The organism is Methanoregula sp., from assembly GCF_049686655.1.
Lineage (GTDB): Archaea > Halobacteriota > Methanomicrobia > Methanomicrobiales > Methanospirillaceae > Methanoregula.
This window is the reverse complement of sequence record NZ_JBAVIG010000019.1, coordinates 1-115,343: the sequence shown is the minus strand read 5'-3', so window position 1 is coordinate 115,343 and position 115,343 is coordinate 1. Positions and strand designations below refer to the sequence as shown.

Genomic DNA, 115,343 nt, shown 5'->3' with positions numbered 1-115,343 from the left:
GGTTACCTGCATCACCGATATCAGGCAGGGGATCGGCCCTATTGGCGGCCTGCATGCCGGCACGCTTGCAGCACGGGGGGATTTTCTCTTTGTTACTGCCTGCGATATGCCCTGCATAGAAGCGGGTGTGGTCTCGTACCTTTTTGAGACCATAGGCAACTACGATGCGGCAATACCCTGCTGGAGCAGCGAGATGATCGAACCCCTTCATGCGGTATACCGGAGGAGTGCCCTGCTGGACTACCTCAGGAGCCACGAATCGCTCTCACTCCGTCCGATGATCCGGTCAATCAATACCCGCTATGTCCCCGTAGACGAACTCAAACCCTATGATCCGGATTTCCGTACGTTCACCAATATCAACAAACTCGAAGATCTTGAACGGATCAACAGGTTGTAACCTTCAGGCATTACCGAACCCGGTTCTGCCGGGTATATCCGGGTTCGCCATTTCGACTCGCGGATTGTGCAGGACCCGCGATCGGATGCCTTAAAAATATATGCAATGAGATCAACCGTTAGTACAATAGCGGATTGAATTATACTCCGGGAAGCTATAGTTCAAACCGGGGGAATTGCACGTGAAGAAACGCCTGTCCAATGAGAATGAGGAAGTTCTGCGCCTGTTCATCGTTGCTGCCGCAAGTGTCGGGGCGGTTCTCACAACCATATTCTCGCTGACCCACGGTATCTTTGAAGTTTTTCCCTTCCTCTACATCCTCCCTATTATCCTCGTTGTCTATTTTTACCCGAAACGGGCTGTGCTCTTTTCCCTGGGCATCAGCCTGGTCTATATCTGCCTCGTCTATCTCTTCGAGTTCACCAATCCGCACCTCATCGCAATTGCCACAGCATGGTTTGCCATCTTCATTACGATCGGCGTGGTTGCTTCATCTTACGCCAACCAGCTGATCGAGGAGCGTACCCGGATAAGGCACATCCTTGAAAATTCACAGGACGGAATTTTCTGCTTTGACCTTGAATCGGAACAGATCCTTGAGATCAATCCGAAATGTGCCCTTTGGTTGAAATATGACAGGGCCGCCCTGATTGGACGGAACCTTGGATCGGTCTGGTCTGAGCCAGCAGAGCGGGAGCAGTTCGTTGCACGGGTCAGGTCCGGGCATCAGAAGCAGGAAACCGAGGGGATATTCAGGTCAAAGGACGGCACCCTGCTCAGGCTGGTCATCTCGGCGGTGCTGGTAAGCCGTGACCGCGTCCTCTGTTCGGCCATTGATATCACCGGCAGCAAGATCGTGGACGAGGAGATCCGGAAAACTCTCGAAGATCTTGAGGAGCAGGTCAGGGCCAGGACTTCACACCTGGAAAAAATCAACGAGGAACTCCAGGCAGAGATTCTTGAGCGACGTCGTTTCGAACAGACGATCCTGTCCAGGCAGGAAAAAGACCGGAGAGATTCGGAGGATGACGAATGACGCCGGTTGCAATGGTGAGAGGACAGGGACCCCTCATCGGCCGCATTGCCGGCATCGCAGGGATCATCCTCACATCCCTGTTAGCCATATATTCCACCATTTATTCCCTGACGCATGGGATTTATGAAGTTTTTCCCTTCCTGTATTTCCTGCCGATCATCATCTTTGTCTACCTGTATCCTAGCAGGGGTGTGTTCTTCTCTCTGATCATCAGTACCATCTACCTCCTGCTGGTCTACGATTTCAGCCGGTTTGACCCGTCACTTGTCGCAGTTTCGACCGCGTGGTTTGTGATCTTCGTTACAATCGGCGTGGTTACATCATCATTTGCAGAAGGACTCAGGACAGAAGAACGAAAATACCGCGGTATTTTCGAAAACTCCCAGGCAGGTATTTTCACGTTTGATCTTGCAACGCTCAGGATCCACGAGATCAACATGAAATGCGCCCACATGCTCAAATTTGAACGGGATGACCTCAGGGATTCCGACCTTTCCCGGATCCTTGCCGGGTCCCGGGAGAGAGACATGTTTGTCCAGGAAATCCGGACCCGGATCCAGACCGGTGACATGGAACTTCATTTCACCACACAGGACGATTCAATCCGGCAGTTCCTGGTATCAGCATCCCTTGGAACAAATAATCTTGTGATCTGCTCGGTGATCGATATCACGGAGCGGAAACTCGCAGAGAAAGTAATTCAGAAGGCGCGGGATGAACTGGAACTGCGGGTGGGGGAGAGGACTGAGGAGCTCACGCGGGCAAATGAAATTCTCAAAGCTGAGATCCAGGAACGCAAACGGTTCGAGGCGGCAATCCAGCTTGCGAACCGTAAGCTCAACACCCTGTCGTCGATCACCCGGCATGATATCCTCAACCAGATCACCGCGATTGTTATGTACCTCTCTCTGGCAGAAGAGGTTGAGACCAACCCGACCGTGATTGAGCATCTCCACAAAATCGAACAGATCACCCAGCTGATCCAGAAACAGATCCGGTTTACCCGGGATTACCAGAATATCGGTTCAAATACTCCCCAGTGGCAAAAGGTAACTGACACGGTAAACAATGCCATCAAGGACCTTGATATGGGAGCAGTCAGCGTGAAAACGGATCTTGGCAGTCTTGAGATCTATGCGGATTACATGCTCGAAAAAGTGTTCTATAACTTTATCGAAAACTCACTGCGACACGGGGGGGCGGTCTCGGTATGCCGGGTCTCCTATAAGGTACAGGAGGATAGTGTCATAATTATCTACGAAGACGATGGTGTCGGCGTTCCTGCCGCGGTCAAGGAGAAAATTTTCCGGCGCGAATATTACCGGAACACGGGCTATGGGTTGTTCTTATCTCTTGAGATCCTCAGCATTACCGGTCTTTCCATAAAAGAGACCGGCGAACAGGGTAAAGGAGCCCGGTTCGAGATCCAGGTTCCAAAGGAAGCGTACCGGTTTAATGCACCTGAAAGAACACCATAAGAAAAAATACCGGGCCGGGCAGAAATCCCCGGCATTTGCCGATGGATCGCCGGGGATATCTGCGTTTACCGGGATCAGAGATTCTTTTTCCTGCCGCTTGCATCCCGCATGTAGTGGCCAAACTCACTTTTCTGCAAAAGATTTCCGGGGAAGACCGGGCCATCGCGGCAGACCCGAAGGCCGGACGGGTCAATACAGCATGACCCGCAGACGCCCACCCCACATTTCATGTACCGGTGGAGCGAGAATTCAGATTTATGCGCAAGTCCTTTCTCTGCTACCTTTGCAAGTACGGCTCTCATCATGATCTCCGGGCCGCAGACTGCAATACGGTCATACGTGGCCAGGTTGAGGTCATCCATCAGGGACGTGACAAAGCCGTGAAGTCCCATCGTACCGTCATCCGTTGCGATCAGGACGTCCGTGCATTCATCGAGCTGGTCGAGGAAGAGTAGTTCGGTTTCGGTTCGTGCCCCGAGCAGCAGCGTCATGACACAATCGGCCTTGGCAAGGGACAGGAGCGGGGCAGCACCGACGCCCCCGGCAATGGCAAGTACCTTCTCACCTTTGGTAAACCCGTTACCATACGGCCCGCGGATCCCAAGCCGGTCGCCCGGGGACATACCGGCCAGCGCAGCAGTCGCATCCCCGACAACCTGTACCGTTATGCTGTTTACCGATGAGAGGGCCATGGGGATCTCGTCAACCCCGGGCACCCAGACCATGACAAACTGGCCCGGGTTAAAGGCGATCGGAGGTTCAAAGAAAAATGTCCGGATATTCGGCGTCTCTTTTTTTATCCGCGTGATCGTGACGGTAAGAGGAATTCCTTCAGCCATGGGCGCACCCCACGATCTCCTCATGACGGACCCCGTCCTTTGCATACAGTTCTTTCCTGATTATCTCAAACACATTCACGTTATCATAGACGGCACTGCCAATCTCAACCGCTGATGCGCCAGCCATCATCATCTCTACCACATTGTCGGCTGTCGCGATGCCGCCGCAGCCAATGATGGGGATATCCACTGCTTCATAGAGTTCATACACGCACCGGACTGCGATCGGAAAGATCGCACTCCCCGAAAGCCCGCCGTACCGGTTCCCGAGTACCGGGCGGCGGAGACCGGTAGAGATCCGCATCGCCCTGACCGTATTGATCGCCACGATTGCACTTGCCCCGCCTGCTTCGGCAGCTTTTCCGATCGCCGTGATATCGGTTACATTAGGAGTCAGTTTCACCCAGGTCGGGACACCGCTGCGGCTCACCGCTTCCGTGCAGGCCTTTACAAGGGCCGGGTCGCTGCCGATCGCTGCCCCGTAACCCTCGGCATGGGGGCACGAAAGGTTCAGCTCGATGCCGGCGACTTTCCCGGAAAACCATCCGGCAACCGTTGCAAATTCCTCGGGGTCTCCTCCGAAGATGCTGGCGACCACGGGCTTTTTGGCAAGGGTTGTGATCTCATCGACAAATTCCATTGAAGGGTTGGGAAGGCCCATCGCGTTCAGGAGCCCGTCCTCAAGGACGACCAGGCACGGTCCGCTGTGCCCGTCTTTGGGCAGTGGGCCGATCGACTTGGTCACAACGCCCCCCGCCCCCATGTTCAGCATGCGTGAGAGCGATGCACCCGTAGTACCCAGGACCCCGGCAGCCAGCAGGATGTGATTTGACAGCGGGACGCCACCCACAGTTACCGGTTCCGGCCTGATCGATACCATCCATCAGGAAATGGTCGTTATTTATTATAAAGAACATCTTTTTGGGAGGATTACCACGCATCTTCTGTTTCTCATGCAAACTGCGGGGAACAGGGTAGGACCGGGTTGTCACTGACAGTATTCAATGCCAGGCCGGGGGTTCAGAAGGGAGATAACTGATTTTTCACATTGTCAGGTCGTACGAGATCTGCCGGTATTGCTCCTGCCTCCGCACACGGGCACCGGGTCTCACATTCCACCCGGTCGCGGAACCCGGCGGGTTTTTCCTGAAGGGTCCCTGTCTCTATGACGGGGTGCCGTGTGCAAAGCTCACATCGATCCATGCACAGATCGCGTCCCTGACTCTCCGGTATCCGTCCAGGATCTCCTCGTCGGTGCCCGGGGTGAGGTGTGGATCGGGGAACCCGTGGTGAATTGTTTTTTTCGCGAAAGGTACGACCGGGCAGACCTCGTGAACATTGTCACAGAGCGTGACAGCAAGATCGAACGGGACGCCATTAAAAATGCTGAGCGGCTTTGACCGGTGGCCCGATATGTCGATACCGATCTCCTGCATTACCGCTATTGCACGGGGAGTCACCCGGCCCGCCGGGTGGATGCCGGCAGAGAAGGCTTCATACCGTTCGCCGTACCTTGCCCGGAGACAGCCCTCTGCCATCTGCGAGCGGGCCGCGTTTGCGGTGCAGATAAAGAGAATGCAGGCTTTATCGCCCATGGGCGCCGCCACCCCCGAAGCCACCGCCGCCGCCAAAACCTCCACCACCCCTACCGAAGCTCCCGCCGCCCCGGTAGCCTCCACCGCCGCGACTTGGAGGCATGAAGGCGATGAGCGGGATAAATGCATAGCTCATGGCGACAGCCCCCACCGGGACACCGGTGTCCGGGATGTGAATATTGAGCGATTTCATTGCCTGTTCCACGTTTTTACCTACGCCAAGCGCCGTGCCATACACCAGCCACTCTCCCCACATAGAGAGATCTTCAGGTGCGTATTTCTGTATCATAGCCATATCAGAAAGGAAGTGAGCAAATGAGTCCCATTCGAGTTTTTCCCTGAAATGATCATCTTTCCAGTGGCCGAACAGGGTGGGAGGTGTCACCAGAAGAGCAATGCTCACCTGGACTACGACAATCCCCCAGAGCACGACTGCCGGGTAAAGGATGGCGGACTGCATGGATGCCACAAAGGCGATGATTGCGGTGATCCCGCATGCGACAATGCAGGTCAGGAAAAGCGGGATGACATGGTCCCTCCCGTCAACAATATATTTCACGGGAAGGGATGCATCCGCACGGGTGGTAATATCGGTGAGAAGCCGCTGGAATCTCACCGCTTTTTCTTCTGCAGCATATTCTGACTGCGCACTTTTTGCCAGCTCTCCGATCCTCGCGGTATCCAGTACACCGTTCTCGGAGATCTGCTGGATAAAAGCAATAACCCGCTGTTCGTAGGGATCCTGGGTGGCGGAGGAGAGTAACCGGATTTCGATGCCAGCTCCCCCAACTTTTTCCGTCATCGCGATGATCTTCCGCCGGTGCATGTCGAGCAGGGTTGCATAAAACCCGTCCTCGTCAAATTCCATGGCAGCGTCCTTGAAGAGCAGGTTGACCTGCCATGGCCTGAGTGCCGGATTCGGGATTGTGCTGAGATACGCCGGGACGGTAAATGATTTTTCCCGACCGTACCGGTTGTAGATGACAATAAACAGGAACGGCACTACCAGGACCGCTGCTTCTCCCAGGTACTTAAGGATCCATGCAATCCAGTACGGGAGGTTGTACCAGAAATTTCCCCAGGCGGTGCTTCCCGCAAGACCTGCTACTTCGCTCCTGAAGCCCGGGATCTGGCTGAGACCTCCGGGGGTTGTCAGGAGTTCCACGGCAACATTCTCATCCGCTGCAGCAGGTCCGGTAAGAACCCAGGTGTCACCGGTTTTTTCCGTGATCAGCGTCGGGGGATATGCGTATACCTGCACGACATTATCAGCGGGAACCGTGATTTGCACCGAGTGATACGGTATATGGCTACTACCAGCCAGAAGGAGGTTCAGGTGATCATTAGCTGTATCGTATTCAACCGGAGGATGGACAACATATGTATATCCGACCGTGTACGTTCCCGCTGCAAAATACTCCGGGTTGAAGATCCCGATCTCGTCTGTATCGGCAAGAGAACCGATCTCGGATTTCAGGGATTCGGGGGATGCAGAATCTGTCACGAACACATTTCCCTGGTCGTCTTTGGCATATCCGACCGTGCCTGCAGGAGCATCGATCGAGACCAGTTGTATAGAGGAACTGTTGATGCTATTGAACACGAGCGGTGCTTCCCAGCTCCGGAAGAGCATCCGGTACTCCCCGGAGGTACCTACGTTATAGCTATACTGTTCATGGAGCGTGCCGTTCTGGTACAGGGTCGCCCCATAGGAACTGACGGTAAGGTCGCCCTCAAATAATGGCGTGACGGTCACGACAAGAATAATCCCGATGATGCCGATAACCAGCGTGGCAATGACGAGAACGGCCAGCTGTTTTGTTTCGCCCACGTTTTTCCCTCCTCATAACTCAATCTTCGGCGGAGTCGCTATGGCCTCTTCGAACTGCAGGTACTCAAGTTTCCTGAGGTTGATCAGGTTCCCGATGAATTTCGAGGGGATCGTATCCATCATTGTGTTGAATTCCTGCGTAATGTTGTTGTAGGTATAGCGCTGCCGCCCGATCTCTTCCTCAAGGCTTTTTACCGGGCCCATGAGGCTTGCAACGGTTCCGGCGGTCTTCAGCTCGGGATAGTTCTCGGCAACCGCGAGCAGGCGACCGAAGATTGAACGGGACTCCGCCTCCATCTTGCTGAGGTCGCCGGGACCTGCTGTTGAAACGCCCGCCCGCATCGCAGCGACTTTCGTAAAGGTCTCCTGCTCGAACTTCGCATAGCTCCTGACCGCGCCGAGAAGCTGATCGATCATGTCCAGTCGCTTTTTCATGGCAACGCGGATCTGCCCGAGCGTTGCTTCAGATGAATTATTCAGGGTATAGAACCGGTTGTAAATTCCTATGGACCTGAAGATCAGAAAGACGATTGCTAAAATAGCAACGCCTAGTACAATCCATCCAAGAATATCCCCAGACATAGTTTTCCATGTAAAGATGAGCGTTCCCCTACATAAGAGGTATTATGGATCAAAACGGGGGGCTGAAAGGATGGAAAAGACAGCAGACACTTCTTTTCGAAAGGAACAGGAAATTGCCGGGACGGGGACCATTTCTGTTTTTTACCGTACTGCTGGCATAATTTTTACCCGGGAAAATGATTTCTTCGTAAGACAAAATATTATCAGGGATATGGGGGCAATTCATCTTCCATGAGAGTAATATTTCGTCCTCCGAAGACCGCAGGGATTTTTGTCGGGCTTCTTGTCATAACGGCAATCCTTCTGGTGGCTTCCGGTTGTACACAACAGGCCCCGCCCACAACGACAACACAGGTGCCGGCAACCCCATCAGCACCGGCTGTTACGACTGTGCTCCCGGGGGTCGCTACCTCCGTTGCACCGGTCAGCACGGTCCGGCAGACACCAGCACTTACAGCGGAGAATACTACGATGGTCACGTTCACAGAGTCCGATAACGGTGCAACAAAACAGATCGCAGTCCAGTCACCGTTCGTGATCCAGCTTGCGGAGAATCCCACAACCGGGTATTCCTGGAATGCGACAACCAGCCCTGGCCTTGAGATCCTCTCTTCTGGTTACCAGGAAAACTCCCATACGGAAGGAATGGTGGGCGTAGGGGGGACACGGGCCTGGACCCTCATGTCCAATGTTTCGGGGACATACACGTTCGCTGCGGTATACTCACGCTCCTGGGAAACAACGACCGGCAATGAAACCGGATATAACATCACTATCATTGCGGTTCAGAGTTAACCACATCCCCATTTTACCAGGATGTGCTGCAACAGCATTTTGTATTACCCTTTTTTAGAATTTGTAAGACTTTTGCAAGAATAACCGGCCGGCCCTGATGCCCTTTATTATTATCAGCATACCCATATTGGTACCAGATGGTGCGTCTCGCAGTCATGGGGGTTGGCAGGGTCGGGGGAGAGGTCGCGTACCTTGCCGCGGTCCTTGGCCTGGCAGACGAACTGGTCCTGTACGACAGCGCCCCCGGGCTGCTGAAGGGGCAGGTGCTCGACATGCAGCATACCGGTATCGATATGGCTGTGAGCACCACCATGAATGATGTGGAGGATGCAGACATCTGCGTCTTTTCCGCAGGGCTTCCCCGCGATCCTGCAGTAAAAACCCGGGCCGATCTGCTTGCTGCAAACCTTCCCGTCACACAGGAGATCGCGGGGATGCTGGGGGATTTTGCCGGCATTCTCATCACGGTGACCAACCCGATGGATGCAAACAACTACTTCCTCCACCAGATCACCGGGATCCCACGGGAACGCTGCATAGGGTTTGGCGGCCAGCTCGACAGCGCCCGGTTCGGGCTCGCCCTGAAGTGCCGTGGAATTGCCGGCACGCCTTTTGTGCTTGGGGAGCACGGTGATCACCAGGTGCCGGTCTTCTCGCGGCTTGCCGGAACCGTGGATAATGCACAGCGGGACGAGATCCTTGCAGAACTACGGGGGTCCAGCATGGAGGTGATCCGGGGCAAGGGGGGTACCGTATTCGGCCCTGCATTCCATATCAGCCAGCTGATCCGGATGATCGTGGATGATCGCCGGGAACTGGTCTCCTGCTCAGCAGTGCTTGGCGGGGAATACGGGATTTCCGGTTGTTCGCTTGGTGTCCCGGCCCGGATCGGCCGCAACGGGATCCATGCAATCGAGGAATGGAAGCTGGACGACTGGGAGTCCGCGAGGATGCAGGAGGCCGGGCGCTTTGCTTCCGGGCTCTGCACGGGCACGGTGTTGTGATGGCCTCACAAGCGCAATCGACATTAGAGAATTGCATGAACTCGCCATGTACGCAGGAAGTACAAGCGGGCCAGCGGATCGCGATCAACCAGGTAGAGTACAGCAACTCACCGGAAGGCCCGATCATCCACATCTTCGGGAGGAATGTCCAGGGTAAGGCAGTACGGCTGGACGTCACCGGGTTCAAACCTTATTTCTATGTCCCGGCCGACCAGGCAGAGACCGTGCCCCTCCCCCGGCAGGTAACGCTTGAGACCGGGACCACGTACCGCTCGATCCGGGGTGAATCCCTCCGCAGGCTCTACACCAACCGGCCGGGCGATGTCCGGGATGTCCGGGAAAAATACCGCCACTTCGAGGCAGACATCCCGTTCGCCACCCGGTTCATGATCGATACCGGCCTTACCGGGGGGGTCTTTACCCCGCAGGAACTCGTGGATTACCATGAGATCGCTGCCGCAGAAGTCGATGCACCGGCCCGGACCTGCATCATCGATATCGAATGCGAGGATGAACGGGGGTTCCCCGATACCCAGCGGGACGCGATCACCTGTATCACCTGCTATGACTCGTTCGACGAGGATTACACCACATTCCTGCTCAGAGCGGGCGGGATACCGGAAGAGATCGCGCAGAAAGAGAAAGAAGGGGGCCTCGCGAACGGGTGTTTCCGGAAAGGCATCCATACGATCTGCACGTACGCAGACGAGACAATGATGCTCCGGGCGTTCACGCAGTACATCGTTGCCCGGGACCCGGATGTCCTCTCGGGCTGGAACTTCGTGGATTTCGATATGCCGTACATCACGGGCCGCATGGAGCGGCTCGGCCTCCGTTCGGACTCGCTGGCCCGTATCCCCGGCCAGACCGAGCGCAATGCCCTGAGGGGCCGGGCGCTCTTCGATCTCCTCACGGCCTACAAGAAGATGCACTCAAGCCTGAAGGAGTCCTACCGGCTCGATGCGGTCGCCATGGAGGAACTGGGCGAGCAGAAGGTCCGGTACACGGGAACGATCTCCGATCTCTGGAAGCAGCAGCCGGCCCTGTTCGTGGAGTACAACTTCAAGGACGTGGAGCTCTGTGTCGGGATCAACAAAAAAGACAACATTATAGAATTTTACCGGGAGATTGCCCGTTACGTAGGCTGCCCGCTGGACAAGACTCTTAATTCATCGAGCGTGGTCGATGTTTTTGTCCTTCGGAAAGCATCCAACAGATACATCCTGCCCTCGAAAGGGTTTGTTAATGCTGAAGAGTTTGAAGGGGCGACCGTCTTTGAGCCGAGCAGGGGCGTCCGTGAGAACGTCGTGGTACTTGATCTTAAGTCGCTCTACCCGATGGCGATGATGACGATCAATGCATCAATGGAAACCAAGGATCCGAATGGCGAGCTCCGTGCCCCGAACGGGATCCGGTTCCGCAAACAACCGGACGGGCTGACCAGGAGTATTATCTCAGACTTGCTCAAGGAACGGGATGAGAAGAAAGCCCTCCGCAACACGTTCCCGTTTGGCTCCCCGCAGTACGTCCTCTACGACATGCAGCAGAATGTGCTCAAGGTCATCATGAACACATACTATGGGGTAAGCGGGTACCCCCGGTTCCGGCTCTTCGACCGGGAGATCGGTTCTGCAGCAACTTCGGTCGGACGGGCGATCATCGAACACACCCGGCGCGTGATCGAGCAGCAGGGCTACAAGGTCATTTACGGGGATACTGACTCCTGCATGGTTCAGCTTCCAAAAGATCTCGACAAGGAGCAGACTATCGCACTCGCCAGACAGATCGAGAAACGCCTTAACGAAAGCTATGCAGAATTTGCAAAAAATGAATTGAACGCGGACTACCACTTCTTCTCCATTAAATTCGAGAAGATCTATGCCAGGTTCTTCCAGGCTGGGAAAAAGAAAAGATACGCGGGCTCGCTCGTCTGGAAAGAGGGGAAGGACGTGCACGAGACCGATATTGTTGGTTTTGAGATCCGGCGCAGCGATACCCCCCAGATCACGAAGACTGTTCAGCAGCAGCTAATGGTGATGATCCTCGATGGGAAAGGGAAAGCTGAGATCCGTAAATATCTGATAGACGAAGTAAAAAAATATAAATCCGGTGAATATCCCTTAGACATGATTGGTATTCCTGGCGGAATCGGAAAGGACCTTGATGATTATGATATAGATGATGCACATATTCGTGGTGCGAAATATTCGAATGACCACCTCCACACGGAATTTGGAAAAGGTAGTAAGCCAAAACGTGTATACATCAAAAATATTGATAGTTCAGGAATCTCAGACACGAAATATCCCTATACCAATGTAATTTGTTTTGAATATGGTGATCAGGTTCCAAAAGAATTTCACGTTGATTTAGATCTGATGTTAGAAAAAACATTACAACAACCAATTTCCCGCATCATCGAAGCTCTGGGATGGGATTGGAATGAACTGTTAGATCCAAGTAAAAAGATCACGACGGGGACAACATTCGATCAATGGGGGTCATGAACAAGAAATGATCGAGGCACTCGGCCGGGTCTGGAACGATGTCGGCCCTTCGCGGACTACGCTCGCCCAGTGGGGGCTGGGCTGATAAGAGGGGTCGTTCCCATGGTTCCCTGGTCCCCGTACCTGGTAGGTGCCGGTATCGGCATTCTTGCCTGCCTCTCGTTTGTCTTCGCCCGCCACCCGCTCGGCTGCACCACCGCGTTCGTCAAGGTCCGGGGCCTGATCGACCGGATAATAAACCGGGCGGCAATGGAGCGCCTGGAATATTACCGGCTTTTTGTTCCCGCTATTGACGTGCAGGTCATGGTGATTGCGGGGATCGTGATCGGCGCCTGCATTGCCGCACTGCTGATGCCACAGGCTGGGACGGGGGCGGTTCCCGCCATGTGGGCCGCCGCATTCGGACCCTCAATCATTGTGAGGATGGCCATCGCATTCATCGGGGGAGTGCTCCTGATCATCGGAGCCCGATGGGCAGGGGGCTGCATGTGTGGCCACGGGATCAGCGGTACTGCCCAGCTCTTGGTCGCAAGTTACCTCACGCTCTTCGCCACCTTCTTTTCCGGTATTACGGTAACGCTTGTCCTGTTCAGGCTGTCAGGGGTGTGATGACGATGGCGGAACAGACCCGGGTAACTGCATCGGGCCGGATAATTACCGGGCTCCTGATCGGGATCGCATTCGGGATCCTGCTCTACGAAGGGGGCCTTGCGAACTACGATGTCATCGAAGGGCAGCTCCAGCTGGCGGATTTCACCTTTCTCAAGATCCTTTTATCGGCGATGATCGTAGCGACCATAGGATTTTTCGTGATATGTCGTGCCGGGCTTGCGGAACGGAAGACTATGCAACCGTCGCTTGGCACGCATCTTGCCGGAGGCCTGATTATGGGAGCAGGATTTGCCCTGCTGGGCTATGGCCCGGCATCCGTCCTGTCAGCCGCAGGAGCCGGGTACCCGGATGCGCTGGCGGGACTCCTCGGGATCCTGTCCGGGGCCGGCCTCTTTGCACGCAGTATTTATCCGAGGATCAGCAGGAGTTTTCTTGGATACGGGAAAACGGACAGGATGACCCTGCCCGGTCTCTTCAGGATGAGGGAGTCCGGTGTCGTTGTCCTGGTCTGCGTGGTGCTGCTCTTCGTGCTCTGGATTATTACCATTAAAAGTACGTGAACGAGAGATGTGACACAACACTGGCGCGATTATGAATGGTGAGTCGTATATATATGCTGATGATATGTTTCGTTTGCAAAAATAACCCTTTCATATCCCCCAGATTCCTGAACAACAACCGCTATTTTGATTGGCCTTTATCGATCCAAATGAAAACTATTTAATATCGATTCGGGCAATTGAGTTTCATATATTCCGGCAGGCCCCCTTATTTAACCGGGCGGGCGGATACACGACAACCACAGGCGGATACGAGGATGACCAACGGGAATATGTTTGTTGAAAGGGAAGAAAGCCTCTCCAACCTCTGGCTCTTCATCGTGCTGAATACCACGGTCCTCGCATTGCTGATCAACATCCTCTCCCTCCATTATGGTAACAACGATGTTGCTCCCAACCTCTTTTATATCCCGGTCGTGATTGCAGCGTACTGGTACCCGAACCGGGGCCCGCTCTTTGCAGTAATTATTTCCCTCGCCTACCTGGGGATGGTCTGGTTTTTCATGGGAGGGATCATATCCGTCCTCGTCGCGTCTTCCGTTACCTGCTACGTCCTGATCGGCGTCTCGGTCGTAGTCTCGAGCCTTGCCACCCACATGAGGAGGAACGAGGTCAAATACCGGGGACTCTTCAACCACGCGCAGGCAGGTGTCGGCCTCATAGATCTGGGCACCCTCAGAATCCAGGAAGTCAATCACCGGTTTTCCACTATGCTTGGGTATTCGGAAGAGGAAGTCATTCTCATCCCGTTCGGCGATCTCTTCATCGATGCAGAGAAGCGGGATACCTTCTTCCGGAGCCTCAAAACTCATGGCAGTGTTGAAATCTATGAAGTGAGACTGCGATCCAGGAACGATGGGAGCAGGTGGATGCTGATCTCTGCCGGGATGCTCCCGGAGAACCAGTTCGTCATCAATATCATTGATATCACGGATCGTAAGCACGCGGAGCTGGCCCTGCTGATCAAGGACCATGCCATCAGTTCATCGATCAACGCGATCGCGATCCTTGACCTTGAATTCAGGATCACGTATACCAACCAGTCCATGCTCAGGCTGATGGAATACCATCACGAGAACGAGTTTTTGGGAAAGAGTGCCGTTGATTTTTTCAGCTCCTCCCAGCAGTTTAATGATGTGAAGGACGCCGTGAAAGTAAAGGGCAGCTGGTTTGGCGAGCTGGTTCTTCTAAAGTTCAACAAATCCCCGTTCTATGTCCTCCTCTGGATGAACATGGTCAGGGATGATACGGGAAAACCCATCTGTATCATGGCCTCATTCATTGATATTACTGACCGCAAGCAGATGGAGGCTGCGAAACGGCAGGCTCTCGAGCAGATCGAGAAGAATATCGAGCAGTTCGCAATCCTTGGCGACCATATCCGCAACCCGCTGGCAGTCATCGTGGGTCTCTCGAGCATGGCACCCGGGGATATCACGGATAAGATCATCCTGCAGGCCCGGGAGATCGATCGGATCATCACCCAGCTGGACAAAGGGTGGATCGAGTCCGAGAATGTCAGGGGCTTTATCAGGAAATATTACATGGTCGGGACGAGCGGACCAGGCGAGAAAGATCCCGGCAACGGAAACAGGACGAGACCCTGATCCAAAAGACCCGGACCGGATCTTTTGTCTTCTCCTGCCAACCTCCGCCGGGGGCCCCGGGGTCTGCGGGCTATGGTGATGCAGCGGGTTTTCCGCTCAGCCGCTCATTGAGTTTTTTTATCTGGTCGCGGAGTGCGATCGCCTTCTCGAAATCCAGCGTTTCTGCTGCGTCCTGCATCTGCTTCTCCAGTTCGATTACCACGTTGGGAATCTCGTTCTTCGGCACGTGTTTTGTGTCAGAGATCTCGACCTCTTTCTCCTTGACCGGTTTTATGATCGTCATTGGCGTGATGTGATGTTCCGTGTTGAACGCAACCTGTAGCTCGCGGCGCCGTTTTGTCTCGGCAATCGCCCTTTTCATCGAATCGGTCATGGCATCGGCATAGAGAACAACTTTTGCGTTCACGTTCCGTGCTGCCCGGCCGATGATCTGGATCAGGCTTCGTGCATCCCGGAGGAAGCCTTCCTTGTCCGCATCGAGGATCCCGATGAACCCGACTTCCGGGATATCAAGTCCTTCCCGCAGGAGATTGATACCCACGAGGACATCGAACTTTCCCAGCCGCAGCTGGCGGATGATCTCGCTGCGTTCGAGGGTCTGGATCTCGGAATGGAGGTACCGGGTCCGTATGCCCTGGTCGGCCAGGAATTCGGAGAGCTCCTCGGCCAGTTTCTTGGTCAGGGTCGTGATAAGGATCCGGTCACCGCGGGCGATCGTGTCCCGCACTTCACGGATTATATCGTCGGTCTGGCCCTCGATCGGACGCACTTCCACATTTGGATCTACGAGGCCTGTCGGGCGGATGATCTGTTCGACCGGCTTCCCTGACTTCTTCAGCTCGTAGTCGCCCGGGGTTGCTGAGACAAAGACCACGTTTGCCATGTACTGCTCGAACTCGTGGAACTTCAGGGGCCGGTTGTCGTAGGCGCTCGGCAGCCGGAAGCCATAGTCAATAAGGGACTTCTTCCGGGAGCGGTCGCCGTTATACATACCGTGGAGCTGCGGGATCATCTGGTGGCTCTCGTCGATGATCATCAGGAAATCGTCCGGGAAATAGTCAAGAAGACAGTAGGGCTTCTCCCCCGCGTTCCTGCCATCGAAGTGGCGGGAGTAGTTCTCGATGCCCTTGCAGGACCCGGTCTCCTCGATCATCTCGATATCGTACCGGGTCCGCTGCTCAAGCCGGTGGGCCTCGATCATGCCGAGCGTGGGCAGTACCTCGTCAAGTTCCTTGAGGATGGAGGCGATCGCGCTCTTCCGGGTGCTGTCGGGCGTCACGAAATGGCGGGCCGGGTAGACAAAGAAATAGTTCAGCGGTTCTTTCCGGGCTCCGGTGTTCTTGTCCACCTCGCTGATGCGCTCGATTTCGTCCCCGAAGAGCTCGATCCGGATGATGTCGTTGAAGTAGCCGGGCACGAGATCGATCGTGTCCCCCTTGACACGGAACCGGCCGGGCATGAGCTCGATGTCGTTGCGCTGGAACTGGATATCGAGCAGCCGGCTCATGATCTCGTTCCGTGAGATCTTCTGGCCGACGGAGAGATCGAACCCCATGTTCCGGAAATTCTCCGGGTTGCCAAGGCCGTATATGCAGGAGACCGAGGCGACCACGATCACATCCTTCCGGAACGAGAGCGAGGCGGTTGAAGAGAGACGGAGCATCTCGATCTTGGGGTTGATCGCGGAGTCCTTCTCTATGTACTGGTCCTTTGACGGGATGTACGACTCGGGCTGGTAGTAGTCGTAGTAGGAGACGAAGTACTCGACCCGGTTGTGCGGGAAGAAATCGCAGAATTCCTGGTAAAGCTGGGCGGCAAGCGTCTTATTGTGGGCAAGGACAAGAGTGGGCTTACCGGTTGCCGCTATCACGTTGGCCATCGTGAACGTCTTGCCGGAGCCGGTGACGCCAAGGAGGGTCTGGTACTGCTCACCCTCCCTGAGACCATCGGTCAGCGTTTTGATAGCTTCCGGTTGAGAACCGGCCGGTGCAAACGTTGAGACAAGCTGGAATTCTGTCACGGTGCTTAGGATCTCGGATTGTGATATTAAAAGGGATCGGGATGCGGCAGGAAAATGATCCACTGAATTATGGGGGTTGAGACCCCCATACCCCGATAATGAGGGACGCCGTGCCCCGGAGAGGCCTGAGGCGGGGAAACCTCACAAAAATATTTTTTTAAGAATTTCAAACTGAAATTATTGAGTTCCTGCCCTTTGACAATAACCCCAGTACTTCACTAATTTCAAGAATGGATCAATAACGCCAAATTTTCCTGCACACCCCCAATCCGGATTCTGGTCCATAATGGCCTCCGGGTGCCCGATCGGGTACCAGACGATACAACGTCCGACCAAAAAAACACCCCTTACAGAACACCGCTAAAGGGAAAATATAACGCCCCGCAATTTGACCGGTTTTTGAGTTTTCGCCACAAAGCGCGGGGATAATTTCCGTGGTGGACAACATGGTTCTATTTTTGTGTTCACAACCGGACCCTGATGGGAAAATACGCCCGTTCCGGCCCCGGATTGGGGGGCGAGACCGTATGTATGAGGACAGGGCGGTTTTGTCTCATAAAGGATGGGATAATTTAGAGAAGTACTGAACCCGGAAATTCATTGGCCAGAAATCAAACCCGGAAATCGTAAACCTCACCCCCCGAGCCACGCCCGTAACCCCTCAAGCGAACGGGTATTGATAATCTCCTCCGCGGTCACCCATCCTCTCCTGGCGGTGGCAATGCCGAGCTGCATCTGCGCCAGGTCCCCGGTCGCGTGGGCATCCGAACCGAGCGAGAAGTTCACGCCGAACTCTTTTGCTTTCCGGCAGTTTGTGTCGGAGAGGTCCAGCCGCGAGGGATATGCGTTGATCTCCAGCGCCACGTGCTGCGCCGCGGCGGTCTCAAAGATCGCCGGGAGGTCGAGATCTGCGGGTTCCCGCCGGAGGAGAATTCGCCCTGTCGGGTGGCCAAGGATGTCGACGTTCTCATTATGGATGGCAGCGAGCAGCCGGCGTGTCATCTCGTCGCCATGCATCCGGAGGCGGGAGTGGATGCTGGCGATGACCAGATCGAAGTCCCTGAGAACCGCAGAGGGGAGGTCCAGCGTCCCGTCTTCATTAATGTTGCACTCAACCCCGTGAAGCACGGGGATGCCACCGGACTCGCGGTTCAGCTGTTCGATCTCTGCCCGCTGCTGTACTACCTTCTCAACGGTCAGTCCCCGGTCGATCTCGGCACTCCGGGAATGATCGCAGATTGCGATATACTCGTACCCCCGGGCCCTGGCGGTTTCTGCCAGGTCCCGGATCGAGTCCCTGCCATCGCTCCACTGCGAGTGGACGTGGAGGTCCCCTTTCACTGCATCATACGGAACGATCCTGGGGAGCGTTCCCTTCTCCGCGGCCTCGATCTCGCCCGTGTTCTCCCGGAGTTCCGGCTCTATGTACGGCAGGCCGAGCATCCGGTACAGGTCTTCTTCGGCCGACCCGGGAATGTTCCTGCCGGTAGCTTCATCTTTCACCCCGTACTCGCTCAGGCTCCAGCCCCGGCCGAGGGCGCGGCGCCGGAGTGCGATGTTGTGGTCTTTTGACCCGGTGAAATACAGGAGTGCAGTCCAGAACTGTCCTTCATCCACCACCCGCAGGTCGACCTGCACGCCCGAGGCAAGGACAATGGAGCTCTTGGTAAGTCCCCGGCCGAGTACCCGGCTCACTTCAGGGAGCGTGACGAACGCGGCCATGACCGGCTCCGGTTCGGCCGAGGCAACGATGATATCGATGTCCCCGATCGTCTCCTTCATCCTGCGGAGGGAGCCCGCGAGGCGGATCTGCCGCACCTGGGGAAGGACGGCAAGCCGGGTGCGAATCGTCTCCGCGACCGGGAGGATCTCTCCAAGCAGGGACCGGCCGGCAGTGCCCTTACGTGCGGCGATCCCCAGCAGGAGGTTCTGCTCGCTCTTCTCGCCAAACCCGGTCAGCCCGCGGATCTTCCCCGCCCGGGCAGCAGCCTCGAGGTTCTCCATGCTGTCGATGCCGAGCTCACGGTGAAGGAGCATCGCCTTCTTCGGGCCGATCCCCCCGATCCCGGCGAGCTCCCGTACCCCGGGCCCTACCTCCTGTTTCATCCGGTCGAGATATGCGAGCTTCCCGGTATCGAGGATCTCCCGGAGCTTGGTGGCTATGTGGGTGCCGACACCGGGGATCTCCTCCAGTCCATCGCGTTCGGCGATCCTGCCGATTTCTTCGGAGAGCGTCTCGATCTCGTGGGCTGCCCGCCGGTACGCCACAGGTTTGAATTTTACGTCCTTGATCTCGAGGAGGTCAGCAACTTCGTACAGGATCGCCGCCACCTCACGGTTGCTCATTGTTCCCGCCATGAATGCCTTGATGGTGTATCAGGGCGCCGGGGTTTTTTATGGTTGTGATGCGTGCAGTTGCCGGACTATTGCTGGAATCCGGCAAGGCTGGAGAGAGATGCTGATAAAAATAATAATCCTCATGCTCCAAAAAATTTGAAAAAAATTCCGGTGAAAATTTTTCACGGGATTTTTTCTTTACGGAATTTTGTACACGAATATTTCCGGAAATCCGGAAACCTGGTACTGCTCCGGCCCGGACCCGCGGGCGTGGGCCAAATATTTTTTTATTTACGACCGGAGAGAACCTGCTGTACCAACACCCGGTTTGCCCGCAGGGCACACCCACCGGTACTTTCCGTGAGCAGCCCGTGCTCGTCCCGGATCCGGGAGAGGAGCCGGGAGCGGAGGGCGTCAGCGAGGGGTACATGTACCAGGTTTGCATCCGAAAGAGGCGCGGCGGGACAAGGCTCAAGATCTCCCGACGGACTGACATGGACAAAACCCCGGCCTGCTGCCAGACATCCCCCGAACGCCTCCTCGTCGCCCGGGAATCCGATGAAGATAGCCGCAAATTTGCTGCCGAACACCGACATGAGGGAATTCAGCATTATCTTCTGCTCCCCGGCAAGTGCGAGTTCGTCTGTGCCCGGTTCTATGGGCACATACTCTACGAAGGTGAATACCCGGGCGCCGGCCCCGATCATCTGGCGGATGAATGTCTCGCCAGTGACGCAATCGAAATTTTCCCGCGTGATGGTGATCGAGCACCCGAAGAAGATCTTCCTGTCGCGAAGGTACCCGCAGATCGAGAGCAGACGGTCATACACCCCGGTCCCTCGTCTTCCATCAGTTTCCGCCCGGAATCCTTCGAAACTGATGACCGGCACGATGTTCCGGCATCCTGCAATTGCATCCGCCACTCCTGCGTCGATCATGAGTCCGTTGGTGAAGACCGGGAAGAGGATTTCCGGAAATGCGCCTGCCAGTTGGAAGATCTCGTCCTTTCGTACCAGCGGCTCGCCGCCAGCAATGACGATGACGGAGACTCCCAGTTCTGCTGCCTGCCCGGCCAGAGAAGCAAGCGTTTCAGGACTCATCTCTCCCGGATGCTCCGTTGCCCCACGGTGCTTCATGTAACAACCGCCGCAGGCAAGGTTGCACTGCGAGGTGATGCTGGTGATCATAACCGGGGGGACAACAAGACCCCGGTCCTCGTGTTCTTTCCGGATCGCGGCTGCTTTTTTCTGGTGATACGCGATCCTTGTCCCGGCGAGGAAGAGGCCGGGATCCGCATGGATGATCCGCAGTCCCTGGTGCAGTACTGCGGAGATCGTTGCGTCGAACCGGCGCCGGTAATCCTGTCCGCGGCCCGGGTTTTTCGTTTCAGACATTTTCATGATCCCGACTAAAAATACCTCCGGGGTTTACCGAAAGGATTGCTTGCGTGATGTGACGGTAGTTGTGTGTGCCGGGAAATAACATAGGGTCATCTTCACACCTGCTCTCCCTTCTGCGCCTTCATATCAGGGACCTTCACGTCCGGATGACGGTACCTTCCCCGGCCCTTTGAGCCAAAGAACACGTTGAGCTGGATCGCCTCTGCCGGGCAGAAGTGCAGGCAGGCGCAGCAGAGTTCGCAGTGATGCAGCCATGAGGGACGATCCTTGAGCATAACAATATTTTCTACCGGGCAGACCTTCATGCAGGTTCCGCATGACGTGCAGGCACTGGTTACGGAAAAGTCCTTGTCCATGCCATGGACATTCCTGAAGAACGGGGGGTAGACGATGGCTCTCATCAGCGAGGAGACCGGTGAAAAACCTGGGGGCACAATGGCTCCTTTCCCAATCAACCCGGCAATTTCCGCGAGCCGGGCGTCAGCGGCATTCAGGATCTCCTGCTGTTTTTCCGGGGATGCTATCTTCCCTACCGGCGGGAAATTGCCGGGCATTTTTACGATAAAGGCTGCATCCAGCATTTTCCCGTTTTTCCGGGAAACAATCCCGTTCAGCTGGTGGAGGGCGGAGACTCCTGTCCCGCCAAGGGTGACGATGCCAAAGCTATAGCTGGTCTGGGACAGGTCGAGACGCCCGGCACATTCGGCCACGATGTGGGGGAGCCCGGCATCGTAGACCGGGCAGACGATCCCGACACGTTCTGCTGCCGGAACGATATCTCCCGGTTTGTTCTGCAGCGATGCAATCGATATCATCTCGCAGTCACCGAGGGCTGCGGCGATCTTCCTTGCGGCGGCCAGCGAGTTGCCGGTGCCGGTAAAGTAATAGATGATGGTCTTCAAAATTCACTTCCCGTTTCCTTTACTTTCGAAATCAGCACATTTGCCGGTTCGTTGTCCTCCAGATCATGCGTCGTGAAGACGAACTGGCCGCGAACAACCATGCCCTTTTCCTCCAGTGCCCGTGCAAGTACAGGGATGGTGTCACCGGCGGCATTCCGGCAGGTAGCGAAGAGAACTGCCTTTTTCCCCATGCAACCCTCAAGCCCTTCCACTGCCGCGGTTATTGCCGGTGTTGGTCTCCGTCCCCAGACGGGTGTCCCGATAACCACGCAGTCAAAGCCGGAGATATCGATGTGCTCAGGTTCGATCGGATCGCGCCCATGCTTCATTGAACGGACCCACCCGAGAAAGTACGCTACGGGTAAGGAATGTCTTTCCTTCAGCGTAACTTCAACAAGTTCTCCCCCGCAGGCGGCCTTCACCTTCTCTGCCACGCCCCGGGTAGTTCCTGAATGTGAGTGATAGATTGTACAGATCTTCATAGTTCATCTCCCTGTTTCCTGTGCTTCAGCTGCCGGGACGGGATATGCTGCGACAATCCGCCCGATGAGGTCATTGCCCGCGTTCTGGCTCTCCATGTCATCCTGTGTGAGACTGCTCTCTGATACGACTTCGACACCCCGGGACGCAAGGGAGGTCCTGAGGAGCGGCAGGGCTTCGCCGGGCTGGCCGCAGCTGGTCACGAAGACCACGGCTTTTTTCCCTTCGCAGCCGGTGAGAGCCCTGACTGCCGCGTTGATCGCCGGTGCAGGTTTCCAGGCCCAGACCGGTGTACCGATGATGAGCAGCTCGTACCGTGAGACATCGATCGTTTCCGGAAGAATCGCATCACAGGCATCCTTCCGGGAGCGGAGTACCCCGGTCGTGTACGCGGTGAAGGTCGAGTACTCTTTCCGGGTCTTTACCTCGACGAGATCGCACCCGCAGGCATTCCGGATCTGCCGGGCAACTGCCCGGGTAACGCCGGTGTACGAGAAGAAGACAACGCAGGCATTCAGTACTTTGTGCTGTGTCATCTTCCGTACGAGTTCCTTGTCGCAGTTTTCCATAACACTCGCGTACATCAGCTCGAAGTGTTCCCTGAATTGCACGATCCGTTCGCGGTTGACCGTGTAGTAGACATAGAACCCTTCCCGCCGCGAATCGACAATCCCTTCAGCTTTCAGGGTCTTCAGGTGCTGGGAGACCGCCGGCTGCGAGATGCCTAGCCGGGCGGCGAGTTCGCTGACCCCGAGCGTCCCGCTCGTATCAGTTGACAGGAGATAGATGATCTGGAGCCGGGTGAGATCGCCAAGGGCCTTGAATGTCCCGGCCATACCGGGGACGACCTCGCAGAGCTTGTTGCATTCTTTACACTTTTTGCACGGTTCCATGATTATGTATAAGTGTTTGCTTATACACTTATATATTTTTGCGGACGCTCACACGCGGCATACATCCAGAACCTGGAAAATATTATTCTAAATAGATCTCCGTAAAAATAGTTGACGCTCCCGGGGCCTGCAGCACATATTGCCTCCGCTCCCGCCGCTGGTGCAGCCCCTGCGCAAAGATAGTTCTTCGGAAAGACTCATGAAAATAATTGATCCCAACGGTTTTTCTAAAAGAGCGGAAAATATAAGAGAATTATTTCTTCGCGACGAGCGTATGTTTATCCTTATCGACCTTGTAGGACTTTGGCCGTTCGAGCAGGTCGAGCGCATTGATCTTCGCATCGACAAGCTCCTCATAATTGAACGACTCGTACTTCTTCCCGCCATCCTCGTCCCAGAAGACGACGATCCCGTTCTCCATCTTTTTACTGCTGACAATATCCTGCATACAGTCCAATCGGTAACCTGAGTTCTTGAATTTTTCTGCAGTTTCTTTAATTTATAACATGGAAAAAAGTGCTCTGTAGAAATCATTTTTTTCGAAAAGACGATGCGCCCCCCCCCTCTTGCGCCCCCAGTCCCCCGCGGGGGACGGGGCGCAGTGCGATGACCCGAGTCAAATGGCAGGTAATACGTCGTCATCGCAACCGGGGGATGCCATAGCGGCGGGGGCAAAGCCCAAAAGAGCGTCAGCGATTATGAGGTTTTCTACAGAAGCAAAAAAAGAGAACCTGGGATCAGAGAATGTGATGTCCCGGTTATATCGGTTTATAGTGGCCCCATTTCTCAAGAGCTTCCCTGAGCTCCTTTGCCTTCTTTGCTTTCTCTTCAAGGGTAACGTGTTCCTGCCAGGCATCAATGGCCTGCATGGTCGCCTTTGCCCCGGCACGTGTTCCCTTCGGGTGCCCGTGGATCCCGCCGGAGACGAGCAGTACCATCTCCGTACCATAGATGTCGAGCACATCAGGTACCAGGCCCGGGTGCAGACCTCCCGATGAGACCGGGAAGGCGCTCTTGATCTTCCCCCAGTCCTGCTCAAGGAGCATCCCTTCAACGGCTTTCGTCTTCTTCTCCCGCAGCAGGCTCGCAAGAGCAATGGATTCCCGCCGGGAGCCGGTGAGTTTGCCGACTGCCGTGCCGGTATGGATCTGCGATACGCCAATAAGACGCATCAGTTTAGCCAGGAACTGCATGGTGAGGCCGTGCTTCTTGTTCCGGTCGAAGGTCGAGTGCATGGCACGGTGCGCATGGATTGCAAGGCCGAGATCGGAACAGTAGTCCCGCATGGTCATGACGCTGGAAGTCCCCGCAACGACCACGTCGATCATTGCGTAGTTCCAGCCATTCTCCGCAAGAAGATCGGCCCGCTTCTTCATGGTCTCGACTTCAGCAGTGATGTTGAGGAACGCGGATTTCTTCTCCCCGGTCTCCTTCTCCGCCTTGTCCCGGAGTTTCGTCATGAATTTCACCCGGTCGTCGAACCGGTTGAACGAGGTGGACGTAAGGTTCTCGTCATCCTTGACGAAATCGAAACCGCCCATCCAGGTCTCGTACCCGATCTCCGCGTGCTCTTTTGCCGTAAAACCGATCTTGGGTTTCGGGACAGCACCGGTGAGGGGACGCTTTGCAACCTTCATCATCTTCCGGATCCCGGCATTGCCGAAGTGAGGTCCTTTGAAATGCTTCATGTAGGCCTGCGGGAGAGCGACATCGATCAGCCGCAGGTTCTTCACGGCTTTCATACCGAAGATATTCCCGGCAATCCCGCTCAGCAGCTGGGCCGCGTTCCCCTCTTCCCAGAGTTCGAGGGGATACGCGATCTTCACTACGTTGCCCTCGATATCGAACGCCGTTGCCTGGAGTGCCTTCATCCGCGGCGGCATGGTGAAAAGCGTTGTCCAGGTACCTGTTGAACTTTCGGACGCGATCCGCCCTGCTGCCTCTTTGCCGCTGATGCCCGCGGCGGGCTCAAAATAATAAAGACAGATGAGATCGTCCTTTGCCGGCTCGTATTTCAGATCGACAAATTCCTTGTACCAGTCAATTGCCATAAATGATCCTGTACCAAAGAATGAGATGCTAGGTAAAAAAAACTGTGGGAAGCGGTGGCAGAAAAGGGGTCCGTTACCGGGTTTTTTCAGCAGAGGTGATGCAATTTCACATGGCCATGCCATTTCAAAAATAAAATATATTATACATGCATATGATATGATCAGATCCATCGCGAGGGGGACGCGGGGACGGTCATCTGTCCTGAGACCTGCCCCGCGGATGTGCAAGGTACAACAAGTACGGCGACTGGATTGCAGAGTACTTTTTCATGACAATAAAAAAACCGAAAAAAACCGAAAAAAAAACACCCTCGCATAAAAAAAAGGCTGGTGATGCACCGGGCACGGGCAGGGTACCGGACCGTGATTTTCAGGAAATTTTTGATAACGCGGGGATTGCATCTGTTGTCATTGGCCTGGACCTGTCAATCGTCCATGCCAACAGTAAGTTCGTCGAAATCAGCGGATACGCCCTTTCGGATCTCGAAGGAAAGATGAGATGGACGGATTTTGTCGTACCTGAGGATCTTGAAAAACTGGGGATATACCATACCGGCCTGACAAAACCCGGGGGCTGGGCACCGGTCCAGTATTCGCTTACATTTACCGGAAGGGGGGGGAACAAACGCGATATATCGATTGTCACAAGCCTTGTCCCCAGTACGCGGAATGTGGTCATATCCCTCGTGGATATCACCGCCAGGAAAAAATTTGAGACCATGCTCCGGATCAATGAGGAGCGGTACCGGACACTGGTAAGTACGATCAGTACCGGGGTGTTCAGGACCACGTGCGATCACCCTGGCAGGTTTGTCTGGGCAAATCCCGCGTTTCTTGCTATCTTCGGTATAAAATCTCTTGGCGAGCTGCTGAAATGCCATATGGCGGAGCTCTATACAGTTCCGTCTGACCGCGATCGGATTATTGCCGATCTCAGGAAAGACGGGTTTGCGAAAAATTCCCTCATCCGGGCCAGAAAGATCGATAGCACGCCGCTCGTTGTCTCACTCACATCCCAGGTGAAAAAGAATGCAGAGGGGGCCATTGAATGGATCGACGGAACTGTTGAAGATATTACGGACCTCGTGCAGGCGAAGTCACAGTTTTGGGAGCTGATGGCAGCAGCCACTTCCTATGGCATCATCACAACCGATAAGGAGGGAGTGATCACTGCATTCAATGCCGGGGCTGAAGGGATGCTGGGGTACCAGTCGGACGAACTCACCGGGAGAGTTACTCCGCTTGTGATCCTTACCGAGACGGAGATTGCAGCCCGTACCCGCAAACTTGCTGATGAACTGGGCAGATCGGTGATCGGGTTTGAGATCTTCTCAGTACAGGCACTCACCTCCGGTTCCGATGACCGGGAGTGGACCTGCATCAAAAAAGATGGGACGTCTTTATCCGTAAGTATGAATGTCACCCCGCTGAAGGATACAGGTGGCAGCGTTGTCGGTTACCTCTTTGTGATACAGGAAATCACCGCAAAAAAGCGGGTGGAGGAGTCATTCCGCGTCGCCAGTCTCCAGATGTCCGGTGTGATCTACAACCTGCCGGACGCAACATTCGCCATAGATCGTGAAGGAAAAGTGATTGCCTGGAACCGGGCGATTGAAGAACTGACCGGGGTTAAGGCCATGGAAATTCTCGGGCAGGGAAATTATGCATATGCCGTCCCGTTCTATGGTAACCGCAGGCCGATGCTCGTAGACCTCGTATTTTCCGAAGACCGCAAAATCGAGGGCTGGGATTATACCGGCATAGAACGGAGCAGGAATTCCCTTTCCGCAGAAACGTCCTCCATGAAGCCCCAGGGAAGGACGCTCATTATGCGGGGAGTTGCCGCGCCGATCTATGATAAGGCCGGTGAGATTGCCGGCGTGATCGAATCTCTGCTGGATGTTACAACCACGAGGAGACGTGAGCATGCCATCCGGGATACCCTGTCACGGTACCAGGCGATTCTCGATTACACGGGGGCGGCAACAGCCATCATCGAACAGGACTCAACGATCTCCTACATCAATCCGGAATTCGAGAAGATCACCGGGTATGTCAAGGAGGAGGTTGAAGACAGGAAGAAGTGGATGGACTTTGTCATACCCGAGGATGTTGACCGTATGCGCCTGTACCAGGGCAGGGTCGCCCAGATGAATTCCCCAAGTACCGGGGAATTCCGGTTTATCCGGTGGGATGGCCAGGTCCGGAACGGGTATGTAACTCTCGCCCTTATCCCGGATATGAAAAAATTTGTCTTTTCGATCCTGGATATCACCGATAAAATCCAGGCAGAGGACGCATGCCTTCGGGCAAACAAGAAGCTGAATTTCTTCAACGCCATCACCCGCCATGAGATCCTTAACCACCTGACCGTCCTGAAAGGAAACCTCGAACTTACCCTGGCGCATGGCACTGATGAGGCCACGCGGGTTACCCTTGAGAAGGAACTGGCAGCATCCAATGCCATCCAGGCCCAGATCATGTTTACCCGGGACTACCAGGACATCGGCCTCCAGCCGCCGGAATGGCAGGATGTAGGGATGGCCATCCACAGGGGGTGTGCTGGTCTCCGGCTTGGCGAGGTCCGGGTGGAGGCCGATATCCAGGGCGTCGGGATCTTTGCCGATAAGCTCCTTGAACGGGTATTCTTCCACCTTGTCGACAACGGGGTCAGGTACGGCGAGAAGATCACCCGGATCCGCTTTTCCTGCAACGAGTCCTTTGAGGAACTTCTCATCACCTGCGAAGATGACGGGGTCGGGATCCCGCCGGGTGCAAAAGAGAAGATCTTCAACCATCTTTTCTTCCGGAATGTCGGTCTGGACATGTACCTGTCGCGCGAGATCCTCTCCCTTACCGGGATCACCATCAGGGAAACGGGAACCTTTGGAAAAGGCGCCCTTTTCGAGATCCGGGTGCCCAAGGGGGCTTACCGGTTTACCGGGTCACACTGAATATGAAAGAATGCACGGTAAGCCGGGTCCCGGTCGTACTGATCCATGGCTGGAACAGTCATCCGGGTATCTGGAACCGTCTCGGTCCGCTCCTGGCGGATGCTTCCATACCGTGCTGGACATTTGATCATTCTGCTATGAAGAAGGCCGCGGTTCCTGAAATTGCGGCAGCCCTTGGGAGATATATCAGATCGATGCGGGACCGGGAAGGGTACCGGGGGCCGGTTGATATGGTCTGTCATTCCATGGGAAGCTGTATCGCCCGGTACTTCCTTGAAGTGCAGGACGGTGCCGGGAGACAGGAGCCGGTGAGGGGCCTCATCTGTCTTGGCCCGCCCAACAATGGCTCGGCGCTTGCCGAACTCTTCAATGATCCCTGCCGCAAAGACGGGATCATCGGGCAACTGTCAGGAGTTTTTGTCCCCCGGGGATTTGATCCGGGAGCCGACCCCCTTGTCCAAGATGTCCGGCCGGGAAGCCTGGTTATGCAGCACCTCAGGAACGCAGGAACCCGGCCCGACATCATCTACCGGATCATCGTGGCCACAAATACCTGCGAGGATCCGGCATTCTTTCCCTGGTTTCTGGGGAAGACGTGGGAATGTTCCGGCAGGCGGGCATACCGGGCAACGTTTGAAGGGGACGGGATCGTCCCTCACAGTGAGTCACGCCTGCCTGGAATACCCCTCGACGTGATCTCCGTTTTCAGGGAACCCCATGATCCTGCGCTTGCCCCGATCCAGTACTGCCATATCAACCTCCCACGGAACCCTGTCGTCATGGAACGAATCCTGCAGTACCTCGTGATGCCGGTACATGACACGGTAACCCGGTAACTGCATCAGGGAAACCGGTGTATCCGGAAACGGGGCGTAATTTGGGATCATAACACCCATAGGTGTGTTCCAGCCTGCGGAGAAAAAATGAGGGGTATGTGCGGAACCAATGCAAATACCAGATAACACTTGAGGCAATGGATTCCGGCTCATGCCCGTACCAAGAGCTCGTGTTTATTGCCGGCCCCGGAAAAGGAGCCGGATGATTGCAGCAATGATACCCGTCCCGGAACTGCGCGTATCCGGTTGTGCGGCAGGGACTTCCGGGATCTTCGCATCCCGGCCATACGAACTTGTTTCCGGATTTACAAGGTACTTGTCTCTTTCAAAAGACGGGGGCCGGACCGATCCGGTTTCCTGAAGGGAAACCGAAACGGTACTTTCGGGGGGATGAGCAACTCCATCCGCGGGAAGATCGGAAGGGACCTCAGGGGATTGCCCAATCCCCTGATCCCCGGGGGGTTCTGGCTCAAAAAGCCCTTCGAGTCCGGAAGGGACGTGTCCGGAGGGATGTTCTTCCACGGGGCTATCGTCAGCAGTATCATCGGGAGGTGCAACGTGATCCTCACCCGGGGAATGCCCTGATGAAGGGCCAGGACTATGCAGGGAGCTGCACTCATTCGAAGGACACGGTACAGCCGGAGAGTGCGTGTCATCAGGAAAAGCTCCTGGCAATTCCTGCCCGGGAATGTTCTCCCCCCGGGAGGACTGATCATCACCGGATGTGTCGTATCCGGTTCCGGGAGTTGACACATTCCCCGGCTCCGTATTCTTTTCAGGCAGGGACGGATTTATCAGGTCCTGGGAGACGGAGACCGGCGCCGGGGAGATCCCCCCGGGATCTTCTCTCTCATCCATGCCGGAATCGTTCTCAGGGGTTCCCGGTGGAGAGTCCCCGGCGGGTACATTCCCGGTCTCCTCTTCACGGGGTAATGGCTGGGTCTCACAGCCTGGTGTTCCGATGACCGTACCGGGCAGTTCAATGGGATCGGAATCACCGGGCAGGGAAATGCCGGTATCGCGGAAAAACGCCTCTATCAGGGACCCGGTCCCGCGGATCCTCTCCTCAAGCACCACGATCGAAGAGCCAAGTTCTTCACGCTGCAGTTCCGTTATCGAGGGGTGGTCGAGATGTTTTTTCATGACCGCCAGCAGGTTGGTATCGATCTCGAGATTCGAGGATAGGGCCTGGTACTCCTCGATCTTTTCCACAGGGACCCCACGGGCAGTCCAGAAGGAGAGGATACGTTTCTTCCGGTCCTGACGCTCCAGTATTCTTGCAACAGCAGACAGGAGCTCTTTTGGGCTGACAGGTTTTGTCAGGAAATCGTCAATCCTGATCCGGTGCGCCTCTGCTTCTTCAAAACTGATCTTCTTTGCCGAGAACATCAGGATCGGGATATGCCGGGTCCGGGGATTATCCTTGATCCGTGACAGCGTCTCCCACCCATCCATGGGCTCCATCATGATATCGAGAATGATAACAGATGGCATCTCGGTCCGGAGGATCTGGAGACATTCCTCTCCGCCAAACGAGGGAATTGCGCGATAGTTTTTTTTGAGCAGGGCTACGAGACCCTCTACGATGAATGTGCTGTCGTCAACAACGAGAACAGTATCAGTCACGCGAAACCCTGTCTCCATCAGGATGATAATTCGGGATTCCCGGTGATTCAGGCCCTGATGCTGCCGGACCGGATCATTCAGGAAATCAATTGGGTTTTTCTTTCTTATGTATATCTGCCAAAATGATGATTAAGTACCTGATTGGCTAAGGGATTGAATCCATTATAGCGGAGAACCGGACCCTGTCAGGTCTGGATCTGTAAGATACCAGAAGAGGGAAATACCCGGGTCTCTGGCGGTTAAATTCACAAAAGCCCGCGCATTGTCCATAAAAACCTCCTATTAAGTAACCTGCCGGGGATCTTCAAAATGTTGAAATATTAGTATACCGTGTATTGACTTGAACGGGGGACTGGGGATGACGGCCGGCAGTTTTGAACTCAGGAAATTTGTTGCACCGGAGTTTGTGCTCGGGACTGATGCCCGCCTGCTGGCAGGCAGGTATGCAAAAAACCTTGGTGCACGACATGTACTCGTGGTTACCGACCCCATTATTATCCGGGAGGGCTGGGTAAAAGGGGTGACCGACAGTCTCGAAGAAGAGGAGATTGGTCACACCATTTTTTCCGGGGTCTCTCCCAACCCCCGGGATGAAGAGGCCATGAAGGGGGCACACGCCTTCAAAGAATCAGCGTGCGACTCCATCGTGGCGATAGGCGGGGGAAGCCCCATCGATTGTGCCAAGGGGATCGGGATTGTCACTTCAAACGGAAAACATATACTGGAATATGAAGGCGTGGACAATATTCCCGTTCCCGCCCCACCCCTGATATGCATCCCAACAACTGCCGGGACCGGGGCCGATGTGTCCCAGTTTGCCATCATCAATGATACCAGAAGACGTGTAAAAATTGCGATCATCAGCAAGAAGATAGTGCCGGATATCGCGCTTATCGATCCAGTCCCCCTTACCTCCCTGAATTCCGAACTGACGGCACACACCGGTATGGACGCAATCACGCATAGCGTTGAAGCCTATGTCTCCAATGCCAGTTCGCCGGTAACGGATATCAACTCCCTCGAATCTGTCAGGCTGATGCACGCCCATCTCCAGCCGGCAGCAAAAAGCCCGAAGAATCCCGAACACCGGTACCAGACGATGCTCGGGAGCCTGCTTGCCGGCCTTGCATTCTCCAATGCCAGTCTCGGCGCAGTCCATGCCATGGCTCACAGTCTTGGAGGTTTCTCTGACCTCCCCCACGGGGAATGTAATGCTCTGTTGCTGCAGCATGTCATCGCATTCAACTTCCCCGCATGCCCGAAGCGGTACGAAGATATCGGGGTTGCATTTGGTATGGATCTTAATGACCTGAATCTTACTGAAAAAAAAGAGAGGATCATTTCGGGCATAGCAGCATTCCGCGACACGCTCGGAGTAACAGAGACACTGGGAGATCTGGGTGTAACAAAACAGGACATTCCACAACTTGCACAGAACGCGATGCACGATCCCTGCATGGCCACCAACCCGAGACAGCCGACCCGGAAGGATATCGAACGGATCTATGAAGAAGCATTCTGACGAGACCCCCGACTGGCAGGGCCAGAGAGACAAGATCATCGGACTTGGAGAGTCGTCCATCAGGAAGAGTTACTATCCCGAGCTCCAGGAGAAACTGGCAGAGCTGGAGAGAAAGAACGCGGACCTGAAAGAGGCATACGAAAACCTCACATCCAGTGAGGAAGAACTGCGGCAGAATTACGAGGAACTCAGAAAAACGGAGAGGGAGCTCCGCAGTGCCAAGACATTCATGCAGGCCATCTACAACGGTTCCCCGGATATGATCATGGTCCACAATACAGAGGGCAGGATCATTGAAATGAACCAGAATGCCGTCAAAGGTTACGGATATACGCTTGATGAAATGACCAATTTACGTCCGGAGATGGCAAGCGGAAGTGGCTATACAGACGAGATGGGGATGGCCAGAATCCGGCAGGCATTCGAAGAGGGCGCTGCGGATTTTGAATGGGCGGGCAGGCGGAAGAACGGGGAGGAGTTCCCGGTTGAAGTCCGGCTCCGCAGGATCGAATCGGAAACAGCAGCAGGTCTGCGCGAGCCACGTGTCCTCGCTATTGTCAGGGATATTACCGAACGCAGAATGGCAGACAGCGCCCTGGAGCAGGCACGTAAAAAACTGGGACTGCTCAATACCATCATATTCCAGGATATCCAGAGCACGATCTTTGCGCTCTCTGCGTACATGCAGCTGGCTGCCAGCGATCATGAGGGAGTAAAAGCCAAATCCTATGCGGAGAAAGAGGAGTTCCTCATCCATAAGATCATCAGCTCGCTGAATTTTGCCAGGAATTACCAGGAACTGGGTGTCCAGCCGTCCCGCTGGCAGAATGTGAACCAGGTATTCCTGTATGCAATATCGCACCTTGATTCCCTGAAAATTTCCCGGACGGTCCAGCTGAACAATCTGGAGATCTATGCCGATCCCCTCCTGGAAAAGGTCTTTTTCAACCTGATAGAGAACATCTTCCTGCACGGTCAGAAGGCGACGGAACTCTCCTTCACGTACCGGGAGGATTCTACCGGGCTCCTCCTGCTCTTCCAAGACGATGGGGTGGGAATCCCTGCGGAGGAAAAGAAAAAGATCTTTGAACGGGGGTACGGGAAAAATACCGGTCTTGGACTGTACCTTGCCCGGGAAATCCTCTCAATTACCGGAATATCCATCCATGAAACGGGGGTTGAAGGCGAGGGGGCACGGTTTGAGATCTTCGTCCCAAAGGGGGCATACCGGATTTCCATGGAAAAATAACCCTCCCGCATACACAGGACAGTTCCCGCCGGATGGTGATGTATCGACCGGGGTACCTCCAGCCAGTCCCCTTGTAGCCGTTGAAGGACATGCAGGTATCGATATATCGATGATCTGTTCGTGTCCTAGCGGTTTTCCCGGCCGTCAACCGGCCCTCCACCCCGCTCCACAGGACACCCCTTCCTCCGTATTGTTATCCTGTTTCCCGCCAGCGTTATCGAATCCCTGCCCGCGGTACCGGAGATCAGCGGCGGGTATGCAGGACTGTAATGACCTGTGCATCCCTTTGCATGGCAGGGCTGCTTTGCCGGAGTGTTTTTAAAAAGGATCAGGCTTTTTTCCTGCCGCCCTTCTTTTCCTTCTTCCGGGTGCTGCCGGGACCATCACTCTCGTTTTCCATATCAGCCTTCGCCTTGAGCAATGCATCTTTCTCTTCCGTAGTGACTTTCGGGTATTCCAGCTGAAGTTTGTCGAGTGCCCGGTGAATCACAGAAACAACGGCAAGCCGGGTAAACCACTTGTGATCGGCCGGGATGATATACCAGGGAGCGTTGGCGGTGCTGGTATGGTTGAACATATCTTCGTAGGCCTCCATATAATCTTCAAAGAAGGCCCGCTCGTGGATATCTGCTGCCGAGAATTTCCAGTTCTTGTCCGGTTCCTCGACGCGCTGGAGAAAACGTCTCTTCTGTTCCTCTTTTGAAACATACAGGAAGAATTTCAGGACGATGATCCCGTTGTCTGTTAAGTATTTTTCAAAATGGTTGATCTCGTCGAACCGCCGGTTCCAGAGATTCCGGTCATTGAGTTCCGGGGGAATATGCTGCCGGGCAAGATATTCCGGGTGGACCCGGACCACAAGGACCTCCTCATAATACGACCGGTTGAAAATGCCGATATCGCCCCTCCGGGGGAGGGCGATATAATTCCTCCAGAGATAATCATGGTTGAGTTCCTCGACACTCGGGACCTTGAAACTGGTCACCTGGACACCCTGCGGGTTCACACCGGACATGACGTGTTTTATCGTGCTGTCTTTCCCTGCAGCATCCATTGCCTGGAATATGATCAGCAGCGCGTACGTATCCTGTGCATACAGTTTGTCCTGCTGGAGGGAGAGGAGACGAATACCGGCGGCAATCGCATCTTCGGCATCTTCCTTGGACATGAAATGGCCGATATGGCCGGGATCGTAGTCATTACGGAGATCAATTTTTTTCCCCGGGGGGACTATAAGGGAGGCCAGAAGGTTATCCATCTTTTTTGTCACGGAATCCACGCTCAGTTTTTATCATTGTCAGTAATCCAGAAGAAACCTCCGGCCTGATCCCGGTTCAACAAACCCTGAACAGGGTTTTGGGACGAATACGATTTGGCCGGTACAACCCCGGAAAAAACCATTGACAGGTGTAACACATGATTAATGAAAAACAGGGGTTTTTGTCAGGGCGAACTGTTTCTGCACGCCGGGCAGTTCAGCCCGTAATCATGGTAGATCTCTTTCCATGGGGCAAAACCTGTACAGACCGCCGGTTTGGTATCATGAATCCGGCAACAGACTTTCCCGTCGCCTTTCCTGAAATAGAAAGGACAGTAGTGCAGAGTACGGCCATCAGGATCCACCCAGTACGAGATCCGTACAACATCCGGGAGATCTTCAAGGGTGATCTTTGAGGCATTCCTTCCGCTGAACTGCCTTCCATCACGAACCCGGATCGATACGTGCCGGAGAATATCAAAACGCCGGTCAATGATCCAGGGAACAAGATCTTCCGTGATCCCTTTCTGGTCCCATCCCCACTTCTCGCAGCATGTGCCGCACTGCCGGCAGTCCTGGGCGCTGTCCAATGGCATCCCTTACGAAAATATTAGCCGCGGGGGATATTAGATTGTGGTCAGGAACCTTGGGGGCTAAATAAAAATCCCGGAGAGCCGGTATTCCTGAAGCGTTGTGAAACAGATTTTACCTTCACCGCAGGAGATATTTGACAGGATTTCCCCACCAGGAAGCCAGCCTGGGGTACTGGATGGGTAATCCCTCTCAATTGGTAAGAACAGAAAACATATATAACAAAATGTCAAATATACTTTACAAATACTTGTGCCGAATGGCACAGGTATTGCAGTACAGCATAGAGAACAACAGAACACGAGCAGCAAGAACACCTGTGAGACGCCGGCGCGGGATGCACACCCGCAGCCGGTGTTTTTCTAAAAAATGTCCACCCTCCAAAGGATATGGCAGGGCAATCCTCAACCGTAACCGGTCCGTAAAATCCACTGAACGGACCGGTTTTTCAGATCGGTCCATCCGGTGAAACCCGGGACCGGATTTTATTTCCGATGTATAATTTCCGTCATTGGTTATACATTTTCGTCATAGACAACAATTAATAATTTTTCGCCCGTAGTTATTACCATACCAGAACGATTGCCATATGATGCAGGATTACCAGCACGAACTCATGCGGATCCGTGAACTCCTCAAGAAGGATCCGGATGGCATGAGCATTACCGATCTCTCAAAAGCTCTTGGGAAGAACAAGAGTACTGTCGGGAGGTACCTGGACATCCTGCTCATATCCGGCCAGGTCGACATGAGAACGTATGGCATGACCAAGGTATTCACCCTGTCCCAGAGAGTTCCGCTCTCGGCCATGCTCAGTTATTCCCGGGAACTGATCATGGTGCTTGATGCTGACTCCCGCATCGTCGATATAAATGATAATTTCCTGAAACTGCTGCACCTGTCCCGACAAAATACCCTTGGAAAAACTCTCTCGTACATAAATCCCCCGGATGTCGATGTACATGAGCTGCTCGAAACGTTCTCTGCCGGGTCTGCCGACCAGGATCACCAGGTCACCTTCAACCTCAAAGGGGGGGGAGAACGGTTCTTCCGGCAGAAATCCGTTCCAACCGTTTTTGAAGACGGGCGCAAAGGTCTGACCGTCATTTTGGAAGATATTACCGGGAGGATCATCGCCGATCGGGAGATCCGGGAAAGTGAGGAGCGGTTCAGGATGATGGCAGAGAACATCCAGGACGGCCTCCTGATAATGGAGAACGACAAGCACATCTTCTCCAATAACCGGATCACGGAGATCACCGGCTACCAGCTCGAGGAACTGAAAACAATGGAGCCTCTTGCTATCGTAGCACCCGAGTGTAAGGATAAAGCCCGCAGCCGGATTGAGGATCTGAAGAAGAACCCGGAACAGCCCGGCGAACTCCTGATGTGGATCATTACAAAAGCGGGAGAGCGCAGGTTTGCCTGTGTGCGGGTCACCGCTGTGCGTCACCAGGAAACATATTACCATTTTATCATCTTTACCGATCTCACGGAGCTCAAGCAGCAGGAAGTATTGCTCAGAGAAAGTGAACAGCGGTTCAGGATGATGGCAGAGAACATTCAGGATGGCCTTTTTATTGCGGAAAACGGAAACGTGGTATTTGCCAACCGGCGGATCTCCGAGATCACCGGGTACTCCCATGAAGATCTCATTAAGATGAAATCCGCCGATCTGGTGACAGCAGAGGATCGTGAACGTCTGGAAGGGATCATCCATAATACCAGGCCGGCGGAAGGGCCCGGGCAGTTTACCGTCTGGATAAAATGCAAGGACGGCAGTCGCCGCTGCATCCTGGGCAGGGTTACTGCCGCCTGGCAGGAATCGGTCCTGAGTACCTATATTACCATGACCGATATTACGGAGTCCACAGAGCGCGAACAGGCCCTCCGGGATCGTCTTGCTGCGCTTCAGCAAGTCCTTACCTGAGATTGTCGGATTTTCCCAAAGCCCGTATTTCAGCAGTTCTTACGGAGATCTGCCTCCCGTGCAAAAAATCTTCGGTTTTCGCAGGTTACCGGGGATTTAACCGGCGTCAATCCGTCCCACTGAATGGAATAAACAGGTATAATCACTACCATACGAATTTACTCCTCCGTCTGTCGACATCCACTGCGATCCCATGGTATCCCCGGGAACCCGCACCGTCTGCGGGACCGGCTGCACTAGTACTGTAAAACGGGTTCAAGGTTACCCGGATTTCCGACGCTTTTTGGGTCGAGGATTTATTTAAAAAAAGACACAATGGATTGTAGAATATTAATTTTTTTCGTTTCTTGAATTTTTCTGCTCTGTAGAAATCATTTTTTTCGAAGAGACGATGCCCCGAGTCACATGGCAGGTAATACATCGTCATCGCAACTGGGGGATGCCATAGCGGCGGGGGCAAAGCCCCAAAGAGCGTCAGCGATTATGAGGTTTTCTACAGAGCAAATTTTTCTTAAAATTCTACCCCGCTTTTTGACGTATCCTGCAATATTTTTTGTTATTCTGCCGGGATTCGCAAAGCAAGTATTGGATTGATCATGTCGACGGCATAAAATTTCGTCCCCGGTATCAATTGTGCTGATGGATCATACATGTACCGAGAGGATAAACTCAAGTATGATTCTTTTATTCGGGTTTTCAAAATGCCTGTATATGGTGGGTAATAGGGAGTTCGTACAACTCCCTCGAATTATTCGTCGGAAGTGCTTACCCCTCCCTGGAACCCAACCAATTCCTGCTGTTTCGGTGTTTCGAATACGGGCCTTGTTTTTACCGGGTATAACGTTCAATGCCGTCGGGTTTTTCCTTATCAATCACATATCCGTTACCTCCGGAATCCTGTAAAAATGGATTTGTCTTTCCCTTACTCGTGCCTGAGTGCATCGATCGGGTTGAGATTTGCCGCCTGCCACGCCGGATACACTCCGCAGAGAATACAGATGACGATCCCAAAACCGACCCCTTCGGCAACTGATAACATGCTCGACACGGTAAAGAGGTACTGAGTGGTACCGAGCATCAGGGCGCTTATCACATACCCGGCAAGGATACAGAGACTTCCCCCGATCACGCTTCCCGTGACACCGATGATGGCAGCCTCATAGATGAACATGCTCATCACCTCTTTTTTCTGGGTGCCGATGCTGCGCATGATCCCGATCTCCTTGATCCTTTCATTGACAGACATCATCATGATGTTAAAGATGGAGACCCCGGCAACGATCATCGAGATGCCACCAATAGCCTCGACAAATGTCGTGACCGTGCTAAATGTCGCGTAGATGGATGAGAGGGTTGCCTTACTGTCCGTCACGGAAACGGTTTTATCTCTGGTGTTTCGGTTGAGCTGATTCTCGATAGTCGTCGTTACATCGGCAGTGTTGCCGCTGGTAACTTTTACGACAACTTCATTGTATTCATCCTGCTCGTTGTAGGTATTCTCAAACCAGTCTTTTGTTACGACAATGGAACTATCGGTGCTGATATCGAAGCTCATTCCCCGTTTTATAATAATACCAGTAACCCTGAGCGTGCCGTATTGCCCGTCAGTTCCGATAGAAATTCGCGAACCGACTTTGACGTTATGATCCGCTGCAAATGTCGAACCCACCAAACAGCCGGAGTTTGCGTTGTTGTAATCCCCTGCCTGGAGGTCGGGTAACAGATCGGATTCATCATTGGTCGGGATACCGTAAATGGTCGCCACAATGTCGTCGCTTCCGACACCCACTTTCATATGTTCGGATGTTGAAAGTACGGGAATCGCTACATTCGGGGCGACGACACGTTTGATCTGCTGGTAATTCTGATCGGTGAGCATTAAGTTTGCTGAGCTCCCTCCGCCACCACCTCCCATTCCCCCTCCACCGCCCCCGCTGTACGGGGTGACAATTACCGAGTCCCCCACTGAAGAAAGACTTGAGCTGATCTCTTGTGTCATACTGTTTCCAAGGATGCCCATGGCACCAATGGCGACGACACCGATGATGATCCCGAGCATCGCAAGGGTCGAGCGCAACATGTGGATCCGGATATTTCGTTTGGAGATCTCCCAGAATATCGTACTCATGGTGCAATTCTCCCGTCTACAATCCTGACAATCCGATCTGTATATTCGGCTACATGGGGATCGTGAGTGACAATGATGATTGTCGAGCCCTTCCGGTTGAGTTCCGTCATAAGCTCCATGATGCTTGCCCCGGTCTTTGAATCGAGATTACCTGTTGGTTCATCGCAGAGCAGGATATCGGGATCGTTGATGAGCGCCCGTGCGACTGCAACCCTCTGTTGCTGGCCTCCCGAGAGTTCAAGTGGTGTGTGGGTGTAGAGATGTTCTTCGAGCTGGACTGCATGGAGTACTTCGATGGCTTTTTTAGGATCAACACTTTTTTGCGATTTGAGCATCTGGGGGAAACTGACATTCTCAATGATGTTTAACAGCGGGAAGAGGTTGAAGTACTGGAAGATGAACCCGATGCGATCCCGTCGCAGGTTCGTGAGTTCGACATCGGTCATGTCGCGCACACCGATCCCGCTCATGAAGATATCGCCAGTAGTCGGCATATCAAGGCATCCCATCAGGTTCAAGAGTGTTGATTTACCGGAACCTGATGGCCCCATGATCGAGATGAACTCCCCGCGTTCCACTTCAAATGAGATGTGGTTGAGCGCCGTCACATCTCCGGCCCTGAGAGGGTAGATCTTCACCACATCGGAGAACTGGATTACCGGTTGCATGACGCCCCATCCCTTACTGGTTCTTCCGTTTCTTCATGTAGAGATACCCGCCCACGCCAAGCACAATGATAATGACAACGGCCAGTGCCGGGAGCATGCCTGACTGTGAAGCAGTCTGTGTTGTAGCCTGGGTCAGATCGATGTTCTGAACGGAGGTGATCACATTGCCGTCACTGTCTTTGTAGGACTGCTGCATGGGAACGCTTGTCGTGCCTTCAGGAACCTTAAAGGTGACCTCGAAGCTGCCGAAGTCATCTGGTTTGAGTGCACCGATCACGTAATTCCTGTCCGGGTCCTGTGGTACGGCGGGGGAAAGTGATGTGACCGTGACACCATTTGCTGTCGAGAGACCGGCATTGGTTAGATCCCCGGTGACGTCGTATGTCCCATTGTTGAGAGCGACAACAATATTGCTCATCACCGGGTCAGCCTGCTGCTTATCAGTAGTAAAAGGGATCGGCAGGGTCGTGTTGACGGTGTGGGGATTATCCCCATTATCGTAATCGACATGCATGAAGAGTGAAGTGGGGGTGTCAGGTATAACGGTAAAATTGACCATTGTACTGGTCCCGGAAGCCAGATAACCGATATATGTCTTTGAGGGCGTAAGGGTGACATCGTTCCCTGTGGCTTCAAAGATCACATTTTTTATGTCGTTGTCGCGAGGGTTAGAAATCTGTACACTGATCGTTTCCTTTACTCCCTGTGTGAATGCATCCGGTTTGTCAGCAACGGCCATGACAAGAGGTGAATTGTCCACCTTGACCGGAGTACGGTAATACATGCCGTTGCCAGCGCTGAAGCTTAAAGAAAAGGAGGGGTAATACGTACCTGCATTCTTATCGGTTTCAATTGAGAATACGAACGACCGGGTTTGGAGAGGCCCAATATTGGAAGAAGTATCATACGTGCCACTGGTAAGTTGGATATCATTATCACCAAATGTCGCATGGTTGACCATGACACTCTGGTTTGCATTCCCATTTGTAACATAAAACGTTGCCGTGGCGGTATCCCCGGTAAAGAGGACTGCCGGATCTATTGTATAATTAGATACGTATACATTACTTGCAGCCTGGATTGTATTGCTCGTGCTGTCACCGCTTACCGGTAGAATCAGAAATCCCGTGGTTACGATAAGGACCATAAAGATTCCATACGCAAGAATGGGGAAGCGGGAGAGAGTTCTCTTCCGTGGTCCTGAATTAGCCGGTCTGCGGTCTGCTACAAAATCCCGGGTATCTGGATATGCTGAAAGGTATGTCATTTTTGAATAATCGCTCTTCCTCAAATCTGTAGTAAATCTTTTTACTACAATCTGCTTTACTAGGGTTCTACCCACGATTATAAAAAATGAACGCACCAAAGTAGTTAATTTTTTAACAACTCTGCTATTATTTTAACAACTTGGTGATTACCATTAATTATTATGAATAGCATTCCCGCAGATCTCATAAAATCGCTTAACGATCTCGGGTTATCCAACTATGAAGCGAACGTGTACGCCTCATTGGTTCTATACGACAACGCTGAGGCAAAAGAGCTCATCGATTTCCTGAAAATTTCAAAGCCGAGTGTATACGAGGCACTGGACCGTCTCGCAGAGATGGGGCTTGCCGTGAAGAGAATCTCAAAACCTGCCCGGTACAGCGCGATCTCCCCCGATATGGCAATCACACTCCTCATGGACAAGCACCGGAAGGCAGCAGACCAGGCACTTGAAGCACTCAGGTCACTGGAGAAAGAGAAGGTACGTACCGATAAGGAGGATGCCCTCTGGACCATTTACGGGGACACAAACATAGAGTATAAAATCCGGGAACTTTTCGGGAAAGCGAAACGACAGGTCAGCTGCATGATAGGTGAACGGTATCTCCCGTTCATAGAGAATATCAAGATCAGGGACGTATCGCTGCAACTCATGGTGATCTCGGATGATCCGGAACTTGAGGGAAAACTACGGAAATTATTTCTGGGAAAAAATACTGTCATCCATGTCATCACTGCGGAACAATTCAAAATACCGCCACCATTTGCCCCTCCTGAGTTTGAGGAGATCCATAAGCTGATGAAAGTTGAAAATACCCTTGAACTTATTGTTGATGATGAGGAACTCCTCTTGGTCCCGCCTTTTATTTCAGGCAGCGTATCCGTTCTCAATACTAGGAATAAGGGAGCAATTCTCCAAATGAAGATGATCAGCCAGCTTCACTTGAAACGGTTTATCAAAGGCGGGGAATTGTCCTTTCCCCCATCTTTTCACAAGAAAAAGCGGGCATGATTAATCGAATCCACAGTCAACAGTGTGTAAAAAAAGACCTGCCATGGGGGCAGGATTCCCTGATCAGGGCAAAAATTCCGCATCAGTCCGGTAATTTCCGGAACAATCGCCATCAAGAGTTGTATCAAACGTCCGGGATTCCCCTGGACTGAGCGCGCCGATATACAACATCTTTGCATCCCGGATTGATCCTGTTGTACTATCGATCAGGGTAAGGCTGAGACTGACAGCCTGCCGGGTCGAATTGCCGGAATTGTACGCATACCCCGATACATGTTCGTAACAACCAAGCCCGACCGAGAGATCGTCCCTGGACGCATAATGCGCATGAAGATCACCGGAAACGCTGTCCTGTACAACAGCATCCACGCAACCGGAGCCTAACACGAAGGCTGCGGTAAGAACGAGAACTACAATGCCATATTTTTCCATAGACCTGTATCCCGCCGGGAAAGCCGGCAGTACTATAGTGCTCAGGTAAGTCCCGCAACGATTCAATGGTTTCCATCCTGTTCATGCGGACGGGGGCGGATCAGCACCGTTTAATATTCCGGTAACTATGGTATTTTCAGGCATCCATGAAGCAGGGAAAAATCAGGAAGAACAGCTTTTCTGCGGCACATGAAGCGAAACCTTCCGGGGAAAAGATTCCTCAGCCAGACAACCTCCCGTGGCAGTCCCGCATAGGACGGTACGAGATCCCGCTCGTGTTCATCCTTGCATTTCTCATCTTCAACACCGTATCGCTGGTTACCATCACCAGCAGTGATGTCGCACCTGCAACATTCCTGCCTGCCGCCATCATACTTAACCATAATTTTTACTTTGATTTTGCAACCTCCCTCACATCAGATCCAGTCTTCCAGTATGCCTTCCTCTTTGAGAACGGGCACTATGTCTCGCTCTTCCCGGTAGTGACGCCCGTCCTTGTCACGCCGGTCTACTTCCTCTCGTACGCGATCTGTAATATCTTCAGCCTCCCGATAACACCGGAAGATTTTATTATCCTTGGAAAAACCTCGGCCACAATACTATCAGCCATTGCGACAGTGATTTTTTATTGCGCAGCAAAAGAACTCTTCCCGAAAAAAACCGCCGTCCTGACAACCTTTGTGTTTGCCATTGCAACGCCGACCTGGTCGATCAGCAGCCAGGCACTCTGGCAGACCGGTATGGTAGAACTCCTCCTGGTTTCACTGGTGTATCTCATCATCAGGAACCAGAGAGCTCCCCATATGTCAAATGTCGTCCTGATGGGGGTCCTTTCCGGGTTATTCTTCTTCAACCGCCCCCCGGACTCACTCCTTCTGATCCCGGTAATCGTGTATATTTTCCTGCACCAGAAAGCAAAAATTCCCCACTTCATAACAGGGATTGTGGCCGGAGGTCTGCCCTTCCTCCTGTATAATCTGTTCATTTTCGGGAATTTCCTCGGGGGTTACAAGGAAAATCTCGGGCGTTTCATCATCGGTCCCGGCTTCATCTGGAACTATGCCGGCCTGCTTATTGCCCCCAACGTCGGGATTCTCGTATTTGCCCCGGTACTTATCCTTTCAGTGATCGGCTTTCTCTGGTTGAAGGACATGAACAATCCCGATGCCCGGCAGGTGCTCCTCATCTTTGGACCGGTGATTGCCCTCCACATCCTGTTGTATAGTTTCTTTGATTCGTGGTATTCTGCATCGGGATTTTGTTTTGGTCCCCGTTACCTGACCGGATTAATTCCCGTTCTGTGCATGTATGTGGGGATTTTTTTTACCCGGGTATTCAGCCACAAAAGAAACTCGTATAGGGACCGGGGTATTCAGGCAGCAATTGCCGTGCTCATTGTCATCTCGGTAATAATCCAGGTCATCGGAGTTTTGTATTACCCCTATAATCCTGACAAGACCATGGATATCGACCGGGCGTGGAGTCTGACTAACTCTCTCATTGTGGAGAGTTATGTGACAGGGTCCCAGACTATGGAGAAGATTACGATCTATACGCTTCCTCCTCTCCCGCCACTCTTCAATTACCGGTTTGAACACGCTCGCGGATAAACCGGCATGTGTCTGACATTTACGGTAAACTGTAATTAAAAGAGAGAACGTGAATTTCCAGAGGGGGCCGCGGGCATACCTTCTCATGACAAAGGAATGTTAATACAATCAGGCACCGAACATTTAATCCTATGAAATATATACCAGCCACTATACCGCACTATGTGTGTACGCTCTGCCTCTGTGCTGTGCTTGTACTGACGGTTATAGCCTGCGGGTGTACCCAGCAACAGGCCTCTTCCACCCAGACCACATCCGGAGTGACGGTCACCAAGCCGGATGATTCCCATATCACTGTTGCGTTCGTGGGGGCTCCCGGAATGGATAACCTCCTCGAACTGGAGATCACAGTCACTGATAGCCAGGGTAAGAGTATCACCCTGCCAATCGGTAACCGGCTTGCAACGACTCCTGTCCAGATCCATGCCACCCACACGTTTACCGGATCCTACAGCGGGAAAACCCATGTTTTTATCACAGGATACTTTGCCGATGGCAGCAATCGTGTAGTCGTTGATCAGGATATCTGATTTAAACTCATTTTTTGGCGCAGGTTTTTTGTTGTTCATTCACGGAACTAAAATTACCTTTTCGTATTCCGCTGTATGGGATCAGGTCAATGATATTGCATAGCGTCCGGGATCGTTATTTTTTCTTAGACAATCCCTTTTTCTTTCCATCCCCGCCCGGGGCAGCGTTCTTCCGCAACAGCCGGTTGTATGCTATGGCGAACCGGTGTGCTTCATCCCGTATCTCCTGGATGAAGTGCAGGGCCATGCCTTTCTCATCAAGCCGTCGGGGGAGTGTCTCTCCCGGAACAAAGACTTCTTCTTCACGCTTGGCAATCGCAACAACAGGAATCGTGAGATCGAGTCCCCGGAGAGTCTCCTCAGCAGCAGAGAGCTGGCCCTTGCCACCATCGATGATGATCAGGTCGGGAAGTGCAGCATCCTCGCGAATGAGCCGGTTATATCGCCGTTTCACGATCTCAGCAATGGATGCAAAGTCATCAATCCCGGTCACGGTCTTGATCCTGAACCTCCGGTAATTCTTTTTGTCCGGAACACCGCTGCGGAACTGTACCATGGATCCAACCATCGCGGTGCCGGAAAGATGCGAGATATCAAAACATTCGATCACTTCAGGAAGATCCTCCAGATCGAGCGATACCTGGAGATCCTTCACTTTCAGTTCGTGTTTCAGGAACGCGTACTCAATGTTCTTCTCGACCAGTTCGAGCAGCTTCTTCTTCTCACCAATCCGTGGTACGGTTACGAGGACGGATTTTCCCTTGCGTTCCGCCAGGTACTCTGCCATGGCTTCGCCCACTTCAACCGGTACAATTAACTCTGAAGGGGGAGTCCGGTCAGCATAATACTGCACGAGGAACTCCTCGAAGAAATCCTCGCCATGGTCGAATGAATATTCCTGCTTACCGACGAGGAGCCCTTTTTCCACCGAGAAGACCATCAGGTAGACCTTATCATCGGAGACCGTGTAGGCGATCACGTCCTGGTCATTCTCTTTGGGCCGCTCCACATGCTGCCGTTCAGTAAGGTGGGAGATCGCGGTGATCTGGTTGCGAACAGCCAGTGCTTTTTCGAACTCCTGTCGCTCTGCAAACTCATACATCTCCTCGCGCAGGGAGACGAGCAGCTCGTTCGCTTTCCCTTTCAGCACTGCAGCTGCCCGCTCCACCTGTTTTCCGTAGTTTTCCTCGCTGATCCCACCGATACAAGGAGCGCTGCAGGTATGCATGTGGTGCCGGAGGCAGGCGCGTTTCGGCAGTTTCCTGCAGGATCGCAGGAGGAAGATGCGCTTGATCACCCGGATGAGCGAATCGCGCTCGGCTGCCGAGACGAACGGCCCGAAATACGCCGCATCACCCTTGGCACCCGTGCGCCGGGCGATGCCGATCCTGGGGAACGGTTCGCGGGTGAGTTCTATGTAGGCATACCGCTTCGCATCCTTGAGATCGATATTGTACTTCGGCTGGTGCTTCTTGATCAGGTTATTTTCCAGGAGGAGCGCCTCGGTCTCGGTATTGGTCACCATCACGCTGACACGTGCGATGGTTTCAACGAGGCGCCGGGTCTTGGGATCGTGATCCTTCTTCTGGAAGTAACTGCTCACCCGCTTCTTGAGGTTCTTTGCCTTGCCGACATAGATGATCGTGCCCTCCTTGTCGAGAAAGAGGTAGCAGCCGGGATTACCCGGCAGGGTGGCAGTATCGAACATCGCTGTACTAGCGTCTGGTGCGCCAGTTAATAAGGGATAGCGAAGGTGCAGGAATGGGATCTGTTTCCCCGTTTTTGATGGGTGCCCCCCAATACCCCCGGTTGCGATGAGTGCCACCATCCCCGCGGGGCACCCCCGCGACGAATCCGGACGGTTTAAAAAAATGCTCTGTAGAAATCATTTTTTTTCGAAGAGACGATGCCCCCCTCTTGCGCCACCAGTCCCCCGCGGGGGACGGGGCGCAGTGCGATGACCCGGGTCAAATGGCAGGTAATACGTCGTCATCGCAACTTGGGGATACCGTAGCGGCGGGGGCAAAGCCCCAAAGAGCGTCAGCGATTATGAGGTTTTCTACAGAGCAAAAAAAACAATGTTGATAAAAACTCTTCGCCCGGCCGTTCTTCGGAAAGGCCCTGAGGAGGGGATGCCTCGCTGATTGAAGACAGCAAATCCAAAAAATAATACCAATCCGGAAGATTCAGCGAGTCGTATAATCATCCGGTACACCCGGCGTTTTTAAAAAAATATCTGCCGTATGTTAGTAACTACCTATCAACAATAAAATATTTCTGGAAAAACAAACCTCAAATTGCTGTCAAAGTTGTATACATCTTCACGGACATCAGACACAAAGACCGGGATCACAAGATGCAGCGATTATACAAACGGGAGAACAGGAAGTTCATTCCGGTTACTTGGATGTGCCCGGACTGCGGGCAGATGCAGAGGAATTGATAATTTCTATCAGAAATTCCCCTTGCAGATTCTACGGTATCTGTATGGAAAACAGGTTCCGGTGCATCTTCGGGACTCTTTTAATACTGCGCAGGTATCGATTTCGACGGAGTCATTTTCTTTAAATCACGACAACGCACTGGAATCTCAGAAATTCATATGATACTCAATACGGAGTTATTCTCCGGAAAAAATCTGATATTATACGCCCGAGATCAAATGACTGATCCGGGGTTGGAGAGGGTATCAGCGGTTTAAGAACAATGACCGTTGATGCATTGGAATGGATAACGTGATAATTACCATCGTCCCCGGCATACATAACCGAAGTACCATTGAAGGTATACTTCCCGGGGTTCGTGGCGTTAATGGTATAGATGAGAATGCGCGTCTCATTGGGCAAAAGCATCTGGGGGATCGTGTATTGAATCTGCCCACTTAGTACCGGAAATTCCGGAAGAGGTTCATCCACAACTTCGATATCATGGATGGGAGTAAGACCGGAATTAGTAAGCGTAATGGTAACTTGAGCGTCAGTATTCTGCTTTATCACCTGCGGAGTTATTGTCTTTGAAATAAGAATACTGGAATTCTGGCTTATCCCCGATACTTCAAAATCTTCATTATTTCCGTATATGGACGATGATTGTGCCATTGCTGACCATTCATTGGGCATTAACCGCCATACGTCATTCCGGTATCTGCTGCCGTCATTGCCCCCCATCAGCACGATGCTCCCATCCGGCATTAAAAGGCTGCCCTGGCCCATCCTCCCTGTCCATCCGGCGCTCGGACTCTCTTCTGTCCACGTGGCGCCGTTATCCGTTGACCTCCACGTGTCATTCATAAAGACCTGATTATTATAGCCACCCGCGATGAGTACAATGCTGCCATCCGGCATCACCAGACTGCTGTGAAAATATCTTTTCGACCACCCGGCACTCGCGTTCACTTCGGTCCAAGTAATACCTTCATCCGTAGATCGCCATACGTCATTCAAATAACCCGGCCCAAAAGAAAAACCACCCGTCAATACGATACTGCCGTCCGGCATCACCACAGAGCCTTGGCCGTATCGTGGCGACCACCCGGCATGCAAATTCACCTGAGTCCACGTAGCGCCGTCATCCGTAGATCGCCACACATCATTTAACTGGGTATATCCTCCCGGTATCGTACCCCCGAAAACAATGATACTACGATCCGGCATCACAACACTGCCGGGTGATTGCCGGGGCGTCCAACCGGTATTTGCAGTCATCTCTGTCCACGTAGCGCCGTCATCCGTAGATCGCCACACATCATTTCTGGGAGTGCCGTCATCTCCACCTATGAGCACGATGCTGCCGTCCGGCATCGCTACGCTGCTTTGCAAACATCTTGCGGTCCAACCGGATCTCGCATTCATCTCCGTCCACGTGGCGCCATTATCCGTAGACCGCCACGTGTCATTCCTGGGGGTGCCGTCTACTCCACCCATGAGGACGATGCTGCCATCCGGCATCGTTACGCTGCTGAAATATTCTCGTGCCGACCACCCGGCACCGGGGGTCATCTGAGTCCAGCGTTCATCCGCACTCACGACAGAAACGCAGCAAATTAAAATTAATAATGACAGTCCCAGGATTATCCTGATTTTTGTCTTATTTTTTGTTATCACATCAACAACTCCCTCAATTAGCCTATTTTCAAAACGGTATAAACAAAAATCAACCCCGAGAAAAGTCGAATCAGGTTTATGCCTTCAATTTGAATTTGTAAATTTAATCCGAAGCTGACAATCCAACCCTAATAAAAATAGATTGCTTCATATAATATATATGATTTATTAATTGAAATTTCATATGTATAGATAGTAAGCAATATTTCAGTTTCCGGTGCACCTATGAGACTCTTTAAATACTGCGCTGGTCTCAATATCAACCTCGGAAAATTTTTGGAGATACTGATTGTCCCGACACAAGGATTTCTGCAGGACCGGCCATTTCTGATCTCCTGATCCCGCTGTAGTCAGCCCCCGCCTTTTTCACCTTCTTCCGTACCCCAGCACCCGAGACCGGCCGTATCCTCGTGGAGCCGGGAATGGTGCCTGCTGTAGGCAAAGTACACTACGAGCCCGATGGCGAGCCAGATCACGAACCTCATGTGGGTGACGAACGGGAGCATGACGATCAGGATCCCGCAGGAGATGATACAGAGCAGGGGTACCCACGGCACGAACGGGCACCGGAACGGCCGCTCGATATCCGGCCGTGTCCTGCGCAGCACGATCACACCGAGCGAGACGATGATGAACGCGGCAAGGGTTCCGATATTGACGAGCTCGGCGATCGTCTGGAGCGGGAGGAGGCTCGCGATGAGTGCCGTGACAAGGCCTACCAGCAGCGTGACTTTGACGGGCGTACGGTAGACCGGGTGGAGTTCCCGGAAGACACCCGGGAGCAGGCCGTCGCGGGACATGGCAAAGAAGATCCGGGTCTGGCCGTAGAGGAGCACGATCAGGACCGAGGTGATGCCGCAGATCGCACCGACTGAAACCAGGGCCGAACCCCAGCTGATCCCGATCTGGCCAAGGGCGAAGGCAACGGGTGCGCTGGTGTTTTTGAATGCAAGGTACGGGACGATGCCGGTCAGGACTGCCGAAACGGCAATGTACAGGACCGTGGCAACGACCAGCGAACTGAGGATCCCGATCGGTACGTTCCTCTGGGGGTCCCGGACTTCTTCTGCTGCAGTCGAGACCGCGTCAAACCCGATGTAGGCAAAGAAGACGATCGCCGCCCCGGTGACGACACCGGTCCAGCCATAGGGCATGAACGGCGTCCAGTTCGCGGGATTGATATGGGAGAATGCGAGGAAGAGGAAGAGCAGGATCACGCCGATCTTGACGAGGACGATCACGTTGTTCACCCGGGCGCTCTCTTTCACGCCGATGATCAGGAGGGCCGTGATCGCAAGGATGATCAGGATTGCGGGGAGGTTCACGAGCCCCCCGCTCGTGCCGGGGGGGTTGACAAGGCCTGGGGGTAGGATGATCCCGACCGCAGTGAGCAGGTTCACCATGTATCCGGACCACCCGACTGCTACCGCCGCGATAGAAACCGAATACTCAAGGATCAGGTCCCAGCCGATGATCCAGGCCCAGATCTCGCCAAGCGAAGCATACCCGTATGTATAGGCGCTTCCGGCAACCGGCACCATTGCGGCAAACTCCGCATAACTGAGCGCGGCAAAGGCACAGACGATACCGGAAATGATGAAGGAGACAACAAGCGCAGGGCCGGAATAATTCGCTGCCACTACGCCGGTGATAACGAAGATGCCGGTGCCGATGATCGCCCCGATCCCAAGGAGCGTCAGCTCGAAAGGGGAGAGTACTTTTTTCAGGCCGTGCGCTCCGCCGGTACATTCCATCAGTTTGGCAATCGGCTTGGTCTCAAAGATGATGGAATATTTCCGGAAAAAGGCCTGCACGTCCATGGATTCACCGGAGAATCATTGTTTATCAGGTTTAAAGGTGACGTTATTATGTTGTTCCCCGTGGATCCCGGGCCGTGACCGGATCCTGTATGGTTACCGTATTCTTACCGTCACCCGGTTCCTGGACAGACGACGAGCGCATCCCATGACTGACAAGACAGCTATCTCCTTTGAGGAACTGATCTCCCTTGCCGGAGCGTCAGGTCTCTCTTCGGAAAGGGTCGGGTCGCTCCGGCAGCAGTACGGGGCCAACGTAATGACCCCCCCGGCCCGGGAGCCGCTCTGGAAACAGTACCTGGAAAAATTTGACGACCCGGTCATAAGGATCCTGCTCATCGCCGTGGGCATTTCCGCTCTTGTTGCCATCATCAAAGGAACCGGGCTGCCCGATACCATCGGGATCGTCGCTGCCGTCTTCTTATCGACCGGGATTGCGTTTTTCAACGAGTACCGGAGCAGCCGTGAGTTCGATATTCTCAACGCCCGCCGGGACGACATGGCGATCCGGGTGGTCCGCGACGGCCATCCACAGCTCGTCCCGGCCCGGGATATTGTTACTGGCGACCTCGTCCTCCTCGAGGCCGGGGATGCAGTCCCGGCAGACGCATACGTATCTTCTTCGGATGAACTTACCCTGGACGAATCCTCCTTTACGGGAGAGAGCGAGCCGGTGAAACGGGATGCCCGTGACCGGGTCCTCAAAGGGACCTATGTCACTGCGGGGAAAGGGCAGGTGATCGCGTCAGCGGTCGGGGATACGGCGGAGATAGGCGTGATCGCGGCTTCTCTTGGGATCGATCATGCAACAGAGACACCGCTCGAGCAGAAACTCAGGGACCTGGCAGGCCTGATCAGCACATTCGGGTACATCATGGCAGTTCTCATCTGCAGTTCTCTCTTCATCCGTGGAATCTTTACCGGTGAGATCACCGGGTTTAACCTTGACTCGGCTGACAACCTTCTCCACTATTTTATGCTGGCAGTCGTCATCGTGGTTGCTGCAGTTCCTGAGGGGCTGCCCATGAGCGTTGCCCTCTCGCTCTCGCTTGCCATGCGGAAGATGACCCGGGCCAACTGCCTCGTGCGCCGGCTGATCGCATGCGAGACGATCGGGTCTGCAACAACGATTTGCACGGATAAGACCGGGACGCTCACGAAGAACCAGATGACGGTTGTCGAGTCCTCTGCCGGAATCCCGGCCCGGAGCAACGGCCTGCCCCGTACTCCCGCTGAATGGATCACCCTCAATGCCGCCGTGAACGGGACAGCCCATCTCGATATGCGGGAGGGAAAGACCACCGTCATCGGCAACTCCACAGAGGGAGCCCTGCTACGCTGGCTTGCTGCCCACCGGATTGATTACGGGCAGGTCCGGGCAGAGACGCCCGGTGCAAAACAGCACCTCTTTGATGGCAACCGGAAACGGATGTCAACAATCATCCGGATCGATGGCAGGTCATGGCTGCTCGTCAAGGGTGCACCGGAAATTCTTGCTGCACTCTGCACGGAAACCCCGGACCTTACCGGTGTCAGCGCCCTTGCCTCACGGGCCATGAGGACTATTGCCTTTGCCCACCGGGAGATCACGGGAGACGATGAGACCGAGACCGCGCTGGTCTGGGACGGGTACGTAGGCATACGCGACCCGCTCCGGGACAACATCGCCGCTTCGGTTGCCGCGTGCAGTTCTGCCGGCATCCGGGTCCGGATGGTGACCGGGGACAACCCTGATACCGCCCGGGCGATCGCCCGCGAGGCCGGGATCCTCGGGACCGGGACCGTGGTGCTGGGGGAGGCGTTCCGGTCGCTTTCACCGGGGGAGCAGGCAGAAGAATCACGCACCATCGATGTAATGGCCAGGGCCGGACCGCTCGATAAACTGCTGCTTGTCGAGGCGCTCCGGAAGAACGGGGACGTGGTAGCAGTAACCGGTGACGGCACGAACGATGCCCCGTCACTCAGGCATGCTGACGTGGGATTCGCGATGGGCATAGCAGGAACCGAAGTGGCACGGGAGGCGGGGGATATCATCCTGCTCGACGACTCGTTTGCTTCGATCGCCCGGGCAGTCTCATGGGGCCGTTCCCTCTACGAGAACATCCAGCGTTTCCTCCTCTTCCAGCTGACCATCAACTTCAGCGCCTGCCTGCTCGTATTCATCGTGCCGCTCCTTGGGTACCCGGAACCATTCACGATCATCCAGATCCTCTGGATCAATATCATCATGGACACGCTCGCTGCCTTCGCACTCTGCTCGGAGGCGCCCCACGAAGGACTGATGAACCGGAAGCCTGTCCCCCGCGACGCGACCATCGTCACGCCCTTCATGATCCTGTCGATTGTTGTGACCGGCACCTGTTTTGTCCTTGCCGGCATCCTCCAGGTGTCGACTGGGTTCCTTGGAGGCACTACCCCGGCGGGGATCGCCACGGTCTTCTTCTCGGCCTTCATCCTTGCTGCAGTATGGAACGGCGTGAACTGCCGGGCACTCGACGGGGAGATGCCCCCGTTCTTCGGCAACCCGCTGTTCTTCGCAATCATGGGAGGCGTGATCGCGATCCAGATCGCAATTGTACAATTCGGGGGTGCAGTTTTTGAGACCGTGCCGCTCTCTGCGGTCCAGTGGGCCATGATCATTATCCTTACTGCACCGGTCCTCGTGATCGGGTTCCTGCTCCGGGCCTCATTCCGGTTCTATAACCGGAAGATCTCAAGCGGGCCTGCATGATCCCGACCCAATGGTTTTTCTTCCCCCGCACTATTGATACCTGTATGACCTCCATTTCACGATTCCGTACTGTTTTTGTACTCCTTTCCCTGCTGGCTCTTGCAGTCGCAATCACCGGGTGTACTGCAAACCAGAATCCTGCCCCGCAGGGCGCAGGTCCTGCAACACCTGCTGCCGGGCCCGGGTCGGTATCGATCAATAACTTTGCTTTCAGTCCCCGGCAGGTTACGGTGAGCCAGGGGACAACCGTCACTTGGACAAACCAGGACAGTGTCGCGCACACGGTTGTTTCCGATGCCGGAGTTCCTGACGCATTCAGTTCGGATCCGCTCAGCCAGGGCAGCTCATTCACGTTCACGTTCACAAAACCCGGCACCTACACGTACCATTGCTCGATCCACCCGTCAATGACCGGTACCGTAACCGTGACGTCCTGAGCGGCATATGCCAGGGGCATAAGCCCGATTCACACATACATTTATTAATGAGGCCGTGAATATGGGGTTTGCCAAAACAAAAAGCATGGCAGATTCGGCTTGAGATCTGGTGCGCGTTAACGGAAAAACCGGCAGCTTCCGCCCATGAAATCCGGTAAGGAGCAGACTCCCTCCGGCGTTTATCAGATCGCATAAGATGTTTAAGGGGCAGAGGTTATCTCTTGAACCGGTTGTAAAGGAAACATGCGTAAGGTTTCCTGCATTCCCTGGCAATATACGGCAAAGAAAGTGGACGCTCTCGAAAAAAATCCGGGCGGCATGAAAGAAGTCCCGCGGGGGTCCGGAGTGGGAAGCCAGCCGTCACAAAGATGGACTTCGGACACGGGACGGGTCCGGTTGTCGTATGCACGGCTGCACACGCCGGGATCGGATGAGTCCCGGGAAATTTGAGGATAAGGGTGAACAGGATATGGAAAATTCGGTTGATCCGGTATTTAAGAATGAGATGAGAATTTCAGACACAACGGCAAACCCCGGTGCACTGGGCCTGCTGGCATTCGGTATGACAACGGTCATCCTGAACCTGCACAATGCGGGGCTCTTCGGCATGGGTTCCGTGGTCTTTGCCATGGGAATATTCTATGGCGGCATTGCCCAGATCATTGCAGGCATTATGGAATGGAAGAAGAACAATACGTTCGGCATGACCGCATTCATATCTTACGGTTCCTTCTGGATCGTACTGGTCTTCATGATCCTTATGCCGGCCCTGGGATGGAGCGATGCACTGCCTGCACAGGCTCTCGCAGCATATCTTGCATTATGGGGATTGTTCTCTCTCGTGATGTTTGTCATCACGTTCCGGCTCTCCAGGGCCCTCCAGGTCGTCTTCGGCCTCCTTGTCCTGCTCTTCCTGCTGCTTGTCGTGGGGATTTCTCTTGGCAGTGCAGTAATCGTCCAGATTGCCGGTATTGAGGGTATCATCTGCGGCCTCTCTGCAATGTACACGGGCCTCGGCGAAGTCATGAATGAAGTATACAAAGAGAAGATTGTCAGGTTAGGGTGAATTCCATGATCGAGCTAAAAGAATACGAACTGATGTTTGAGTACAATCCCCTTGCACAGGTTATCGTTGACAGGGACCTGAAATTCATAAAAATAAATTCGTCATTTGTCAGGCTCTTTGGAATTTCCGAAGACCGGCTCCTGGCTATGAAAATCACGGATCTCCGGTCCCAGGGCCTGTTGAAATATCTCAGGGATGAGGGCAAGTCATATACCGATGCGATTACCCAGAAGAAAAGAACATTCGGTGAGTCTACCATCGAAGGTCCGACCGGTATCCATATAGTCCAGCGGGCAAATATCCCGATCCTTGACGGGAAAGGCGAGGTGACCTATGTTTACATCACCTACCACGATGTCACAAAAATGGTAAAATCCCAGGAGTTCATGGCGCGTGAAGTCGAAGAACTCAGTAAGGCCTATTCGAAGATGGCGGAGGGCGACCTGACTGTACGGTATGAACTTACCAAACCGGATGATGACACCAGGGAAACCTATGAACAGATCGTCAAGCTTCGTGATGCTGTCCGTGGGATCGTCATTAATCTTGAGAAAAATATCGCCGATGTCAACAAACAGATGACAAACCTGACGTCCACCACAGACAACGCAGCGAGGAGCGTGGAGGACGCCTCAAAGAGCGTGAGCCAGATCGCCAAGAACGCAGGCGAAGTATCAGAGAACGCACAGAAAGCTTCTGAAAGCGTAGAACAGATGTCCAAGGCAATGCAGGACATGAGTGCCGCGGTTGAGGAAATTACCTCCAGCATGGAGAGCGTCTCATCCCAGGCCAACACGGCAAATGCCTCGGCCAAGAGCGGTGCCATCCTTGCGGATAACGTCAACAAGGATATGACAGAGATCACGAGTTCCACGAACAATGTGTACGGGATTGTGAAGGACATCGAGAAACAGATGAACGATATCGGCAAGATCATCGTCCTGATCCGTGACCTCGCCAGCCAGACCAACCTCCTTGCGCTCAACGCAGCCATTGAAGCGGCCCGGGCCGGCGAGCACGGCAGGGGCTTTGCCGTAGTTGCATCGGAAGTCAAATCCCTGGCACAGGAATCCCGTTCCAGTGCGGAAAAGATCGAAGAGATGATCACCCAGCTCAACCTTGCCACCAAGAAGGCGACGGATGCGATGGAGGGGTCCAAGGTCCTCGTCAGCAAAGGTTTCCAGGAATCCCAGCAGGCACTCGAAGCCTTCAGGCAGATCCAGAAAGCGGCAGAAACCGTGGCCAACAGTGCGTCCGAAGTCGCTGCCGCCACCGAGGAACAGGCTGCAACAACGGAAGAGATCACCGCGAGCGTACATGAAGTGGCAAGCCTGATCGAACAGACCGCAAAGGAGGCCGGCGATGCGGCTGCGGCAACCGAAGAGTCGGCTGCTGCGATCGATGAGATCACCCGGATGATCCAGGCTGTCAACAACACGGCCGTCCAGGCCATGGAAGCCAACAAGCGATTCAGGGTGGAATGAGCGGGAGGACATTGCCCATGACAGCAAAAACAAGTGAACCTGTCGAAACGGCAAAAAATCCCGTTACTTCCGAAAAGAGGCCCGGTTCGATCCAGGTAGTAGAATTCGTGCTCGGAAACGAACATTTCGCCATCGATCTCTTCGATGTAAAGGAAGTGGTGGAATATACTACGATCACCAAACTTCCCAACGTGCCTGCGTACGTACGCGGCATCATTGACCTGCGCGGGGAGATCACGATGATCATCGATCTCAAACACCGGCTGAACATCACCGAAGAGAGCTCCACATCCCTTGAATCATCGCGGATTATTGTTCTGGATGACAAGATTGCCAGATCAAAGACCGGCATCCTGGTCGATGACGTGACCTCTGTATCGACATTCGAAGGCAACCATGTGGATTACACGTCAGCTTCCGTGAGCAAGCAGGAGACCTCCATCATCGGGATCATCAAGCGCAAGGCCCGGGTAAAAGACAAGGAGATCAACGAACTGATCATCTGGATCGATATCAAACAGCTGCTCAGCGATATTGATGCATCATTGTAATCCGGGGACGTGCAAAGGTGCTGGTCCAGTACCGTGTGCAGGCGACCGGCCGGGCCTCGCGCGAATGGCGAAAATATTTCCCGGGCGGGGCGGTGAGATCTCGCAGATACACACCGGCACATCGTGCACGGGAGACACTGATGTACAATCCCGTGGATGCCGCGGACACCGTGATCCATATCCCCGGATACCGGACAGGGATATCCTGTCCCCCTGACACATTTCCGGGCCGGGGTCCCGGTATATTGGCCGGGAAAAGAGAGAGAAATGAATTCAAAGACCGGGAAATGTAAGGCCGGCGACAGGTTCAGGTAAACCGGTAACCGAGGGTCTGGACAAGGACTATCATTTCCCTGACCTGCTCGTCCTGTTTTCGCGTGAGTTTCCGGCCTTTCTGGATCAGCCGCCCCATACGGACAATCTGCATGCGCTGTTCCGGGGTAAGTGCACCGGAGTGGTGTGCCCATTTGAGGAGATCAAACCATTGGGCCCGGTTGAACGATAGTGCAGGGGTGATGCTTTCTGCGGACTCTCCCGCCGGTCCTGACGCAGGGGAATCTCCCGGGGCATCCTCATCAGCGCCGTTCGTGCCATCATCCGGGTATCCGTCCCCTGCCACCTCCCCATCGCTATCCTCATCTTCCGACCCCTCCTCCTCACTCACGTCGTGCGTTCCTTCCACTTCGGGATCGACAACCCTGCGATTCCCGGGAAGTCCTTCCCCATAAGGCGGGGACTGGATCTCACCGGGAAACTGCGAAAGGTCTGGCATCGGGGGAACCCAGTCCGGATCACCGGATGGTTCCTGGATGATGGATACAGTTGGGGTTGTACCAGGTTCTTTTGTAACGTCGTCATCTTCAAAAAGATCTTCAACGCCGGTGATGCGCTTTGTATCGGGTGGGGGCACATGAAGAGTGCCGGGAGTTGTAAGTGCATGGGATGCGGCCCTTATCTCCATTGGAAGATCCGGACCTTTTATGATGATCGCACGTTTTCTGGCTTTTTCAGCTTCCGGCTCCTCTGCCCGGGAGAGAGACTTTTCGAGTTGCTGTTTCTCAAGAGCTGCAGCCGTGAGTCGTTCCCGGGCGTTCATGTGATCTACCCACTCGTCGGCAAGTGCGACCCTTGCCTGTTCTATTTCAGCCGCAAGGGAGCCCGCCTTCTCTTCAGCCAGCTGCTTCTCATGAGCCGCTACCGTGAGTTGGTCGTGATCGTTCATGTGATCTACCCACTCGTCGGCAAGCGCGACCCTTGCCTGTTCTATTTCATCTGCAAGGGAGCCCGCCTTCTCTTCGGCCAGCTGCTTCTCGCGGGTGAGGCCCTGGACCCTGTGTTCAAGGTCCTGCTGCCAGTGACTGGCAGATGACAACTCCGCTTTCAGGGTTTCAATCGTTGCCGCCATTGAAGCATCCTGAGACCGGCTCCTGTCCTCAGCAGCCACGAGCTTCCGGCGGAGATCTTCAGTTTCTGACTCGGCGGCAGACCGTAATTCCTCTTCCGAGGCCAGGGAGGACCGGGCCGATGCAAGCTGCTCTGACAGTTTCCCGAGGTCCTGCCCGTATCGTTCCGTTTCGAGAGCGGATGATCGCAGTGATTCTACCGTGGAGTTATGCAGCCTGCGCTCATTTTCCAGGGCTGCGTTCACCGTTTCCAGCTCATCAGAGAGCGAGCGGACCTGTTGGTCTGCAAGCTCCCGGCTGTCGACCTCACGTTGCATCCGTGCTTCAAGCTCCCGCATTCTCGCAGACACGGATTCCAGATCACGTTCAAGGGATGAACGACCGGCACTGGCAGATGCAAGGTCAAGCCTGACCTGCGCCAGGTTATCCCGGTGCTCAGCAAGGTCCGCCTGGGCTGACTGGTGTGAGCCCTGCAGGGACTGGAGTGCGGCATCCCGTTCGCGGATTACCGCGTTGAGGCTCTCTTCCGTGGCGTGGTGGTGCTCTTTTTCGGCATCAAGAGCCTGCTGCACGTTCCGGAGCTCCCCGGAGAGGGCCTGGAGTTCGGACCCGGCTTTATCGCGTTCACCAAGAATTCCGTTATACGATACGTTCAGTCGTTCAATTTCGAGATCTTTATTATCCCGGGCTTCCTGTGCGGTACGGAGTTCCCGGGTGAGGGACTGAAGTTCAGATCCGGTCTTATCGCGTTCACCAAGAATTTCGTTATACGATACGTTCAGGCGTTCAATATCGAGGTCCTTCTCATCCAGGGTTGCCTGTGCGGCATCAAGTTTTTCCCGGGTTATGGCAAGGTCCTGCTGCAGGTGTCCGGTGGTGGCCCTGAGGACGGACTCTGCGTTCTCTGTATCGGTTTTGAGGTTCCCCAGCTGGATCTCAAGATTGAGGACCTGGTTTTTCGCGTCATCTATCTCCGCTTTCTGCCGGTGCAGGTCGAGCGCCTGTTGTTTTGCCGTTTCCCTGAGATCATTGATGATTGCCGTCAGGTCCTGTTCGGATCCGGATTTTGCAAGAAGAACCGACCGGGTCTCCTGTTCCGCAGCAACTGCACGGTTCTTCTCCGCTGCAAGGGAGACCTTCATCTGTTCATTATCGAGCTTGAGGGCCCGCACGGATTTCTCTGCCAGTTCTTTCCCCTGCGTGATCTCTGCAAGAGATGCCAGGGCCTCGGCACGGCCTGATTGCTCGATGGAGTGTGCATTCCGGGATTCCTGCAGCGTGGCTGTTGCCGTTCCAAGCTCCGCGGCCAGGGACGTAACCTGCTGCCGGAGATCTGATATCTCTGCAACTGACTGGCGTTCAGATTCATCCTTGTTCCGTATAAGTGCACGAAGCTGGTCTTCTGCAGCACCAAGCAATGCCTTATCGGCCTCAAGATCCCGGGCGAGCCTGTCGATCTCCCCCGTTTTATCCAGAAGCGCCTGCTCCTGCTCACTACGCGTCTGTTCAAGGGTCCTGATTGCCCGGTCCTTCTCGCGCAGGGAACTGTTGAGCTCTTCGACAGTCTGCTTCTGGCCGTCAACAAACATCCCAAGACGGTTCACATCGTCCGAAAGGACATGGATCTCGTCGGTCGCCCGCGAGAGGTCATGGAATTTGCTCACGGCAATCTCAAAGGATGAGAGAAGGAACTCAAGCAGTTTACGCCGGTCCGCGGTAACCACGAAGATCCGGTCGTCATGCTGGATCTTGAACTGGGTCTTGATCTGTTCGGGGGTCTGCCGCTCGACAGGTGTCGAGAGGATCCCGTCCACAAGAGAGAGGAAATATTCGGGATCATAGGGATATGCGATGTAATTGTCAGCATTGCAGTCAAGGATGTGGAGAAGGTCCGAGAGATCGGAGGCCGCCGTCAGGATCAGGACGGGGATCACCCAGAGATCGGCATCGTCCTTGATATGCCGGCACAGGTCGTATGCCTCGGGAAAAGAGAGCGTATCACAGATCAGGAGGTTGGGTTTTCCCTCGTGCAGGGATTCGATGAGGGTCGGGGGATCATCAAAAAGGGTTATCCGGTAACCCTTCTGTTCCAGAGGCGCCATCCGCGCAGGAACCTCTGTCTGATTCTTACTGAGAACGAAAATATCTATAGTGCTCTCGCTTCCTTCGGACGGGGGGGCATTCATCAGGATCTCTCACTTCTGGGATACGCTCTGCTGCAAATATTTGCCTTATTATATGATTTTATATACTGGATTATAGCACTTCTGGTCGAAAGGGACGAACCGGTGCCTTTGGAACGCAAAAAAAGAAGATCCTGCACAAAAAAGTCCCGTACATTTTTCCTGTGACAATCCTGATGGCAGGGTGTTTCCGGTTGATACTGGTTGAAAGCGGGGGAGGTACAAAACAACCGGCATCTCCCCCGGGAAGAATTTCCCTGAGCGGTAGCAGGAAGGATCAGCGGGGGGAATCCCGTGCGATCCACTGGTCGATCAGGGCCCGGGAGATGCTCATTTTGGAGGGGAGCAGCGGGAGATGGTCCCGGTCGAACCAGTCAGCGGAGACGATCTCGTTGTTATCGATCCGGATCTCCCCGCCCGCATAATCCGCGGTAAAGCCGATCATCAGCGAGTCCGGGAAGGGCCAGGGTTCACTCCCGGAATACCGGATATTCGTGATTTCTACACCGGTCTCTTCCCGCACTTCGCGACGGACGGCATGCTCGATGTTCTCACCGGATTCAACGAATCCTGCGATAACGCTGTACTGCCCGGGAGGGAACCGGGGAGAACGGGCGAGCAGGATCCGGTCACCGTTCTGCACGAGGACAATGATCGCCGGTGAGATACGGGGGTAGGTGATCAGGTTGCAGTCGCTGCAGAGTTTTGCCCGCTCGGTACGGAGCTGGCGTGTCGGAGCGCCGCACCGCCCGCAGAACCGGGTATTCCGGTCGAACAGGATCATCCTGGCGGCAAAAGATGCAATTGCCAGTTCCCCATCGGGGATCTTTCCGAACAGCTCTCTTACTCCGGCATATTCCATTCCCTCCGGAGCCCGGGCCGGTTCGGCAATACCGGCAGCATAACAGGGGATATCTTCGTGGTGGCCGAGATACTGGATCAACAATCCTGAACGGGCGTGGGCTTCCGGAGGACCGGAAACAAAAATGGTGGGCACAGGTCCGGCAGTGATATAGACACCGGCGTCTTTCACCAGGATCCAGCAGGCATCGGAGGGAATGGAATCGGGTTCCGGGAACCGGGCGGTGAGCGTATCTGCCGAAAAGATGCCGTTATGATCCATAAGATCGTCCTTGTGCACTTTTGATGATCCCACCCATGCAGAAAAGCGTGGTGTTTCAAAAGTATTTATCCCAATCACAAAAAACATGTACCCATGGAACGACAGCAGCTCATCCAGCTTGGAATTGCCCTTGTGATCGGGATTATTATCGGACTTTGTATCGGGTTTGCCCTCTGGCACGGTGCAGGCGCGTCAGGTACCTGTGCTGTACCTGTGAATGCCGTCGGTTAATCCGGATTACCGCCGGCGCAGTACGGGAGTTCGCAATTAAAAACCTTATTTCTCTCCGCGGCCCCCAAGACCGCCGAGATCCGCAAGAAGCAATACGACCGATGGATACCGATCCGCGGGATTCTTTTCAAGACACCGCAGGATGATCGCCCGTATTTGTTTCCCGCCAGGACCTGCAAATTCCGGCACGTCGGGTGCATCCTGCAGGATTGCCTGGCTTAAGTCATGCATCCCCTCGTGCCGGAAGGGCACAGACCCTGTGAGAAGTTCGAACAGGAGAACTCCCAGCTGGTAGACATCCGTTGCCGGCCCGGGCCTGCCGAACCGGCCGGGCGCGATTTGCTCCGGGGCCGCATATACCGGGGAATACCCAAGGACACTGGACTGGCGCGTATCACGTATTTCCCGCCCCAGGCCCCAGTCGGTGATCTTTGGGGTGCCGTCTTCGGTAATGAGGATATTTTCCGGCTTGATGTCCCGGTGGATAACTCCCTTTTCATGGGCATAGGCAATACCCCGGGCGATACCGGTAATCACCGAAAGGGCCCGTTCCTGCGACAGGGGAAGTGGGACCTGTGCAAGCGAGCCGGGAGCATATTCCATCTCCACATAGGGGACCGGAAGGATGTTGGAAGCGTACATCTCAATGATATTTTCATGATGGAGCCCCTGCCAGAAGAGGATATCCCGGGTAAAATGCGTACCGGTGACTTCGTCATACCGGATAGGCACTTTTACCGCAACGGTCTTCTGTAACCGGGGATCGTATGCACGGAACACCCGTGCGAGGCCACCTTCCCCGATGAACTCCGCATGGGAAAACCGTTTTTCAAGAGAGGGCGGGAACGGGACCCGGTAACCTGTGGCTTCTTCCGCCGGCCCGGCAGATTCTGCTGATAACGTTCCGGAATGCGGGGGCGCATCGATCACGGTCGCATGCCGGGCAGTATTCCCTTTGGAGGCAGGATCAGGTCTGCCCCCGGGGGATCGTTTCCGGAGGAGAAAACAGAAGAACGCACCAAGGCCGGCAATGGCAACGAGGAGGAGGATAACAAACCAGAACAGGGGGACCGTGATCTTCGGCCGCTCTGCCGCATTTCTTGCAAGGACCTGCAGGAGCGTAGTCCGGTTGGTGCGGACGGGAACAACGACAGGAATCCTCGCGGGAAAGATGCGTGTCGGGACCGGGGTTACTGACGCGGACTGAGGTGACGGGGGCTGGAGTGCCGGGACGCTGCCACCGTACGTATGGATCCGGGTATCTGTCGATGATGAGGGCATTATGTAATCAGGATTACCGGAAACAGGCTGTGCAGATACCGGCAGTACAGTTCCCATGATACAAACGAGGACCAGGAGGATGGTGAGAACAGATTGGTATTGAAAGGTCCGCAGGTCAGTGCCGGGAATAAAATCCCGCTCCACGGATGACCAGTCCCTGTTAATCATAGGAGACAAACAGGAAACGGGCCGCATTCGTTCCCACCGACAGATCTATCAGATCCGCGTGTGCAAGCAGGGTCTTTTTTCCCGGTGAAAGGCGTTCCGAGTTCAGGTACGTTCCCCCGGTACTGCCATTGTCTTCGATCAGCCATTCTTTCCCGGACCGGTGGATCGTGGCATGGGGCTTATTGACCCGCGTAACCGCAAGGTATTGTTCCGGCAGGATCACCGCTGCCATGGTTCCCGGCAGCGGTTGTTCCGGGTCTTCCCTGCCGACCGGGATCCTGTCGCCGGTGAGCAGGAATGCACGTCCATCTGCACTTCCTCCCATGAGAACAAGTAACGGGGACCTCACACCGGTTGCTGCACGTACGGATTCACGGACTTCTTCGATGCGTTTACGGATATCGTTATACCCGGGGGAAACGGGTATGCTTGAAAAAATTCCCAGGGTTTTAGACAGGTTGGCAAGACCGCCGTCCGCGAGGGAATATTTCCAGACCGGTGCGATCCCGCGATCGGTTTCCCTTCCAAAGCCGGCATCCCGTTTCACGAGACTCATGGCAACAAGACGGTCGAGATGTTTCTTCGCGTTCTGGTAGCTCATGCCGATATGTTCAGCGATAGCGGTAATTTCCTTTGGCCCGGGTTCAATGAACTTGAGTATTTTCAACCGGGCCGGGTTGGAAAGCACTTCGAGATATTCCGAAAGCTCTTCGAGAAACTGGGGATCCGAAGAGACAGAAATGGTTTTTTTCCCGGTCATGGCAGAAGACACCCGGATACCGATCCGATTGCGCGTAAGTAAGTGTCATTGTGCCGGATTAAAAAGACACCGGGTTTTTTATTGTGCTGGTCCGGGGATTTGATACCGCGTTACCGGTAAAAAGGGAGGAGTGTTGTAACAGGGATATACTATTTTTTGCTCTGTAGAAATCATTTTTTTTCAAAGAGACGATGCCCCGAGTCAAATGGCAGGTAATACAGGGATCTAATCCCACGACAATTAACCAGTGTCATGGGGTCTCACCTGCCGCATTTTGACAGCACGTCCTGAGACACCCCGACTGCCGGCAACCTGACAGAACCGTAAAGCGAACTGTTAAAGTAAAGGAGATCGAGATCAATGAACTGATTATCTGGATCGATATCAAAAAAAATCCTGTCCGATATCGAAGAAAACCTGAGCACATGATGATTGCGGGCAACCGTAATTATGCACCAGATTATTCAGTTTGAGTGGTATCATGTTGAACAATGAAGAAACAAACAGGAACAATATTTTCCTCGCGGATAATACCGCAAACCCGGCACCGCTCGGGCTCTGCGCATTTGGGACTACTACCATCCTCCTGAGCCTTTGTAATGCCGGGATAATCGGCCTTAGCAGCCCGGTTCTTGCAATGGCAATTTTTTATGGCGGAATCGCCCAGATCATTGCCGGGCTCATGGAATGGAAGAAGAACAATAATTTCGGGTTTTTAACCTTCGTGAGCTTCGGGTTCTTCTGGATCTCCTTTGCCGGGGTCCTGATGCTTCCGGTTCTCGGCCTTGCGAAAGCGCCTCAGCCGGTTGACCTTGCTGCGTTCCTGTCGGTCTGGGGGATAGTTGCGTTTGGTCTCTTAATCTGTACCCTGAAGATGCACCGCAGCCTTCAGGCAACGGTCCTTGCCGTTTTCCTTTTGATCGTAATTCTTGTTGCAGCAGAGCTGACGGGAAGCGGCCTCATCAGAATGTCCGGCGGAGTCATGGGGATTATTGCCGGGGGTCTTGCACTCTATATCGGAATAGGCCAGGTAATTAATGAAGTCCATAACCGGAAAATAATTCCGGTCTGATCATTTTCTCAAAAACGGGATTCTTTTTTTTGCTCTTTTACTCTGGAGAAATCCTTGTGTTGGAACAAATAGTGTTGGATTATATTTTTGAGAGGAGGGGAAGTGCCTATCCCCCCTCACCTCTCTGCGCATTGCGATGCTGCAGGAATTACCTGGTAAGCGGTTGCCACAGCTGAGGTGAAACACCTGATAGCGTTCCCTCTTTGTAATGAGTTCTCCAGAGCATTTTTTTCAAATAGTCTCTATGCTTTTTCATTTCAGATGGACTGAATGATTTCGATAAATTTGTTTCTGATCCTGGATTGATGAATTTTCTGCTCTGTAGAAATCATTTTTTTTCGAAGAGACGATGCCCCGAGTCAAATGGCAGGTAATACATCGTCATCGCAACCGGGGGATGCCATAGCGGCGGGGGGCAAAGCCCATAAAAGCGTCAGCGATTATGAGGTTTTCTACAGAGCAGAATTTCCCAGGAGCTAAAAAGATCAGGACCCGGAAAACGGGTGATTTTTACATCAATTCACCGTTGATTGCGTAGTATCGGTAAGAAAACCCCGGATGGTGAAACCCCCGGGAGCGTTACTATCTGCAATGATTTCTCCCCATCACTTTTTTTTATTCCCAATCATACCAAAAGAGCGGGAGTGGTTTTTCTGTTTTCCTGTTTTTTGCTGCAGGGAGCAGGGATTTATTAATAAACCATGAGGAGATCTGATTACTGTAGCACGGGCACGGTAATTCCTATGGCATATACGATTTCCCTTATCGCTCCTGATGAGAAGGAGCGCCTCGCCGGGCAGCTTGGACCATCGATACGGTATGAGATCAAATCCGAGATCTACGGGTGCTGTATCAAGCTCCTCACCGGCGACCACGGAGTGAAGGATACCTGGCAGGAGAATTTTTACTCGATGTCCCAGAATGTCCGGTCGCATGGCAGGATGTATGTGTTCAGCGATCCCGGGTATAACCCCGACACGGTCCTGTACGAGCCCCAGTCGAAAACTGCATTCCTCTTCAACTTCAACTACTATGGCTGGATAAAATCGCTCGCACTCAGTCTTGCCGGGGATATCCTCGAAGACGAACACGATATCTTCTCCATCCACGGGGCCTGCGTGGACATCAATGGCAGCGGCCTGTGCATAGTAGGAATATCAGGAGCGGGAAAGACCACCCAGACGTACGGTCTTTTAAAAAATCCGCATACCCGCATTGTCTCGGATGACTGGTTCTTCTCCCGGGTCTTCGGGCCCGAGATCCTGGCCTATGGTTCGGAAAAGAACTTTTACATCCGCCAGGACCTCGAAAAGATCTGGAAGGAGTTCGAAGGGCTGGTAAAAGAAGGAGATTACGATGGGGATGGGCGGGCTGTTGCCGATATCCGGTGGGTTATCGGGAAAGGCCGGATCCTGCCCCTGACCACCCTCCGGATCATCATCATCCTGAAACGGGACCCCGCAGATCCGATTCCCGTCCAGTCGCTCAACCCGGATATCGCGCTGCAGGTCTTTACGGATAATAATTATTTCAACCCGCACCTGCTCGTCAACAACCCGTTCAAAAAGGAGATCCGGACAAAATATCTGCGCGATCTCCTCTCCCGCACCACCATCTACATGGTCAATACCACCGGGACACCGGCCGAGACCCAGCAGCTGATCCGGTCCCTTGCCAACGTGTCCCAGTCGGCCTGAACTGCGGCAGGGACCGGGTGGCTGCGGACCGGGCTGTCACTCGTGCATGGATTTTTTTCTGCCTGGAGCGATGTAGTCCTGCATCTTTTTTAAAAGTCCCGGTCATTTACCCGGTGAGAGCGGGACCGAAAGGGAGACGGCCCGGTTTTGCGGCAGTAGGAAAAATCAGTGGTCGGGGACCAGCTGCCGCTCGGTGCTTGCCCCGAACTTCCTGAAGAACCAGTATTTCACGAGCTCGACGAGTATCAGGTAGCTGATGACCAGTGCAGCCAGGATTGCGAAGAAGGCCACCGGAAGCTGCACGAGCCCGAAGAGGCTCCCGATTACGGTGAATGGCAGGGCGCACGCGATCAGGACGATTGCGATCGTGCTGGCAAAGAGCATCCGGCTTGGCCGGCTCTGGTAAAACGGTACTACCCGTGTCCTGATGACAAAGATAACGAGCGTCTGCGTGCAGATCGATTCGACAAACCACGCGGTCTGGAAAAATGGTGCCTTTGCCTGGAAGACCACGAGAAGGATCAGGAACGTGATGAAATCGAAGATGGAACTGATCGGGCCGAAGACCACGATGAACTTCTTTATGAAATCGATGTCCCATTTCTTGGGGGTGCTGATGTACGATTCATCGACGTTGTCGGTAGGGATGGTGGACTCGGATACGTCGTACATCAGGTTATTCAGGAGGATCTGGATGGGGAGCATCGGGAGGAATGTCAGGAAGAGCGAGGCGCCTGCCACAGAGAACATGTTCCCGAAATTGGAACTCGTCCCCATCAGGATGTACTTCATCGTGTTCCCGAAGGTCTTGCGCCCTTCCAGCACGCCGTCGTGAAGTATGCAGAGGTCGTTCTTGAGGAGGATGATATCGGCCGACTCCTTGGCGATATCCACCGCGTTTTCGACCGAGATCCCGACATCCGCCTCCCGGATCGAGGGTGCATCGTTGATACCGTCGCCCATGAACCCGACCACGTGGCCGTTATGCCGGAGGGCCTGCATCACCCGGTTCTTCTGGGCCGGGGTCATGCGGGAGAAGATCGTCACGTGCTCGACCTGGCGCGAGAGGGTCTGCACGTCCATGGCATCGACTTCCGTGCCGGTGAGGATCCCCTTCACGGGGAGCCCGATCAGCTCGCAGGTCTTCTTCGTCACGAGCTCGTTATCGCCACTCAGGATCTTCAGCTCGATCCCCGCCTGGGCGAGGAGCCGGATGGACTCGCGGGCGCTTTCCTTGGGCGGATCGATGAACGTGATCAGCCCGACGAGGACCATCTCCTTCTCATCAGCAACGGAGAATGTGGCGGTGCCGGGGTCCAGGGGACGGTAACAGACCGCAAGGGCCCGGAACCCGTCCGCGCTCAGGGAATGGTACAGGTTCGTGATCCCGGCACGGCCTTCGTCCGTCAGCGGTTGTACGGCCCCGTCCTTTTCCACGGAGGTGCAGACCTTGAGGATCTCTTCGGGGGCCCCTTTCGAGACGATCACCTTGCCGGACTTCCCGGTGGCCACGATCGAGACCCTCCGCCGGACAAAATCGAAGGGGATCTCGTCGTTCTTCGTGAAATCATCGATATCGATGTGACGGAAGTTGAGGATGGCCTCGTCGAGCGGGCTCTTCAGGCCGGTCTGGAAGTAGCTGTTGATATACGAATAGTGGAGCACCGTCTCGCTGTCGTTTCCCTCGGCATCCAGGTGCCGGACGAGCGCGATCTGGTTGTCCGTGAGCGTCCCGGTCTTGTCCGTGCAGAGTACGTCCATGCTGCCGAAGTTCTGGATCGACTCCGGATGCTTGACAATCGCCCCTTTCTCCGACATGGCGAGGGCGCCTTTCGAGAGATTGAGGGAGAGGATCATGGGCAGCAGTTCCGGAGTCATCCCTACCGCGAGCGCGACCGAGAAGATCAGGGACTGGAGTACGTCGTGCTTGAAGAAGGCGTTGATGAAGAAGACGATGATCACGAGGGAGAAGACGATCTTCGACATCAGGTAGCTGAAGTGCCGGAGTCCGCGCTCGAACTCGGTCTCGGGAGGGCGTTCCACGAGCGTCTTTGCCACCTTGCCAAACTCGGTCCCGGCACCGGTCCGCGTGATCATCGCAGTTGCCATCCCGCTGACGACAGAGGTGCCGAGGAATACGTAATTACCCGCTTCCGCCAGCCGCTCGCCCGGGGCGGCCCGCTCCGCAGTCTTCGCGACCGGGAATGGCTCTCCCGTAAGGGAGGACTGGTTGACGTACAGGTCCCGTGAGGACAAGAGCCGGGCGTCGGCAGGTATGATATCGCCGGCAGCCAGCGAGACCAGATCGCCCGGGACCAGGCCGGTGATCGGCAGCTCTTCCGCTTTGCCGTCGCGGAATACCGAGGCACGGGTGATGATCTTCTTCTTGAGGAGTTCTGCGGCATTTTCCGCCTTGTACTCCTGGAAGAAGTCAAGGGTCACGCTTGCAAGGATGATGACGAAGATGATCACTGCATCCGTAATCTCTCCCGTGACGACCGAGACCACGGCAGCAAAAAGCAGGATGATGACAAGGAGGTTCTTGAAATGCGCGAGGAACTGCAGGATGACCGGGCGTTTGCGGATGTGCGAGATATCGTTGGGCCCGTACACTGCCCGGTTCTTCTCTGCCTGCGCGGCAGTAAGCCCGGCAGGGGACGAAGAGAGGGCGGAGAAGAGTTCTTCCTCTGAAATGGTGTGGTACTGCAGGTCGGGCTTCCCTGCCTTTTGTTCCGGTATTGGTGTCTGGCCTGTCATGCGTGATCCCGTTCCGTAAAGAATGGTTACCTGCTGAGGTAAAAGAGTACTGCGATCTGCACCGGCACACCCCCGTGGAATGGAATTATATGGGGAGGGGGAGATCCCCTGCCGCTATCCTCCGGCCTGAAACCGGCGGGAAAAATTTTTGTGCAGGAAGAGAGAATCTGCAGGATATTCTTGTTCAGGACACGTTTGTCCCGTCCCAATTTTTATTACTGATCACCAGCTTACGTGTACCAACAATCTTACGAAGTGAACACCATGAATTTTGGAGACATTGGTAGTATGGGCGGGGCAGTTGCCGGTTACATTGCAACCCCCGAAGGCCAGGACGCAGTCAAGAAATTTCTCGCATCGCCGGAAGGCATCACGCTGCTGAAGGATTTTGCGGGAACCGCCGCAGGACAGAACACCATGCTGAGTATCCTTCCGACCGTGCTTGGCGGGCTCAACCTTCCCGCGGGCGCGACCGACATGATCAAGGCCGCTCTCCCCCCCCAGCAGTAAGGGCCGGGAAACTTTTCTCTTTTTTACCCGCAGTGCCTGAATCAAGCACCATGTGTCGGCCGCAATCTCCTCTCCCTGGGATCGATCAGCCTCGAGCAGGAGACTCTCTAAACGTTGGATTTGCATTTTCCTTTAATAACAATTAAAGAGGCTATGCTCAGTATCCTATACTGTTTTACCGTTCAGGGCAGGATAGTATCGTGATGGAACCTGTACGGGAACTGATGCGCAGCGTGACAGCCGGTGCCGAGACGGAACGTTACCGGCTCACCCTTCATCGCGAGGATTTTTCCGCACTCTACCCCGGGATGGTAAGGTACGTCCTTGCCGTGATGTCCGGGGATGTACCTCTTGCCATATTCCGTACCAACACGTACGAGTATTCCCCACTCGATTCCCTCACCGCAGAAACCGCGGCTGTGCGGGCTGCCGATGAATGGGAGAACGAACTGCGTAATGATCCGTCCGGGTTATTCCGGAACTACCCCCCGGACGGGTCAGAACACCGGGCCGCATCCGCTGTCGATCTTGTTGTCATCCAAGGGAGCCCCCGGGCGGACGGGAACTGTGGCATCCTTGCAAGCTGGGCCGTTGAGGCTGCCCATGATGCCAGCAGGACAGCACAAGTTATCTACCCTCACGACCTGGACATTCATGGCTGCATAGGCTGCTACCAGTGCTACAATACCGGCTCGTGCGTCTTTGACGATGACATGATGGGAATCATCAATGCAATCCGTGGCGCATCGCTTATCATTGCATGTTCACCGGTCTATACCAACACTGTGACTGGCGTGCTCAAACTGGTTATCGACCGCACACAAGCCTACCACGCGGAGCGGGCGTTGCACGGTGGGAGGACAGGACAGAAAGGACTCATATTCTCGGTTGCCGGGCGCAAAGGGGAGGATAATTTCATCTGCATCACCCGGGTAGTTTCGGCATTTTTCCGCAATCTCGATATCGAGCCAGTTGGTCAGGTCCTTATCGATCATGTCGATACTGTAAGGGATATCAGGACAATCACTGGTCTGGAGCAGGAGGTGAAAGAGAAGGTGCACAACAACCTGAGGTAAATATATGCGGTGTTGCCCGTGGTTTCCCTGCACCGGTGCGGCACCGTATATTCGTCACTGGGGGCCAACCGGGAGATCCCGGCCCTGCGGCTATGCCGGAAGGATTCTTGTACATTAGCGAGACTCAAAAAAGACTCCCTCACATAGTCGACACTGGATCAGTTATTAAAAAGGCTCGAAGAGGCTATGTCAAGTCTTCTGGGGGTGACATATATTTTTCGACATAGTATTTGTCATAACTCCTGAAGACTTGACAGAACCTCAAGAACCGGTTCGTGAAATATTTATCATGGAATGCTGTATGATAGTCTGATTGTATCACTGGGATGTCCGTGAACATATTTGCCCTTCTTTCCCTTGTAAGCAGCGTCCTGATCTTCTCACTGGGGATCTTTGTTTTCGACCAGAACCGGAAAAGCCCCCGGCACATCCTTTTTTTTATCCTGTGCATCTGTGCCTCTTACTGGGCGTTTACCGAGTCAATGATGCTTGGGGCGGAGAGCTTTGCAACTGCCTATTTCTGGATGAAGGCCACGGCACTATGGACCTTTGTTCCGCCGCTCACGCTCAACTTCATTGTGGTTTTTACCCGGCCCGACGCTTGGCAAAAAGAGAAATGGATCTATCCGGTTCTCTATACCCCGGCACTGATATTCTGCTGGATGGAAATCGCGAGCAGCCTGATCACGACCGTCCCTGAACAGGCATTCGGCGGATACACCTTTGGGTATTCCCAGCAGACCCTTTTCCCTCTCGTAGAGATCTCATGGGCTGTCATCATCGCGATCATTGCAATGCTGCTCTGTGTACAATTTTATTTTACCACAACCGATCACCGGAAAAAACAGCAGACAAAATATATCGTGGCAGGGATCAGCGTTCCCGCGGTCATCGGCCTTCTAACCCAGCAGATATTGCCTGGCCTCCAGTTCCCGATCCCGGATTTGACTTCGGCCTCGTTTTTGTGCTTTACCGGTCTTGTCGGGTACGCCATCTGGAAGTACAGGCTCTTTATCCTGAACCCCGCAACGGTGGCGGACAATATCCTTTCCACCATGATCGACGGGCTGGTCATCCTGAACCCGGACGGGAATATCGTCGCGGTGAACCGTGCTCTTTGCAAAATGGTGGACTCTTTGGAAGAACAATGCATCGGCCGACCGGTCGGCGATATCTTTTACGAAGAATCTGACAAGGCAAAGATTGTCGCAACTCTCCTAGAGCGGGGATCGCTCTCCGATTATGAAACAACACTCCGTTCGCCGGGGGGAAGGGCCATCCCGATCAGTTTTTCCGGGTCGGTTATCCGGGATACGGACGGCATCGTTGCCGGGATCATCGGTGTTGTGCGGGATATTACCGAACGCAAACGGGCAGAAGAAGCCCTCACCCAGGCCAGAAAAAAACTCAACGTGCTCAATGCCGTCACCTTTTCCGATATCCAGAATGCGATCTTTTCCCTGACGGGATATCTCCATCTGGAAAAATCTATGCCGGCAGGAGAACACCAGCAGCAGTTCATTGACCGGGAAATCGAGCTTGTACAGGTCGTGGCTGATTCCCTGAAATATGCAGACCTGTTCCAGGGCCTTGGCTTAAAGTCACCGGTCTGGCAGAATGTCAACCAGTCATTCCTTTTGGGGATATCGCACCTGGATATTTCAAACCTGTCCAGGCGGCTCGATGTCGGCGATGTGGAGGTTTATGCCGACCCGATGCTTGAACATGTCTTTTTTGCCCTTGCCGATAATATCCGCGAGCATGCACCAACCGCAACAGAATACTCCTTGACGTATACAGAAAAACCTGAAGGGCTCGTCCTCATCTTTGAAAACAATGGGGAGAGTATTCCCGTATCGCAAAAGGAGAAGATCTTCGAACGGGAATATGGCAGGAGGAAAGGAATCGGCCTGTACCTCTCCCGCGAGATCCTGTCAATCACCGGTATTACCCTCAGTGAGACCGGGGAACCCGGGAAAGGTGCACGGTTTGAGATCCTCGTGCCAAAGGGAACGTACCGCATATAGAAACCATGTCCCACAATGCGTTTCTGCTGGTGTTTCTCCTATAGATCGGACCATGTATGTCCTAATCGAAAGGAGCCGGTGTTTTGTCGTAAGCCTCTTTCAAGTCCCGTGCAGTACCATCGGGTAACGTTCCGATATCCTTCGGGAATCCGGGTCTGATTTTCCGGTGGTTTCAACGATAGGAAATTCTCTCTAATTTTGAATATTACATCGTTCCTTTAATACCAATTAAACCCCGTCCTGTAGGATTATCCTACAGGATTTTATTCTTTATCAAAATTCACGTCGAGGAAAAATTCCGAAGAGTTCCGGGGTCCGGAAACCGGAGATCCGGGCCGGATCCGGATCCCGGGGCCGGCCAGATCGCAAAAAAATATAGCAAAACACAACAAATTCAATCACAACAAATTCAATATAAGAGAAATAAACTGGAAATTAACAGTATACGACGATAATAGCATATATCACAGTTAACTGTGATTGTTTTAAAAAAAAGAAAAACCGTCTGGCTAGCGCGCAACATTTTAAATATTCTCCATTAATGGAGCATTTCTTTAAACATACACATTTGGATTCCAGGAAACCTATAGGATCTTTTAATTCCTGTTAACTGAAAGCCAAAAATCCGAAATATTGGAAAATTTTAACCGGGAAATCGCAGGAAAAATTCGCTCTGGAAACCTGTTATTATCGGTACGATATGAAAAGGTATTGGGTGAGATGTGAACGAGGTTCGAAGCAAAACACGGGTTCTTTTCAATCAGCTTACCGTTATGTCCGATGATTCGCAGGAGATCGGCACACAGCGTTCCTGACAACAGCAAGCAGATCGGTATCAACGAACGGTTTGGTGATAACCCCGTCCGGTGCAACTTCCCGTATCCTTTCGAGCATACTCTCTGAAGTGTAGGCAGTAACAAAAATCAGGGGTATCGAAAACCGTTGCCGGATCTGCCGGGCGGTTTCGATCCCATCCAGCGATCCAGCAAGCCCTATATCCATCAGGATAAGATCGGGTGGGGGGGATTTTCCTAAAGCCTGGAGGGCAGTCTCCCCGGAAAAAACTGGATCAACCAGCCGATATCCAGCCTTTTCCAGTAACTCTGTCATGTGGAGAACAATAGGCCTTCGTCTTCCACAATCAGAATTGTTTCCCCGGTCATATGTTACCCTTGTTCATTCTGAAAATAAACGCTGTTCCTTTTTCTTTCTGAATAGAAATCTCCGCCCGGAGCTGGTGGCGGGCTAGGAAGTTCACCAGTTTGAGGCCGAACGATTTTGTAGTCAGGGGATCAAATCCCTCCGGTAATCCGCGGCCGTTATCCGCAACTGTCAGAATGTCCGTCCCATCCTCGTGGGCAAGCGAGACCTGGATCGTACAGGGTTCTCCCCGTACCGCCATACAGTCGAACCCGGGCGGGAATGCATACTTGAACGAATTGGTTACCAGCTCGTTGACGATCAGGCCGGCTGTGGTGGCACGGGAGATATCAAGGGCCACATCACGGACATCGACAACTGTCCGGACCTTCGCACGCTCTTCGTAAGAGCTGGCGACCTGGCTGGCAAGGGTATTCAGGTAGACATCCATATCCACTTTCGAAAATTTCCCGGTCCGGTACAGGGTCTCATGGATCAGGGCCATACTCCGGGCCCGGTTCTGGAGATCCAGCCTTAAAGTCCTGCCCCCATCGGTGTCCTTGTAGGAACCATCAAGGCTGAGTAACGAAATGAACGCGGTCAGGTTGTTCTTGACCCGGTGGTGGATCTCCGAGAGGAGCACCTCTTTTTCCGCGAGTGCTTCCCTCAGGTTTACCTCGCTCCGGGTCAACTCCTGTTCGCGAAGGCTGAGTTCTTCGATATTCTGCCGGAGTTCTTCATGCGCTGCATTGAGCTCTTCGTTAAGGACGTTGAGATCTTCATTTTTCTGCACCAGATGACGTTCATTGGCCAGAAGTACATCATTGGTCTGCCGGAGTTCTTCTTCCGTTGAAGCGATTTCTTCATAGGCGGCATTGAGATCCTCGTTCTTTTTAAGGAGTATCTCCTGGGATTGAGCCCGCTCAATAATATCGGCCGCCTGGCGGGCAAGCAGGTCCAGCAGTCGGAGCTGGCGGCCGTCAGGCCGGTGTGGAACTTTGAAGTGCGTCGAGAACATTCCGAGGGGTTTTCCCTCACGGCTCTTGAGCGGCGTAGACTGGACCGCCCGGATACCGGCTCTGAGCTGGATATCCAACCCCGGTGTGCCAATAAAAATCGGGCTTTGTTCGATGTCCTCGACAATCACCCGTTCTCCTTGTGCGAGCGCTGTTCCGCATGACCCCTTGCCCTTGCTGACGGAGTTCCAGTAATTTAGCCACCATTCCGGGAACCCGCGATGGGCTGCGATCCTGAGCCCGGATAACTCAGGGTCCACCAGCTGTATGTTGCCGAAATCCGCGCCGGTGATAGCAATCGCTGCATCGACTACCTCGGTAAGTATCAGTTCCAGATTCTCTTCATGTATGTACAACATACTGATTTTCTGCAGCGTTTTCATGGCTTCAAGATCGGTTTTCAGCTGATTTTCACTCGCCTGGAGATCTTGCTGAATTGAGGTGAGTTCCTCGTTCATGGCGCCGAGATCTTCGTTTTTCCGGACGAGTTCCTGCTCCGCGCGGTCAAGTGCCCCTCCTATCGCTCCAGAGACTTTCGCCACTACAAAAGCGGTGGCGAGAATAAAGACTACGAGCGTAGTCGAGAACAGGACCGCATCGTGGATGTTGAACCAGGAAGACAGTCCGACCAGCGCAAAATTTTCAACAAGAATAATATAGGCGACGAGGGGAACGAACACCCGGAGGAGGCGGGCGCCGATGGAATTACCGATCATGTACCTGGCCGGGACGGCTACAGGGCCGGCGGCAGCGATAAGGGCTACCCCCACGAAGAACGCGGCGAGCGCTGACAGAAATGCGATCGGAATGAATTGTGTCCCGTACAATAATGGATTGCCATACAAATAGCTCAGGATAAAGGTGAAGCTGACAAGAGAAATCGCCAGCCCGACTATACTGATCGTGTCAGGAATCCTCGTCGATTTTGCGGGCAGGCCAGAATCCCGGATGACAAACACCAGCGCAATTGCCGCGAGAACTGCGAGACCGGCAGCTGCCGGGGAGATCGGTGATGATGTGGGCCCGATAATACTCGTTCCTATCCCGACCAGGAGTATCTCAATAAAAAAATGACTTCCCTGGATATTGAAAACGAACTCGATGGTTTCTATGGCTGCGATGAGAAACAGGATTACCTGCACGACCCGCCCGGAGATCCGCTGTAGCTGTTTTGCAGCCTGATACGCGAGAACGGATCCGAGAAAGATCCAGATTAGGGCTGCGCTGAGTGACAGTGTCCTGTAATTTTGGTTCAGACTGCTGACGAGGGTGATACCGAAGTGTGCCGTGAAAATCCCAAGTACGCCAGTCACTGCAGCGAGAAGACCAAAAACAATGGTAAGGCGCCTGAATAGAAGTTTTTCCGACAATATATCAGCGGTATCGCACGATGCCCTTTTCTGCGGGGATTCAGGTTCAGTGGCCACGGGATCTTTCCTGCCGCAATACGTATTGGAGTGAATTATCTGTTATGGATAAATTTACAATGCAGAGTTAATAATTGTCGGATTGAAACAGTAATGTAATCCGGCCAGGCAGATGAATGTTTCAGGTGGTTCTGGTGCGTTATCGCGACTCGATGAAAAGGTTCTGGTGCGCCTGCGGTCGGTGACTAATATTTCACCTCGTTAACATTTCCCGATTAACTGCCAACGTATCAGTACCTCCGCACCAGACCTTTTTTGGCCCTGGGAATATATCCAGGCATTTTCGCTCCCGATTGCTACTATATCCTGAAAAACAGAACTTCCCTTGAAAATTGATAGTGTAAGATGATCTGATGCGGGTTTTTTAACCTCAAGATATTCAATTACGACGAACCCGGCCGCCCCGGCGGCGGATCGGTGACCAGATAAAAAAATGCCGGAAACTTCTGGCCCCGCTGTGCCCCGGAGAGGACCTGAGGCGGCGGACGCTCGTAGATATTTATCAGTTTTTCGGCTCTGCAGAAATCATTTTTTTCGAAGAGACGATGCCCCGAGTCAAATGGCAGGTAATACGTCGTCATCGCAACCGGGGGATGCCATAGCGGCGGGGGCAAAGCCCAAAAGAGCGTCAGCGATTATGAGGTTTTCTACAGAGCCAGTTTTTCGATTTTCAGCATTCAGTTTGAACGTTATCGGCCGGCCCCCTCACTCCTCCATCGCATAGTAGTACCCGCCCGCTTTCCTGACATGCACCGGCACCTCAAACAAATCCCCGATATGCCCGTCGGTTAACAGATCCTCTTTCCTGCCGTCATGCACAAACCGGCCGTCCTTCATCAGGATCACCCGGGAGATCTCCGGAATGATATCCGGCAGGTTGTGGGTGACAAGGATGATCCCCTTGCCGGACTGTGCGATCTTCCGGAGCGTCTGGCGGAAGGCATGCAGGGCATGCAGGTCGAGACTGTTGGTCGGTTCATCAAGGATGAGGGTGCGGGGGTCGTGCACGAGCGCCCTCCCGATAAGAAATCGCCGGGCCTCGCCGGAGGACATCTCCGTCATGCGCTTTGTACTGATATGCCCGATCCCGAGGAACGCGAGTATCTCATCGGCCCTGCGTTCCATCTCCTCCGGTATCTCCCGGTTGAAGAGCCCGACACTGGAGAAAAACCCGGACAGGACCACTTCCCTGCCGGTAATTTCGCGTGCAAATGCCTGCTGGAGATCGTTTGAAACGATACCGAATGCAGATCGCAGTTCGAACACGTCCCACACATCGTTCCCGTGGATCCGGAAGATCACCTTCCTTCCGTCAAGGACGGGATAGAACTCCCGGGTGATGGCCTTAATCAGCGATGATTTGCCGGCCCCGTTGGGTCCGAGAATGGCGAGGTGCTCCCCTTCATCTATGGTGAACGAGAGGGAGTCCAGGACCTGCCGCCCGCCGTTGAAAACGCTGACATTCCTAAATTCCAGGAGCGGGGGGACCAGCGGGCCATCACCAGCCGGCAAGGGCTTCTCCCTCGGAGGAGTGAATGGAAAAGATGGTAGTAAACCCTGCCAGCCTGAGGATCTTCAGCACCTCCGGCGAGAGACAGCAGAGACTGAACCGGTCATCGGCACCCTTGAGTTTTTTTGCCGTGGCCAGGAGGACGCGGAGGCCCCCGCTGCTGATATAGGGGACGCCGGAGAAATTCAGCAGCAGCCTGCGGCTGCCACCGGCGATCCCGGTATTGATTGCCTGTTCAAGTGCCGGCGCAGTGGCCGTATCGATCCTGCCGGCAATGGAGAGGATGAGCGAACCCTCCTGGTTTCTGGTCGATATTTCCACAACTATCCCTCGCAACGGGAAACTCCTTTTCCCGGTGTTCTTAAAAGCAATATCGGTGGCAAAAAAGATAATGCTATTGCCTGTAGCGGGGGCAGGAGCGGTCATTATTAAGATGGCCGGTGTTCAATACCGTACCTGATACACTTGGACACCACGATCCTTTCCTCCCTTCTGGTGCTGCTCCAGATGATCTGCGTGATCGTTGTGGTCGCATACCTGCTGACCCGCAGCAGGTTCTTCCCGGACGTACTTGACGGCCACCCTGCCGTGAAGGTCCAGGTACTCCTGGTACTGGTGTTTGGGGCACTCTCTGTTTATGGGACCGTTGCCGGCGTGGAGTTCATGGGTGCCATCATCAATATCCGGGATCTCGGGCCTATGCTGGCCGGGCTGCTGGGCGGACCCTGTGTGGGCCTCGGTGCCGGCCTGATAGGGGCCATATACCGCATGAGCCTCGGGGGGTTCACGGTCTATTCCTGCTCGCTCGCAACGGTGCTTGCCGGCCTGTTCGGGGGACTGATCTGGCTGGCAAACAAAAGGAAATTTGCCGGCATCACGGTCGCGGTCCTCTTTGCGGTGCTGATGGAAGGGCTGCACATGATCCTCACCATCGCGATCTCCCGCCCGTTCGACCAGGCGCTGGCCCTCGTGCAGACCATCTCAATACCGATGATCGTGGCCAACGCAGCCGGGATGTTCGTCTTTGCGTTTATTGTGGAGAACCTGAAGAACGAACGGAAGATGCAGGCCGAACGCGACACTCTGGTGCGGGAGATCGAGCGCAAGAACGCCGAACTGGCCATTGCAGCCGAGATCCAGCAGAGTTTCCTGCCCGACACGATCCCGCCGATCCCGGGGTTCGATGTCGCAGGCAGGAGCGTGATGGCAAAAGAGGTGGGCGGGGATTTTTTTGACGTCGTGCCTCTTGAAGTGATACCGATAGACAAAAGCCGGGTGGGGGTGATGATCGCCGGTGTCTCCGGAAAAGGGATCCCGGCCGCCCTTTTCATGGCACTGTCAAGGATCGTTATCCGGGTAAATGCCTCATGGTACCCCGACCGTCCTGCCGATGCGATCCGGGATGCCAACAAGATCATCACTGCCGATTCGAGAGCCGGTATGTTCGTTACCCTGTTCTACGGGATCCTGGATACGGAACAGAAATCCCTCACCTATGTGAATGCCGGCCACAACCCGCCGTTCCTCTGCCACGCGGCCGATGGATCGTTCGAGGAACTGCCATTGACCGGGATTGCAGTCGGGGTACAGATGGACGCGAACTACGGCTCGGAAACCAGGAAGCTGGTAACCGGCGACATCCTGGTACTTTATACGGACGGGATTACGGAAGCAGAAAATGCCGGTCTCGAGATGTACGGTGAAGAACGGCTGCGATCGATCATCGGCCGTTCGCGGAATGCCGGCGCCCGGGATATCATCACCGCGATCCTCGGGGACGTGAAGGTCTTCAGCGGGGAACACCCCCAGTCCGATGATATTACGCTGATGGTCATCAGGGTGGAATGATATGCAGGAGAACGCTTTTGTCCGTACGATTGCCTCAGATACCAGCGCGATCCCGGAAGTCTCAGCCTGTCTCAACACCCTGATGCGTGCCAGCGGATTTCCGGAGGACGATATCCTCGATACCCAGCTGGCGGTGGAGGAGGCGATCACCAACATTATCATGCACGGGTACATAAACGGGGAAGGTGCGATCACTGTATCGGGCCGGGCGGGAGACGGGACCGTTGAAGTCCGGCTGGAAGACCGGGCAGGGCCTTTCGATCCACTCAGCATCCCGGAACCTGACCTGGCCGGAGACCGGAAGATCGGCGGACTCGGGATCTTCCTGATCCGCCAGGTCATGGATGATGTCCGGTACCGGTTCGAAGACGGGAAAAATATTCTCGTTCTCACCAAAAGAAAAACGGCCTGATATCAGGCATCTTTTGTTACAGACTGGATATAGGCGACCCCGATCTTTGCCTTGCGCAGCCGGGTTGAATCCAGCAGGTGCCGCATATCGACAAACTCGCCGTCTCGTACGATCTTCTTTACCTGCGTGTTGAGGTCCAGCGAGGGATCATACGGTATATTCCGGAAGACGACCCCGTGGTTATGGAGGTACATCTCTTTTGCCCCTCCCGTATTCAGGGGGTTTGTGTAATACAGGGATTCGAGGGCCGCCGGGTTGAAATGTGCCAGCTCGTGAGTCATATCGATTCCTATGCCAAAACTTACGAGCGTATCGCCGCGATACGAGGTTCCCGTATCCGATGCGATCCATTCATTGACCTGCCCCGGGGCCATGATCGATTCTCCCCCCGGGGGTGCAGAGGCTGCAACAGGGGATTTTTTCAGGCCCGAACTGGCAAGACTGCTGATAATACCCCAGATCGTGACCGCAACGACCCCGCGGTAGCTGGCGAGCCGATCCTGTGCAGAAGAGAAAATGATCCGGTAAATATCCGTGATGCTGATCCCGTCGGGATTTGTTGTATCGAGCGTGAAATATTCATTGAACTGCCCTTCAAGCGTGATATTATATCCGGTATACACCGGGAGGTCGCCTTCGGGTGAATCCGCGGGAGTCAGGAAATCCGGGGTGTTGTTGCCATCCGTTGGGAGCCAGACCATGGACCCGTGCAGGGTGATCATCTCGCCCAGCAGGGGCATTGCCTCCCGTGCATCCGTACCCAGGGCCCCGAGGCCAAGGGAATACATTACCTCAGAGAACGTTCGCGTCCGGATATCGGATTCGGTGATCTTTGCATAGAGCACGTTATCCAGATCGCCGACAACGCGGAGCGCCGGGGGTGCGGTCATCCGCCCGGGTTCGAGGGTCAGCTTCACGCCTTCTTCCACGATCTTCTTGTAGAAGAGCTCGCCAAAGAGCGAGGGGTTTTTTCGTTTCCTGACCAGATCGGCAACAGCATCGCCCGCGGCAGGATAGAGTTCGAAGATCGTGGTGAAACCCGCCATATCCAGTACTTTTTTCGGGTATTCACCGACAGATGACAGGGCAAAGCGGCCGTCCCTCCGTTTCAGCTCTTTTTTCAGGCTGTTGAATACCCGTATCCCGCCGCTGCTCAGGTACGGTGAGCCGGCCATATCGATCACCAGTTCACGGTCGTCATCGTGGAGACCTTCCCGGATCCACGTCTCCAGTTGTTGTGCACCAAACGCATCCAGCCTTCCCGTGATAAAAAAGACAAGGACACCTTCTTTTCTCTCGCTCCTGGCTTCCATCGATCGTATGCTCCTGATAACCTATTTCCCGCAGGGGGTTTTTAAGATTGGGATTTTTCAAAAACACGTGACATTTGCATTTCCTCACGGGAACCGGAGGGGGTTCACGAGAGAATCTCCGCTTTGACACCGGGGGTGGAGATCTCTAAAAATAATCCGGGTACTTACCTCTGTAAGAACTGCCAAAACGGACAACCGTATGTCCGTGTGAATCGAGGTCCGGGAAGAAACGGGAGTCCGGTTCATTGCCGGATTATTACGAATACATTACCATTGTTGCCGGTTTTGGGAACAAGGAACAAAAACAATTTAAACATAGAGATTTATTTTACTGTTGTAAGGAAATCTTAAAATATGGAGCGGTGATGAAGTCGGGTTATCCAAAGTCCCAGCACATTATGATTATCATCCTGCTCTTCACCATCACATTTTTTTTACTGAACCTGCTTGTGCTTCCCACGCCGGCGTGACGGTCTGGAACTATGCTGACTATAACTGTAATGAAGACGGAAAGGCAGGACCAAAACTCAGAAAACAGGTTAATTCCAGGCACAGAAACCAGGTGCACGGCCACCCGGACCGTTCGCTTGAATGATACCCCCGGGGTCTGCACTCTCAGGCAACCTCCGGTAAAATAACAACAGGTCCGGTGCCGGTTCATTACCCTGATCCCTAAGGCATGAATGAGGTTTTGTAGAGGAAGTAGACGTTCAGGTACAGGGAAAAGACGAGGATGATTGCCCCCAGCATGAACAGCAGCATGTAGCTGTTCTCATGATCACAGGCTGTTGCTTCCATATATCCGGGATATTTGTTCAAAGTGATATATCCATTGGTTTTGTCCGCGGCCGGAACAACGAGGGATGTTCCGTGATCCGGATCCGCCCCCGCCACTTCGAGCGCGGAGGTCTCCCTGCCGGTACCCGTTCCTGCGATAATGGCACCTCCGTGACCCTGATGCAAAGGCGGGGGATTTTTTCATTCCGTCATGTCCGTCACGGAAACCTGCTGATAAAATTCGATCACCGGGCCGGGCGTGCACCGCAGGTATGATTCCATCGATCGGCAGCGTTCAGAGCAGACCTCCCATATGTGGTTTTAAGAGTCCGGCCCACCAACGATCTTCATGGATTCTGCAAGCGTAAAAAAATGGGCGATCTTTTTTGCCGGTATTCTTTGTGCGGCCCTGATCGCGAATGCCTTATCGACTGTGATCATTGGAGCAGCACAATTAACCGGCGCTGCGGGCTTCATCATCAGCTTTGTGCTGTACGCGGTATTTTTCTTTGGTGTTCTCTACATTATTGAAAAGATCACCGGGGTCACGTTCTTCAGGTTTTCGTACGACTGATCTTTGAGGTGCTGATATAATGCAGCGTACCCTTCGAAAATCCGCGCTTCTTCCACTCCGTATATGGGATACTCAATATCTTTTTCCGCTAGCCCACGCGGCGAGGGGGCTCCAGCCCCGATGAGCGGCCCCCCCAACTTTAACTTTTAAGTAAATAACAAAGTAAATAACCCGTCCCGCTAACACTCATGAGAAGAAACAGGAGAGCACACCATGCAGAACGACATCCTCTCCATCTTAAACGAATCCGGATCCCTCAACGCGAAAGTCTTCTCGCTCGTCCGGTTCAAACTGCTCGCAAGCCTCTCCTCGCTCGGGCAGGACGGGGCAACCTACCGCGAACTCAAAGCGGCACTCGACATCAATGACGGCGTGCTGTTCGCAAACCTCAATGTCCTCAAGGAGATGGGATATCTTACGTCCGGGAAGATCACCACGGACGGAAAGGAACTCGAACTCTATACCATCACGCCCGAAGGACAGGAAGAATGGAAACGGACCAAAGCCTGGCTGTGCAGGTTCCTCCATTGCGGAGCATGAACTATGGAAAAACGGAAAAAAGCGATCGCCTTCTTCAAGGAACTGGGCTTTGCCTTCGATATCTCCCGGTTCGATGACCGGCTCATCGCCCAGAAACTGGTCTGCCTCTTCGAACTACGGGGCATCGATCTCGGGTACTCCTGCAGCCTGTACGTGCGGGGACCCTATTCCCCGGACCTGACAAAGGATCTTTACGAATTCACGGGAGAGTTCGAGAAGCTGGAGACCGGTGCCCGGCTGAGTGTACCGGAAAAAGAGGTTGCCGGGGAACTCGGCAGGATCTTCGGGCTGAAGCCGGTCCCGCTCGAAGTCGGCGCAACCTACGGGTATTATGCGCTCCGGCAGAAGAGCGATCCGCTCGTTGCGCTCCGGCAGGTCAGGCAGCTCAAGCCGTTCTATTCGGAAGCCCAGGTGGCCATCGGTATCTCGAAAGCAAAAGAGTTCCTCTTCACGCCGGGTAAGGAGGATCTCGAAGCGCTGAAAGCCGAGACCGGTATCTGGCAGAGGGCGGCCCTGAAATCCCTGAAGCACTGACCGGATGAAGCACGGCGATATCTGGCTTGTCGATCTTTCGGATGCAAAAGGGCACGAGCAGAGAGGTGTCCGGCCGGGTGTCGTTATGGGACATGCAAATGGCATGACCCTTGTCGTTCCCCTCACGACGACCCTGGGTACCGCACGATTCTCGCATACGTGTCTCATCTCACCCGGGCCGCACAACGGTCTTGATGTCGACAGTATCGCACTCGTGTTCCAGATCGTAGCCCTTGACCGGAACCGGTTCCTGCACCGGATCGGCGCCGTCAGCGAAGGCCAGCGGCAGGCGATCATCGCACTGATACGCGACCTGCTGGGGCTGGATTAACTTTTTTAAAGCTGCCGGATGATGCGCCGGAGCCGTAGTCTCGGGAATAGTCAGATCGCCCTGTTCTTTTTTTCAAAATCCGTGAACTGTCCAAAATTTTATAAGATCTGCCGTGAATTGCGGGGTGTCTCCAAAGGTGATTTTATTGAAGAACACAACTCTTCTCGTTATCCTGCTTGCTGCTGCCCTGATGCTTGTCGCCGGGTGCACCCAGCAGGCGGCCCAGCCGGCCCCCACCCCCCAGCCAACGATGACTGTGCCCGTTCAGTCAGCCCCGCTGCCGGACACGGTCAGGCTCTCTGCATCATCGTTCGGAAACGTGCTTGTAGATGCCCGGGGGCGGACCCTGTATTTCTACGCAAACGACGTGCAGGGAAGCGATGCGAGTACCTGTACCGGGCAGTGCGCAGTAACCTGGCCGGTATTTTCTACCGATGCGATCAGGGTCTCATCGCCCCTGGACCCGGCCGATTTCGGGACATTCACCCGGGCCGATGGATCGAAGCAGACCAGCTACAAAGGCTGGCCGCTCTATTACTCATCGTATGACCTCAAACCGGGCGACATCAACGGTTCGGGCATCGATAACCTCTGGAATGTTGCGAATATTCCCGGAACCGTGGTCACTACACCTCCCACGACCATTCCTACCACAAGACAGACACCGAGCCTTGCCACCGGTGGTGGTGGCGGGGGATATTGATCCATCCCTTTTTTTGATCCGGAAAAGGTCGTTGTCCCGTCTGGCATGGAACAGGGACTTTTTTGCCCGGTCTGAATCACTCCACGTAATTTCCTTCCGCCGCATCTCACTCGCGTTTACCGGCGCTGCATTCTTCTTCTTCCCGTTCTTCATCATCCTGCCAAAGATAATCCGGCTGGCGATGCTGGCGGATACGGACGCGATCCCCGGCACATCCGGGAAGAACGGGCACGCGAAACGTGTTCCGGGCCTTATTCGCCGCACTGGCCGGGCTGGTGCTCGCGCAGTTCGTGGACCCGGCGATCGCTCAGCAGATCGTGGGGATGATCGCAGGGATCGTAGTGTGACCCGGTCCCCGCCTTTTTAATTTTTCATCAGGAGACGACGGCCGCTACTGCCGAATTCCGACCGTTACGATGAAATGTCCCGGCATCACTCGTTGCTGCGTCTGGGCTTCCAGACCTGCCTCTTCAAACAAGTTTCGTACTTATGGTTGATTGCGGATTTTGCGATGGTGAATAAATTTTACCAGGAACCGGGGAACAGCAACATCAGCGAGAAGAAATTGACCCCCGGGACGCAGGACGGCAAATTCTTCTTCGTCTCCCGGTTGAAAACTGTACTTTTTTCTGTCTCAATTGCCTTACCGGATTTTTCCGGGATCACTTCAGGTATTTGTTATGCGACAGATAAAGTGCATTTGGTTATATATATCGAGAAAATTCTGCATAACCAGGATCTGCGATCAGGGAAAGAGATTCTCAAAAAAAAAGTGGTTCTATGGATTACACGGGCCCGGGGTTTCCTGGTACTTCTTTGCCACGAACGAGACATAGATCGAGGCAAGGCCGAAGACTACGGCAAAGCCGCCGGCCACGTACGGCAGCAGCGCAGCGACAATAAACGGGTTGATGAGAAGGAGGAGCCCGAAGATCATGCTGATAATACCAAGGACTGCGTTGCCCGCATCCTTCATGATCCAGCCATGATACAGGTGCGAGACACCGATAAAAATCGCCCAGAACCCGATAAAGATCACGAAGAACGAGAGGACAAAGATCGTGCTGAACCACGGGTAGAGCAGGATCAGTATCCCGGCAAGGATGTTGATGACCGCAAGGAAGATTTTCCATCCCATGTGCGAACGGTCAACCACGAGGCTGCTGATCGCAAAGATGCCGCCCACAAGCCAGTAGGCACCCATGAACGTGATGAGGAGCACCGTGGTCATGCCGGGGGTGATAAGGAACATGCAGCCGATGAGAAGCGTCAGGATTCCCCAGACGAGCAGGAGCCACCAGGGAAAGACGCTGGGACCCGTGAGGAACTGGTCCGGAACAGTAATTTCTTCAGTCATGTGATCATTTCCGGTGTAAAATACCCCGAGATAGTATATCTAATATTCCATTTTTGCGCTCTGTCAGACGCGGTGACAGGATAACGGAAAAACCGGGGGCTCCGTGAAGTGAGAGGCTAATCGCTTGCACCAGATCCCCTCCTTTTAATTACAGGCATCCCCAAGCGATGTTCATGAGTTCGTTCACAATCCACGAAGTACCGGGTCAGGAAAGTCCCGACAAGGGAGACGTGCCATGAACCCGGAAGAGAAACTCCAGCTGGCAATCCTTGACGATACGATCCACACGGAAACCCCGCACGGCCGGGCGATCCGGCGGATCGTCAAGGGCATCGAGGAGTTCGGCATCACCGTCTCGGACATCTCCTCGCCGGCCGATGCCCGCGCAGCCGCCTCCAACCTGCCGGAGATCGACTGCGTGCTGATCAACTGGAACCTCGGGGGTGACACACCCGAGAAGCACCGGGTGACCGCAGGGATCATCCACGAGATCCGCCAGCGCAACGAGGAGATCCCGATCTTCCTCATGGGCGAGCCTACATCGGCCGCACCCGCAACCCTGACGATCGACATGATCAAGGAGATCAACGAGTACATCTGGGTGATGGAGGATACCCCGGAATTTATCGCGGGCCGCATCACGGCCGCAGCGAAACGGTACCGCCAGAAACTCCTGCCCCCGTTCTTTGGCGCACTCGTGCAGTTCTCGGACGACTTCGAGTATTCCTGGCATACGCCGGGCCATGCCGGCGGGATCGCCTTCCGCAAATCCCCGGCCGGCAGGGCATTTTTCAAGTTCTTCGGCGAACAGCTCTTCCGCTCCGATCTCTCGATCTCGGTCGGGGAACTCGGATCCCTGCTGGACCATTCGGGGCCGGTCGGCGAGGCCGAACGGTACGCAGCAAAAGTGTTCGGCGCAGACATGACCTATTTCGTCACGAACGGCACCTCGACAGCGAACAAGATCGTCTTCTTCGGCCGGGTCACGCAGGATGACATCGTGCTCGTGGACCGGAACTGCCACAAGTCCGCAGAACACGCCCTGACCATGACCCATTCCGTTGCGGTCTACCTGCTCCCGACAAGAAACCGGTACGGGATCATCGGCCCGATCCCGCCGGACCAGATGAGCCCGGCTGCCATACGGGAGAAGATCCGGTCCTGCCCCCTTTCCGCCACCGCGGAGAGCCAGGTACCGGTCCATGCGATCGTCACCAACTCGACCTACGATGGTCTCTGCTACCATGCGGCAGAGGTGGAGAGGCTGCTTGGGAAGAGCGTGGACAGCATCCATTTCGACGAGGCCTGGTACGCCTATGCCCGGTTCAACCCTATCTACCGGGACCGGTTCGCGATGCGCGACGGGGCACGGGACCCCGAAGGCCCGACCGTCTTTGCCACCCAGTCCACCCACAAGCTCCTTGCCGCGCTCTCGCAGGCATCGATGGTCCATGTCCGGCACGGGCGCGTCCCCGTCGACCATGCCCGGTTCAACGAGGGCTTCATGATGCACAGCTCCACCTCTCCGCTCTACCCGATCATCGCCTCCTGCGATGTCTCGTCGAAGATGATGGACGGGGCGCCGGGCAGGGTCCTCACCACGGAATCGATCGAAGAGGCGATCCGGTTCCGGCGGACCATGGCCCGTATCGCCCGGGAGATCGGCCACGGGAAGACCCCGCAGGACTGGTGGTTCGGCATGTGGCAGCCGGATACGATTCCTGATGCGAAGACAAAGAAGCCCGTCGCGTTTGCCGATGCCCCCATGGAATGGCTCCGTGACGATCCCTCCTGCTGGGTGCTGCACCCGGGCGGGAAGTGGCATGGGTTTACCGGCCTGCCGGACAATTACTGCATGCTCGACCCGATCAAGGTGACCGTGCTGATGCCGGGCGTGAAGGAGAACGGATCTCTGGAAAAGTGGGGCATCCCGGCAGCGATCGTGGTGAAATTCCTCGATACCCGGGGCATCATCAACGAGAAGTCCGGCGATTACGACATCCTCTTTCTCTTCTCTATGGGGATCACCAAGGGCAAGTGGGGCACCCTGATCACGGAGCTCTTCGGGTTCAAACGGCTGTACGACGAGGGGGCACCCATTGCTGATATCTTCCCCGACCTCGTGGAAAAATGGCCGGAGCAATACAAGGGCCTGACGCTCAGGGGGCTCTCGGACAGGATGCATGCGTTCAAGAAGGAGCACCGGATGTGCGAGCTCCTCCAGGAAGCTTTTGCAATCCTCCCGGAGCCCGCCATTACGTATGCAAAAGCCTACAAAAAACTGGTCAGGAACGAAGTTGAGCATGTCCCCGTTTGCGAAGCTGGCGGGAGGATCGTGGCTACCGGTATCGTACCGTATCCCCCGGGCATCCCGATCCTTGCACCGGGCGAGCGGACCGGCCGGCAGGACGGCCCGCTGCTCAAGTACCTCACTGTACTCCAGGCATTCGACAACGCATTCCCGGGATTCGAACATGATACCCACGGAATTGAATGTGAGAACGGCGTGTACCGGATGTATTGCGTAAAAGAGGAAACGAATGGTACAACAACGGAGATGAAGAAGAATATGAAGACGGCAACAAAGAGGGCGGCAAAGCGAGAGGCAAAGAAATGACCGATACTGCAGGCACCGGCGGAGAACCTGGATCAAAGAAGGTCCTGGGCCTCTTCGCCCTCGCCATGATAAACGTGGCGGCCGTGCTGAGTATCAGGAATTTTCCCTCCATGGCGATCTATGGCTGGTCCTGCATCGGCTGGTACATCATCGGCGCCGTCCTCTTCCTCATCCCCATATCGCTTGCCGGTGCCGAACTGGCTACCGGGTGGCCGGAGGGAGGCGGGGTCTATGCATGGGTGAAACAGGCATTCGGCGAGAAGGGAGGATTCACCGCGCTGTTCTGCGAGTGGTCGAACAACCTGGTCTGGTTCCCCACGGTCCTCTCGTTTATCGCGTCCACGCTGGCGTTTGCCCTTACCCCGGCGCTGGCCACCAGCCCGTATTACATGTTCGGTGTCATGATGATCGCGTTCTGGGGCACGACCGCCATTGCGTATTTCGGGGAAGAGGCATCCACAAAATTCGGTAATACCGGAGTGATCCTCGGGAGCATTATCCCGGCAATCCTGATCATCGTCCTCGGCGTATGGTGGATCGGTTCCGGCCAGGTGCTCGTCCTCCCGTCATTGTCCCTGGGGGCGATGGTCCCGACGATCAATGTTGATACCCTGCCGTTCTTCGCCACGATCATCCTGCTCTTTGCCGGTATGGAGATGGCAGGGTTCCATGCGCTGGAGACCAGGAACCCCCAGAGGGACTTCCCGCGTGCCATGGCCCTGTCGGCGGCAATCATCGTGATCTGTACCGTCCTTGCCACGCTCGCCATTGCCGTGGTGATCCCCGCTGGCCAGCTCAACCTTGCATCGGGGGTCATGCAGGCAATCCAGTACTTCTTCAACGCCGCCCACATGCCCGGGCTCGTGGCACCCATGGCGGTGCTGATCACGCTCGGAGGGGTTGTCTCGCTCGCGGCCTGGCTGATCGGACCGGCAAAAGGGCTTGGCATTGTGGCGGAGGAAGGTAACATGCCGCCGATGTTCGACCGGACCAACAAGTACGGGGCGCCGGTAGCCGTCCTGGTCATGCAGGCGCTGATCGGCTCGCTGATCTCGCTGCTCTATGTCTTCCTCCCCTCGGTCAACCAGGCATACTGGATCCTCTCGGCCATGACCGTTGAGCTGCTCTGCATTGTGTATATCCTTGTCTTTGCGTCCGTGATCAAACTCCGGTACAGCCAGCCGGACAAGCCCCGTTCCTTCACGATACCGGGAGGGATGGCCGGGGTATGGATTGTCGGAGGGCTCGGGTTGTTCGGCACGATTCTTGCGTTTGTCGTCGGCCTCATGCCCCCGTCGTTCTTCGCGTCAGATGGGCTTGCTTACGTACTCTCTGTCCTGCTCGGTACCTTCCTCCTGGCGGTCCCCCCGCTCGTATTTCTTAAATTCAAAAAACCCGGGTGGCAGAGATCGGCTTCTGCAAAGGAGGTCCCGCCATGAGCCGGCATACCGGTGCATAAACGGAGGTGTATCCTGGCACTGACTCTGCGGGAGGAACACGGCCTTGCCCTTTTCCTTATCCTGGTGTTCCTGATCCCCTGCGCCTTGATCATCGTCGTATCCGTAGAATTACCCTATTCCACCGTGTCCGGTGAGCCGGTGAAAAATGCCATCAGGGTAGCAGGCGTTACCGTAACCAGTACCAAAAACGTCACCTGGAACCTGCCGGGCGCAACCGGGGGAAAGACCTGCGTGCTCTCGGACGCTGCGGGCAACAACGATCAACGCAGTCCTTCGACAGCGCTGATTCCCGTGACGCCTCCATCCGGCTGTACAATGCCAACCCGATCGGACGGGGCCGCCCGGCCGTGAGCCTGATCGTGCTCGGCAGCCAGCTGGTCTGCATCACTCCTGCCGGCAGTGAGACCATCAAAGAGATCGGGGCTGAACCCGGGAACCGCCCGGGCCTGGAATAAACGCGATCCTGTTCGGGATGGGTAATGAGGGGCCGGGATCTCCCGGCGCTCTCAAATAGCCCCCTGTCAATTTCATTTTTTCCTGTGGGTGCCTGCGGTACGACCAGCCAGCCTGATCACGTGGATTTCCGGATATACCCTTTGATCGCGGTCAGGGTCGTGGTGTCCATCATCACGGAAAAGTCAAGGTCCACTACATACACCGGGAACGCACCGAGAAGGGAGTTGCGTTTGATCTGGTAGATCCGGGATTCCAGGAGCATCGAGGTCAGTTCATACCGGTGTTCCACCTCCCCTGCCTCCCCGGGGACAGGATCCATATCTTCCCCGGCCAGGCTCTTCAGGGAGTGTTCGCGATAGTCCATCAGGCGCTCAGCCATCTCCCTGCTGCTGATGCCATGGATGTACCGGATGATGAAATACTGGCTGAGGGCAAGGACCGCAAGCGGCAGGAACACGTATGCGAGCTGGGTCAGTCCTGACTCCGACAGGAATGCGTTCAGGGTGATGCCAGGCAGGAGGATGATCGTAGTAAGGAAGACGAATACCACGATAAGAAAACCCATCATGAACAACAGCGAGATAAGCCACGGGGGAAGTTCGCGGGAGAGCCGGTCTTTCATGCGGTTGATATTGTTTGCAAACTCCGCGCTGAAGGGTTCGATCTTGGAGACCAGGTAGTAAAAGAGGATGATGACTGCTGACTGGGAGATGACAATGACGGCGGTATCCAGCCGCAGGCCGGCGGAGTACGCGATGAGGGTAAAGACGATATCCACTGAAAAGATCAGGCCGATACCAAGGGTGAGCGTCCGGCAGTTCATGAAGAACATGTTGATGAAGATCCGGGTAAACTGGCGGGTGCCGGAGGTGATGCCATTCTCCCTGAGCCAGGTATGGAACTTCGCGATCTCCGGTGTCCGGAAGTCTGCGGCGCCCGGGCTGGTTGGGACGAGGAGGGTGATGAAATAGAACATGTTAAGATAGAGACTGGCAGCAATGAAGAGTGCAAGGTAGTTACTCCAGGTAAAAAAGAACCAGAGGTTTGTGAGAATACAGCAGGCAAGGATGAACAACTGTAAACGGCGGGGCTCATTCCGTGACATCAAATCGGTCCGGCTGGCCTGAGCAGCGGCAAGTTCCCGTGCGATGATCTGGCGGAACGGGATGTCGGCGGGAAGTTTCCCCCCATCGGGAGCTATTTCCTTGTCAGCGGACAATCAACCACCTGTATCCGGATACCCAAAACGCGGGGGCCATCGTTTTTCACTATTTATACCAGTATACCGGTTTATTGCCGAACAATAAGTACACATCGTACGCATTCCCGTAATCCGGTGCATCTGAAGCAAGGATCGGAGAGTGAGCTGTACGGCAGCGCCGGGCCCGGGGTATTTCCTCCAGGCTGCAGCCGTATTTCATAAGAGAAAACAGGAACTGCTCCAGACAGTATAGATTTTGTAGTTGTACTTCCTAATGAAGTGTAACATTACCCTATATCTCGTGATCAACGGGGTGACCGTATGTTCGATACAAAAACTTCATGCCTTATACGAGGTATTATCGGGGTTGTTTTCGGGTTTTTGGCCCTGACGCTTCCTGATATAATCCGTGGGATGTTCATCGGTCTTTTCGGAGTACTGATCATCCTTGGCATTGCGCTCTTCATCTTCCTTGCCGTTACGGCAAAGGGTGACGAATCGATGTTCTGGTTTGGCCTTGCGGCAGTATTGCTGGTGGTTGGCGTGCTCTCAATTATCATTGCACCCCTTGTCGCAGTACTCTTCATTCTCATCATTGCGGGTATCGCGATCTACAACGGGTTTACCGATATCACGCTCGCCCTCGAACACCCGAAAACGAAATACGTCCTGATACCCGGCATGATCATTGCCGGGTTCCTCCTCGTTGCAGTACTGTATTACTATTTCCCGGGATTTGCAAACGATCTTTTCCTCTCCGTGGTGGGTACCTTTGCCCTGGTGTTCGGGCTCTTCTCCATCATGCTCGGATTCTACCGGTCCGATGACGATTCCGGGGCAGATGACTCACCGAAAACTGCGAATGCTTCCTGTACTTTCCCCCCGCGGAAATAATTTTTTAAGGGCCGGTTATAAGCAGGATTGCGGTGGTCCATGACCTTTGATGTGATCGTTGCCGGTGCAGGCCCTGCCGGGAGTGCTGCTGCACAGGAGTGCGCGCGGCGGGGCCTGAAAACCCTCTGTATCGAGGAACACGGGACGATCGGGTATCCCGTCCAGTGTGCCGGCCTCCTTTCCATGGCAGCATTTGCCGAGTGCAGGGTGTCCACGCGATCGATCCTGAACAGGGTATCCGGTGCCAGGGTCATATCCGCCCGGGGCAGCAGTCTCCGCATCAATGCCGGAACTGCCAAAGCCGTAGTGGTCGACCGGGGCACCCTTGACCGGGAGATGGCAGAGCAGGCTGCCGGCTCAGGGGCGGAATATCTCCTGAAAACCGCGGTCTGCGGGGTCCGGGATAACCGCGTGATAACGAGGGGTGTGAACGGGAAGGCCGAGATCCCGTTCCGGATCCTGATCGCAGCCGATGGTCCCCGGAGCACCGTGGCACGCATGCTCGGGATGGCGCGGGCCCGGGTCTTCCTCGCCGGCATCCAGGCGGATATCGTGCGCGAGAGCGATCCGGATCTCGTAGAGATTTACCCGGATGCATCCCCGGAGTTCTTTGGCTGGTCGATCCCGACCTCCCCGTCCCGGGCCCGGATCGGCCTGTGTGCCAGGACAGGTGTGCCGGAACTGTTCGACACCTTCAGGAAAACATTCCCTTCCTCTTCCCCGCACCTGGTAACGGGTACTATTCCTCTCGGGGTGATGCCACGGACCTACGGTCACCGGACCCTGGTTGTCGGGGATGCTGCGGGATTTGCAAAGCCGACATCCGGTGGCGGGGTGTACACCGGCGTCCGTTCCGCACGCCATGCGGCAGGAATTGCGGTACAGGCCTGCGAAGGGGACATATTCGACGACGCATTCCTTGCCGGCTATGAGCGGAAATGGCAGGAAGATTTCGGCAGGGAGATCGCTACCGGGTTCCGGCTCTTCTCCATGCGACAGCACATGACAGAACAGGACACCGATGACCTCATCAGGGCACTCAGCGATCCCGCGGTCATACGCACTATTGAGGAATATGGTGATATGGATCGCCCATCAGCAGTTGTAAAAAAACTCCTCACCAGGCCTGGCATCCTGCGACTGGTCCGGCCACTGCTCAGGGCAGGCATGAGGTCCCTGTTTTCCTAAATGTCTTTCCTAATCATCCTGGATGCGGACGTAGTCCGGCCCGTGCATCAGGATGTGGCACCGGTCAGTTTTGGTTTTCCGGGGAAACCGGTATGCCCCGGGCGGCACAGAGATCTCGAACCGTGCGCCCTTCTGGTATTCACCGGTCTCCTGTATCGTGATACCGGTGATAGAGAGGATCTCCTGCACAAGGAAGAGCCCAAGGCCGGTATTCTTCCCGTACCCTTTTGAGAAGATCTTCCCCTTGTCGGAGGACGGGATGCCGATACCGTCATCTTCAATCACGATGATGGCCGTGACCCCGGATTCCCGGGCAGAGATCCGGATCGTGGTCACATTACCCCCGTGCTGGACCACATTCTCCACCAGGTTATGGAACGCACGCTCGAGCAGCGGATCGGCAAAGATCACCAGCGCGCCGGTATCAGACTGGACACAGATCTTCCGGATATCGATCCGGGCACAGGCATGGAAGAAGACATCATGCACGTTCTGCCAGTCCGGGGCAGCGACACCGAGGTTCTGGTACAGCCGCGTGAACTCGATATTCTGGCTGATATTCCCGACAATGCTTTCCAGTTTTTTCATGTACATGGAATAGTCCGGTTCGGCAGGCCGGTCCTTTACCATGTCAAGGTATCCTCCCATAACGGTGAGCTTGTTCCGGATATCGTGACGGGTGATCTCTGCAAGCAGGTTGAGCTTCCTGTTTGCCAGCCGCAGCGCATCCTGTGCCATCTGGATCTCCGAGATGTCATGCAGGATCTCCATCACAAACTGCCTCCCGCCAAGATCGATGAGTGCCGCGCTGGCAAGGACGGGGATCTGCCGCCCTTCCCGGTCGATAACCACGAGGTGCTGCAACCCGGCTCCTTCAAGGATTATCTGCTGAAACGCAATACCACAGGCATCGTGGAACTCCTTCGGGTAGAGAGCGAGGTGGTTCAGGGTGACCAGCTCCGCAAGAGGTCTCTTCACCAGGGCCTGTGCTTTCTTATTCGCATCGGCGAGCATGCCGGTCCCTGCATCTACGATGAAGATCGCATCGCTTGCATGATCCATGAGGGTGCGGTTCTTCTCGTTCTCTTTGCGGAGCTCGTCTTCGGCCCGCTTGCGTTTGGTGATGTCAGTTCCTATACAGAGCAGCCCGGTATACCGGCCTTCTTCATCGTAGATCGGCTTGTTCAGCCACTGGATCCAGACCCGCTCACCCGGTTTTGTGATGTTCTCGTTCTCGTTGTGGGTATAATCTTCCGGGTGGCTGACAATTTCTTCCATCATATGGTGCAGATCGCGATCCGAATCGGACCCGGTCAGGGGGAAAATGGTCCCGGTTATCGGTTTACCGAGGATCTCATCGGGTCCGTACCCGAAAAACCGTTGCGCGAATTCATTGAAGAACGTGATCCTGCCGGATGTGTCCACTTTGAGGATGATCGTGTTGGCATTCTCGACCAGCTCGCGGTATTTGGATTCGCTCTCGCGGATCATCTGGTCTGCATGTTTCTGCTCGGTGATGTCCCTCACGGACTCGATCGCGCCGGCAATCCTGCCGTTCTTGTCATAGAGCAGCGAGGCTTTACCGAGAAAGTACCCGGTTTTTCCAAGAGGCTGCGGGGATCCTGTTTCCACGATCAGCACATCACCCTCGCGCTGGGTGATGTTATACCCGAGTTCCCGGATCGTTTCCTCCGGGGCGCGGATCAGGTCGATCAGGATCGGCCGGCGCTCCGGGTAAAATGCGAATGCATACTCATAGTTCCCTTTACCGATAATCGAGGCGGCCGGTATCCCGCTCATGATCTCGAACGCCTTGTTCCACGCAATCACTACGCCGTCCGTGTTGATCGCAAACGTGGCATCGGGGAGGAAATTGATGATATCTGCGAGGCGCTGCTCTGAGTCGCGGAGTGCGTCCAGCGCACGCCTTCTTTCGAGTGCGACAAGGATCTTATGGCGGAGTTCGGCAAACTGCGCCTTGGGAGCCCCACCTTTCTGGAGATAGAAGTCCACACCGTTGTTGATCGCTTCTATCACCACTTCCTCGCGCCCTTTGCCGGTAAAGAGGATGAAAGGGATCGCCCCGTGGACAATTCGCACCTCCTTGAGCAGTGCAATGCCGTCCATGACCGGCATCTGGTAATCCGAGATCACGGCATCAAAGGATCCGGTAGCAAGTTTCTCCAGGCCCTCGTGTGCTGACATAGCCGTGGTAACGTGAAAATCCCCACCCCGCTCGAGAAAGAGTTTGCCCAGGGATAGTAGATCAGGCTCGTCATCCACATACAGGAGCGAGAACATTACGTTTATATATCGCTTCCTTCATGAAAAAGGTTGTTTTATGGGATATTTTTATAAATTTCATATTTTAACGGCATTGCAGGCCCTTAATGCCAAAACATCCCTGATCTATCTCCATCGGGTTCCTGGAGATGGTGCGGGTTTCTTTGTTCCTCACCGGCTTTCATGGTACCCGCCAGGTTGGCGGGTTCACCGGGTCTTCCAGACATTTTTTTGGTATTTCAACGTTTTCCCCTCATTTTTCCTTTAACGAAACGTAAAATCAAAAATGTACTTATGGTTCAAAGTCCTAAGCATCCATCAGGAAGTGCAGGACGGATGCTCTCACTGGATCTGGGGAAATCGCCAAAAGAACGCGACCAGTTCATCCTCGTATCGATCCTCTGCCTGTGTGCCGGCATCCTTTCGGCAGATATCCTGATCCCGCTGGGCTTTGTCATCTGGGTCCTCTACCTTGTGCCGCTCCTGATGTCGGTCTGGCTCTCCCACCGGTATGCACCGTTTTTTGTCGCATGGCTCCTCGCGATCATGATCCTGCTGGGCGGCATGATTTCCGGATCCGCCCATGCCAGCCCGGATGATCTGCCGAACCGGGCAATCTTTATCTTGATGCTCGCGGTAATCTCGCTGCTTGTCTGGGAGATCAAGACAAATTACTCGCTCCTTGAAACGGAGATCGCAGAACGCCGGGCTGCACAGGACGGCCTGGAGATCCTGGCCCGGACACTGGAAGACAAGGTTGCCCTGAGAACCTGCGAACTCTCCGATCTGAACGACAAACTGATCCTGGACATCGCGGAGCGCAGGAAGGTCGAAGCCGCTCTTGCGCTGGCCCACCAGAAGCTCACCCTGCTCGCCCAGATCACACGGCACGATATCTCGAACCGGGTCTTTGCCCTGCTCATCGAGCTGGATCTCGCAAAAGAGATCGCCGGCAAGGGGCCGGTACAGCCCGCTCTTGCATCGATAGGGAAGACCGCGCTCACGATCCAGGACCAGATCGCCTTTGCAAAAGATTACCAGGATATCGGTGCACAGATCCCGGGCTGGCACCGGGTTGATGCGGTGATCCGGAGTGTCGGGGACCAGCTGAATACCGGGAGCGTCACGTTGACCCTCGACCTGGACCGGGTCGAGATCTTTGCCGATCCCCTTATCGGCAAAGTGTTCTACAACCTGATCGATAATGCCCTCCGTCATGGGGATACGATCACCCGCATTGCGTTCTCCTATCACATGTCCGGGCCCGATCTTGTGATCGTCTGCGAGGACAATGGGATTGGGATCTCCATATCCGACAAGCAACATATCTTCACGAAGGGGTTCGGGAAGGACTCGGGGCTTGGACTCTTCCTGATCCGGGAGATCCTCTCCATCACCGGTATCTCGATCACGGAGACGGGCAACCCGGGGAAGGGCGCCCGGTTCGAGATCACGGTTCACCCGGGAGATTTCCGGACCGGGGAAACGACAGCGTTGTAAGAACTACGGGATGCCCCGCTTTTTTGCGAGAATTATTTTCGCCCCGGTACCCGGACCTGCCTTACTATCCCCGGTGAAACCGGCCGGTTTTTTACCTGAAGGGGCAACATCCCTGCATGACAGTTGAAGCAGATGCAGTAATATCGGTCGCCGGCCTTATGGCACTCGCGGCCCGGACCGCTCCTAAGGCAGTAGGCATTGACTCGGTTAAGATCGAAGTACTGACAGGAAAAGAGCAGGAGAAACTGGCGGACGCAATGGTCACCGGGGCGAAGGAGACGGGGTTCGACTTCTTCCGGATCAACGGCGAGCAGGTACGGGTGAGCGATGCTACGCTCCTGATCGGCGTCGAAGGGCAGAAGACACTCGGGATCAACTGCGGCGGGTGCGGGCACGCCAGCTGTGCAGAAATGGCAAAAGCGGTGGTGGCAGGAAAGAATAAGGGTGCACTCTACCCCGGCCCGAATTGCGTGTTCAAGATCTCCGACCTCGGCATCGCTGTGGGATCAGCCGTCAAGACCGCAGCAATCCACAACGTCGACAACCGCATCATGTTCACGGCAGGCGAGGTTGCGATGAAACTCGGCCACCTCAAAGGATGCAGCGTGGCGTACGGGATCCCTCTCAAGGCATCAGGCAAGAACATCTATTTCGATGTCCCGATGCATGAACACTGAATCCCTGCTTTTCTGCATGCCATATGCAGCATGCAACCTTTTTTCGTGTACCGTTCACCAGATCGATGCACGATATCATGAGCAGCACCCGGTTACCCACCCTGTTCGTCTCGCACGGGGCGCCGACCCTCATCCTGGAAGACGTCCCGGCACGGGTCTTCCTGCAGTCCCTTGGCACCCGCTTTCCCGGCATGATGGGCGTCCTCTGCATCTCGGCCCACTGGAACCTCGATGTGCCCGCAGTAAATGCCGTGGAGCACCCGGAGACCATTCACGATTTCTACGGGTTCCCGCAGTCGCTCTACCGGATGAAGTATCCCGCACGCGGGAGCCCGTCACTTGCCGGCCGGGTTGCAGGGCTCCTTGACCGTGCGGGAATCACCTGCACCACGGACACTGCCCGCGGCCTCGACCACGGGACCTGGGTCCCCATGATGCTGATGTTCCCGGGTGCGGATGTCCCGGTAGTCCAGCTCTCGATCCAGCGCAACCTCGATACGGCCCGACACCTTGCTCTTGGAGAGGCGATCGCGGGACTGCGGGACGAGGGCATCCTCGTCATGGGGAGCGGCGGGGCGGTCCACCCGCTCGGCGACCCGATTGCCTCGCTTGGCGAGGGGGCATCCACGGAGGCGTGGGCGGAAGAGTTCAATGACTGGCTGGCGGACGCGGTCATCCACGGGGATCGTGACAGCCTGATCGGGTACCGGGAACTCGCCCCCCACGCCCTTCGGGCACATCCTTACCCCGACCATTTTATGCCCATCCTCGCCGCACTGGGTGCTGCGGGGCCGGGCGCCCGGGGGACCGTGATCCACCACAGCTGGAACCTCGGCGATCTCGGTATGGATGCGTACACGTTCGACTAAAAAATGATGGGTACCGTGGATCGCCGGGGCTGAACACCTGAAAGATCCAAAACAGCAAGAATGGGGGAATAACCCGGAACGATTCAGTCAGCAGATCCGGCAAGGGCGGTGCGGATCTGGTCCTTGACCGGCACCGGGAGGTCCAGGCCGTCAAGTGCCTTCCCGAGGAGGAGCCTGCCCATCTTCTTCCCTTCGGGCGTGGCAAGATAACTGTCGATAGTCTTCTGTCCTTCAGGGGATGCAAGGAATTTCCGTATCGTTTCCTGTCCTTTCGGAGATGTCGCGTACCCTGCAATCATGCCCTGCATGCAGTCAAGCTGTACCATGAGTGGAGCTCCTTTCCCAGCTTGTGGAGCGGAATGCCAGATAAAGGCTCGTACCTGTATGCATGCCGTTCCACGGGGCACCTGAGGGCACCATACTTTCACCCTCCTCAGGCTCGCTGTTTATCTGCCCGGCCAGTTCAGTGATCGGTGCCATGCTGATCGAACTCCGCAGGGGCATCACCCTGCACCCGGCAACATTCACTGCGGTCATTGCACCGGAGGCGGTTATCCTTGCCGCACTCAACGGGAACCCCGACCTCCGCCGGTTTCTCTTCCTCTTCATCTGCGGCAACTACTCCCGGCTCATCTCCCGCATCAGCCGGGACGCAGCGAACTTCGAAGTCCGGCGACCGTTCACCGCGGACCAGCTCCTGACGGTCCTGAACGAGGCGGGGCATACCATTGTCTTTGTAGAGCACGATCCCACCCTCTTCGAGGGGGCAGGCCACCTGCTCGATCCCCTCTCCGTGGCACTGAAGCAGGCAGGGCACGAGTCGCTCGTAATCCTCTATACTCCGGCCATGGACCGGAGTTTTTCTGCTCTGGCCCGGCAGGCAGACCGGCTGATCGAACTGCTGCCCGCGCAGGAACCTGAGCGCCGGCAGCCGTACCAGGGGGCGAGGTCCGGCCGTGGCGGTGCCATGCCAAAGGCGCAGCAGACGCTGGAGGTCTCCTGATGGGCCGGAGTTTTTCCAGCGTCCGCCAGGAACTCAAAAGTGTGGCGGAACGCTGGGAGAGGACTGCGCGACATACCGAAGGAACCGCCCATTCTGCCGGGGAGAGGCTGGCCGGGATGGTAAAGCAGCACTCATCCGAGACGTTCTTCGGCTGCAACGGCCCTGCCGAGGCAGCACTTTTCTCAGTACTGGTGGAAATGCACCGGTGGCGGGATAACGACGAGGCCTCGGGAGAAGGGGTGGCCGGGGGAGATAGCGATGTGGATCCTTGACTCTGCGTTCCGCAGCGGTGTGAACCTCTGGTGCAAAGGTGAGGGAGGGACAGGAACCGTTACAAGGGTACACCATGATTACGATCCCCCGTTCTTCCTCCACCTGCCCGACCCGGACCGGCACCACGAGATGATCGCGGCGCTGGAGGAACAGTACCGGGCAGAGGCGTGCACGTTCCGGACGCTCTTTGGGCCTCTTGAGGGCTGGGTAGTATATGCAGACCGGGCCACGGCCGAAACGATCGAGCGGCAGGTGAACTTCGAGGCGCAGTTCTACAACGTGGATGTGCGCCGGGACCAGCGTTTCCTTGCCGAACGCGGGCTTGTTCCCTGCGGGGAGATCCTTGCCTCCCGGTTCTCCCCGTCAGTCCCGCACGATCTCTGCGTGATGGAGATCCGCATCCGGGACAACCCCGCCCGGGCATCATCCTGCACGAATGTGGAGGTGATCCACGAACGGACCGGGCGGGCAGAGCGGCTGCACGGGGAGGGACGGACAGTCCTTACCGATCTCCTTACCCTCGCGGATGCCTGTAATCCCGATGTGGTCCTCATGTCCCATGCGGACCTCTGGATGCAGAAACTGGTGGCGTGGGCGGAACGTTCCGGCCTCGCCCCGCCATTCACCCGGACCGGGAAGTACCGGACCATGGGGTCGCGGTCCTACTGGAGTTACGGCAGGATGGAGCACAAGGCAGCAGCGCTCATTCCCGACGGGAGAGTAATAATCGACACCGATCAGTCGTTCGTGTACCTCGAGGGGGGACTTTCAGGCGTCCTGATGGCAGCCCGTCTCTCCGGCCTATCGCCGAACCTCGCCTCACGGTTCACGCCGGGTACGCTCATTAGCAGTTACGAGACCTACGAGGCGGTGCGGCGGGGAATCGCGGTGCCGTTCCGGAAGAACGATGTGGAGTCTGTACGGAAGTGCACCGCACTCCAGGCCGCGGACCGGGGCGGGATGATGTTCCAGCCGGTGCCGGGCATTTACCCGGACGTGGACGAGATCGACTTCACATCCATGTACCCCTCGATCATCGTGCAGGCGAACCTCTCGCCCGAGACCCTTCACGACACGGGGCGCCCGGGGTTCCTGCCCGGGGTGCTCGAACCGCTCGTAACCCTGCGGCAGGAGACGAAACAGCTGAAAAAGAGCGAGCCGAAGTACGAGGGGATCGATTCGATCTTGAAGTGGATGCTTGTAACCTGTTTCGGGTATACGGGCTACAAGAACGCGAAGTTCGGGCAGATCGAGGTCCACGAGAAGATCACCGGCCGGTCGAGGGAGATCCTGATGCAGACCAAGGAGATCGCCGAGTCGATGGGGTTTACGGTGCTGCACGGGATCGTGGACTGCCTCTGGGTGCAGGGTCCCGGGATCGAAGCGCTCCGGGAGCGGGTGGACCGGGAGATCCAGCTTTTTACGGAGGTCGAGCACTTCGACTGGCTCGTCTTCCTCCCCCAGAACAACGGGACCGGCGCCTACAACCGGTATTACGGTAGGCTCTCCGATGGCAGCATGAAGATCCGGGGCATTGCCGCCCGCCGTCACGATACCCCGGCGTATATCCGCACCATGCAGCGCAGGATGCTGGACGCGATGGCCGGCGCCCGCACAGTTGCTGAACTTCATCAGCACCGGAACGAGGTCAGGGTCATCTTCCGTGACGCTGCAGAGCGGCTGCCTTCCGCAGACCCGCAGGACCTCCTCATCAGCCGCAGGATCAGCAGGCTCACGTATGCCCACCGCTGCATCGAGGGGGCGGCCGTGGAGGCGTACCGCGGGGGCGGGGTGCCGGTAGAACCGGGCATGAAGATCCGGTACGTGGTGAGGGATGCCCGGAGGTACATGGTGGATACGGAGTGGGAGGCGGGGACGTTTGACGTGCCGTACTACCGGGGGCTCCTGGAGAAGGCGTGGGGGGAGGTGGAGTATGCGTTCACCTGCGGGAAGTCGGGGGCGTGAGGGGCGGACGGGACCGGTGAAGCGTGCGGATCTGACAAGTGGCGGGGATCACTTCCGCACCCTGCAGGTTGATCTCCCTGATTGAACGGGCATTTAAAAGGCTCGTGTACACGTTAAGCAAATTTTATTTAGTTAGTGCAAGTAAAATTGATCCTGTATTACTATGCATATTATGGAAGGATATCTGCCCTGGCAGTGGTGCGTCTTCTGGTACCTTGTATCAGCGCCGTTCATCATATACGGGATTTACCTCTTGAATAAACAGGTGAAGGAACACCGTGAAACACTCTCACTGCTTGCTGTGTCAGGGGCTTTCATCTTCCTTCTCTCCTCACTGAAGATGCCGTCGCCTGTTGTGGGAAGTTGTTCCCATCCCACGGGGACCGGGTTATCGACTGTGCTGTTCGGCCCGTTCATTACCTGTGTCCTCAGCGCCATCGTGCTTGTATTCCAAGCGCTGTTCATGGCCCACGGGGGTATTACCACGCTTGGTGCCAATGATTTCTCGATGGGAATTGCGGGACCGCTCCTCGGGTATGCGGTGTACCGGGTAGCAAAGGCAGTGAACCTGAACATATTTGTCAATATCTTCCTCGTCGCATTTGTCGCGGATCTCTTTACCTATGTTATCACGGCAATCGAGCTCGCAGCGGCATTCCCGGCAACGCACGGGGGTTTCCTGATCTCCTTTGAAACCTTCTTTGCAATCTATGCGGTTACGCAGGTTCCTCTTGCGATCGTTGAAGGCCTCCTTATCGCGCTCGTGTTCAAATATATCGTCCAGAGCCGGGGCGACATTCTCGTCAAACTTAAAGTTCTTACTACGGAGCAGGTCACAAAAATCATGGAGAGTTTCGCATGAATTTCAGGACGCTCATGAAGTACAAACTTGAGATCCTCTTTGCGGTCTTCATCGTCATCTTTGCAGCGGTCTTCCTCATAAATAATGCCCATATCCAGGCAACAGCCAAGCCCGGGCAGGAGACCTGGCAGGGATCGGACGACCAGGGAAGCGATGCAATATTAGCTACAGGATACACCCCCTGGATACAGCCGATCTGGACGCCGCCAAGCACTGAAGTCGAGTCCCTGCTCTTCAGCATCCAGTCAGGCCTTGGGGCGTTCGTGATCGGATACTTCTTTGGATTTTACCGGGGTAAACGCGATAGTGTAAACCCTGCATAATCCCCCTCTTTAATTTACTGACGTCAGAAACGTCCGATGACAGGAATTCCCTATGACGTTTATGGAAGAGAACCTGGATTACTATGCCCAGTCAAATGCCTTACGGGACGTAAACTGCTATCTCAAACTCGTCCTGGGAATGGGAGCCATATTCATCTGTGTTGCCTCGCCGGCCCCGCTGGCCCCGCTGTTTATCCTCCTTACTCTTTCTGCAATCACCCTGGTATTTGCAAAAATACCGGTACGGGTCTATGTGGAACTCCTTCATATTCCCGTACTATTTGCATTCTCCTCCGTGATCGTTATCCTGTTTTTAAACGGGGGTGGCGATACTATCCTTACGTTTACGGTCGCGAACGTCCCGCTGACCATCACGACAGGCTCCGCGAACCTCGCATCCCTTGTACTTGTCCGGACATTCGGCGGGATGTGCGGGCTCTTCTTCATTGCCCTGACAACGCCCATGACCGAGATCTTTTCTGTGATGCACAAACTGCGGGTCCCCCCTGTCGTGGTCGATCTCTCCATGCTGATCTACCATTTTATCTTCGTCTTTATCGCCCAGACAATTGCAATCCATAACGCACAGACCATCCGCCAGGGATATACCTCATTCAAACGCTCTCTCAATTCCATGGCGATGCTCGGGGCAATGCTCTTCATCCGGGGATGGAAGGAAGCCGAAGACCTGATCATAGCAATGGACTCGCGGTGCTATGACGGTAAACTGGAGTTGCCGGGGCAGCAGAACCCCCCGAAACCGGTTGCGATTATGTCCGTTGCCGTATATCTGGGTCTCTGCATTACTGTTGCCGTTATGACCAGCACGATAGTGCCTTTCAGGTGAACCATGACAAACCTGCTCGAATTTGACAATATTCATTATGCCTACCCGAACTGCCGGGAATCACTTTCCGGGGTAACATTCTCGATAAAAAAAGGAGCCAAGGTTGCACTGGTCGGCCCCAATGGCGCCGGGAAAACGACCCTGCTCCTGATGTTCAACGGGGTACTCGAACCCTCGAAGGGCCGGGTTTTATTCAACGGTGAACCGCTCCAGTACAATAGCCGCTCGCTGCGCGAAGTGCGCAAGAAGGTCGGGCTGGTATTCCAGAACTCAGATACCCAGCTCTTCGCACCCACGGTATACCAGGACGTGGCGTTTGGTCCCCTGAACCTCGGCATGACGCCGGACGAGATCAGGGCCACGGTCACGCGATCCCTTGCCGCCGTAGGTCTTTCCGGGTACGAGAAACGGCCCCCTCACCAGTTGAGCGGCGGCGAGAAGAAACGGGCTGCAATTGCCGGGACCCTTGCGATGGAACCGGAAGTTCTCGTCTTTGACGAACCCACGAGCTCGCTCGACCCGGCCGGCGCTGCCGACCTCATGGAACTGCTCGATGAACTTAATTCCCAGGGAAAAACGATCATCATCTCGACCCATGACGTGGAGCTCGCGTACCTCTGGGCGGACCAGGTCATCCTTGTGAACAAAGGGACGGTGATTCATGCGGGTACTCCCGAGGAAGTCTTTACGGATCCCGCTCTCATCACGTCCTCGAATCTCCGGATGCCTGCGGTGCTCGAAGTCTATACGGAGCTTGTTTCGCGGCAGATGATCGGGAAGACCGGGTCGCCAAAATCTGTCCTCCAGCTCGTCAGTTCGCTCGAACAGATCTCCAGTAAACCGAAAATTGACAGGGCCCCTGGAACCATCACGGTCTGCAATGTGGATGCAACCGGTGTTGAAGACATCAAGGTGTGGGTGACCCACAATCCCGGGCACAAGCGTGGGGCAATGGGGGCACGGGCGAAGAATATTGCCGTGCGGGAATCGATATCGCTTGATTTCTCGTATGGCGTGATAGACAAAGGCATCCTCCGGGCGCTTGTCGGGGAATCCTCGCTGCTCCTGACGCCGGCATCGATGGTGCCGCACGTGTTCCGGCGGGTTGAGACGTACTGCCGGGAGAGCGGTAACACCATCTGCGTACTTCCCATGGAGAATGCGAGAACTGCACCGAAAACCGGTGAATAAATGAAGAGGAAAAATGGAATGATCATGAGAGTGACCGTGATGAACGCGATGCACATCATAACCACGGCCATCCCCATACGCACGGCATTGTTGATCCTTCCATCCTCGCCACAGAACGGGGTATCCGGGCAGTCAGGTGGTCGTTTGCCGGCCTGTTCGTAACCGCACTGTTCCAGATAATCATCGTGTATTATTCCGGCAGCACTGCACTGCTCGCCGACACTATCCACAATTTCGGCGACGCACTCACCGCGATCCCGCTCCTGTTCGCATTCCTGCTGGCCCGGTGGAAACCAACGAAACGGTTCACCTACGGGTATGGCCGTGTCGAGGATCTTGCAGGAGTATTCGTGGTCTTCATGGTCCTGATCTCGGCGGTTGTTGCCGGGTATGTTTCCATAGACCGGCTCTTCCACCCGCAGCAGGTAACATTTCTCTGGGCAGTAGCTGCAGCAGCACTGGCCGGATTTATTGGGAACGAGGCCGTGGCACAGCTCCGCATCCGGGAAGGAACCGAGATAGGCAGTGCTGCCCTCGTTGCTGATGGTTATCATGCACGAACAGACGGGCTGGCGAGCCTCGCGGTCCTGATCGGTGCAGCTGGTGTTTACGTTGGATTCCCGCTTGCCGATCCGATTATCGGGCTCATCATCACGATTGCGATCTTCTGGATCGTCTGGGACTCGGTAAAGACTATTTTTACCCGGCTCCTCGATGGGGTTGATCCGGTGATCACGGACGAGATTCGCTATACTGCCGATCACGTTGAAGGTGTCGCAGAGATTACCGATGTCAAAGTCCGTTGGTTGGGACACCGGCTTCATGCGGAGGTCAATATCACGGTCGACTCAACACTTTCCGTTGAGAAAGGCCACGCGATTGCAAAAAGAGTTCCGGCACGAACTCCTTCACCATCTCCGGTATCTTTCGGATGCCACCATTCATGTCGATCCGGTGACGGCTTCGGGATCCGATTACCATCATATTGCTGAGCATAATCACGACGGGCTGCCTGTGCATTCGCACTGAACAGATCATCGCGGATTCCCCATGAGGAGGGGATGAGGGGAACCCCCTCCCCCGGGAGATGGGGATCAATGCGTTTTTAAAAGAACACGATAAGGGGGGACGTTGCCCCTCCAAATGTTGATTTATAAGGCCGGGAAAATGTGCAGCCTTTTACATACCAGCGGACCCCGGGTGATTTGATACGAACACAGTTTGCCGTAGAGAATCCGTTTATACTCACAAAAAATACGGTATATTCATTGTTACATTTTGAAAATTAATCAAACGTGATAATTAAAACACAACATTCTTAACATCTCAAGTGTTACTAAAAATTATATTAGTATTACTGAGGAGACAGAGAGACCATGCACATTCCTGATGGTTATTTAGGCCCGATCACGTTTGTAATTATGTACCTGATTATGATCCCGATCTGGCTGTACGCCGGATACTGGGTACAGAAATCGCTCCGGACCCGGCAGGTGCCATACTTGGCGCTGGCCGCTGCGTTCTCGTTTGTCATCATGATGTTCAATGTCCCCGTTCCCGGTGGCAGCTCGGGACATGCGGTCGGCAGTGCGCTGGTCGCGATCATCCTTGGCCCCTGGGCAGCGGTTGTAACCACGTCCGTCGCACTCCTCATCCAGTGTCTCATTTTCGGAGACGGAGGAGTTACGGCGTTCGGCGCGAACTGTTTCAACATGGGCACGGTCATCCCGTTCGTGGGATACTACACCTATAAACTCCTCAGCGGGAACTCGCCGATTGCCTCGAATCTGAGGATCGCTGCCGCTGCGATTGGCGGATATGCCGGGTTAAGCGTTGCTGCCGGTGTCGCCGGGTTTGAGATGGGTATCCAGCCGATCCTCGAACATACGGCCGCCGGCGTTCCCCTTTATATGCCGTATGGGCTCAATGTTACCGTGCCGGCAATGCTGATCGATCATATGGGTTTCTTCAGCTGGGTAGAATTGATCATTACCGGCCTGGCATTTGCGTACATTGCGCGGAACAATCCTGAGATCATCTTTGATTACAAATCCGGGAATGATAAGAAACCGGATGCCGGCCAGGGGGCAGCCCCGGCATGAGGGTGGTGAATACCATGGATATAATGGACACCTTCAACAGTCTGGACAGGACATTTAAAGTGCTCGTTATTGCACTGATTGTACTTGTCCTCTTAGTGCCTGTCGGATTAATCGCAACCGGAACTGCGTACGGGGAATGGGGACCCAATGAACTCCAGCAAGCTGTAGGGTATGTGCCAGCCGGGCTCCAGCACCTATCCGGCCTCTGGACTCCGGCCCTGCCCGATTATGATTTCCCGGGCGGACATGATACCCTCCCGAGCCAGACCCCGGGATATTATGCATCAGCGATCATTGGCGTTCTCATCTGCGGCGGTGTGGGGTACCTGGTGGCAAAGGCCATCATCAAGAGGACCGACTGAACCCAGAAGGACCCTCTCCTTTTTTTCACACCCGGCGCAACAGGATACATCCCAGACCGGGATACGGATCTGGTATGGATGGTGAGACCGGTTTGCAGAGATTGTTATCAGATATCAGTGAACCCTGTGATCAAAATGATTGCCATGTCAACGAAAAAACCGTCCGCAGTCTGGCGAACCATAACTATCCCATCCCATATCCGGTTGATTACCCGGTGGATACATGAGAACCAGAGCCTGGTATATAGTGCTATTATCGGGTTCTGTCTCTCAGTGACCGTCCTCTATAAAATCATACACGGGTAAGGATCATGAAAATCGTGATCCCCATGGGGGTAGTGAACTATTCAATTGCCGGAGATCCGTGCACATGCTCATGCTCTCGGGTGTGGGCATGCAGGTGCTCGTGGACAAGTTTGCCGTGACGGTGCGTGTGACGGTGGATGAGGTTGGCAGACATCAGCAGCTCCCGGTTGCCCATGACGCTTGCGCAGTCTGAATCCGCTTTTATCGTGTGATCTTCCCCGACCACGATGGCGCGGGTACTGATCTGTTCGACGATATCGAGGTCATGCGTGGCCGTAATGATGGTCTTACCATGCTTCGCAAGCTCCTGGATGAGCTCAATCAGCCAGATCTGGCTGCGCGGGTCAAGGCCCCCGGTGGGTTCGTCAAGGAGCAGGACATCGGGATTTGTCGAGAGGATCGATGCGATACAGACCTTCTTTTTCTCGCCGCCGCTTAACATGTGGGGTGCCCGGTCCCTCAGGTTTTCGATTCCCAGCATTGCGATAACCTCTTCCGTACGCTTCTGCACTTCGTCGGGAGGTATGTCAAGCTGGAGCGGACCGAAGGCAATCTCGTCAAAGACCGTTGAAGAGAACAGCTGGATGTCCGGGTTCTGGAACAGGAAACCCACTTTTTTCCGGAAGAACCGGTGATATTCGTTGTCTTCGAGCGTATCGAATACCTCTTCTTTTACCGGGATGCCAAATGCAGAAAACTCTCCCGAAGTCGGATACGTCAGTGCATTGAGTATCGAAAGGAGTGTGGATTTGCCGCTCCCGTTGGCCCCGAGGATAGCGGTCTGTTCTCCGGCACGGAATGACAGGGTCACCCCCCTGAGCGCTTCGAACCGTCTCAGGTACGTATAGGATACATCGCGCAGATCAAATATTGGTTCCATCATGTGCCTCGCCGGTCCTCGTTAAACCCGTATAAGATTCTGGGACGCAAGCATCAGGAATATACTAAGCGCAATCACGCTCACGCACGCCACGTAATCGCGCCGGTGAATGGAATACCGGTGCATGATCCTGATATCGCCGTTGAATCCCCGCGAGACCATGGCCCCGTGCACCTTCTCGCTCATGCTGAGTGCTTTTATGAGGGTATAGCCGACGCGTCCGCCTACCCATTTCTGTTCCTCGATTAAAGGGAGGGCTTTGAGGGCCCGGCTTTTTTTCGCCGTGTAAAAATCCCTGACTATTTCGGTGAAGAGGAAAATATACCGGTAGCACATGTCCATCGTAAGGACATAGACCTTGGGCACTTTGAGCGACCGGAGGGATTTGAAGAGCAGGTCCCGGGGTGTCGTGAGGAACAGGAGGACTGCTGCTGATACGCAGGTAGCCACTCTCAGCACGAACGTAAGTGCAAGCATCGTTCCCTGCACGGTGATGGTAATAACAGGCGGCAGTGCAAACGGGCCAAGGTGCGCGCCCGGGCCGAGCCTTGCAAGGGTTACCAGCGCATCGCCGGGCATAAAGACGTTGAAGAGGATCGGGATCATGATGATCCCCGCAAAGATCGGGATGAACACCCAGACGCGCTTGAGAAAGAAGCCAAGTTCTATCCTGCTTGCCCAGGCAGAGACAAGCGTCAGTACGTAGACGATTGCGAGAAGACGGATATCGCGTGTCATCGCTACGGCAAAGATGAGAAATACCATCGAAATCAGTTTTACGCGGGGGTCGAGGCTCTGCAGCAGACCATCGCGTTTTGCCATACTGTCATTTACCAGGCATTCTTCAAAGAATGTGAAGATATCGGAGATTGTTTTCTGGACGAAATTTTTCCGTTTCCCAGCACTGACCGTACAACAGGGGCAGGGGCCGATTTCGATCTCCTTCATCCATTCAGGCAGCATAAAGGTTCCACGATGTTTCCCACCGGACAAAAACAACGAATGGGATCCCGGTGAACAATAAGCACCGGGGGTTATTACTATTGTAATCTCTAGTAGCACGAGTGATGATAAATATGTTTTCTTTGGTGATCTAGTCTGACATATTTTCGGGTTTGGATGAAATTAAACGTACAAATATATACGGAATGATGAAAAAAACCACCATTCTCTGTCTTCGCACCCTGCATGACGGCAGGCAAAAGGATCACACCGGTGCTCCTTTTATTCCGTTCACTTTACTCCTGATATTCAGTAGCCTGGTAGTATATACCAAGGAATTCCGGTAAAACCTGCCGATACCGAGTTCATGGAAATCTCTGCTGCCTCGTTCTCTAAAACCTTAAAAACCTATCAGCCATGATATTCTCATCCTGATGTTACCTTGGCCATGGATGACGACCTCTCCCGGATTGGCATTTCGCTGCCGGAACACCTGCCCGACCGGTTCGATGAAATCCTGAACTACCGGGGGTACTCTTCACGATCGGAAGGCATACGCGATGCGATTCGCACGTACATTACGTATTATAAATGGATGTCGGACGTCAAGGGTGAGCGTGAAGGTGTTATCACCACGGTCTATGATCACGATCAGCGGAACCTCCTCACCACGATCGCCGATATCGAGCACGAGTACAATACCATCATCAAGGCGTCCCTCCATTCACATATGACCTAGGACCGGTGTCTCGAAGTGATCCTTGTTCATAGAGATGGCTCACAGCTAAGGCGCTGGCGGAGCGCCTGATGGCACAGGAAGGGGTCGGGTCAGTAGAACTGACAACGTTACGCTTGAAGATTGACGGGAATCTCCCTTTCCCTGATCTTTGTCGTCGCTGTCCCGGTGAGCGTCTGGCTGACCGCAGTCCGCCGGTTCTGGACCGGTTCCTCCACCCGAACCTTTTTGTGATCCTGTCGCCATCATCTCCCCATGGAACACCCGTTCGGCCATGGATTTGTCACCAGCATCACGCTGATCGCCATGCATTTTGCCCTGCCACCGGAACAGGCCTGGCATGGCGCCGGCGACCATGTCGCAGGACTGGTACTGCCGGAGAAATTCCGGGGAACGGAAGTCGAAGAACTCACGACCATGCTCCGGAAGAAGGTGATCTGGCACCAGCCGGGTTCCATGGACAGGGAAGATGCCCGCGAGGTACTTGTCACCCTGCAGCGGCTCATCGTAGCGATCGATCAAGGGCTGGGAATTGCAGATGCGAATCTCGGCGAGTTCGGGTGAAGAATCACGGGTTATTTCTCCCTCATCTGTGATTCGTCGAAACCCGGGTGGCTCTCAGGTCTCCCCTGATACCGATAAAAAATATGAATCAAACGCCAGGAACGCCCCTCGTATTCAATCCTGATACCTGATAACGATCCTGTTTGCCAAGGGTATTAGGTCCGGTTAGCGCACTTTTGGCTTTCGTCGTGGACCTTCCAAATAGGGGCAGGAATGGGCATTTTCTGGAGTGGAAAGCAGGGTAATTTAGTGAATTCGGCAGTTTTTCGGGTTCCCGAAACCGGTAGTGTCTTTTTAAAACGACCGTAAACACCTCCGTTTTCAAAATGGAGCCCAATTTAAAGATGGGGATCCCGGCAGGGAGAGGCGTTCCCCTGAGTCATGTTCTCCGACGGAAGGACCGGCTACGGGGTATCCATCGGGAGAGGATCCCCTGGAGAATTACCCGGACTGGCAGGTACGATCCCCTGCCGGGCAACAGGTGCTTCTGCCACTCCGGGTTTCGGCACCGGTGATTTCTCCGCCAGCGGCTGCCCGTCCCGCCCGAGCTCCACGAGGCCGGTATCGCAGACCCGGAAGAACCGGAACGCATACCCGGACGAACAGAACCAGAGCTCCCGGGAGATCTCGCGCGATGACGGGAAGAGCCGGAGGCCGGCGATCTCATCCGCTGCCTCGCGCTCCAGCCAGCGGATCGTGCAGCGAAGGTACCGCATCCGTTTGATCTTCACCGGTGCAAAAATTTCCGGGGTCGTGATGGTGAAGTCGGCATTCATCCCGGCCCCGCGCTCGTAGTACTGTACGTCGCCGCGCTGCCGGGCGATCGGGTCTGCCTTCTCCAGTGCCTTGAGCGGGTGGCGGCTCATGAGGTGGCTCCGGAAAATTTTCCTGAGGGATTTTTTATTTTTTGTATGGTATCATCTCATGAAGGTATTTTTACGAGAACCGGCTGTAGTTATTTTGAAGGGGGCCGGTCCAGATGTTTCCGGAATTATTTTTCGTAAAATTATATACGCTTTGTAGTAGGGGTCGATGTATGTTGGAGAGTGACCTTTCTGAATGAAAATCATGGATCTTTGCCTGCGGGTCCGGGCACTTCACCGTTCGAGCCGGTGCACCCACAGCAAAGCCCCCGACCCTGAACAGGTTATCATAGGAATTCCGGAAATATTAGGTATTGCGACAAAATGTTCCCGTCGGTACGCAGAAATTATAATTTCCCCCCAATCTAAACGACCGCAATCGTTTATACGCCAACCAACCAATAATTGTTGTGATTTCCGTACAGGTTTTTTTCGTTTTTTCGCGGGGTGATTCCGCGTGACCGAGACGTACGATGCATCCCATATCACGGTGCTCGAAGGCCTCGCCCCGGTCCGTGAGCGCCCAGCGATGTACATCGGCAGCACCGATACCCGCGGCCTGCACCACCTGGTCTACGAAGTCGTCGACAACTCAATCGACGAAGCGCTCGCCGGGTTCTGCACCCGGATCGCCGTCGTCATCAACAAGGACGGGTCGCTCATGGTCGAGGATAACGGCCGGGGGATCCCCGTCGACGTGATGGAGAAGAACCACAAGAGTGCGCTCGAAGTCGTCCTGACCGTCCTCCACGCCGGCGGCAAATTCGACAAGGAGACCTACCAGGTCTCGGGCGGTCTCCACGGTGTCGGTGTCTCGGTGGTGAATGCCCTCTCGAACTGGCTCTCGGCCCGGGTCTACCGGGACGGGAATATCTACGAGATGCGGTTCTCGAAAGGCAAGCCCACCTCATCGCTCACGACCCGTGAGGAGAGCCTCGCCGAGCTCCTCGCCCGGTACCAGCAATGGTATGGCGAACCGGCCCCCTTCGGCCGGGCCCCGGCATTGGCAGCCCCTGCACCCGATAATATCACTGGCCGAGTTCCCGTCCCGCCCTTAGGTGCCATTACCGGCCAGATCGATCTCACTACTGCAACCCACTATCCGACCGGAAACGAGCAGGAAGACCGGGCATCGCTCCTTGCGACGCTCGGGAACAAGCTCACCGGCACCCGGATACATTTCGTCCCTGACGCGACCATCTTCGAGACGACGACGTTCGACTACGATACCCTCTCCCACCGGCTCCGTGAACTCGCGTTCCTGAACGCCGGCCTCACGATAACCATCACCGATGAACGCACGGTCGATTCCGTCACGCTTGCGGCCACGGTCGCCACCTATTGTTATGCCGGCGGGCTTTCCGAGTTTGTGAAGTACCTCAACGAAGGCATCGAGGTCATCCACCCAAACCCCATCTATATCACGAAAAAAGACGCTGAGAACAAGCTCGAACTCGAGGTCGCGCTGCAGTACACGACCCAGTACGACGAGAAACTCTACACGTACGTTAACTCGGTCAACACCCGCGAAGGCGGCACGCACCTCGAAGGCTTCCGGAGCGCGATCACCCGGGGCATCAACGTCGTTGCGAAGCGGAACGGCCTCATCAAGGAGAACGCCCAGGTTACCCTCCGGGGCGAAGATGTCAGGGAGGGCCTGACTTCAGTCGTCTCGGTCAAGATGGCCAACCCCCAGTTCGAGGGCCAGACCAAGATGCGGCTCGGGAACAGCGCCGTCAAGGGGATTGTCGATTCTCTCGTGTACGCGGCGCTCACCGAGTACTTTGACGAGAACCCGGGCGTCCTCAAGATCATCGTCGAGAAAGCGCTCTCGGCCGCAAAGGCCCGCGAGGCCGCACGGAACGCCCGGGAGCTGGCCCGGCGCAAGAGCTCGCTCGAATCTGCCGGCCTGCCCGGGAAGCTCTCGGACTGCTCCGAGCGCGACCCGAAAAAGAGCGAGATCTATATCGTTGAAGGTGATTCTGCCGGCGGCAGCGCCAAGCAGGGCCGGGACCGGAAATTCCAGGCAATCCTTCCCCTCAGGGGAAAGATCCTCAACGTCGAAAAAGCAGGCGAACACCAGATCCTCAAGAACGCTGAGATCCAGACGCTGATCAACGCCATCGGCACCGGCATTCTCGACAAATTCGACCCCGAGCGAGCCCGCTACCACCACATCATCATCATGACGGATGCCGATGTCGATGGTGCGCACATCCGGACCCTCCTCCTCACGTTCTTCTACCGGTACATGAAGAAACTCATCGAGCTCGGGTACGTGTATATCGCCCAGCCACCTCTCTTCCGCGTATCAAAAGGGAAAGATGAGAAGTACGTGTACAAAGAGGCCGAGATGCAGAAGGTCTCCGCCGCTATGGGTGATAAGGGAGTCTCCATCCAGCGGTACAAGGGTCTCGGCGAGATGAATGCCCAGCAGCTCTGGGACACGACCATGGACCCCGAGAACCGGATCTTC

101 protein-coding genes and 1 pseudogene (1 of these 102 running past the window's edge) are annotated in these 115,343 nt (G+C 54.7%); 61 read left to right on the top strand and 41 right to left on the bottom strand.

What is annotated here, in order from left to right:
- The 3 genes from mobA to WBL42_RS02590 all read left to right on the top strand — a co-directional run.
- Nucleotides 1–400, top strand: partial view of a molybdenum cofactor guanylyltransferase gene (mobA, locus tag WBL42_RS02600; protein WP_424719705.1) — the 3' portion only. 188 nt of this gene lie to the left of the window's left edge; 400 of the gene's 588 nt are visible here — the last part of the coding sequence; its start codon lies off the left edge, out of view; the stop codon is at nt 398–400.
- Between the two features lie 181 nt (nt 401–581).
- Nucleotides 582–1,436, top strand: coding sequence for a PAS domain-containing protein (locus tag WBL42_RS02595; protein WP_424719704.1), 855 nt, complete (start codon nt 582–584; stop codon nt 1,434–1,436).
- On the top strand, nt 1,433–2,914 hold the full coding sequence (locus WBL42_RS02590) for an ATP-binding protein (protein ID WP_424719703.1): 1,482 nt from the start codon (nt 1,433–1,435) through the stop codon (nt 2,912–2,914). Before WBL42_RS02595 ends, WBL42_RS02590 begins: the two co-directional genes overlap by 4 nt.
- 74 nt (nt 2,915–2,988) lie before the next feature.
- On the opposite strand, the gene WBL42_RS02585 is transcribed toward WBL42_RS02590, so the two are convergent.
- From WBL42_RS02585 to WBL42_RS02565, 5 genes are all read right to left on the bottom strand, one after another.
- On the bottom strand, nt 2,989–3,753 hold the full coding sequence (locus WBL42_RS02585; protein ID WP_424719702.1) for a dihydroorotate dehydrogenase electron transfer subunit: 765 nt from the start codon (nt 3,751–3,753) through the stop codon (nt 2,989–2,991).
- Nucleotides 3,746–4,633 carry a dihydroorotate dehydrogenase gene (locus WBL42_RS02580; protein ID WP_424719701.1) on the bottom strand — a complete coding sequence of 296 codons (888 nt, stop codon included), beginning with the start codon at nt 4,631–4,633 and terminating at the stop codon, nt 3,746–3,748. Before WBL42_RS02580 ends, WBL42_RS02585 begins: the two co-directional genes overlap by 8 nt.
- A 283-nt stretch (nt 4,634–4,916) precedes the next feature.
- Nucleotides 4,917–5,348 (bottom strand): arsenate reductase ArsC, encoded by a 432-nt coding sequence (locus WBL42_RS02575; RefSeq protein WP_424719700.1) that lies wholly within the window; start codon nt 5,346–5,348, stop codon nt 4,917–4,919.
- Nucleotides 5,338–7,179, bottom strand: a complete 1,842-nt coding sequence (locus WBL42_RS02570; protein WP_424719699.1) for a DUF2207 family protein — start codon at nt 7,177–7,179, stop codon at nt 5,338–5,340. Before WBL42_RS02570 ends, WBL42_RS02575 begins: the two co-directional genes overlap by 11 nt.
- 12 nt (nt 7,180–7,191) lie before the next feature.
- Nucleotides 7,192–7,761, bottom strand: coding sequence for a LemA family protein (locus WBL42_RS02565; RefSeq protein ID WP_424719698.1), 570 nt, complete (start codon nt 7,759–7,761; stop codon nt 7,192–7,194).
- On the opposite strand from WBL42_RS02565, the gene WBL42_RS02560 reads away from it, so the two are divergent.
- The 7 genes from WBL42_RS02560 (at nt 7,685) to WBL42_RS02530 (ending at nt 14,846) form a co-directional block, all read left to right on the top strand.
- Nucleotides 7,685–7,996, top strand: a complete 312-nt coding sequence (locus WBL42_RS02560) for a hypothetical protein (RefSeq protein WP_424719724.1) — start codon at nt 7,685–7,687, stop codon at nt 7,994–7,996. The two genes, WBL42_RS02565 and WBL42_RS02560, sit on opposite strands and share 77 nt — an antisense overlap.
- A complete protein-coding gene (locus tag WBL42_RS02555; RefSeq protein WP_424719697.1) occupies nt 7,993–8,556 on the top strand; it encodes a protease inhibitor I42 family protein in 564 nt (187 codons plus the stop codon). The genes WBL42_RS02560 and WBL42_RS02555 overlap by 4 nt, the downstream gene beginning before the upstream one ends.
- Before the next feature lie 137 nt (nt 8,557–8,693).
- Nucleotides 8,694–9,560, top strand: coding sequence for a malate dehydrogenase (locus tag WBL42_RS02550; protein WP_424719696.1), 867 nt, complete (start codon nt 8,694–8,696; stop codon nt 9,558–9,560).
- Nucleotides 9,561–9,595: 35 nt separating this feature from the next.
- Entirely contained in the window at nt 9,596–12,067 is a 2,472-nt protein-coding gene (locus WBL42_RS02545) for a DNA-directed DNA polymerase (RefSeq protein ID WP_424719723.1), read from the top strand.
- Between the two features lie 102 nt (nt 12,068–12,169).
- Nucleotides 12,170–12,676: a YeeE/YedE thiosulfate transporter family protein gene (locus WBL42_RS02540; protein ID WP_424719695.1), complete on the top strand. Its 507-nt coding sequence runs from the start codon at nt 12,170–12,172 to the stop codon at nt 12,674–12,676.
- Complete coding sequence (locus WBL42_RS02535; protein WP_424719694.1) at nt 12,676–13,239, top strand: YeeE/YedE thiosulfate transporter family protein; 564 nt, start codon at nt 12,676–12,678, stop codon at nt 13,237–13,239. Before WBL42_RS02540 ends, WBL42_RS02535 begins: the two co-directional genes overlap by 1 nt.
- 272 nt (nt 13,240–13,511) lie before the next feature.
- Nucleotides 13,512–14,846, top strand: coding sequence for a PAS domain S-box protein (locus WBL42_RS02530; protein WP_424719693.1), 1,335 nt, complete (start codon nt 13,512–13,514; stop codon nt 14,844–14,846).
- Nucleotides 14,847–14,916: 70 nt separating this feature from the next.
- Here the strand turns inward: WBL42_RS02530 and uvrB are convergent, their stop codons facing one another.
- The 8 genes from uvrB to rbcL form a co-directional block, all read right to left on the bottom strand.
- The gene (gene uvrB, locus WBL42_RS02525) at nt 14,917–16,866 is read right to left on the bottom strand and encodes an excinuclease ABC subunit UvrB (protein WP_424719692.1); all 1,950 of its coding nucleotides are present in this window, start codon (nt 16,864–16,866) and stop codon (nt 14,917–14,919) included.
- Nucleotides 16,867–17,499: 633 nt separating this feature from the next.
- A complete protein-coding gene (gene polX, locus WBL42_RS02520; RefSeq protein ID WP_424719691.1) occupies nt 17,500–19,212 on the bottom strand; it encodes a DNA polymerase/3'-5' exonuclease PolX in 1,713 nt (570 codons plus the stop codon).
- Between the two features lie 278 nt (nt 19,213–19,490).
- Nucleotides 19,491–20,597, bottom strand: a complete 1,107-nt coding sequence (locus WBL42_RS02515) for a radical SAM/SPASM domain-containing protein (protein WP_424719690.1) — start codon at nt 20,595–20,597, stop codon at nt 19,491–19,493.
- Nucleotides 20,598–20,698: 101 nt separating this feature from the next.
- Nucleotides 20,699–21,505 carry an EFR1 family ferrodoxin gene (locus WBL42_RS02510; RefSeq protein WP_424719689.1) on the bottom strand — a complete coding sequence of 269 codons (807 nt, stop codon included), beginning with the start codon at nt 21,503–21,505 and terminating at the stop codon, nt 20,699–20,701.
- Nucleotides 21,502–21,987: a flavodoxin family protein gene (locus WBL42_RS02505; RefSeq protein ID WP_424719688.1), complete on the bottom strand. Its 486-nt coding sequence runs from the start codon at nt 21,985–21,987 to the stop codon at nt 21,502–21,504. Before WBL42_RS02505 ends, WBL42_RS02510 begins: the two co-directional genes overlap by 4 nt.
- Nucleotides 21,988–21,990: 3 nt before the next feature.
- Nucleotides 21,991–22,878, bottom strand: a complete 888-nt coding sequence (locus WBL42_RS02500) for a metalloregulator ArsR/SmtB family transcription factor (RefSeq protein ID WP_424719687.1) — start codon at nt 22,876–22,878, stop codon at nt 21,991–21,993.
- Nucleotides 22,879–23,131: 253 nt separating this feature from the next.
- Nucleotides 23,132–23,326 carry a hypothetical protein gene (locus tag WBL42_RS02495; protein WP_424719686.1) on the bottom strand — a complete coding sequence of 65 codons (195 nt, stop codon included), beginning with the start codon at nt 23,324–23,326 and terminating at the stop codon, nt 23,132–23,134.
- A 310-nt stretch (nt 23,327–23,636) separates the two neighbouring features.
- Nucleotides 23,637–24,929 carry a type III ribulose-bisphosphate carboxylase gene (rbcL, locus tag WBL42_RS02490; protein ID WP_424719685.1) on the bottom strand — a complete coding sequence of 431 codons (1,293 nt, stop codon included), beginning with the start codon at nt 24,927–24,929 and terminating at the stop codon, nt 23,637–23,639.
- 269 nt (nt 24,930–25,198) lie between these two features.
- Between rbcL and WBL42_RS02485 the strand changes: the two genes are divergently transcribed.
- Both WBL42_RS02485 and WBL42_RS02480 read left to right on the top strand, forming a co-directional pair.
- Complete coding sequence (locus WBL42_RS02485) at nt 25,199–27,883, top strand: PAS domain S-box protein (protein WP_424719684.1); 2,685 nt, start codon at nt 25,199–25,201, stop codon at nt 27,881–27,883.
- Between the two features lie 2 nt (nt 27,884–27,885).
- Nucleotides 27,886–28,719 carry an esterase/lipase family protein gene (locus WBL42_RS02480; RefSeq protein WP_424719683.1) on the top strand — a complete coding sequence of 278 codons (834 nt, stop codon included), beginning with the start codon at nt 27,886–27,888 and terminating at the stop codon, nt 28,717–28,719.
- Nucleotides 28,720–28,893: 174 nt separating this feature from the next.
- Here the strand turns inward: WBL42_RS02480 and WBL42_RS02475 are convergent, their stop codons facing one another.
- Entirely contained in the window at nt 28,894–30,345 is a 1,452-nt protein-coding gene (locus tag WBL42_RS02475) for a response regulator (protein ID WP_424719682.1), read from the bottom strand.
- Nucleotides 30,346–30,703: 358 nt separating this feature from the next.
- Here WBL42_RS02475 and ercA point away from each other — a divergent pair, with 358 nt between their 5' ends.
- On the top strand, nt 30,704–31,867 hold the full coding sequence (gene ercA / locus WBL42_RS02470; protein ID WP_424719681.1) for an alcohol dehydrogenase-like regulatory protein ErcA: 1,164 nt from the start codon (nt 30,704–30,706) through the stop codon (nt 31,865–31,867).
- Nucleotides 31,851–33,116, top strand: coding sequence for a PAS domain S-box protein (locus tag WBL42_RS02465; protein WP_424719680.1), 1,266 nt, complete (start codon nt 31,851–31,853; stop codon nt 33,114–33,116). Before ercA ends, WBL42_RS02465 begins: the two co-directional genes overlap by 17 nt.
- Before the next feature lie 328 nt (nt 33,117–33,444).
- On the opposite strand, the gene WBL42_RS02460 is transcribed toward WBL42_RS02465, so the two are convergent.
- Nucleotides 33,445–34,374: a polyphosphate kinase 2 family protein gene (locus tag WBL42_RS02460; RefSeq protein ID WP_424719679.1), complete on the bottom strand. Its 930-nt coding sequence runs from the start codon at nt 34,372–34,374 to the stop codon at nt 33,445–33,447.
- A 185-nt stretch (nt 34,375–34,559) separates the two neighbouring features.
- A complete protein-coding gene (locus WBL42_RS02455) occupies nt 34,560–34,970 on the bottom strand; it encodes a hypothetical protein (RefSeq protein ID WP_424719678.1) in 411 nt (136 codons plus the stop codon).
- A gap of 584 nt (nt 34,971–35,554) precedes the next feature.
- On the opposite strand from WBL42_RS02455, the gene WBL42_RS02450 reads away from it, so the two are divergent.
- Entirely contained in the window at nt 35,555–36,895 is a 1,341-nt protein-coding gene (locus WBL42_RS02450; protein ID WP_424719677.1) for a PAS domain S-box protein, read from the top strand.
- A 922-nt stretch (nt 36,896–37,817) separates the two neighbouring features.
- Here WBL42_RS02450 and WBL42_RS02445 read toward each other — a convergent pair.
- Genes WBL42_RS02445 through WBL42_RS02435 form a run of 3 tightly spaced genes read right to left on the bottom strand, consistent with a single transcriptional unit; the run spans nt 37,818 to nt 40,838 of the window.
- Nucleotides 37,818–39,023: an ABC transporter permease gene (locus tag WBL42_RS02445; RefSeq protein WP_424719676.1), complete on the bottom strand. Its 1,206-nt coding sequence runs from the start codon at nt 39,021–39,023 to the stop codon at nt 37,818–37,820.
- Nucleotides 39,020–39,691 (bottom strand): ABC transporter ATP-binding protein, encoded by a 672-nt coding sequence (locus tag WBL42_RS02440; protein ID WP_424719675.1) that lies wholly within the window; start codon nt 39,689–39,691, stop codon nt 39,020–39,022. Before WBL42_RS02440 ends, WBL42_RS02445 begins: the two co-directional genes overlap by 4 nt.
- A 13-nt stretch (nt 39,692–39,704) precedes the next feature.
- Nucleotides 39,705–40,838, bottom strand: coding sequence for a COG1361 S-layer family protein (locus tag WBL42_RS02435; protein ID WP_424719674.1), 1,134 nt, complete (start codon nt 40,836–40,838; stop codon nt 39,705–39,707).
- Between the two features lie 282 nt (nt 40,839–41,120).
- Between WBL42_RS02435 and WBL42_RS02430 the strand changes: the two genes are divergently transcribed.
- Nucleotides 41,121–41,972, top strand: coding sequence for a TrmB family transcriptional regulator (locus WBL42_RS02430; RefSeq protein ID WP_424719673.1), 852 nt, complete (start codon nt 41,121–41,123; stop codon nt 41,970–41,972).
- 63 nt (nt 41,973–42,035) lie between these two features.
- Here the strand turns inward: WBL42_RS02430 and WBL42_RS02425 are convergent, their stop codons facing one another.
- Nucleotides 42,036–42,404, bottom strand: coding sequence for a hypothetical protein (locus WBL42_RS02425; RefSeq protein WP_424719672.1), 369 nt, complete (start codon nt 42,402–42,404; stop codon nt 42,036–42,038).
- 146 nt (nt 42,405–42,550) lie between these two features.
- Between WBL42_RS02425 and WBL42_RS02420 the strand changes: the two genes are divergently transcribed.
- Entirely contained in the window at nt 42,551–44,014 is a 1,464-nt protein-coding gene (locus WBL42_RS02420) for a glycosyltransferase family 39 protein (RefSeq protein WP_424719671.1), read from the top strand.
- Between the two features lie 131 nt (nt 44,015–44,145).
- Nucleotides 44,146–44,544 carry a hypothetical protein gene (locus WBL42_RS02415; RefSeq protein ID WP_424719670.1) on the top strand — a complete coding sequence of 133 codons (399 nt, stop codon included), beginning with the start codon at nt 44,146–44,148 and terminating at the stop codon, nt 44,542–44,544.
- 115 nt (nt 44,545–44,659) lie between these two features.
- Here WBL42_RS02415 and uvrC read toward each other — a convergent pair whose 3' ends face one another.
- Together uvrC and WBL42_RS02405 are read right to left on the bottom strand one after the other, a co-directional pair.
- Nucleotides 44,660–46,252: an excinuclease ABC subunit UvrC gene (uvrC, locus tag WBL42_RS02410; protein ID WP_424719669.1), complete on the bottom strand. Its 1,593-nt coding sequence runs from the start codon at nt 46,250–46,252 to the stop codon at nt 44,660–44,662.
- A 901-nt stretch (nt 46,253–47,153) separates the two neighbouring features.
- Nucleotides 47,154–48,344 (bottom strand): Kelch repeat-containing protein, encoded by a 1,191-nt coding sequence (locus WBL42_RS02405; RefSeq protein WP_424719668.1) that lies wholly within the window; start codon nt 48,342–48,344, stop codon nt 47,154–47,156.
- On the opposite strand from WBL42_RS02405, the gene WBL42_RS02400 reads away from it, so the two are divergent.
- A complete protein-coding gene (locus WBL42_RS02400) occupies nt 48,319–48,546 on the top strand; it encodes a hypothetical protein (RefSeq protein WP_424719667.1) in 228 nt (75 codons plus the stop codon). The two genes, WBL42_RS02405 and WBL42_RS02400, sit on opposite strands and share 26 nt — an antisense overlap.
- A 451-nt stretch (nt 48,547–48,997) precedes the next feature.
- On the opposite strand, the gene WBL42_RS02395 is transcribed toward WBL42_RS02400, so the two are convergent.
- On the bottom strand, nt 48,998–50,467 hold the full coding sequence (locus WBL42_RS02395) for an amino acid permease (RefSeq protein ID WP_424719666.1): 1,470 nt from the start codon (nt 50,465–50,467) through the stop codon (nt 48,998–49,000).
- A 145-nt stretch (nt 50,468–50,612) separates the two neighbouring features.
- On the opposite strand from WBL42_RS02395, the gene WBL42_RS02390 reads away from it, so the two are divergent.
- The 6 genes from WBL42_RS02390 (at nt 50,613) to WBL42_RS02365 (ending at nt 56,733) form a co-directional block, all read left to right on the top strand.
- Nucleotides 50,613–53,195: a calcium-translocating P-type ATPase, PMCA-type gene (locus tag WBL42_RS02390; protein WP_424719665.1), complete on the top strand. Its 2,583-nt coding sequence runs from the start codon at nt 50,613–50,615 to the stop codon at nt 53,193–53,195.
- 44 nt (nt 53,196–53,239) lie between these two features.
- The gene (locus WBL42_RS02385) at nt 53,240–53,632 is read left to right on the top strand and encodes a cupredoxin domain-containing protein (protein WP_424719664.1); all 393 of its coding nucleotides are present in this window, start codon (nt 53,240–53,242) and stop codon (nt 53,630–53,632) included.
- Nucleotides 53,633–53,875: 243 nt separating this feature from the next.
- Nucleotides 53,876–54,082, top strand: coding sequence for a hypothetical protein (locus WBL42_RS02380; RefSeq protein ID WP_424719663.1), 207 nt, complete (start codon nt 53,876–53,878; stop codon nt 54,080–54,082).
- A gap of 55 nt (nt 54,083–54,137) precedes the next feature.
- Complete coding sequence (locus tag WBL42_RS02375; RefSeq protein ID WP_424719662.1) at nt 54,138–54,698, top strand: acetate uptake transporter; 561 nt, start codon at nt 54,138–54,140, stop codon at nt 54,696–54,698.
- A gap of 5 nt (nt 54,699–54,703) precedes the next feature.
- Nucleotides 54,704–56,182, top strand: a complete 1,479-nt coding sequence (locus WBL42_RS02370; protein WP_424719661.1) for a methyl-accepting chemotaxis protein — start codon at nt 54,704–54,706, stop codon at nt 56,180–56,182.
- 17 nt (nt 56,183–56,199) lie between these two features.
- Nucleotides 56,200–56,733 (top strand): chemotaxis protein CheW, encoded by a 534-nt coding sequence (locus tag WBL42_RS02365; protein WP_424719660.1) that lies wholly within the window; start codon nt 56,200–56,202, stop codon nt 56,731–56,733.
- Between the two features lie 307 nt (nt 56,734–57,040).
- Here WBL42_RS02365 and WBL42_RS02360 read toward each other — a convergent pair whose 3' ends face one another.
- Both WBL42_RS02360 and nudC read right to left on the bottom strand, forming a co-directional pair.
- Nucleotides 57,041–60,238 (bottom strand): response regulator, encoded by a 3,198-nt coding sequence (locus WBL42_RS02360; protein WP_424719659.1) that lies wholly within the window; start codon nt 60,236–60,238, stop codon nt 57,041–57,043.
- A 358-nt stretch (nt 60,239–60,596) separates the two neighbouring features.
- Nucleotides 60,597–61,475, bottom strand: coding sequence for an NAD(+) diphosphatase (gene nudC, locus WBL42_RS02355; RefSeq protein ID WP_424719658.1), 879 nt, complete (start codon nt 61,473–61,475; stop codon nt 60,597–60,599).
- Between the two features lie 60 nt (nt 61,476–61,535).
- On the opposite strand from nudC, the gene WBL42_RS02350 reads away from it, so the two are divergent.
- A complete protein-coding gene (locus WBL42_RS02350) occupies nt 61,536–61,673 on the top strand; it encodes a hypothetical protein (RefSeq protein ID WP_424719657.1) in 138 nt (45 codons plus the stop codon).
- A gap of 45 nt (nt 61,674–61,718) precedes the next feature.
- Here WBL42_RS02350 and WBL42_RS02345 read toward each other — a convergent pair whose 3' ends face one another.
- Together WBL42_RS02345 and WBL42_RS02340 are read right to left on the bottom strand one after the other, a co-directional pair.
- Nucleotides 61,719–63,011 carry a serine/threonine-protein kinase gene (locus tag WBL42_RS02345; protein WP_424719656.1) on the bottom strand — a complete coding sequence of 431 codons (1,293 nt, stop codon included), beginning with the start codon at nt 63,009–63,011 and terminating at the stop codon, nt 61,719–61,721.
- Between the two features lie 103 nt (nt 63,012–63,114).
- On the bottom strand, nt 63,115–63,882 hold the full coding sequence (locus WBL42_RS02340; protein WP_424719655.1) for an FHA domain-containing protein: 768 nt from the start codon (nt 63,880–63,882) through the stop codon (nt 63,115–63,117).
- Nucleotides 63,883–64,363: 481 nt separating this feature from the next.
- On the opposite strand from WBL42_RS02340, the gene WBL42_RS02335 reads away from it, so the two are divergent.
- On the top strand, nt 64,364–64,954 hold the full coding sequence (locus WBL42_RS02335) for an acetate uptake transporter (RefSeq protein ID WP_424719654.1): 591 nt from the start codon (nt 64,364–64,366) through the stop codon (nt 64,952–64,954).
- Nucleotides 64,955–65,697: 743 nt separating this feature from the next.
- Nucleotides 65,698–66,651: an HPr kinase/phosphorylase gene (locus WBL42_RS02330; RefSeq protein ID WP_424719653.1), complete on the top strand. Its 954-nt coding sequence runs from the start codon at nt 65,698–65,700 to the stop codon at nt 66,649–66,651.
- Between the two features lie 165 nt (nt 66,652–66,816).
- Here WBL42_RS02330 and mgtA read toward each other — a convergent pair whose 3' ends face one another.
- A complete protein-coding gene (gene mgtA, locus WBL42_RS02325) occupies nt 66,817–69,408 on the bottom strand; it encodes a magnesium-translocating P-type ATPase (protein ID WP_424719652.1) in 2,592 nt (863 codons plus the stop codon).
- 264 nt (nt 69,409–69,672) lie between these two features.
- Between mgtA and WBL42_RS02320 the strand changes: the two genes are divergently transcribed.
- The 3 genes from WBL42_RS02320 to WBL42_RS02310 all read left to right on the top strand — a co-directional run bounded on the left by WBL42_RS02320 (nt 69,673) and on the right by WBL42_RS02310 (nt 73,021).
- Nucleotides 69,673–69,918 (top strand): hypothetical protein, encoded by a 246-nt coding sequence (locus WBL42_RS02320; RefSeq protein ID WP_424719651.1) that lies wholly within the window; start codon nt 69,673–69,675, stop codon nt 69,916–69,918.
- A gap of 203 nt (nt 69,919–70,121) precedes the next feature.
- A complete protein-coding gene (locus WBL42_RS02315) occupies nt 70,122–70,994 on the top strand; it encodes a flavodoxin family protein (RefSeq protein ID WP_424719650.1) in 873 nt (290 codons plus the stop codon).
- Between the two features lie 326 nt (nt 70,995–71,320).
- A complete protein-coding gene (locus tag WBL42_RS02310) occupies nt 71,321–73,021 on the top strand; it encodes a histidine kinase N-terminal 7TM domain-containing protein (RefSeq protein WP_424719649.1) in 1,701 nt (566 codons plus the stop codon).
- A gap of 771 nt (nt 73,022–73,792) precedes the next feature.
- On the opposite strand, the gene WBL42_RS02305 is transcribed toward WBL42_RS02310, so the two are convergent.
- From WBL42_RS02305 to WBL42_RS02290, 4 genes are all read right to left on the bottom strand, one after another.
- Nucleotides 73,793–74,131, bottom strand: a complete 339-nt coding sequence (locus tag WBL42_RS02305; protein ID WP_424719648.1) for a response regulator — start codon at nt 74,129–74,131, stop codon at nt 73,793–73,795.
- 49 nt (nt 74,132–74,180) lie between these two features.
- The gene (locus WBL42_RS02300; RefSeq protein WP_424719647.1) at nt 74,181–76,604 is read right to left on the bottom strand and encodes a sensor histidine kinase; all 2,424 of its coding nucleotides are present in this window, start codon (nt 76,602–76,604) and stop codon (nt 74,181–74,183) included.
- Nucleotides 76,605–77,309: 705 nt separating this feature from the next.
- Entirely contained in the window at nt 77,310–78,116 is an 807-nt protein-coding gene (locus tag WBL42_RS02295) for an ABC transporter ATP-binding protein (RefSeq protein WP_424719646.1), read from the bottom strand.
- Nucleotides 78,103–78,450, bottom strand: a complete 348-nt coding sequence (locus tag WBL42_RS02290; protein WP_424719645.1) for an STAS domain-containing protein — start codon at nt 78,448–78,450, stop codon at nt 78,103–78,105. The genes WBL42_RS02295 and WBL42_RS02290 overlap by 14 nt, the downstream gene beginning before the upstream one ends.
- A 129-nt stretch (nt 78,451–78,579) precedes the next feature.
- Between WBL42_RS02290 and WBL42_RS02285 the strand changes: the two genes are divergently transcribed.
- Nucleotides 78,580–79,962 (top strand): PP2C family protein-serine/threonine phosphatase, encoded by a 1,383-nt coding sequence (locus tag WBL42_RS02285; RefSeq protein ID WP_424719644.1) that lies wholly within the window; start codon nt 78,580–78,582, stop codon nt 79,960–79,962.
- 1 nt (nt 79,963) lies between these two features.
- The gene (locus WBL42_RS02280; protein ID WP_424719643.1) at nt 79,964–80,374 is read left to right on the top strand and encodes an ATP-binding protein; all 411 of its coding nucleotides are present in this window, start codon (nt 79,964–79,966) and stop codon (nt 80,372–80,374) included.
- Between the two features lie 2 nt (nt 80,375–80,376).
- Here the strand turns inward: WBL42_RS02280 and WBL42_RS02275 are convergent, their stop codons facing one another.
- A complete protein-coding gene (locus WBL42_RS02275; protein WP_424719642.1) occupies nt 80,377–81,687 on the bottom strand; it encodes an STAS domain-containing protein in 1,311 nt (436 codons plus the stop codon).
- Between the two features lie 672 nt (nt 81,688–82,359).
- Nucleotides 82,360–82,485, bottom strand: a complete 126-nt coding sequence (locus WBL42_RS02270) for a hypothetical protein (protein ID WP_424719641.1) — start codon at nt 82,483–82,485, stop codon at nt 82,360–82,362.
- A 72-nt stretch (nt 82,486–82,557) separates the two neighbouring features.
- On the opposite strand from WBL42_RS02270, the gene WBL42_RS02265 reads away from it, so the two are divergent.
- The 6 genes from WBL42_RS02265 to WBL42_RS02240 all read left to right on the top strand — a co-directional run bounded on the left by WBL42_RS02265 (nt 82,558) and on the right by WBL42_RS02240 (nt 85,146).
- The gene (locus WBL42_RS02265; RefSeq protein WP_424719640.1) at nt 82,558–82,740 is read left to right on the top strand and encodes a hypothetical protein; all 183 of its coding nucleotides are present in this window, start codon (nt 82,558–82,560) and stop codon (nt 82,738–82,740) included.
- A gap of 73 nt (nt 82,741–82,813) precedes the next feature.
- On the top strand, nt 82,814–83,038 hold the full coding sequence (locus tag WBL42_RS02260; protein WP_424719639.1) for a hypothetical protein: 225 nt from the start codon (nt 82,814–82,816) through the stop codon (nt 83,036–83,038).
- A 213-nt stretch (nt 83,039–83,251) separates the two neighbouring features.
- On the top strand, nt 83,252–83,578 hold the full coding sequence (locus WBL42_RS02255; RefSeq protein WP_424719638.1) for a transcriptional regulator: 327 nt from the start codon (nt 83,252–83,254) through the stop codon (nt 83,576–83,578).
- Between the two features lie 3 nt (nt 83,579–83,581).
- Nucleotides 83,582–84,112 carry a hypothetical protein gene (locus tag WBL42_RS02250; RefSeq protein WP_424719637.1) on the top strand — a complete coding sequence of 177 codons (531 nt, stop codon included), beginning with the start codon at nt 83,582–83,584 and terminating at the stop codon, nt 84,110–84,112.
- 4 nt (nt 84,113–84,116) lie between these two features.
- Nucleotides 84,117–84,443 carry a type II toxin-antitoxin system PemK/MazF family toxin gene (locus WBL42_RS02245; RefSeq protein ID WP_424719636.1) on the top strand — a complete coding sequence of 109 codons (327 nt, stop codon included), beginning with the start codon at nt 84,117–84,119 and terminating at the stop codon, nt 84,441–84,443.
- A 145-nt stretch (nt 84,444–84,588) separates the two neighbouring features.
- Nucleotides 84,589–85,146, top strand: coding sequence for a hypothetical protein (locus WBL42_RS02240; RefSeq protein ID WP_424719635.1), 558 nt, complete (start codon nt 84,589–84,591; stop codon nt 85,144–85,146).
- Nucleotides 85,147–85,924: 778 nt separating this feature from the next.
- Here WBL42_RS02240 and WBL42_RS02235 read toward each other — a convergent pair.
- Nucleotides 85,925–86,503, bottom strand: a complete 579-nt coding sequence (locus WBL42_RS02235) for an HdeD family acid-resistance protein (RefSeq protein WP_424719634.1) — start codon at nt 86,501–86,503, stop codon at nt 85,925–85,927.
- Between the two features lie 235 nt (nt 86,504–86,738).
- Here WBL42_RS02235 and WBL42_RS02230 point away from each other — a divergent pair, with 235 nt between their 5' ends.
- From WBL42_RS02230 to WBL42_RS02220, 3 genes are read left to right on the top strand one after another with little or no spacing between them, the layout of a single operon-like run.
- Nucleotides 86,739–89,120 (top strand): Orn/Lys/Arg decarboxylase N-terminal domain-containing protein, encoded by a 2,382-nt coding sequence (locus tag WBL42_RS02230; RefSeq protein WP_424719633.1) that lies wholly within the window; start codon nt 86,739–86,741, stop codon nt 89,118–89,120.
- The gene (locus tag WBL42_RS02225; protein WP_424719632.1) at nt 89,117–90,559 is read left to right on the top strand and encodes an amino acid permease; all 1,443 of its coding nucleotides are present in this window, start codon (nt 89,117–89,119) and stop codon (nt 90,557–90,559) included. Before WBL42_RS02230 ends, WBL42_RS02225 begins: the two co-directional genes overlap by 4 nt.
- A 12-nt stretch (nt 90,560–90,571) precedes the next feature.
- Nucleotides 90,572–90,931: a hypothetical protein gene (locus WBL42_RS02220; RefSeq protein ID WP_424719631.1), complete on the top strand. Its 360-nt coding sequence runs from the start codon at nt 90,572–90,574 to the stop codon at nt 90,929–90,931.
- A 220-nt stretch (nt 90,932–91,151) separates the two neighbouring features.
- Here the strand turns inward: WBL42_RS02220 and WBL42_RS02215 are convergent, their stop codons facing one another.
- A complete protein-coding gene (locus WBL42_RS02215) occupies nt 91,152–92,255 on the bottom strand; it encodes a hypothetical protein (RefSeq protein WP_424719630.1) in 1,104 nt (367 codons plus the stop codon).
- 303 nt (nt 92,256–92,558) lie between these two features.
- Between WBL42_RS02215 and WBL42_RS02210 the strand changes: the two genes are divergently transcribed.
- Both WBL42_RS02210 and WBL42_RS02205 read left to right on the top strand, forming a co-directional pair.
- On the top strand, nt 92,559–93,131 hold the full coding sequence (locus WBL42_RS02210; RefSeq protein ID WP_424719629.1) for a DUF308 domain-containing protein: 573 nt from the start codon (nt 92,559–92,561) through the stop codon (nt 93,129–93,131).
- A 39-nt stretch (nt 93,132–93,170) separates the two neighbouring features.
- Entirely contained in the window at nt 93,171–94,319 is a 1,149-nt protein-coding gene (locus WBL42_RS02205; RefSeq protein ID WP_424719627.1) for an NAD(P)/FAD-dependent oxidoreductase, read from the top strand.
- Between the two features lie 9 nt (nt 94,320–94,328).
- Here WBL42_RS02205 and WBL42_RS02200 read toward each other — a convergent pair whose 3' ends face one another.
- Nucleotides 94,329–96,620 (bottom strand): PAS domain S-box protein, encoded by a 2,292-nt coding sequence (locus WBL42_RS02200; protein ID WP_424719626.1) that lies wholly within the window; start codon nt 96,618–96,620, stop codon nt 94,329–94,331.
- Nucleotides 96,621–96,938: 318 nt separating this feature from the next.
- Here WBL42_RS02200 and WBL42_RS02195 point away from each other — a divergent pair, with 318 nt between their 5' ends.
- The 3 genes from WBL42_RS02195 (at nt 96,939) to WBL42_RS02185 (ending at nt 99,648) form a co-directional block, all read left to right on the top strand.
- Nucleotides 96,939–98,102, top strand: a complete 1,164-nt coding sequence (locus tag WBL42_RS02195; protein ID WP_424719625.1) for a sensor histidine kinase — start codon at nt 96,939–96,941, stop codon at nt 98,100–98,102.
- A gap of 116 nt (nt 98,103–98,218) precedes the next feature.
- The gene (locus WBL42_RS02190) at nt 98,219–98,779 is read left to right on the top strand and encodes a ferredoxin domain-containing protein (RefSeq protein WP_424719624.1); all 561 of its coding nucleotides are present in this window, start codon (nt 98,219–98,221) and stop codon (nt 98,777–98,779) included.
- A gap of 65 nt (nt 98,780–98,844) precedes the next feature.
- Nucleotides 98,845–99,648 carry a DODA-type extradiol aromatic ring-opening family dioxygenase gene (locus tag WBL42_RS02185; RefSeq protein WP_424719623.1) on the top strand — a complete coding sequence of 268 codons (804 nt, stop codon included), beginning with the start codon at nt 98,845–98,847 and terminating at the stop codon, nt 99,646–99,648.
- A gap of 83 nt (nt 99,649–99,731) precedes the next feature.
- On the opposite strand, the gene WBL42_RS02180 is transcribed toward WBL42_RS02185, so the two are convergent.
- Nucleotides 99,732–99,974 (bottom strand): hypothetical protein, encoded by a 243-nt coding sequence (locus WBL42_RS02180; RefSeq protein WP_424719622.1) that lies wholly within the window; start codon nt 99,972–99,974, stop codon nt 99,732–99,734.
- 62 nt (nt 99,975–100,036) lie between these two features.
- Between WBL42_RS02180 and WBL42_RS02175 the strand changes: the two genes are divergently transcribed.
- The 11 genes from WBL42_RS02175 (at nt 100,037) to WBL42_RS02125 (ending at nt 108,576) form a co-directional block, all read left to right on the top strand.
- The gene (locus WBL42_RS02175) at nt 100,037–100,651 is read left to right on the top strand and encodes a hypothetical protein (protein WP_424719621.1); all 615 of its coding nucleotides are present in this window, start codon (nt 100,037–100,039) and stop codon (nt 100,649–100,651) included.
- The gene (locus tag WBL42_RS02170; RefSeq protein WP_424719620.1) at nt 100,651–100,923 is read left to right on the top strand and encodes a hypothetical protein; all 273 of its coding nucleotides are present in this window, start codon (nt 100,651–100,653) and stop codon (nt 100,921–100,923) included. The genes WBL42_RS02175 and WBL42_RS02170 overlap by 1 nt, the downstream gene beginning before the upstream one ends.
- Entirely contained in the window at nt 100,910–102,889 is a 1,980-nt protein-coding gene (locus tag WBL42_RS02165) for a type B DNA-directed DNA polymerase (protein ID WP_424719619.1), read from the top strand. Before WBL42_RS02170 ends, WBL42_RS02165 begins: the two co-directional genes overlap by 14 nt.
- Before the next feature lie 163 nt (nt 102,890–103,052).
- Entirely contained in the window at nt 103,053–103,751 is a 699-nt protein-coding gene (locus WBL42_RS02160) for an energy-coupling factor ABC transporter permease (RefSeq protein WP_424719618.1), read from the top strand.
- Nucleotides 103,748–104,074, top strand: coding sequence for an energy-coupling factor ABC transporter substrate-binding protein (locus WBL42_RS02155; protein WP_424719617.1), 327 nt, complete (start codon nt 103,748–103,750; stop codon nt 104,072–104,074). The genes WBL42_RS02160 and WBL42_RS02155 overlap by 4 nt, the downstream gene beginning before the upstream one ends.
- Before the next feature lie 52 nt (nt 104,075–104,126).
- Nucleotides 104,127–104,921 (top strand): cobalt ECF transporter T component CbiQ, encoded by a 795-nt coding sequence (cbiQ, locus tag WBL42_RS02150; protein ID WP_424719616.1) that lies wholly within the window; start codon nt 104,127–104,129, stop codon nt 104,919–104,921.
- Between the two features lie 3 nt (nt 104,922–104,924).
- Nucleotides 104,925–106,112, top strand: coding sequence for an energy-coupling factor ABC transporter ATP-binding protein (locus WBL42_RS02145; RefSeq protein WP_424719615.1), 1,188 nt, complete (start codon nt 104,925–104,927; stop codon nt 106,110–106,112).
- Nucleotides 106,113–106,274, top strand: coding sequence for a hypothetical protein (locus WBL42_RS02140; protein WP_424719614.1), 162 nt, complete (start codon nt 106,113–106,115; stop codon nt 106,272–106,274).
- A 23-nt stretch (nt 106,275–106,297) separates the two neighbouring features.
- Nucleotides 106,298–107,104 carry a cation diffusion facilitator family transporter gene (locus WBL42_RS02135; protein ID WP_424719613.1) on the top strand — a complete coding sequence of 269 codons (807 nt, stop codon included), beginning with the start codon at nt 106,298–106,300 and terminating at the stop codon, nt 107,102–107,104.
- 384 nt (nt 107,105–107,488) lie between these two features.
- Nucleotides 107,489–108,214, top strand: a complete 726-nt coding sequence (gene cbiM / locus WBL42_RS02130) for a cobalt transporter CbiM (RefSeq protein WP_424719612.1) — start codon at nt 107,489–107,491, stop codon at nt 108,212–108,214.
- A 14-nt stretch (nt 108,215–108,228) separates the two neighbouring features.
- Nucleotides 108,229–108,576: a PDGLE domain-containing protein gene (locus tag WBL42_RS02125; RefSeq protein WP_424719611.1), complete on the top strand. Its 348-nt coding sequence runs from the start codon at nt 108,229–108,231 to the stop codon at nt 108,574–108,576.
- A gap of 343 nt (nt 108,577–108,919) precedes the next feature.
- On the opposite strand, the gene WBL42_RS02120 is transcribed toward WBL42_RS02125, so the two are convergent.
- Together WBL42_RS02120 and cbiQ (WBL42_RS02115) are read right to left on the bottom strand one after the other, a co-directional pair.
- The gene (locus WBL42_RS02120; RefSeq protein ID WP_424719610.1) at nt 108,920–109,765 is read right to left on the bottom strand and encodes an energy-coupling factor ABC transporter ATP-binding protein; all 846 of its coding nucleotides are present in this window, start codon (nt 109,763–109,765) and stop codon (nt 108,920–108,922) included.
- An 18-nt stretch (nt 109,766–109,783) separates the two neighbouring features.
- The gene (gene cbiQ / locus WBL42_RS02115; RefSeq protein WP_424719609.1) at nt 109,784–110,710 is read right to left on the bottom strand and encodes a cobalt ECF transporter T component CbiQ; all 927 of its coding nucleotides are present in this window, start codon (nt 110,708–110,710) and stop codon (nt 109,784–109,786) included.
- Between the two features lie 436 nt (nt 110,711–111,146).
- Between cbiQ (WBL42_RS02115) and nikR the strand changes: the two are divergent.
- Nucleotides 111,147–111,562, top strand: a pseudogene (gene nikR / locus WBL42_RS02110) (nickel-responsive transcriptional regulator NikR); the annotation flags it as partial.
- 133 nt (nt 111,563–111,695) lie between these two features.
- Nucleotides 111,696–112,004, top strand: a complete 309-nt coding sequence (locus WBL42_RS02105; RefSeq protein ID WP_424719608.1) for a hypothetical protein — start codon at nt 111,696–111,698, stop codon at nt 112,002–112,004.
- A 404-nt stretch (nt 112,005–112,408) separates the two neighbouring features.
- Here the strand turns inward: WBL42_RS02105 and WBL42_RS02100 are convergent, their stop codons facing one another.
- Entirely contained in the window at nt 112,409–112,870 is a 462-nt protein-coding gene (locus WBL42_RS02100; protein ID WP_424719607.1) for a hypothetical protein, read from the bottom strand.
- 454 nt (nt 112,871–113,324) lie between these two features.
- On the opposite strand from WBL42_RS02100, the gene WBL42_RS02095 reads away from it, so the two are divergent.
- Nucleotides 113,325–115,343, top strand: a 2,019-nt coding sequence (locus WBL42_RS02095) for a DNA topoisomerase subunit B (protein ID WP_424719606.1), incomplete at its 3' end; no start/stop codon positions are given.

Coding starts and splice junctions, on each gene's coding strand:
- WBL42_RS02430 (WP_424719673.1), top strand. CDS start 41,121: ATGAATAGCATTCCCGCAGATCTCATAAAATCGCTTAACGATCTCGGG.
- WBL42_RS02175 (WP_424719621.1), top strand. CDS start 100,037: ATGCCGTTCCACGGGGCACCTGAGGGCACCATACTTTCACCCTCCTCA.
- WBL42_RS02515 (WP_424719690.1), bottom strand. CDS start 20,597: ATGTCTGAAACGAAAAACCCGGGCCGCGGACAGGATTACCGGCGCCGG.
- WBL42_RS02575 (WP_424719700.1), bottom strand. CDS start 5,348: ATGGGCGATAAAGCCTGCATTCTCTTTATCTGCACCGCAAACGCGGCC.
- WBL42_RS02375 (WP_424719662.1), top strand. CDS start 54,138: ATGAGAATTTCAGACACAACGGCAAACCCCGGTGCACTGGGCCTGCTG.
- WBL42_RS02395 (WP_424719666.1), bottom strand. CDS start 50,467: ATGGACGTGCAGGCCTTTTTCCGGAAATATTCCATCATCTTTGAGACC.
- WBL42_RS02365 (WP_424719660.1), top strand. CDS start 56,200: ATGACAGCAAAAACAAGTGAACCTGTCGAAACGGCAAAAAATCCCGTT.
- WBL42_RS02345 (WP_424719656.1), bottom strand. CDS start 63,011: ATGGGAACTGTACTGCCGGTATCTGCACAGCCTGTTTCCGGTAATCCT.
- WBL42_RS02305 (WP_424719648.1), bottom strand. CDS start 74,131: ATGACAGAGTTACTGGAAAAGGCTGGATATCGGCTGGTTGATCCAGTT.
- WBL42_RS02235 (WP_424719634.1), bottom strand. CDS start 86,503: ATGACTGAAGAAATTACTGTTCCGGACCAGTTCCTCACGGGTCCCAGC.
- WBL42_RS02540 (WP_424719695.1), top strand. CDS start 12,170: ATGGTTCCCTGGTCCCCGTACCTGGTAGGTGCCGGTATCGGCATTCTT.
- WBL42_RS02180 (WP_424719622.1), bottom strand. CDS start 99,974: ATGGTACAGCTTGACTGCATGCAGGGCATGATTGCAGGGTACGCGACA.
- WBL42_RS02480 (WP_424719683.1), top strand. CDS start 27,886: ATGAAAGAATGCACGGTAAGCCGGGTCCCGGTCGTACTGATCCATGGC.
- WBL42_RS02350 (WP_424719657.1), top strand. CDS start 61,536: ATGGAACGACAGCAGCTCATCCAGCTTGGAATTGCCCTTGTGATCGGG.
- WBL42_RS02545 (WP_424719723.1), top strand. CDS start 9,596: ATGAACTCGCCATGTACGCAGGAAGTACAAGCGGGCCAGCGGATCGCG.
- WBL42_RS02250 (WP_424719637.1), top strand. CDS start 83,582: ATGGAAAAACGGAAAAAAGCGATCGCCTTCTTCAAGGAACTGGGCTTT.
- WBL42_RS02485 (WP_424719684.1), top strand. CDS start 25,199: ATGACAATAAAAAAACCGAAAAAAACCGAAAAAAAAACACCCTCGCAT.
- WBL42_RS02415 (WP_424719670.1), top strand. CDS start 44,146: ATGAAATATATACCAGCCACTATACCGCACTATGTGTGTACGCTCTGC.
- WBL42_RS02145 (WP_424719615.1), top strand. CDS start 104,925: ATGACAAACCTGCTCGAATTTGACAATATTCATTATGCCTACCCGAAC.
- WBL42_RS02270 (WP_424719641.1), bottom strand. CDS start 82,485: ATGGAAGCAACAGCCTGTGATCATGAGAACAGCTACATGCTGCTGTTC.
- WBL42_RS02385 (WP_424719664.1), top strand. CDS start 53,240: ATGACCTCCATTTCACGATTCCGTACTGTTTTTGTACTCCTTTCCCTG.
- WBL42_RS02320 (WP_424719651.1), top strand. CDS start 69,673: ATGAATTTTGGAGACATTGGTAGTATGGGCGGGGCAGTTGCCGGTTAC.
- ercA (WP_424719681.1), top strand. CDS start 30,704: ATGACGGCCGGCAGTTTTGAACTCAGGAAATTTGTTGCACCGGAGTTT.
- polX (WP_424719691.1), bottom strand. CDS start 19,212: ATGAGCAACCGTGAGGTGGCGGCGATCCTGTACGAAGTTGCTGACCTC.
- WBL42_RS02190 (WP_424719624.1), top strand. CDS start 98,219: ATGACAGTTGAAGCAGATGCAGTAATATCGGTCGCCGGCCTTATGGCA.
- WBL42_RS02440 (WP_424719675.1), bottom strand. CDS start 39,691: ATGCAACCGGTAATCCAGTTCTCCGATGTGGTGAAGATCTACCCTCTC.
- WBL42_RS02535 (WP_424719694.1), top strand. CDS start 12,676: ATGACGATGGCGGAACAGACCCGGGTAACTGCATCGGGCCGGATAATT.
- WBL42_RS02370 (WP_424719661.1), top strand. CDS start 54,704: ATGATCGAGCTAAAAGAATACGAACTGATGTTTGAGTACAATCCCCTT.
- WBL42_RS02435 (WP_424719674.1), bottom strand. CDS start 40,838: ATGGTCCTTATCGTAACCACGGGATTTCTGATTCTACCGGTAAGCGGT.
- WBL42_RS02495 (WP_424719686.1), bottom strand. CDS start 23,326: ATGCAGGATATTGTCAGCAGTAAAAAGATGGAGAACGGGATCGTCGTC.
- WBL42_RS02465 (WP_424719680.1), top strand. CDS start 31,851: ATGAAGAAGCATTCTGACGAGACCCCCGACTGGCAGGGCCAGAGAGAC.
- mgtA (WP_424719652.1), bottom strand. CDS start 69,408: ATGACAGGCCAGACACCAATACCGGAACAAAAGGCAGGGAAGCCCGAC.
- WBL42_RS02390 (WP_424719665.1), top strand. CDS start 50,613: ATGACTGACAAGACAGCTATCTCCTTTGAGGAACTGATCTCCCTTGCC.
- uvrC (WP_424719669.1), bottom strand. CDS start 46,252: ATGTTCGATACTGCCACCCTGCCGGGTAATCCCGGCTGCTACCTCTTT.
- WBL42_RS02260 (WP_424719639.1), top strand. CDS start 82,814: ATGGATTCTGCAAGCGTAAAAAAATGGGCGATCTTTTTTGCCGGTATT.
- WBL42_RS02445 (WP_424719676.1), bottom strand. CDS start 39,023: ATGAGTACGATATTCTGGGAGATCTCCAAACGAAATATCCGGATCCAC.
- WBL42_RS02505 (WP_424719688.1), bottom strand. CDS start 21,987: ATGAAGATCTGTACAATCTATCACTCACATTCAGGAACTACCCGGGGC.
- WBL42_RS02125 (WP_424719611.1), top strand. CDS start 108,229: ATGGATATAATGGACACCTTCAACAGTCTGGACAGGACATTTAAAGTG.
- WBL42_RS02185 (WP_424719623.1), top strand. CDS start 98,845: ATGCACGATATCATGAGCAGCACCCGGTTACCCACCCTGTTCGTCTCG.
- WBL42_RS02100 (WP_424719607.1), bottom strand. CDS start 112,870: ATGAGCCGCCACCCGCTCAAGGCACTGGAGAAGGCAGACCCGATCGCC.
- WBL42_RS02335 (WP_424719654.1), top strand. CDS start 64,364: ATGTTGAACAATGAAGAAACAAACAGGAACAATATTTTCCTCGCGGAT.
- WBL42_RS02500 (WP_424719687.1), bottom strand. CDS start 22,878: ATGGAACCGTGCAAAAAGTGTAAAGAATGCAACAAGCTCTGCGAGGTC.
- WBL42_RS02210 (WP_424719629.1), top strand. CDS start 92,559: ATGTTCGATACAAAAACTTCATGCCTTATACGAGGTATTATCGGGGTT.
- WBL42_RS02120 (WP_424719610.1), bottom strand. CDS start 109,765: ATGATGGAACCAATATTTGATCTGCGCGATGTATCCTATACGTACCTG.
- WBL42_RS02360 (WP_424719659.1), bottom strand. CDS start 60,238: ATGGCGCCTCTGGAACAGAAGGGTTACCGGATAACCCTTTTTGATGAT.
- WBL42_RS02455 (WP_424719678.1), bottom strand. CDS start 34,970: ATGCCATTGGACAGCGCCCAGGACTGCCGGCAGTGCGGCACATGCTGC.
- WBL42_RS02400 (WP_424719667.1), top strand. CDS start 48,319: ATGAGCACGATGCTGCCGTCCGGCATCGCTACGCTGCTTTGCAAACAT.
- WBL42_RS02580 (WP_424719701.1), bottom strand. CDS start 4,633: ATGGTATCGATCAGGCCGGAACCGGTAACTGTGGGTGGCGTCCCGCTG.
- WBL42_RS02230 (WP_424719633.1), top strand. CDS start 86,739: ATGAACCCGGAAGAGAAACTCCAGCTGGCAATCCTTGACGATACGATC.
- WBL42_RS02280 (WP_424719643.1), top strand. CDS start 79,964: ATGCAGGAGAACGCTTTTGTCCGTACGATTGCCTCAGATACCAGCGCG.
- WBL42_RS02560 (WP_424719724.1), top strand. CDS start 7,685: ATGGACCTGAAGATCAGAAAGACGATTGCTAAAATAGCAACGCCTAGT.
- WBL42_RS02310 (WP_424719649.1), top strand. CDS start 71,321: ATGTCCGTGAACATATTTGCCCTTCTTTCCCTTGTAAGCAGCGTCCTG.
- WBL42_RS02315 (WP_424719650.1), top strand. CDS start 70,122: ATGGAACCTGTACGGGAACTGATGCGCAGCGTGACAGCCGGTGCCGAG.
- WBL42_RS02585 (WP_424719702.1), bottom strand. CDS start 3,753: ATGGCTGAAGGAATTCCTCTTACCGTCACGATCACGCGGATAAAAAAA.
- WBL42_RS02590 (WP_424719703.1), top strand. CDS start 1,433: ATGACGCCGGTTGCAATGGTGAGAGGACAGGGACCCCTCATCGGCCGC.
- WBL42_RS02460 (WP_424719679.1), bottom strand. CDS start 34,374: ATGGATAACCTTCTGGCCTCCCTTATAGTCCCCCCGGGGAAAAAAATT.
- WBL42_RS02340 (WP_424719655.1), bottom strand. CDS start 63,882: ATGACCGGGAAAAAAACCATTTCTGTCTCTTCGGATCCCCAGTTTCTC.
- WBL42_RS02205 (WP_424719627.1), top strand. CDS start 93,171: ATGACCTTTGATGTGATCGTTGCCGGTGCAGGCCCTGCCGGGAGTGCT.
- WBL42_RS02140 (WP_424719614.1), top strand. CDS start 106,113: ATGAAGAGGAAAAATGGAATGATCATGAGAGTGACCGTGATGAACGCG.
- WBL42_RS02255 (WP_424719638.1), top strand. CDS start 83,252: ATGCAGAACGACATCCTCTCCATCTTAAACGAATCCGGATCCCTCAAC.
- WBL42_RS02195 (WP_424719625.1), top strand. CDS start 96,939: ATGCTCTCACTGGATCTGGGGAAATCGCCAAAAGAACGCGACCAGTTC.
- WBL42_RS02550 (WP_424719696.1), top strand. CDS start 8,694: ATGGTGCGTCTCGCAGTCATGGGGGTTGGCAGGGTCGGGGGAGAGGTC.
- WBL42_RS02160 (WP_424719618.1), top strand. CDS start 103,053: ATGCATATTATGGAAGGATATCTGCCCTGGCAGTGGTGCGTCTTCTGG.
- WBL42_RS02565 (WP_424719698.1), bottom strand. CDS start 7,761: ATGTCTGGGGATATTCTTGGATGGATTGTACTAGGCGTTGCTATTTTA.
- WBL42_RS02225 (WP_424719632.1), top strand. CDS start 89,117: ATGACCGATACTGCAGGCACCGGCGGAGAACCTGGATCAAAGAAGGTC.
- WBL42_RS02555 (WP_424719697.1), top strand. CDS start 7,993: ATGAGAGTAATATTTCGTCCTCCGAAGACCGCAGGGATTTTTGTCGGG.
- WBL42_RS02420 (WP_424719671.1), top strand. CDS start 42,551: ATGAAGCAGGGAAAAATCAGGAAGAACAGCTTTTCTGCGGCACATGAA.
- WBL42_RS02380 (WP_424719663.1), top strand. CDS start 53,876: ATGCGTAAGGTTTCCTGCATTCCCTGGCAATATACGGCAAAGAAAGTG.
- rbcL (WP_424719685.1), bottom strand. CDS start 24,929: ATGGCAATTGACTGGTACAAGGAATTTGTCGATCTGAAATACGAGCCG.
- cbiQ (WP_424719616.1), top strand. CDS start 104,127: ATGACGTTTATGGAAGAGAACCTGGATTACTATGCCCAGTCAAATGCC.
- cbiQ (WP_424719609.1), bottom strand. CDS start 110,710: ATGAAGGAGATCGAAATCGGCCCCTGCCCCTGTTGTACGGTCAGTGCT.
- WBL42_RS02105 (WP_424719608.1), top strand. CDS start 111,696: ATGGAACACCCGTTCGGCCATGGATTTGTCACCAGCATCACGCTGATC.
- WBL42_RS02155 (WP_424719617.1), top strand. CDS start 103,748: ATGAATTTCAGGACGCTCATGAAGTACAAACTTGAGATCCTCTTTGCG.
- WBL42_RS02330 (WP_424719653.1), top strand. CDS start 65,698: ATGGCATATACGATTTCCCTTATCGCTCCTGATGAGAAGGAGCGCCTC.
- WBL42_RS02170 (WP_424719620.1), top strand. CDS start 100,651: ATGGGCCGGAGTTTTTCCAGCGTCCGCCAGGAACTCAAAAGTGTGGCG.
- WBL42_RS02200 (WP_424719626.1), bottom strand. CDS start 96,620: ATGTTCTCGCTCCTGTATGTGGATGACGAGCCTGATCTACTATCCCTG.
- WBL42_RS02275 (WP_424719642.1), bottom strand. CDS start 81,687: ATGGAAGCCAGGAGCGAGAGAAAAGAAGGTGTCCTTGTCTTTTTTATC.
- WBL42_RS02245 (WP_424719636.1), top strand. CDS start 84,117: ATGAAGCACGGCGATATCTGGCTTGTCGATCTTTCGGATGCAAAAGGG.
- WBL42_RS02165 (WP_424719619.1), top strand. CDS start 100,910: ATGTGGATCCTTGACTCTGCGTTCCGCAGCGGTGTGAACCTCTGGTGC.
- WBL42_RS02530 (WP_424719693.1), top strand. CDS start 13,512: ATGTTTGTTGAAAGGGAAGAAAGCCTCTCCAACCTCTGGCTCTTCATC.
- WBL42_RS02450 (WP_424719677.1), top strand. CDS start 35,555: ATGATGCAGGATTACCAGCACGAACTCATGCGGATCCGTGAACTCCTC.
- cbiM (WP_424719612.1), top strand. CDS start 107,489: ATGCACATTCCTGATGGTTATTTAGGCCCGATCACGTTTGTAATTATG.
- WBL42_RS02405 (WP_424719668.1), bottom strand. CDS start 48,344: ATGCCGGACGGCAGCATCGTGCTCATAGGTGGAGATGACGGCACTCCC.
- WBL42_RS02425 (WP_424719672.1), bottom strand. CDS start 42,404: ATGGAAAAATATGGCATTGTAGTTCTCGTTCTTACCGCAGCCTTCGTG.